The sequence below is a fragment of the Streptomyces microflavus genome (assembly GCF_014650075.1).
Taxonomy (GTDB): Bacteria; Actinomycetota; Actinomycetes; order Streptomycetales; family Streptomycetaceae; genus Streptomyces; species Streptomyces microflavus.
Genome location: NZ_BMUG01000004.1, coordinates 57,672 through 169,985, shown reverse-complemented (window position 1 = coordinate 169,985; position 112,314 = coordinate 57,672). Strand labels below are relative to the sequence as shown.

108 protein-coding genes, 2 pseudogenes and 1 riboswitch (2 of these 111 running past the window's edge) are annotated in these 112,314 nt (G+C 71.1%); of the genes and pseudogenes, 58 read left to right on the top strand and 52 right to left on the bottom strand.

Annotation, left to right across the window (positions count from 1 at the left end):
• The 5 genes from IE264_RS13110 to IE264_RS13090 form a co-directional block, all read left to right on the top strand.
• Window positions 1-116 carry the 3' end of an SH3 domain-containing protein gene (locus IE264_RS13110; protein ID WP_015611338.1) on the top strand. The gene continues 379 nt to the left of window position 1, outside the view, so 116 of the gene's 495 nt are visible here — the last part of the coding sequence; its start codon lies beyond the left edge, outside the window; it ends in the stop codon at window positions 114-116.
• 107 nt (window positions 117-223) lie between these two features.
• Complete coding sequence (locus IE264_RS13105) at window positions 224-1,612, top strand: FtsW/RodA/SpoVE family cell cycle protein (RefSeq protein ID WP_015611337.1); 1,389 nt, start codon at window positions 224-226, stop codon at window positions 1,610-1,612.
• A complete protein-coding gene (locus IE264_RS13100; protein WP_032757949.1) occupies window positions 1,609-3,066 on the top strand; it encodes a penicillin-binding transpeptidase domain-containing protein in 1,458 nt (485 codons plus the stop codon). Before IE264_RS13105 ends, IE264_RS13100 begins: the two co-directional genes overlap by 4 nt.
• A gap of 101 nt (window positions 3,067-3,167) precedes the next feature.
• The gene (locus IE264_RS13095) at window positions 3,168-4,244 is read left to right on the top strand and encodes an amidase family protein (RefSeq protein ID WP_032757947.1); all 1,077 of its coding nucleotides are present in this window, start codon (window positions 3,168-3,170) and stop codon (window positions 4,242-4,244) included.
• A complete protein-coding gene (locus tag IE264_RS13090; RefSeq protein ID WP_015611334.1) occupies window positions 4,241-4,726 on the top strand; it encodes a DUF3291 domain-containing protein in 486 nt (161 codons plus the stop codon). Before IE264_RS13095 ends, IE264_RS13090 begins: the two co-directional genes overlap by 4 nt.
• Window positions 4,727-4,794: 68 nt before the next feature.
• Here the strand turns inward: IE264_RS13090 and IE264_RS13085 are convergent, their stop codons facing one another.
• The 3 genes from IE264_RS13085 to IE264_RS13075 all read right to left on the bottom strand — a co-directional run bounded on the left by IE264_RS13085 (window position 4,795) and on the right by IE264_RS13075 (window position 8,000).
• A complete protein-coding gene (locus IE264_RS13085) occupies window positions 4,795-5,664 on the bottom strand; it encodes a hypothetical protein (RefSeq protein WP_015611333.1) in 870 nt (289 codons plus the stop codon).
• A gap of 162 nt (window positions 5,665-5,826) precedes the next feature.
• Window positions 5,827-6,726, bottom strand: coding sequence for an ADP-ribosylglycohydrolase family protein (locus tag IE264_RS13080; RefSeq protein WP_032758007.1), 900 nt, complete (start codon window positions 6,724-6,726; stop codon window positions 5,827-5,829).
• A gap of 164 nt (window positions 6,727-6,890) precedes the next feature.
• The gene (locus tag IE264_RS13075) at window positions 6,891-8,000 is read right to left on the bottom strand and encodes a ferritin-like domain-containing protein (RefSeq protein ID WP_015611331.1); all 1,110 of its coding nucleotides are present in this window, start codon (window positions 7,998-8,000) and stop codon (window positions 6,891-6,893) included.
• A gap of 270 nt (window positions 8,001-8,270) precedes the next feature.
• On the opposite strand from IE264_RS13075, the gene IE264_RS13070 reads away from it, so the two are divergent.
• The 5 genes from IE264_RS13070 to IE264_RS13050 all read left to right on the top strand — a co-directional run bounded on the left by IE264_RS13070 (window position 8,271) and on the right by IE264_RS13050 (window position 14,833).
• A complete protein-coding gene (locus tag IE264_RS13070; RefSeq protein ID WP_015611330.1) occupies window positions 8,271-9,206 on the top strand; it encodes an AurF N-oxygenase family protein in 936 nt (311 codons plus the stop codon).
• 35 nt (window positions 9,207-9,241) lie between these two features.
• Complete coding sequence (locus IE264_RS13065; protein ID WP_032757945.1) at window positions 9,242-10,033, top strand: TetR/AcrR family transcriptional regulator; 792 nt, start codon at window positions 9,242-9,244, stop codon at window positions 10,031-10,033.
• A 4-nt stretch (window positions 10,034-10,037) separates the two neighbouring features.
• A complete protein-coding gene (locus tag IE264_RS13060; protein ID WP_032757944.1) occupies window positions 10,038-10,313 on the top strand; it encodes a DUF8847 domain-containing protein in 276 nt (91 codons plus the stop codon).
• Between the two features lie 93 nt (window positions 10,314-10,406).
• Complete coding sequence (locus tag IE264_RS13055) at window positions 10,407-13,403, top strand: outer membrane protein assembly factor BamB family protein (protein WP_032757943.1); 2,997 nt, start codon at window positions 10,407-10,409, stop codon at window positions 13,401-13,403.
• A gap of 164 nt (window positions 13,404-13,567) precedes the next feature.
• The gene (locus IE264_RS13050; protein WP_032757941.1) at window positions 13,568-14,833 is read left to right on the top strand and encodes a C40 family peptidase; all 1,266 of its coding nucleotides are present in this window, start codon (window positions 13,568-13,570) and stop codon (window positions 14,831-14,833) included.
• Window positions 14,834-14,885: 52 nt separating this feature from the next.
• On the opposite strand, the gene IE264_RS13045 is transcribed toward IE264_RS13050, so the two are convergent.
• The 5 genes from IE264_RS13045 to IE264_RS13025 are packed head-to-tail and all read right to left on the bottom strand — an operon-like array spanning window position 14,886 to window position 20,956.
• On the bottom strand, window positions 14,886-16,121 hold the full coding sequence (locus IE264_RS13045; RefSeq protein ID WP_032757939.1) for a styrene monooxygenase/indole monooxygenase family protein: 1,236 nt from the start codon (window positions 16,119-16,121) through the stop codon (window positions 14,886-14,888).
• Between the two features lie 33 nt (window positions 16,122-16,154).
• Complete coding sequence (locus IE264_RS13040; RefSeq protein WP_032757937.1) at window positions 16,155-16,826, bottom strand: GTP-binding protein; 672 nt, start codon at window positions 16,824-16,826, stop codon at window positions 16,155-16,157.
• Window positions 16,807-17,223 (bottom strand): DUF742 domain-containing protein, encoded by a 417-nt coding sequence (locus tag IE264_RS13035; protein WP_015611323.1) that lies wholly within the window; start codon window positions 17,221-17,223, stop codon window positions 16,807-16,809. Before IE264_RS13035 ends, IE264_RS13040 begins: the two co-directional genes overlap by 20 nt.
• Window positions 17,220-17,699, bottom strand: a complete 480-nt coding sequence (locus tag IE264_RS13030) for a roadblock/LC7 domain-containing protein (protein ID WP_015611322.1) — start codon at window positions 17,697-17,699, stop codon at window positions 17,220-17,222. The genes IE264_RS13035 and IE264_RS13030 overlap by 4 nt, the downstream gene beginning before the upstream one ends.
• On the bottom strand, window positions 17,696-20,956 hold the full coding sequence (locus tag IE264_RS13025; protein WP_032757935.1) for a nitrate- and nitrite sensing domain-containing protein: 3,261 nt from the start codon (window positions 20,954-20,956) through the stop codon (window positions 17,696-17,698). Before IE264_RS13025 ends, IE264_RS13030 begins: the two co-directional genes overlap by 4 nt.
• 363 nt (window positions 20,957-21,319) lie before the next feature.
• Here IE264_RS13025 and IE264_RS13020 point away from each other — a divergent pair, with 363 nt between their 5' ends.
• Window positions 21,320-22,111 carry a protein phosphatase 2C domain-containing protein gene (locus tag IE264_RS13020; RefSeq protein WP_032757933.1) on the top strand — a complete coding sequence of 264 codons (792 nt, stop codon included), beginning with the start codon at window positions 21,320-21,322 and terminating at the stop codon, window positions 22,109-22,111.
• A gap of 22 nt (window positions 22,112-22,133) precedes the next feature.
• Here IE264_RS13020 and IE264_RS13015 read toward each other — a convergent pair whose 3' ends face one another.
• Window positions 22,134-22,616, bottom strand: a complete 483-nt coding sequence (locus tag IE264_RS13015; protein WP_015611319.1) for a MarR family winged helix-turn-helix transcriptional regulator — start codon at window positions 22,614-22,616, stop codon at window positions 22,134-22,136.
• Window positions 22,617-22,814: 198 nt separating this feature from the next.
• On the opposite strand from IE264_RS13015, the gene IE264_RS13010 reads away from it, so the two are divergent.
• Window positions 22,815-23,579 carry a polysaccharide deacetylase family protein gene (locus IE264_RS13010; RefSeq protein ID WP_015611318.1) on the top strand — a complete coding sequence of 255 codons (765 nt, stop codon included), beginning with the start codon at window positions 22,815-22,817 and terminating at the stop codon, window positions 23,577-23,579.
• A gap of 101 nt (window positions 23,580-23,680) precedes the next feature.
• Here the strand turns inward: IE264_RS13010 and lon are convergent, their stop codons facing one another.
• Together lon and IE264_RS13000 are read right to left on the bottom strand one after the other, a co-directional pair.
• On the bottom strand, window positions 23,681-26,101 hold the full coding sequence (lon, locus tag IE264_RS13005; protein ID WP_031122978.1) for an endopeptidase La: 2,421 nt from the start codon (window positions 26,099-26,101) through the stop codon (window positions 23,681-23,683).
• 162 nt (window positions 26,102-26,263) lie between these two features.
• On the bottom strand, window positions 26,264-26,491 hold the full coding sequence (locus IE264_RS13000; RefSeq protein WP_032757932.1) for a hypothetical protein: 228 nt from the start codon (window positions 26,489-26,491) through the stop codon (window positions 26,264-26,266).
• Between the two features lie 290 nt (window positions 26,492-26,781).
• On the opposite strand from IE264_RS13000, the gene IE264_RS12995 reads away from it, so the two are divergent.
• The 5 genes from IE264_RS12995 to IE264_RS12975 all read left to right on the top strand — a co-directional run bounded on the left by IE264_RS12995 (window position 26,782) and on the right by IE264_RS12975 (window position 33,943).
• Entirely contained in the window at window positions 26,782-27,489 is a 708-nt protein-coding gene (locus IE264_RS12995; RefSeq protein ID WP_032757931.1) for a spermidine synthase family protein, read from the top strand.
• Between the two features lie 236 nt (window positions 27,490-27,725).
• On the top strand, window positions 27,726-28,463 hold the full coding sequence (locus IE264_RS12990) for a response regulator transcription factor (protein ID WP_015611314.1): 738 nt from the start codon (window positions 27,726-27,728) through the stop codon (window positions 28,461-28,463).
• Window positions 28,460-29,536: a HAMP domain-containing sensor histidine kinase gene (locus IE264_RS12985; protein WP_015611313.1), complete on the top strand. Its 1,077-nt coding sequence runs from the start codon at window positions 28,460-28,462 to the stop codon at window positions 29,534-29,536. The genes IE264_RS12990 and IE264_RS12985 overlap by 4 nt, the downstream gene beginning before the upstream one ends.
• 281 nt (window positions 29,537-29,817) lie before the next feature.
• Entirely contained in the window at window positions 29,818-33,657 is a 3,840-nt protein-coding gene (locus IE264_RS12980; RefSeq protein ID WP_032757930.1) for a multifunctional oxoglutarate decarboxylase/oxoglutarate dehydrogenase thiamine pyrophosphate-binding subunit/dihydrolipoyllysine-residue succinyltransferase subunit, read from the top strand.
• Between the two features lie 100 nt (window positions 33,658-33,757).
• Window positions 33,758-33,943 (top strand): DUF6104 family protein, encoded by a 186-nt coding sequence (locus IE264_RS12975; protein ID WP_003966321.1) that lies wholly within the window; start codon window positions 33,758-33,760, stop codon window positions 33,941-33,943.
• 12 nt (window positions 33,944-33,955) lie between these two features.
• Here IE264_RS12975 and IE264_RS12970 read toward each other — a convergent pair whose 3' ends face one another.
• Window positions 33,956-34,789: a hypothetical protein gene (locus IE264_RS12970; protein ID WP_032758006.1), complete on the bottom strand. Its 834-nt coding sequence runs from the start codon at window positions 34,787-34,789 to the stop codon at window positions 33,956-33,958.
• 153 nt (window positions 34,790-34,942) lie between these two features.
• On the opposite strand from IE264_RS12970, the gene IE264_RS12965 reads away from it, so the two are divergent.
• Window positions 34,943-35,800 carry a DUF4097 family beta strand repeat-containing protein gene (locus tag IE264_RS12965; protein WP_158706538.1) on the top strand — a complete coding sequence of 286 codons (858 nt, stop codon included), beginning with the start codon at window positions 34,943-34,945 and terminating at the stop codon, window positions 35,798-35,800.
• A gap of 1 nt (window position 35,801) precedes the next feature.
• Window positions 35,802-36,914 (top strand): PadR family transcriptional regulator, encoded by a 1,113-nt coding sequence (locus IE264_RS12960; RefSeq protein ID WP_032757928.1) that lies wholly within the window; start codon window positions 35,802-35,804, stop codon window positions 36,912-36,914.
• A gap of 164 nt (window positions 36,915-37,078) precedes the next feature.
• Here IE264_RS12960 and IE264_RS12955 read toward each other — a convergent pair whose 3' ends face one another.
• From IE264_RS12955 to IE264_RS12930, 6 genes are all read right to left on the bottom strand, one after another.
• Complete coding sequence (locus IE264_RS12955; protein ID WP_032757927.1) at window positions 37,079-37,657, bottom strand: Clp protease N-terminal domain-containing protein; 579 nt, start codon at window positions 37,655-37,657, stop codon at window positions 37,079-37,081.
• A complete protein-coding gene (locus IE264_RS12950) occupies window positions 37,657-37,866 on the bottom strand; it encodes a sigma factor-like helix-turn-helix DNA-binding protein (protein ID WP_006127526.1) in 210 nt (69 codons plus the stop codon). Before IE264_RS12950 ends, IE264_RS12955 begins: the two co-directional genes overlap by 1 nt.
• A gap of 31 nt (window positions 37,867-37,897) precedes the next feature.
• Window positions 37,898-38,437: a GNAT family N-acetyltransferase gene (locus tag IE264_RS12945; RefSeq protein ID WP_032757926.1), complete on the bottom strand. Its 540-nt coding sequence runs from the start codon at window positions 38,435-38,437 to the stop codon at window positions 37,898-37,900.
• A complete protein-coding gene (locus tag IE264_RS12940) occupies window positions 38,430-39,860 on the bottom strand; it encodes a cellulase family glycosylhydrolase (RefSeq protein ID WP_051821860.1) in 1,431 nt (476 codons plus the stop codon). Before IE264_RS12940 ends, IE264_RS12945 begins: the two co-directional genes overlap by 8 nt.
• A 65-nt stretch (window positions 39,861-39,925) precedes the next feature.
• On the bottom strand, window positions 39,926-40,894 hold the full coding sequence (locus IE264_RS12935; protein WP_190167639.1) for a zinc-binding dehydrogenase: 969 nt from the start codon (window positions 40,892-40,894) through the stop codon (window positions 39,926-39,928).
• 207 nt (window positions 40,895-41,101) lie between these two features.
• Window positions 41,102-42,343, bottom strand: a complete 1,242-nt coding sequence (locus IE264_RS12930; RefSeq protein WP_015611304.1) for an NAD(P)-dependent malic enzyme — start codon at window positions 42,341-42,343, stop codon at window positions 41,102-41,104.
• A 525-nt stretch (window positions 42,344-42,868) separates the two neighbouring features.
• On the opposite strand from IE264_RS12930, the gene IE264_RS12925 reads away from it, so the two are divergent.
• From IE264_RS12925 to IE264_RS12915, 3 genes are read left to right on the top strand one after another with little or no spacing between them, the layout of a single operon-like run.
• Window positions 42,869-43,831 carry an ABC transporter substrate-binding protein gene (locus tag IE264_RS12925; protein WP_032757925.1) on the top strand — a complete coding sequence of 321 codons (963 nt, stop codon included), beginning with the start codon at window positions 42,869-42,871 and terminating at the stop codon, window positions 43,829-43,831.
• Window positions 43,832-43,859: 28 nt separating this feature from the next.
• Complete coding sequence (locus IE264_RS12920) at window positions 43,860-44,828, top strand: amino acid ABC transporter permease (RefSeq protein ID WP_015611302.1); 969 nt, start codon at window positions 43,860-43,862, stop codon at window positions 44,826-44,828.
• The gene (locus tag IE264_RS12915) at window positions 44,825-45,589 is read left to right on the top strand and encodes an amino acid ABC transporter ATP-binding protein (RefSeq protein ID WP_015611301.1); all 765 of its coding nucleotides are present in this window, start codon (window positions 44,825-44,827) and stop codon (window positions 45,587-45,589) included. Before IE264_RS12920 ends, IE264_RS12915 begins: the two co-directional genes overlap by 4 nt.
• Window positions 45,590-45,805: 216 nt before the next feature.
• Here IE264_RS12915 and IE264_RS12910 read toward each other — a convergent pair whose 3' ends face one another.
• From IE264_RS12910 to IE264_RS12900, 3 genes are all read right to left on the bottom strand, one after another.
• Window positions 45,806-46,609, bottom strand: a complete 804-nt coding sequence (locus tag IE264_RS12910) for a hypothetical protein (RefSeq protein ID WP_032757923.1) — start codon at window positions 46,607-46,609, stop codon at window positions 45,806-45,808.
• A complete protein-coding gene (locus IE264_RS12905; protein ID WP_032757922.1) occupies window positions 46,606-47,094 on the bottom strand; it encodes a SigE family RNA polymerase sigma factor in 489 nt (162 codons plus the stop codon). Before IE264_RS12905 ends, IE264_RS12910 begins: the two co-directional genes overlap by 4 nt.
• Before the next feature lie 118 nt (window positions 47,095-47,212).
• Window positions 47,213-47,974 carry a class I SAM-dependent methyltransferase gene (locus IE264_RS12900; RefSeq protein WP_032757921.1) on the bottom strand — a complete coding sequence of 254 codons (762 nt, stop codon included), beginning with the start codon at window positions 47,972-47,974 and terminating at the stop codon, window positions 47,213-47,215.
• 88 nt (window positions 47,975-48,062) lie between these two features.
• Between IE264_RS12900 and IE264_RS12895 the strand changes: the two genes are divergently transcribed.
• On the top strand, window positions 48,063-48,683 hold the full coding sequence (locus IE264_RS12895; RefSeq protein ID WP_015611297.1) for a CGNR zinc finger domain-containing protein: 621 nt from the start codon (window positions 48,063-48,065) through the stop codon (window positions 48,681-48,683).
• Here the strand turns inward: IE264_RS12895 and sodX are convergent.
• Window positions 48,596-49,093, bottom strand: coding sequence for a nickel-type superoxide dismutase maturation protease (sodX, locus tag IE264_RS12890; protein WP_015611296.1), 498 nt, complete (start codon window positions 49,091-49,093; stop codon window positions 48,596-48,598). The genes IE264_RS12895 and sodX overlap by 88 nt on opposite strands.
• Window positions 49,094-49,214: 121 nt before the next feature.
• Between sodX and sodN the strand changes: the two genes are divergently transcribed.
• Window positions 49,215-49,610, top strand: coding sequence for a superoxide dismutase, Ni (sodN, locus tag IE264_RS12885; protein ID WP_015611295.1), 396 nt, complete (start codon window positions 49,215-49,217; stop codon window positions 49,608-49,610).
• 182 nt (window positions 49,611-49,792) lie between these two features.
• Here sodN and IE264_RS12880 read toward each other — a convergent pair whose 3' ends face one another.
• From IE264_RS12880 to IE264_RS12865, 4 genes are all read right to left on the bottom strand, one after another.
• A complete protein-coding gene (locus IE264_RS12880) occupies window positions 49,793-50,338 on the bottom strand; it encodes an HAD domain-containing protein (protein ID WP_032757920.1) in 546 nt (181 codons plus the stop codon).
• Window positions 50,339-50,353: 15 nt separating this feature from the next.
• Entirely contained in the window at window positions 50,354-51,046 is a 693-nt protein-coding gene (locus IE264_RS12875) for a class I SAM-dependent methyltransferase (protein WP_032757919.1), read from the bottom strand.
• Window positions 51,047-51,958, bottom strand: a complete 912-nt coding sequence (locus IE264_RS12870) for a phosphotransferase family protein (protein ID WP_032757918.1) — start codon at window positions 51,956-51,958, stop codon at window positions 51,047-51,049. It abuts the gene before it with no gap.
• Between the two features lie 77 nt (window positions 51,959-52,035).
• Window positions 52,036-52,785 carry a hypothetical protein gene (locus IE264_RS12865; protein WP_032757917.1) on the bottom strand — a complete coding sequence of 250 codons (750 nt, stop codon included), beginning with the start codon at window positions 52,783-52,785 and terminating at the stop codon, window positions 52,036-52,038.
• A gap of 203 nt (window positions 52,786-52,988) precedes the next feature.
• Here IE264_RS12865 and IE264_RS12860 point away from each other — a divergent pair.
• The 10 genes and pseudogenes from IE264_RS12860 (at window position 52,989) to IE264_RS12815 (ending at window position 64,408) form a co-directional block, all read left to right on the top strand.
• Window positions 52,989-54,344, top strand: a pseudogene (locus IE264_RS12860) (NsdA family TPR-like regulatory protein).
• A 1-nt stretch (window position 54,345) separates the two neighbouring features.
• The gene (locus tag IE264_RS12855) at window positions 54,346-54,876 is read left to right on the top strand and encodes an NUDIX domain-containing protein (RefSeq protein ID WP_032757916.1); all 531 of its coding nucleotides are present in this window, start codon (window positions 54,346-54,348) and stop codon (window positions 54,874-54,876) included.
• A 96-nt stretch (window positions 54,877-54,972) separates the two neighbouring features.
• Window positions 54,973-56,076 (top strand): hypothetical protein, encoded by a 1,104-nt coding sequence (locus IE264_RS12850; protein WP_158706537.1) that lies wholly within the window; start codon window positions 54,973-54,975, stop codon window positions 56,074-56,076.
• Window positions 56,077-56,607: 531 nt separating this feature from the next.
• Entirely contained in the window at window positions 56,608-57,480 is an 873-nt protein-coding gene (locus tag IE264_RS12845) for an alpha/beta fold hydrolase (RefSeq protein WP_032757915.1), read from the top strand.
• Between the two features lie 163 nt (window positions 57,481-57,643).
• Window positions 57,644-58,612: an alpha/beta hydrolase gene (locus tag IE264_RS12840; protein WP_032757914.1), complete on the top strand. Its 969-nt coding sequence runs from the start codon at window positions 57,644-57,646 to the stop codon at window positions 58,610-58,612.
• Window positions 58,605-59,810 (top strand): acyltransferase family protein, encoded by a 1,206-nt coding sequence (locus IE264_RS12835; RefSeq protein ID WP_032757912.1) that lies wholly within the window; start codon window positions 58,605-58,607, stop codon window positions 59,808-59,810. Before IE264_RS12840 ends, IE264_RS12835 begins: the two co-directional genes overlap by 8 nt.
• A gap of 43 nt (window positions 59,811-59,853) precedes the next feature.
• Window positions 59,854-61,260, top strand: coding sequence for a sensor histidine kinase (locus IE264_RS12830; protein WP_051821864.1), 1,407 nt, complete (start codon window positions 59,854-59,856; stop codon window positions 61,258-61,260).
• Window positions 61,257-61,931, top strand: coding sequence for a response regulator (locus IE264_RS12825; RefSeq protein WP_032757909.1), 675 nt, complete (start codon window positions 61,257-61,259; stop codon window positions 61,929-61,931). Before IE264_RS12830 ends, IE264_RS12825 begins: the two co-directional genes overlap by 4 nt.
• Before the next feature lie 69 nt (window positions 61,932-62,000).
• A complete protein-coding gene (locus IE264_RS12820) occupies window positions 62,001-63,179 on the top strand; it encodes a DUF1266 domain-containing protein (protein WP_032757907.1) in 1,179 nt (392 codons plus the stop codon).
• Window positions 63,176-64,408 carry a DUF1266 domain-containing protein gene (locus IE264_RS12815; protein WP_032758002.1) on the top strand — a complete coding sequence of 411 codons (1,233 nt, stop codon included), beginning with the start codon at window positions 63,176-63,178 and terminating at the stop codon, window positions 64,406-64,408. Before IE264_RS12820 ends, IE264_RS12815 begins: the two co-directional genes overlap by 4 nt.
• 7 nt (window positions 64,409-64,415) lie before the next feature.
• Here IE264_RS12815 and IE264_RS12810 read toward each other — a convergent pair whose 3' ends face one another.
• The 5 genes from IE264_RS12810 to IE264_RS12790 all read right to left on the bottom strand — a co-directional run bounded on the left by IE264_RS12810 (window position 64,416) and on the right by IE264_RS12790 (window position 69,379).
• Window positions 64,416-65,297: an SDR family oxidoreductase gene (locus IE264_RS12810; protein ID WP_032757906.1), complete on the bottom strand. Its 882-nt coding sequence runs from the start codon at window positions 65,295-65,297 to the stop codon at window positions 64,416-64,418.
• Window positions 65,294-65,698, bottom strand: a complete 405-nt coding sequence (locus IE264_RS12805; protein WP_032757905.1) for a DUF952 domain-containing protein — start codon at window positions 65,696-65,698, stop codon at window positions 65,294-65,296. The genes IE264_RS12810 and IE264_RS12805 overlap by 4 nt, the downstream gene beginning before the upstream one ends.
• A 22-nt stretch (window positions 65,699-65,720) precedes the next feature.
• Window positions 65,721-67,190 (bottom strand): choice-of-anchor A family protein, encoded by a 1,470-nt coding sequence (locus IE264_RS12800; RefSeq protein WP_319647263.1) that lies wholly within the window; start codon window positions 67,188-67,190, stop codon window positions 65,721-65,723.
• 99 nt (window positions 67,191-67,289) lie between these two features.
• On the bottom strand, window positions 67,290-68,297 hold the full coding sequence (locus IE264_RS12795; RefSeq protein ID WP_190167638.1) for an NAD-dependent epimerase/dehydratase family protein: 1,008 nt from the start codon (window positions 68,295-68,297) through the stop codon (window positions 67,290-67,292).
• 128 nt (window positions 68,298-68,425) lie between these two features.
• Entirely contained in the window at window positions 68,426-69,379 is a 954-nt protein-coding gene (locus IE264_RS12790) for a LysR family transcriptional regulator (RefSeq protein ID WP_032757902.1), read from the bottom strand.
• Window positions 69,380-69,652: 273 nt separating this feature from the next.
• On the opposite strand from IE264_RS12790, the gene snpA reads away from it, so the two are divergent.
• Window positions 69,653-70,309 (top strand): snapalysin, encoded by a 657-nt coding sequence (gene snpA / locus IE264_RS12785; protein ID WP_015611282.1) that lies wholly within the window; start codon window positions 69,653-69,655, stop codon window positions 70,307-70,309.
• A gap of 88 nt (window positions 70,310-70,397) precedes the next feature.
• On the opposite strand, the gene IE264_RS12780 is transcribed toward snpA, so the two are convergent.
• The 6 genes from IE264_RS12780 to IE264_RS12755 all read right to left on the bottom strand — a co-directional run bounded on the left by IE264_RS12780 (window position 70,398) and on the right by IE264_RS12755 (window position 75,847).
• Window positions 70,398-70,754 (bottom strand): GntR family transcriptional regulator, encoded by a 357-nt coding sequence (locus IE264_RS12780; protein WP_015611281.1) that lies wholly within the window; start codon window positions 70,752-70,754, stop codon window positions 70,398-70,400.
• 2 nt (window positions 70,755-70,756) lie between these two features.
• Window positions 70,757-71,728 (bottom strand): DUF1648 domain-containing protein, encoded by a 972-nt coding sequence (locus IE264_RS12775; protein ID WP_032757901.1) that lies wholly within the window; start codon window positions 71,726-71,728, stop codon window positions 70,757-70,759.
• Between the two features lie 159 nt (window positions 71,729-71,887).
• Entirely contained in the window at window positions 71,888-72,556 is a 669-nt protein-coding gene (locus tag IE264_RS12770; RefSeq protein WP_015611279.1) for a DUF6304 family protein, read from the bottom strand.
• A 57-nt stretch (window positions 72,557-72,613) separates the two neighbouring features.
• Window positions 72,614-73,210 carry a GNAT family N-acetyltransferase gene (locus tag IE264_RS12765; RefSeq protein ID WP_015611278.1) on the bottom strand — a complete coding sequence of 199 codons (597 nt, stop codon included), beginning with the start codon at window positions 73,208-73,210 and terminating at the stop codon, window positions 72,614-72,616.
• Between the two features lie 95 nt (window positions 73,211-73,305).
• Window positions 73,306-74,349 carry a family 2 encapsulin nanocompartment cargo protein polyprenyl transferase gene (locus tag IE264_RS12760; RefSeq protein ID WP_031123011.1) on the bottom strand — a complete coding sequence of 348 codons (1,044 nt, stop codon included), beginning with the start codon at window positions 74,347-74,349 and terminating at the stop codon, window positions 73,306-73,308.
• A 91-nt stretch (window positions 74,350-74,440) separates the two neighbouring features.
• Window positions 74,441-75,847 carry a family 2B encapsulin nanocompartment shell protein gene (locus tag IE264_RS12755; RefSeq protein WP_015611276.1) on the bottom strand — a complete coding sequence of 469 codons (1,407 nt, stop codon included), beginning with the start codon at window positions 75,845-75,847 and terminating at the stop codon, window positions 74,441-74,443.
• A gap of 175 nt (window positions 75,848-76,022) precedes the next feature.
• Between IE264_RS12755 and IE264_RS12750 the strand changes: the two genes are divergently transcribed.
• From IE264_RS12750 to IE264_RS12740, 3 genes are all read left to right on the top strand, one after another.
• A complete protein-coding gene (locus IE264_RS12750) occupies window positions 76,023-76,469 on the top strand; it encodes an RrF2 family transcriptional regulator (RefSeq protein WP_015611275.1) in 447 nt (148 codons plus the stop codon).
• Between the two features lie 129 nt (window positions 76,470-76,598).
• On the top strand, window positions 76,599-77,795 hold the full coding sequence (locus IE264_RS12745; RefSeq protein WP_015611274.1) for a globin domain-containing protein: 1,197 nt from the start codon (window positions 76,599-76,601) through the stop codon (window positions 77,793-77,795).
• A 57-nt stretch (window positions 77,796-77,852) separates the two neighbouring features.
• Window positions 77,853-78,797, top strand: a complete 945-nt coding sequence (locus IE264_RS12740; RefSeq protein WP_015611273.1) for a 1-aminocyclopropane-1-carboxylate deaminase/D-cysteine desulfhydrase — start codon at window positions 77,853-77,855, stop codon at window positions 78,795-78,797.
• On the opposite strand, the gene IE264_RS12735 is transcribed toward IE264_RS12740, so the two are convergent.
• Window positions 78,773-80,374 (bottom strand): Na+/H+ antiporter, encoded by a 1,602-nt coding sequence (locus IE264_RS12735; protein WP_015611272.1) that lies wholly within the window; start codon window positions 80,372-80,374, stop codon window positions 78,773-78,775. The genes IE264_RS12740 and IE264_RS12735 overlap by 25 nt on opposite strands.
• A gap of 35 nt (window positions 80,375-80,409) precedes the next feature.
• Here IE264_RS12735 and IE264_RS12730 point away from each other — a divergent pair, with 35 nt between their 5' ends.
• The 3 genes from IE264_RS12730 (at window position 80,410) to IE264_RS12720 (ending at window position 82,262) form a co-directional block, all read left to right on the top strand.
• On the top strand, window positions 80,410-80,670 hold the full coding sequence (locus IE264_RS12730) for a UBP-type zinc finger domain-containing protein (protein ID WP_015611271.1): 261 nt from the start codon (window positions 80,410-80,412) through the stop codon (window positions 80,668-80,670).
• 231 nt (window positions 80,671-80,901) lie between these two features.
• Entirely contained in the window at window positions 80,902-81,315 is a 414-nt protein-coding gene (locus IE264_RS12725; protein WP_003966375.1) for an ATP-binding protein, read from the top strand.
• 23 nt (window positions 81,316-81,338) lie between these two features.
• Window positions 81,339-82,262 carry an RNA polymerase sigma factor SigF gene (locus tag IE264_RS12720; protein ID WP_031123019.1) on the top strand — a complete coding sequence of 308 codons (924 nt, stop codon included), beginning with the start codon at window positions 81,339-81,341 and terminating at the stop codon, window positions 82,260-82,262.
• 51 nt (window positions 82,263-82,313) lie between these two features.
• On the opposite strand, the gene IE264_RS12715 is transcribed toward IE264_RS12720, so the two are convergent.
• Window positions 82,314-82,763: a hypothetical protein gene (locus IE264_RS12715; RefSeq protein WP_015611269.1), complete on the bottom strand. Its 450-nt coding sequence runs from the start codon at window positions 82,761-82,763 to the stop codon at window positions 82,314-82,316.
• Between the two features lie 157 nt (window positions 82,764-82,920).
• On the opposite strand from IE264_RS12715, the gene IE264_RS12710 reads away from it, so the two are divergent.
• Both IE264_RS12710 and IE264_RS12705 read left to right on the top strand, forming a co-directional pair.
• Window positions 82,921-83,889: a diacylglycerol/lipid kinase family protein gene (locus tag IE264_RS12710; protein WP_015611268.1), complete on the top strand. Its 969-nt coding sequence runs from the start codon at window positions 82,921-82,923 to the stop codon at window positions 83,887-83,889.
• Window positions 83,890-84,209: 320 nt separating this feature from the next.
• Complete coding sequence (locus IE264_RS12705) at window positions 84,210-84,467, top strand: WhiB family transcriptional regulator (RefSeq protein ID WP_003953983.1); 258 nt, start codon at window positions 84,210-84,212, stop codon at window positions 84,465-84,467.
• Between the two features lie 170 nt (window positions 84,468-84,637).
• Here the strand turns inward: IE264_RS12705 and IE264_RS12700 are convergent, their stop codons facing one another.
• Together IE264_RS12700 and IE264_RS12695 are read right to left on the bottom strand one after the other, a co-directional pair.
• Window positions 84,638-86,104 carry a sensor histidine kinase gene (locus tag IE264_RS12700; RefSeq protein WP_015611267.1) on the bottom strand — a complete coding sequence of 489 codons (1,467 nt, stop codon included), beginning with the start codon at window positions 86,102-86,104 and terminating at the stop codon, window positions 84,638-84,640.
• 403 nt (window positions 86,105-86,507) lie between these two features.
• The gene (locus IE264_RS12695) at window positions 86,508-87,590 is read right to left on the bottom strand and encodes an SIS domain-containing protein (protein WP_015611266.1); all 1,083 of its coding nucleotides are present in this window, start codon (window positions 87,588-87,590) and stop codon (window positions 86,508-86,510) included.
• Window positions 87,591-87,788: 198 nt separating this feature from the next.
• On the opposite strand from IE264_RS12695, the gene nagB reads away from it, so the two are divergent.
• Window positions 87,789-88,574 carry a glucosamine-6-phosphate deaminase gene (gene nagB / locus IE264_RS12690; RefSeq protein WP_015611265.1) on the top strand — a complete coding sequence of 262 codons (786 nt, stop codon included), beginning with the start codon at window positions 87,789-87,791 and terminating at the stop codon, window positions 88,572-88,574.
• Between the two features lie 196 nt (window positions 88,575-88,770).
• Here nagB and IE264_RS12685 read toward each other — a convergent pair whose 3' ends face one another.
• From IE264_RS12685 to IE264_RS12670, 4 genes are all read right to left on the bottom strand, one after another.
• Complete coding sequence (locus IE264_RS12685; RefSeq protein WP_032757900.1) at window positions 88,771-90,312, bottom strand: glycoside hydrolase family 3 protein; 1,542 nt, start codon at window positions 90,310-90,312, stop codon at window positions 88,771-88,773.
• Window positions 90,313-90,321: 9 nt separating this feature from the next.
• Complete coding sequence (locus IE264_RS12680) at window positions 90,322-91,182, bottom strand: carbohydrate ABC transporter permease (protein WP_015611263.1); 861 nt, start codon at window positions 91,180-91,182, stop codon at window positions 90,322-90,324.
• Window positions 91,179-92,189: a carbohydrate ABC transporter permease gene (locus IE264_RS12675; RefSeq protein WP_032757899.1), complete on the bottom strand. Its 1,011-nt coding sequence runs from the start codon at window positions 92,187-92,189 to the stop codon at window positions 91,179-91,181. Before IE264_RS12675 ends, IE264_RS12680 begins: the two co-directional genes overlap by 4 nt.
• 115 nt (window positions 92,190-92,304) lie before the next feature.
• The gene (locus tag IE264_RS12670) at window positions 92,305-93,606 is read right to left on the bottom strand and encodes a sugar ABC transporter substrate-binding protein (protein ID WP_015611261.1); all 1,302 of its coding nucleotides are present in this window, start codon (window positions 93,604-93,606) and stop codon (window positions 92,305-92,307) included.
• Window positions 93,607-93,885: 279 nt separating this feature from the next.
• Here IE264_RS12670 and IE264_RS12665 point away from each other — a divergent pair, with 279 nt between their 5' ends.
• From IE264_RS12665 to IE264_RS12630, 8 genes are all read left to right on the top strand, one after another.
• Window positions 93,886-94,650: a GntR family transcriptional regulator gene (locus tag IE264_RS12665; RefSeq protein WP_015611260.1), complete on the top strand. Its 765-nt coding sequence runs from the start codon at window positions 93,886-93,888 to the stop codon at window positions 94,648-94,650.
• Window positions 94,651-94,899: 249 nt separating this feature from the next.
• Complete coding sequence (locus IE264_RS12660) at window positions 94,900-97,125, top strand: carbon starvation CstA family protein (protein WP_078657494.1); 2,226 nt, start codon at window positions 94,900-94,902, stop codon at window positions 97,123-97,125.
• The gene (locus IE264_RS12655; RefSeq protein WP_032757897.1) at window positions 97,122-97,325 is read left to right on the top strand and encodes a YbdD/YjiX family protein; all 204 of its coding nucleotides are present in this window, start codon (window positions 97,122-97,124) and stop codon (window positions 97,323-97,325) included. Before IE264_RS12660 ends, IE264_RS12655 begins: the two co-directional genes overlap by 4 nt.
• A gap of 191 nt (window positions 97,326-97,516) precedes the next feature.
• A riboswitch (cobalamin riboswitch) is annotated at window positions 97,517-97,639 on the top strand.
• A gap of 135 nt (window positions 97,640-97,774) precedes the next feature.
• Entirely contained in the window at window positions 97,775-100,189 is a 2,415-nt protein-coding gene (locus IE264_RS12650; protein WP_032757895.1) for a ribonucleoside-diphosphate reductase subunit alpha, read from the top strand.
• On the top strand, window positions 100,189-101,205 hold the full coding sequence (locus IE264_RS12645) for a ribonucleotide-diphosphate reductase subunit beta (RefSeq protein ID WP_015611256.1): 1,017 nt from the start codon (window positions 100,189-100,191) through the stop codon (window positions 101,203-101,205). Before IE264_RS12650 ends, IE264_RS12645 begins: the two co-directional genes overlap by 1 nt.
• Before the next feature lie 188 nt (window positions 101,206-101,393).
• On the top strand, window positions 101,394-102,365 hold the full coding sequence (locus IE264_RS12640) for an ABC transporter ATP-binding protein (RefSeq protein ID WP_032757893.1): 972 nt from the start codon (window positions 101,394-101,396) through the stop codon (window positions 102,363-102,365).
• Window positions 102,362-103,225 carry an ABC transporter permease gene (locus IE264_RS12635; RefSeq protein ID WP_199814998.1) on the top strand — a complete coding sequence of 288 codons (864 nt, stop codon included), beginning with the start codon at window positions 102,362-102,364 and terminating at the stop codon, window positions 103,223-103,225. Before IE264_RS12640 ends, IE264_RS12635 begins: the two co-directional genes overlap by 4 nt.
• A 6-nt stretch (window positions 103,226-103,231) precedes the next feature.
• Window positions 103,232-104,032 carry an ABC transporter permease gene (locus IE264_RS12630; RefSeq protein ID WP_032757890.1) on the top strand — a complete coding sequence of 267 codons (801 nt, stop codon included), beginning with the start codon at window positions 103,232-103,234 and terminating at the stop codon, window positions 104,030-104,032.
• Window positions 104,033-104,105: 73 nt separating this feature from the next.
• Here IE264_RS12630 and IE264_RS12625 read toward each other — a convergent pair whose 3' ends face one another.
• The 3 genes and pseudogenes from IE264_RS12625 to IE264_RS12615 form a co-directional block, all read right to left on the bottom strand.
• Window positions 104,106-104,315, bottom strand: a complete 210-nt coding sequence (locus IE264_RS12625; RefSeq protein ID WP_032757888.1) for a DUF397 domain-containing protein — start codon at window positions 104,313-104,315, stop codon at window positions 104,106-104,108.
• 77 nt (window positions 104,316-104,392) lie between these two features.
• Window positions 104,393-104,929, bottom strand: a pseudogene (locus IE264_RS12620) (GntR family transcriptional regulator); the annotation flags it as partial.
• A 38-nt stretch (window positions 104,930-104,967) separates the two neighbouring features.
• The gene (locus IE264_RS12615; RefSeq protein ID WP_078657493.1) at window positions 104,968-106,314 is read right to left on the bottom strand and encodes an NsdA family TPR-like regulatory protein; all 1,347 of its coding nucleotides are present in this window, start codon (window positions 106,312-106,314) and stop codon (window positions 104,968-104,970) included.
• A 149-nt stretch (window positions 106,315-106,463) separates the two neighbouring features.
• On the opposite strand from IE264_RS12615, the gene IE264_RS12610 reads away from it, so the two are divergent.
• The 5 genes from IE264_RS12610 to IE264_RS12590 are packed head-to-tail and all read left to right on the top strand — an operon-like array spanning window position 106,464 to window position 108,211.
• On the top strand, window positions 106,464-106,691 hold the full coding sequence (locus tag IE264_RS12610; protein ID WP_032757886.1) for a hypothetical protein: 228 nt from the start codon (window positions 106,464-106,466) through the stop codon (window positions 106,689-106,691).
• Window positions 106,688-107,002 (top strand): hypothetical protein, encoded by a 315-nt coding sequence (locus tag IE264_RS12605; protein ID WP_229887514.1) that lies wholly within the window; start codon window positions 106,688-106,690, stop codon window positions 107,000-107,002. Before IE264_RS12610 ends, IE264_RS12605 begins: the two co-directional genes overlap by 4 nt.
• Complete coding sequence (locus IE264_RS12600; protein WP_032757885.1) at window positions 106,999-107,367, top strand: hypothetical protein; 369 nt, start codon at window positions 106,999-107,001, stop codon at window positions 107,365-107,367. The genes IE264_RS12605 and IE264_RS12600 overlap by 4 nt, the downstream gene beginning before the upstream one ends.
• Window positions 107,368-107,390: 23 nt before the next feature.
• Window positions 107,391-107,825 carry a hypothetical protein gene (locus IE264_RS12595; RefSeq protein WP_032757884.1) on the top strand — a complete coding sequence of 145 codons (435 nt, stop codon included), beginning with the start codon at window positions 107,391-107,393 and terminating at the stop codon, window positions 107,823-107,825.
• Window positions 107,822-108,211, top strand: coding sequence for a hypothetical protein (locus IE264_RS12590; RefSeq protein WP_032757881.1), 390 nt, complete (start codon window positions 107,822-107,824; stop codon window positions 108,209-108,211). The genes IE264_RS12595 and IE264_RS12590 overlap by 4 nt, the downstream gene beginning before the upstream one ends.
• Before the next feature lie 83 nt (window positions 108,212-108,294).
• Here IE264_RS12590 and IE264_RS12585 read toward each other — a convergent pair whose 3' ends face one another.
• Entirely contained in the window at window positions 108,295-108,504 is a 210-nt protein-coding gene (locus IE264_RS12585; RefSeq protein ID WP_032757879.1) for a hypothetical protein, read from the bottom strand.
• A gap of 81 nt (window positions 108,505-108,585) precedes the next feature.
• On the opposite strand from IE264_RS12585, the gene IE264_RS12580 reads away from it, so the two are divergent.
• Entirely contained in the window at window positions 108,586-109,563 is a 978-nt protein-coding gene (locus tag IE264_RS12580) for a GlxA family transcriptional regulator (RefSeq protein WP_032757878.1), read from the top strand.
• A gap of 7 nt (window positions 109,564-109,570) precedes the next feature.
• On the opposite strand, the gene def is transcribed toward IE264_RS12580, so the two are convergent.
• The 3 genes from def to IE264_RS12565 all read right to left on the bottom strand — a co-directional run.
• Window positions 109,571-110,209 carry a peptide deformylase gene (gene def / locus IE264_RS12575; RefSeq protein ID WP_032757877.1) on the bottom strand — a complete coding sequence of 213 codons (639 nt, stop codon included), beginning with the start codon at window positions 110,207-110,209 and terminating at the stop codon, window positions 109,571-109,573.
• 120 nt (window positions 110,210-110,329) lie between these two features.
• A complete protein-coding gene (locus IE264_RS12570; RefSeq protein ID WP_015611249.1) occupies window positions 110,330-111,325 on the bottom strand; it encodes a tetratricopeptide repeat protein in 996 nt (331 codons plus the stop codon).
• Between the two features lie 92 nt (window positions 111,326-111,417).
• Window positions 111,418-112,314 carry the 3' portion of an HD-GYP domain-containing protein gene (locus IE264_RS12565; protein WP_032757876.1) on the bottom strand. Its footprint extends 393 nt past the window's final position, so 897 of the gene's 1,290 nt are visible here — the last part of the coding sequence; the start codon falls outside the window, past its right edge; the stop codon is at window positions 111,418-111,420.

Genomic DNA, 112,314 nt, shown 5'->3' with positions numbered 1-112,314 from the left:
CCACGGGCGACAACGTCGACGGCAACAACCGCTGGTACCTGCTGACCGACGGCACCTGGGCCTGGGGCTCGGCCCGCTACATCGAGAACATCGGTGCGGCGCCGCGCTTCTGCTGACCGCCCCACCCCCGCATGCCCCGTCCGCCCGGGGAGCCACCGGCTCCCCGGGCGGACGCACTATGACATAAGGGAAATAGGGCACACCTCTTGCTACGTTGCGGTCCATGACCGCAACGACGGCGGACGCTCCCCCGCCCGAGCTCCGCCTGCCCAGACGGCGCGGGGTCGAGCTCTCGCTCCTCATCGGGGCCGTCCTGATCTCCGTCTACGGTTACGCGGCCGTCGGCCTCGCCCACGACGGGGCCGTGCCCCCCGATGTCGCCGGCTACGGTGCCGGGCTCGGCATGCTCGCCCTGCTGGCCCATGTCGCGGTCCGCTTCCGGGCCCCGTACGCCGATCCGCTGCTGCTGCCGATCGCCGTCCTGCTCAACGGGCTCGGCCTGGTGCTGATCTACCGGCTCGACCTGGAAACCCCGCGCGACCAGGCCGCCCCCACCCAGCTGATCTGGTCCACGCTCGGGGTCGCGCTCTTCGCCGTCGTCGTGGTGCTGCTCCGCGACCACCGGGTGCTCCAGCGCTACGCCTACCTGTCGGTCGCCACCGCGCTCGTCCTGATGATCGTGCCGATCTTCTTCCCGGCGGTGAACGGGGCGAAGATCTGGATCCGGGTCGGCGGGCTCTCGTTCCAGCCGGGCGAGTTCGCCAAGATCCTGCTCGCGGTCTTCTTCGCCGCCTACCTCGCCGCCAACCGCAACGCGCTCGCGTACACCGGCCGCACGTTCTGGAAGCTGCAACTGCCCACCGGCCGGGTGCTCGGCCCCATCGTGGCGATCTGGCTGATCAGCGTCGGCGTGCTGGTGCTGGAGCGGGACCTCGGCACCTCGCTGCTGTTCTTCGGACTCTTCGTCATCATGCTGTACGTGGCGACCGGCCGGACCGGCTGGATCGCGGTCGGGCTGCTGCTGGCGGCCGTCGGGGCGTTCGTCGTCGGCTCGTTCGAGCCGCATGTGCACGGCCGCGTGCAGGACTGGCTGGACCCGTTCGCCTCGATCGACGCGGGGCGGGGCCCCGGCCAGCTCGCCCAGTCGCTCTTCGCCTTCGCCGCCGGGGGCATGCTCGGCACCGGGCTCGGGGCGGGCCACTCCATCCTCATCGGCTTCGCCACCAAGTCCGACTTCATCCTGGCGACGGCGGGCGAGGAGCTGGGGCTCAGCGGCCTGACCGCGATCTTCCTGCTGTACGCGCTCCTCGTGGCACGCGGCTACCGGGCCGGGCTCGCCCTGCGCGACCCCTTCGGACGGCTGCTGGCCATCGGTCTCGCCTCGATCCTGGCGCTCCAGGTGTTCGTCATCGCGGGCGGGGTGATGGGGCTGATCCCGCTGACCGGGATGGCTATGCCGTTCCTGGCGCAGGGCGGCTCCTCCGTCGTCACCAACTGGATCATCGTGGCGCTGCTGATCCGGCTGAGCGACGTCTCGCGCAGACCGCACCCCGAACAGGTGGAGACCGGGGTCATCGCGAGCGCCACCAGCACACCGGAGGAGGACCGGTGATCCGCTACATCCGGCGGGCCGCCGCCTTCTGTCTGCTCCTGCTCGTGGCGCTGCTCGCCAACGCGGCCCGGATCCAGCTCTTCGAGGCCGATGAGCTGGACGACAACCCGGCCAACCGCCGTAACACCATCGTCCGTTACGACCAGCCGCGCGGAAACATCCTGGTCGGCGACCGGGCCGTGACCGGGAACAAGGAGACCGGCGAGCAGCTCAGCTTCGAACGCACCTATCTGCACGGCCCGCTGTACGCGCCGGTGACCGGGTACGCCTCGCAGACGTACGGCACCACGCTCATCGAGAACGCCGAGGACGGCGTCCTGTCGGGGACGGACTCGCTGCTGGCGCCGCTGCCCTTCTGGGACGAGTTCACGCGGGGCCGGCAGCCGGGCGGCAACGTCGTCACGACCGTCAAGGAGTCGATGCAGCGCGCCGCGTACGCCGGACTGAGCGGGCGGCGGGGCGCGGTCGCCGCCCTGGAGCCGTCGACGGGCCGGATCCTGGCGCTGGTCTCGACCCCGTCGTACGACCCCGAGCGGCTCTCCGGCACCGGCTCTGCGGTGACCGACGCCTGGACCCGGCTGAACGCGGCCAAGAGCCTGCCGATGCTCAACCGGGCCATCCGGCAGACCTATCCGCCGGGCTCCACGTTCAAGATCGTGACGGCCGCGGCGGCGCTGGACGCCCGGGTGGTGAAGGACGCGGAGGCACCCACGGACACCCCGTCGCCGTACGTCCTGCCGGGCACGAGGACCACCCTGCCCAACGAGGCCACCGGGTGCGAGCAGGCCTCGCTGGCCGACGCGATCCGGGTCTCCTGCAACACGGTGATGGCCCATCTGGGGGTGGAGGTCGGGCTGGAGGGGATGGTGGAGGCGGCGGGGAGGTTCGGCTTCAACGAGACGGGGCTGCGCATCCCGTCCGGGGTGGCGCGGAGCAACTTCGACACCGACATGAGCGACGACCAGCTCGCGCTCTCCTCGATCGGGCAGTTCAACACGACCGCGACCCCGCTCCAGATGGCGATGGTCGCGGCGGCGGTGGCGAACCACGGCGACCTGCGCGTGCCGTATCTGGTGGACCGGGTGACCACCGCGGACGGGGACACGGTCCAGCAGCAGGGACCGCGCTCCTACGAGCGGGCGATGAGCCCCTCCACGGCGGTGCAGCTGCAGCGGATGATGGTCGACGTGGTGGAGAACGGCACCGGGTCGAACGCGGCGATCGACGGGGTGAAGGTCGGCGGCAAGACCGGCACCGCCCAGCACGGCATCGACAACTCCGGTCTGCCGTACGCCTGGTTCATCTCCTGGGCCCAGGCCCCGGACTCCGGCCGCCCGGCGGTCGCGGTCGCCGTGGTGGTGGAGGACGCCTCCGCCGACCGGGCCGACATCAGCGGCGGCGGCAGCGCGGCCCCGATCGCCCGGGCGGTGATGGAGGCGGCGTTGGAGGGGTGAGGGTTGGCTTCCGGTGGGTCTGGGGGCCTGCGGGGAGGCGGGGGCCTGCTCCGTGCAGGGAGGCGGGGGCCGGGACCTGCGGCCTCCGGAAGACTGGGCCCATGACACGGACACCCTCCGCCGTGGCGCGGGCCCTGGAGCGGATCGCCATGCTGGACCCGGCGCTCAACGCGTTCACCGAGGTCTGGCCCGAGGAGGCCCTCGCCCGCGAACCGGCGGCGCTCCGGCTCCCCCTGCGCGGGCTGCCGTTCGCCGTGAAGGGCCCCGCCGGCATCCGCTCGTACGCGGCCCGTCGGCTGATCGCGGCGGGTGGCGTCCCGGTCGGCGCGACCTCGGTCCCCGGGCCCGGCACCCACTGGCAGACCTGGGGGCAGGGCGCCCACGGCCGTACGGTCAACCCGTGGCGGACGGACCGGACGCCCGGCGGTTCGTCGGCGGGCTCGGCGGTCGCGGTGGCGGCGGGGATGGTGGAGCTGGCGACGGGCAGCGACGGGGCCGGGTCGGTCCGCATCCCGGCCGCCTGGTGCGGGGTGTTCGGGCTGAAGACGACGAACGGGCTGCTCCCTTCCCCCGACAAGTCCGGGCTCGCGTCGGCCGGGGTGCTGGCCCGGTCGGCGGCCGGGGCGGAACGGTACCTCCGCCATGTCCTGGACGGGTACGAGGAGCCCGCCGCCCCTTCCCTCCCGCTGCCCGCCGTCTACAGCGAGGACCTCGGCTTCGCGGACGTGGACCCGGAGGTGGCGGGCGTCGTCCGGGCGGCGGTGGACCGGCTGGTCTCGGCGGGGACCGTACGCCTGCTGGACGCCGACTGCGCGCTGCTCGACCCGGTACGGGCCTGGACGGCGGTACGGGGAGGGTCGCCCGGGGCCCCGGAGGCGGCCCTGGTCCGGCGGGCGAACGATGAGCGGCTCGATGCCCTCTTCGCCACCGCGCCCCTGTTGCTGACCCCGGTCACGCCCAACCGGCCGCATGGGCACGAGGGCCCGGGTGCGCTCTACTCCACCGCCCTGACCTGGGCGTTCAACCTGAGCGGCCACCCGGCGGCCAGCCTGCCCGCCGGATTCACCGGGGACGGCTGCCCGGTGGGACTCCACCTGGTGGCGGAGCGCGGGGCGGACGTCTCGCTGCTCGGAATGGCCCGCGCGGTGGAGAACGCCCTGCCTACCGTGCGGCCATGACCTCTATCGAGACGCAAACAGTCGGCGGAAAACACGAGTTGGCGCAGGTGAACATCGCCCGGCTCAGATTTCCGCTGGATTCACCGCAGTTGAAGGACTTCGTCGACGGGCTGGACCCGGTGAACGCGGTCGCCGACCGGGCCGACGGGTTCGTGTGGCGGCTGCGCTCGGACTCCGGGAACGCCACGGACGTCCCGGTCTTCGGGGACGACTGGTTGATCGTGAACATGTCGGTATGGCGGGACGCCGAAGCGCTCACGGCCTTCATGTACGCCGGGCTCCACCGGGAGCTGATGAGCCGGCGACGCGAGTGGTTCGAGCAGGTCAGGGAGGCGATGACCGCCCTGTGGTGGGTGCCCGCAGGGGAGCGCCCGACGGTCGCGGACGCCGAGGAACGCCTGCTCCACCTGCGCGAACACGGCCCGACCGAGCGGGCGTTCACCCTGCGCACCCGGTTCCCGGCACCGGCCGGGGTGCACTGACCGGCGACGGGCGGACGGCCGGGGTGCGCTGATCCACGACGGGCGGACGGCCGGGGCCGGTCAGTCGGTCAGCCGATCGGGCGGCGGATCTCCTCACGGATCTTGGCGGTCTCGACCGCGGCCGCCTCCAGGTCGATCGAGCTGGGGTCCTTGAGGGCGGTCTCGGGTCGGATGATCCCCACGGACACCCCCGTGTTGTCGTCGCCCCAGGCACACATCGGCACGTTGGCCTTGACCCCGGCCTGGTTCGACTGGAGCACCTGGCACTCCAGCGTGATGTCGTAACCGGCGGGGGTGAACTCCTTCGGCGGTACGACGACGGTCGCGCCGTTCCCGGCGGCCCCGCCGTCCATCATCTTGCCGGTCATGGCCTCGGGGCGGGTGAACCGCCCGTACATCCCGGAGATCACCAGGGCTCCGCCCTCGGCCGAGCTGTACTGCCCGACGACGGCCTTCGCGTCGCGGACGGTGGGGTCGTACATCTTCTCGATCTTCTTGCCCTCGGTCGAGGACAGGTCCTGGGCCAGGGTGAACTCGCCGTCCAGCAGCTTCTGCTCCAGGACGAGCTTGTACTCGGCCTCCGGGAACGCCGCCTCGGTGGTCTTCCCGACGAGCTGGGAGACGCCGAAGGCGATGCCGCCGGCCAGCACGACCGCGCCGACCACGATCCCGACGATCAGCGCCGTGCGCTTCTTCCGCGGCGGCTGCGGCCCCTGCGGCGGCCAGTCGGCCGCCCCCGGACCGCCCCCGCCGGGTATACCGGGCTGCCCCCAGCCGGGCTGTCCCCAGCCGCCCTGCTGGGGCGGGGCCGGAGGCTGCTGCGGGTAGCCGTAGGGCTGTTGCGGCACCCCTGGGGCGGCGGCCGGCGGACCGTAGGGGTTCTGCGGGGGCGGGGGCGGCCCGTACGGGCCCTGCGGCGGGTGCGGCGGGGTGGTCATGCGCTCACGGTACGACACGTTTGCGAACGGAATTTCGAAACGGCCGGCATCGGCACTTCGACGCGGTCGCCATCGGCACTTCGACACGGCCGGTATCGGCACTTCCATGCGGCCGGTATCGGTACGGGGGCCGGACCGGCCCCCTCCCCGCCGGCCGCCCCCTCACCCCAACGGCTCGCGCCTGCGCAGCCATTGCTCCGGGGCCCCGGCCGTCCCGGTCGCCGCCCCGACCACACCGCCGGTGATGGCACACGTCGTGTCCACATCGCCGAACCCCTCCGCAGTCGCCCAGAGCGCCGCCTCCAGGTCGCCCCCGTGACGGGCCGCGGTCCACAGGGCGAAGGGCACGGTGTCGTCGGCCCGGATGCGCTGCCCGTTGCCGAGGAGGTCCGCGGCCCGCCACGGTTCCGTGGTGAACGGGGTCTCGGCGGCGCGCCGCACTCCGTCCCGTACCGGCCCCTCGGGCGTCCGGTCCGCGACGGCCTCCAGGGTGAGCTCGCCCCGCACCGACAGCGCCGCGGCCACGGCGACCGCCACCGCACCCGCGATGCCGTCCGGGTGGGTGTGGGTGACGGCCGCGGAGAGCACGGCCTGCTCCGCCACCCGGTCCAGGTCCTCGTGGAAGCGGGCGCCGAGCGGGGCGACCCGCATCGCCGCGCCGTTGCCGAGGCTGCCGCCGTCGAAGAGCCCGGGGGCCAGGACGCGCCAGTCGGCGGGGGCGACGAGGAGCTGGGGCAGCAGGAGGTGCATGCCGTGCCCGTAGCCGCGGGCCCGGTCGGCGTCGAAGGCGAGGGCGTAGCAGAGCGCCAGGTGGTCCTGGTCGACCTGGCCGTGCTCGTCGAGCGAGCGTTGCAGGGCGAGCGCGAGGGCCGTGTCGTCGGTCCAGTGCCAGAGGGGCTCCTGCGGGGTGCGTCGGGCCCGGATCTCGTTCACGGCCCGGCGGCGGTCGCGGAAGAGGGGGAACCAGCGCTCGCCGAACGCGTCCCCGAGCGCGAGGGCTTCGAGGCTGCGGCGGGCGGCCGCGAGCCCGGCGGCGGTGGCTGGGGGCGGGTTCGTGGTCATACCGGCATGGTGCCGCCGGAACCCGTCGGCGTACATCGGATATCCGGCGGTGAACGCCCCCGGGGACAGCCCCGGTGAACGCCCCCCGGGGGACAGCCCCGGTGGATGCCCCCTGGACAGCCCCGGTGGATGCCCCCCTGGACGGCCTCGGTGGACGGCCCCGTTCAGGCCGCCTCCCTCCCCTCCCCGATCGCCTCGGCGACCTCCGCGACCCTGGCCTCCTCCTCGGCGGCGAAGCGTTCGCGGTCCAGTTCCTCGGCTATCTCCTCGTCCTGGGACATGAGCAGGTCCAGGTTGGAGTCGCCGAGTTCGAGGACGCCCATGTCGACGTACGCCTTCTGGAGCCGTGGGCCCCACAGGCCGATGTCCTTGACGCACGGGACGATCCGGCTGAAGAGGAGCTTGCGGAAGAGCTGGAGGAACTCGGAGTGCTCGGAGAGCTCCTTCGCCTCCTGCTTGCCGATGCCGAAGTTCTCCAGGACCTCGACACCGCTGAGCCGGTCGCGCATCAGGTAGCAGCCCTCGATGACGAACTCCTCGCGTTCGCGGAGTTCGGCGTCGCTCAGCTGCTTGTAGTAGTCGCGCAGCGCCATCCGCCCGAAGGCCACGTGCCGGGCCTCGTCCTGCATGACGTACGCGAGGATCTGCTTGGGGAGCGGCTTGGTGGTGGTGTCGCGGATCATCCCGAAGGCGGCGAGCGCCAGGCCTTCGATCAGGACCTGCATCCCGAGGTACGGCATGTCCCAGCGGGAGTCGCGCAGGGTGTCGCCGAGCAGGCCCTGGAGGTTGTCGTTGACCGGGTAGAGCATGCCGATCTTCTCGTGGAGGAAGCGGCCGTAGATCTCCGCGTGCCGGGCCTCGTCCATGGTCTGGGTGGCGGAGTAGAACTTGGCGTCCAGGTCGGGGACGGACTCCACGATCCTGGCCGCGCAGACCATGGCGCCCTGCTCGCCGTGGAGGAACTGGCTGAACTGCCAGGAGGTGTAGTGCTTGCGCAGCTCGCCCCGGTCCTTCTCCGTCATCTTCGCCCAGTGCGGGGTGCCGTACAGCGTGAGCGCCTCGTCGGGGGTGCCCAGCGGGTCGGTGGGGTCGACCTCCAGGGACCAGTCGATGCGCTTGTTGCCGTCCCACTGCTTGTCCTTGCCCTTCTGGTAGAGGGCGAGGAGGCGTTCGCGGCCGTCGTCGTAGTCCCAGCTGAACCGGGCGGCCCCGGTGGCGGGGACCTGCCAGGTCGGTTCGGGCGGCGGGGTGGTGTAGAGGTCATGAGTGGACACGGACGGCTCCTTCGCCTCGACTGGCTCGAACGGCTTGACAAGTTCCGTGACACTGGCGGCAGTTGGGTGCGTCGCCCGCCGCCTCCCCTCGCAGGTTCACACGTTGGTAGACGGCGGGTCAACAAGTCGGGCGCCGTCGCGCGTAAGTCGTGCAGCAGCCTCGCGGTAGTCGTGCGCAGGGGATTGACGTCCTTGCTGACGAGCAGTCTCATAAGAGGTGACCGCCGGTAACTCCTGTTCCCGGCAACCCCCGTGTGAGGTGCTCCCGCCATGACGACCGTGACGAACCGCGATGTCACCGCGCTCCGCGACGCACTCGGGCCGCTCCGCGACCGTGAGCAGATCGCCGCCCGCCTGCTCGAATCCTCGGCCAAGCACTCCTTCGACCCGGACACCGAACTCGACTGGGACTCGGCCGTCGAGGAGGGCAAGTGGTTCTGGCCCCCGGAGCTGCTCTCGCTGTACGACACCCCGATGTGGCACCGGATGTCCGAGGAGCAGCGCCTGGACCTCTCCCGGCACGAGGGCGCCGCGCTCGCCTCGCTCGGCATCTGGTTCGAGATCATCCTGATGCAGCTGCTGGTCCGGCACGTCTACGACAAGCCCGTCACCAGCAACCACGTCCGCTACGCCCTCACGGAGATAGCCGACGAGTGCCGGCACTCGATGATGTTCGGCCGCATGATCGACTGGGGCGGCGCCCCGACGTACGAGGTGCCGCGCGTCTACCACAACCTCGCGCGGGTCCTGAAGACCGTCTCCACCACGCCCGGTTCGTTCGCCGCGACCCTGCTCGGCGAGGAGATCCTCGACTGGATGCAGCGGCTGACGTTCCCGGACGAGCGGGTGCAGACCCTGGTCCGCGGCGTGACCCGTATCCATGTCATCGAGGAGGCCCGGCACGTCCGGTACGCCCGTGAGGAGCTGCGCCGCCAGATGGTGACCGCGCCCCGCTGGGAGCGCGAGCTCACCAAGGTCAGCTGCGGCGAGGCGGCCCGAGTCTTCTCCGTCTGCTTCGTCAACCCGCGGGTGTACGAGAACGTCGGCCTGGACCGCCGCGAGGCCGTCGCCCAGGTGAAGGCGAGCGGCCACCGCGCGGAGGTCATGCAGACCGGCTCCAAGCGGCTCACGGACTTCTTCGACGACATCGGGCTGCTGAACGGCGTCGGCCGCAGGCTCTGGCGCAGCTCCGGACTGCTGGCCTGAGGGTGTACCGGCGGACACCCTCTACTCTCGGGGGCATGACGTCCACCGCCGCAGCCCCGCCGCCGCCCCGCGCGTACCGCAGGCTCAGTGTCGAGGAGCGCCGCGCCCAGCTCCTGGTCGCGGCGCTCGGCCTCTTCGCCCACCGGGCCCCGGACGAGGTCTCGCTGGACGAGGTGGCGGTGGCGGCCGGGGTCTCCCGGCCGCTGGTCTACCGCTACTTCCCGGGCGGCCGGCAGCAGTTGTACGAGGCCGCGCTCGGCTCCGCCGCCGACGAGCTGACGCTCTGCTTCAGCGAGCCGCCGGTGGGGCCGCCCACCGAGCGGGTCGCCCGCGTCCTGGACCGCTACCTGCGCTTCGTGGACGAGCACGACACCGGGTTCAGCGCCCTGCTGCGCGGCGGCAGCGTCGTGGAGACCTCCCGTACGACGACCATCGTGGACGGCGTCCGGCGGGCGGCGGCCGAGGCGATCCTCAGCCACCTCGGCCGGATCGGCGGCAGCGGGCCACAGAGCACAGGACCGCGGAGCGCCGGGCCGAGGCTGCGGATGATGGTCCGCAGCTGGATCGCGGCCGTCGAGGCGGCCTCCCTGATCTGGCTGGACGAGGGCAAGCGGCCCCCGGCGGCCGAGCTGCGCGGCTGGCTGGTCGACCACCTCATCGCCCTCCTCGCGGCGACGGCGGCGACCGACGAGGAGACCGCGTCGGTGGTCCGCGACCTGCTGGCCCTGGAGACCTCGGACGGACCGGCCGGACGGCTGGCGGAACTGGTGATCCCGGTCGTCGCCGAGGCGGCGCACCTGCTGCCGCACGCCACTGCGGCAGACTGACCGGGTGAAGAGCGAGAACACCCCTTTCAGAGGCGGCCCCCTGGACGGCCGGGTACTGCCCGTCCTGGTCGGCCCGACCGGCCACCCGCCGAAGTGGTACGAGGTCCCCGTGCCCTCCCCCGACGGCTCCCCGCCCACCGTGTACGCGTACGAGCGCGTCCCGGCCGGCTACACCAAGCGTCTCGGGCTGCAGCGCGGCTGGGTGTACGAGTACGCCCCCGGCGGCCGCGCCCGCCGCACCCTCAAGTGGCCCTGGTCGAGGCCCGCGAGCGGCGGCTAGGGCGTTGCGCACGCACAGGCCCTAAGATCGACGGTCAGGCGCCGAGGGACAGTTCACTCGGGCGCCGGATGACGGTCACAAGGGGGGTGCGCCATGGAGGCGCTGCGTAGGGAAGATCCACGCCGTTTCGGCCGCTTCACCGTGCTGGCCCGCTTCCATGAAGCCGCGAGCGCCGTGCAGTACGTGGCACGGGACACCGCCACCGGCGAGGTCGCCGTGATCACCGCCGCGCGCCCCGCCCTCGCCGCCGTACCGGCCTTCCGGCGCCGCTTCCAGGCCGAGGCCCGCACCGCCGAACGCCTCGCGGGCGGCTGGGTGACCCCACTCGTCGACTCCGCCGCCGCCTCTGCTTCCGCCTCTGCTTCCGCTTCCGCTTCCGACGACGCGGCCGACAAGGCCGGTGCGGGAAGTGCGGCCGATGGCCCGGAACTCCTGTGGACGGCCACGGAGTACGTCCCCGCCCTGCCGCTGGCCGAGGCGATCGGCATCGCCGGTCCGCTGCCGGAGCGTGCCCTGCGGATACTGGGCGCGGGCATCGCCGAGATCCTCTCCCGGGTGCACGCGGGCGGCGCCGTGCTCCAGGGACTCGCCCCGGGCACGGTCCTGCTGGCCGAGGACGGGCCCCGGCTCACCGCGTTCGGCCCGCTGGGCGCGGCCGCCGCGGCGGAGGCGAAGCCGGGCGGGCAGCTCTCGGTCCGGCTGGGCTACCTCACGCCGGAGCAGGTCGAGGGCAAGGAGGTCGGCGCCCCGTCCGACCTGTTCGTGCTCGGGCTGCTGCTGGCGTACGCGGCGACCGGGACGACCCCGTTCACGGAAGGGCCCGCCGAGGAGGCCGCCCGCCGGATCGCCGAGGCCGACCCCGAACTGGACGCCGTACCGGAGGAGTTGCGCGAGCTGATCGCCGGCTGCCTGGCGAAGGACCCGGCCGAGCGGCCCACCGCCGGTACGGTCGCCGCCGAACTGGCCCTGGAGGGCGCGGCGGGCCTCGCCCGGGGCGGCTGGCTCCCCGAGCGGCTCGCGGCGGCGGTCGCGGACCAGGAGGCGCGGGTGCGGGCGCTGGAGGTGCCGGAGGAGGCCGACGCCGCCACCCCGGAGGACGCGCGGCCTGCGGAGGAACCGAAGGACGCACGGCCCGTGGACGCGGTGGCCGAGGACGCAGGGCCCGAAGACGCGCGCCCCGTGGACGCTATGGACGCCGTGGCGGTCGCACCACCGGGCGCACCCGCCGAGGCGCCGGTCACACAGACACCGGCCGACCCACGAGTCCCCGCGGCCACGACCGGCCCCCCGGTCACCACCGAGGCCTACGGCACCCCCGCCACCACCGAATCCCACGGCACCACCCCCGCCACCACGACCGAGACCTACGGCACCACCGCCCCCACCACGACCGACGGCTACGGCACCGGCACCGGCACCGGCACCGGTGACATCGGCAAGGACAGAGGCACCACCCGCTTCCTCAACACCGGCCCCAAGCCGCCGCAGTCCGACCGCGCGACCACCCAGCTCGCCCTCCCCCACGAGCCTCCCCCGTTCCCCGCCGCCTCCGGGGCCCCGGCGCCGGGCCACCACCACACCTACGGCAGCCCGGCGCCCTACCCGGCCGCACTCCTCCCGGGCTCCGCAGGCCAGGGCGCCGGCCAGAGCGGAAACCCGGGCGCAGCCCCGGGCAGCGGCCCCATCGGCGGGCCCCCGGGAACCAACGGCCCCCAGGGCGGCGGCCCCATGGTGGCGCTGCCACTCCCGCCCGCGCCCACCCCTCCGGACGGCTCCGCCACCAGCCGCCGGGCCCTGATCGCCATCGCGGCCGCGGCGGTCGGCGGGCTCGTCGTCGGCGGCGGGGCGGTCGCCGCGATCGGTGGCGGGGAGAGCGTGGCCGCCACGGACGACAAGCCCGCGCCGAAGCCGCGCCGCACGCTCCCCGGCCGGCCCCCCGAGCCCCGCTGGACCTACTCCCACCCGGCCTCCGAGTCCTCCCCGCTGACCACCGCGCTCTGGCGGGACCGGCTGCTGGTGGTGACCAGCGAGAGCCAGGCGAGCGCCGTCGACCTCCGTACCGGCAAGCGCGTCTGGCAGCGCGCGGACGCCGCCAAGGGCCAGGCGGCACTGGCGGCAGGCGACCTGTGCTTCGTGGCGAGCCCCACGGAGTTCCTCTGGCTGGCGCCCAAGGACGGCACGGTCGTGCACCGCGTGCGGTACGCGGACGGCTTCACCGGCCTGCCGAACCTCCAGGTGGGACGGCTGGCGGGCCAGTCCGGGCCCCTCATCTGGTTCGCCGGCTCGCACACGGTCACCGTGAAGGCCCCCAAGCCGAAGAAGGGCAAGAAGCAGGCGCCGGACAGGCAGGTCGTCCAGGCGTACTTCTTCGCGTACGACATCGTCCGGCGCGCCGAGGTGTGGCGTACGCCGGTACCGGCGGGCCGCGCCCCCGGTACGCCGGTCGCCCGCGTCGTCGCGGAGCGCTCGGCCGATCTCCTCGTACGGCAGGACGCCGTCACCCTGACACCCGCCGAGGTCAAGGCGGCCAAGGGGAAGGGCATCATCCGCTCCTTCGACCGGACGACCGGCAAGCTCCAGTGGGCCAAGCAGTACGGCACGGCTGCCCCTGATGCGGCGGTCACGGGCGACGAGGGCGGGGTCCTGTACGCGGCGGTCGGCACCGATCTCCAGTCGTTCGAGGCGGACACCGCCAAGCCGCTGTGGCGGGTCGCGGGCACGGCGGGATCGGTCTTCGGCACCCCGGTCGTGGCCGGGCCCTTCGTCCACACCTCCGAACGCAGCCAGCAGGTCGGCGCGGTGGAACGGGAGACCGGGCGCCTCGTCTGGCGCCGCTCGACGGAGGTACCGGGCATCGGGAACGCCCCCTCCCTCGCCCTGAGCAGCAGCGGCAAGACGCTGTTCGCCTCCGACGCCACCCAGGTCACGGCGTTCGCCGCGGCCGACGGGGAGCGCCTGTGGAAGTTCCAGGACATCGGGGTGGCCGACCCGAAGGGGGCCACGGTGAGCGCCTCGTACCGGACCTTCACGGTCGGCGGGAGCGCCATCGTCCAGCGGGACAGGTCCTTCTACGCCTTCCCGGTGGCCTGAGCCGGGGCCGTCCTCGGTACCGCCGTCCGGGGCATCCCCCGGGCGGCACGCCGTGCGGTGCTTGCATCACCCGACACCGAGTGACCGGATTAATCGGATTAGCTCGCTCACTTGTGGACGAGCCCGAACCATCCGGGCCCGGTCTCCGTCACGGAGGTGATGTCGTGTCAGGCAGGCTCCTGCGCGCGGTCTGCACGACCGCGCTCGCCGCGGCCCTCGCACTCTCCCCCGCCACCGCCGCACCGGCCGAGCCGGTCCCCGTACCGTCCGAAGAACCCGTGCCGTCCGAAGAACCCGTACCGTCCGAGGAACTTGTACGTCCCGACGAGGACGAGACACCGGAGGACGCAGCAGAGGTCGACGCGGAGACGGCCCTGGCAGCCCCCGAAGCCGGCGCCCCCGCCAACGTCGTAACCCTCCTGCGCGAGCTGCAGACGCGCTATCAGGAGGCCGAGGAGGCGACCGAGACCTACAACGCCACCGCCGAGAAGCTGAAGCAGCGGACCGCGCAGGCGAAGAAGGTGAGCGCGGAGCTGGCGAAGGCCCGTGCCGCGCTGGAGCTCAGCCGGGGGGACGCCGGGCGGCTGGCCCGCGAGCAGTACCAGGGGCACACCGAGTTCTCCGCCTACCTCCAGCTGCTGCTGGCCCGGGACCCCCTGCGCGCCCTGGACCAGAGCCATGTCGTCGAGCGGGTGGCGGCGAACCGCTCGGCGACGGTGGAGCGGCTGACCGGCGACGCCCGCCGGGCCGACGCCCTGGCCGCCGCCTCCCGCAAGGCGGTCGACCAGCAGAAGAGGCTGGCCGCCCGGCAGAAGAAGCAGCGCGACACCGTGCGCGGCAAGCTGAAAGAGGTGGAGACGCTGCTGGCCACGCTCTCGGACGAGCAGCTGGCCCAGCTGGCCGGGCTCGAAGAACAGGGCGTGGACGCGGCCCAGCGCGAACTGGTCGCCTCCGGGGCGCTCAGCTCGGCCCGGCCGGCGACGCGGCAGGGCCGTGACGCCATCGCGTACGCGATCGAGCAGATCGGCAAGCCGTACGAGTGGGGCGCCGAGGGCCCCGGTTCCTTCGACTGCTCCGGGCTCACCTCCCAGGCCTGGGCGGCGGCGGGCCGGACGATCCCCCGGACGTCCCAGGAGCAGTGGAAGCAGCTCCCGAAGGTGCCGGTCTCCTCACTCCGCCCCGGCGACCTGGTGATCTACTTCCCGAAGGCGACACACGTGGCGTTGTACATCGGCGACGGCCTGGTGGTGCAGGCGCCCCGCCCCGGCACGAAGGTGAAGGCCTCCCCGGTGGCATCCAACCCGCTGCTGGGGGCCGTCCGCCCCGACCCCGGCGGCGTACCGCTGTCCACGTACACCCGCCCGGAGCTGCCCGAGGGCGCCCGGAACGGCTCGGACACCGGGTACGGCACGGACGCGGCACCCCAATAGGCACGGTGGCCGGACCGGCGGTGCGGGTCCGGCCACCGGGACGGTGGGGCGTTCAGGCTCCGGAGACCGACGCCAGGTACGCGTTCGTCTTCTCCGGCTCGAAGAAGAAGTTGTCGAAGTCCGCCGGGTCGTTGAAGCCGTTGGCGAAGCGGTCGGCCACCGGCTGGAGCTGGCCGGCGGCGCCGATCAGGTTCAGCACGTGCTCCGGCGGGACGCCGAGCATCGCGTTGGTCCACTTCACGACGTGCTGGGCGGTGTCCCAGTAGCGGTCGAAGGTGGACTGCATCCACTCCGCGTCGAACTCCTTGTCACCATGCTCGATGATCGAGTCCAGGTACGCGTCGGCGCACTTGGAGGCCGAGTTGGAGCCCTGGCCGGTGATCGGGTCGTTGGCGACGACGACGTCCGCGACACCGAGGACCAGGCCGCCGCCGGGGAGCCGGCCGATCGGCTTGCGGACCGTGGGGGCGTAGCGGCCGGCGAGGGTGCCGTTGGCGTCGGTCAGCTCGACCTTGGTGGCGCGGGCGTACTCCCACGGCGTGAACCTCTCCATGAGCTCCAGCGTCTTCGCCAGGTGCTCGGAGGGGTCCTTGATGCCCTGGAAGGCGTCGAGCGGACCGCCGGGGATGCCCTCCCAGAAGAGGATGTCGGCCCGGCCGGAGGTGGTCAGGGTCGGCATCACGAACAGCTCGCCGACGCCCGGCACCAGGTTGCAGCGGACCGCGTCGAACTCCGGGTGCTCGGGGCGCGGGCCCATCCCGTGGACGTACGCGACGGCCAGGGCGCGCTGCGGGGCGTCGAACGGCGAACGGGCCGCGTCCCGGCCGAACATGGAGACCAGCTCGCCCTTGCCGGCCGAGACCATCACCAGGTCGTAGGTGCGGGAGAAGTAGTCCAGGTCGGAGACGGCCGCCCCGTGGATGACGAGCTGCCCGCCGCGCTGGGCGAAGGTCTCCATCCAGCCGGCCATCTTCACCCGCTGGTCGACGGACTGGGCGTATCCGTCGAGCTTGCCGACCCAGTCGATGGCGCGGGAGGAATCGGGGGCGGCGACGGAGACACCGAGGCCCTCGATCTTCGGGGCCTGGGACTCCCAGAAGTTCAGCTGGTAGTCCCGCTCGTGCTGGAGCGCGGTGTGGAACATGCACTGCGTCGACATGACCCGCCCGGTGCGGATCTCGTCGGCGGTGCGGTTGGACATCAGGGTGACTTCGTACCCTCTGGACTGCAGCCCCAGGGCCAGCTGGAGTCCGGACTGGCCGGCTCCGACTATGAGTATCTTCCGCATCGCGGCTCTCCGTTGTCTCTGATTCGAGGAGGTCTAGGCAGGCGTGACGTCGAGAGCGTGGCCCACCAGGGCCAGCAGCGACTCGACGACCGTGATCCTGTTACGCGCGTCCATGATCACTATCGGCACGTGCGGCGGTACGGTCAGGGCCTCCCTGACGTCCTGCGCCTCGTAACCGGGCGTCCCCTCGAAGTGGTTGACCGCCACGATGTACGGCAGTCCGCAGCTCTCGAAGTAGTCGAGCGCGGGGAAGCAGTCCGCGAGCCGCCGGGTGTCGGCGAGGACGACCGCGCCGATCGCGCCGCGCACCAGGTCGTCCCACATGAACCAGAAGCGCTGCTGGCCGGGCGTGCCGAAGACGTACAGGACGAGGTCGTCGTCCAGGGTGAGCCGGCCGAAGTCCATGGCCACCGTGGTGGTGGTCTTCTCGGGCGTCGCGGAGAGGTCGTCGGTCTCCTCGCTGGCCTGGGTCATCAGCGCTTCGGTCTTCAGCGGCGTGATCTCGGAGACCGAGCCGACGAACGTCGTCTTGCCCACGCCGAATCCGCCCGCCACCACGATCTTGGTCGCGGTGGGGGCACGGGTGTGGTCGAGCTGCCAGGCCTGGAGGGATTCCTCGGTCTGGTCCACGGGTCGTGACGCCTGGTCCCGGGGCCCCGGCTGACGCGGGGCGAAGAGCGGCGCCTCAGAGACGGCGGAGTCCATTGAGCACCCTTTCGAGCAGTGCGCGGTCGGGCTGGCCGGTACCGTGACCGGTTCCGTACACGCGGATCTTTCCCTGGTCGGCCAAGTCGCTGAGCAGCACCCGGACGACTCCGAGCGGCATCTTCAACAGGGCCGAGATCTCCGCGACCGTACGCATCCGGCGGCAGATTTCGACGATGGCCTGGAGCTCCGGCATGACGCGCGAGGCCAGGTTGCCGTTGGTCAGTTCGCGGCGCTCCTCGGGGGCTTCGAGGGCGGCGACGAACGTCTCGACGAGCAGGACGTGCCCGAACCGGGTGCGGCCTCCGGTGAGGGAGTACGGCCGGACCCGGGCCGGGCGCTTGTCGGCCCCGCGGACGGGGAGGCGGGGGGAGGGTTCGGCGGCGGCGGTCGTCACTGGTCGCTCTCCATCGATTTGCGCAGCTCACTGCGGAGTTCGGGGGTGAGTACGTGTCCGGCCCGGCCGACGAAGAGGGCCATGTGGTAAGCGACGACGCTCATGTCGCAGTCCGGGGTGGCGTGGACGCCGAGGAGGGAACCGTCGCTGATCGACATGACGAAGACGCTGCCCTCGTCCATGGCGACCATCGTCTGTTTGACGCCGCCGCCGTCCATCAGCTTGGCGGCTCCGACGGTCAGCGAGCCGATGCCGGAGACGATGGTGGCCAGATCGGCGCTGGACCCCTTGGGTCCGTCCGACGGTCCGGCCGCCTTCGCTTCGTGATGTCCGGGGTCGGAGGAGAGCAGCATCAGCCCGTCGGACGAGACGACGGTGACCGAGTGGACCCCTGGCACCTCCTCCACGAGATTGCTCAGCAACCAGTGAAGGTTCCGGGCTTCGGTACTCAGCCCGAACGTGCTGGGCGCAGTCAACTGCGTGCCTCCTCGACTGTGTCCCCCGTCTCTCCGTTCCGGCGGTCCGTGCGGCCGCCGGCCTGTCCGGTCCCTGTGTCGTGTGCGGTGCCTGTTGCGGGTGCGGTGCTGGTGGTCTCGTGCCCGGCGGTGCCGGTGGTCACGCCCTCGTGGTCGGCGAGGGCGAGGGAGCCGGTGGACCCGGCGATCTCCGCCTCGACATCGCGCCGGCCCTCCTTGGCCGCCTGGTGGAAGCTGCCCAGCCTGCGGCGCAGGTCGTCCTTGTCCAGGCTGCCGGTGCGCGCGGTGGCGGGTGCGCCCTCGGGCTGGACCACCTTGGGGGTCCGCTTGGGCAGGCCCTTGTCGGTGACCCGCTCGGCCTGCGGCTTCCGGGGGCCGGGCACGGTGTCTGCGGCGGCCTCGGCACGGGGGGCGGGCCGGAAGGCGGGCCCGTCCGGGTCCTGGCCGCCCGGACCGCTCTCGGCCGGACGCTCGTGGCGGTCGGGGCCGATGGCGTACGGGTCGGGGTGCGCGGCCCCGGTGGGGGCGGGGGCCGCCGGGGTGGCCGGGGTGGCCGGGGTGGCCGGATCCGCCGGGGGCTTCGGCAGGCGGACCTGCATGGTGATCTCGGAGTCCGAACCGGCGTCCGAACCGGCGTCCGTGACTGCCGCTGCGTCCGTGTCTGCCGTTGTAGCTGCCTCTGCCTCTGCGGCCGCCTGTGCGTCCGCTTCGGGCTTCTGCTGCGGTACGGCGGTGGCTTCGGAGTCCTCGGCGGGCGCGGGCTCCTTCGCCGCTGCCTCGCGGATCGCGCGCTCGGCGGCGGCGATCATCGGGTCGACGGCGGGGGCGGGGCCGGCGGCCGGCTCGGGCCGGGGCTCCGGGGCGGGCTCCGGCGTCGGCTCGGCGGCCTGCTCGGGCTCCGCGGAGGGCTCGGGCAGCGGCTCGACGGCCGACTCGGCGGCCTGCTCGGCAACCGGTTCGGAACCCGGCCCGGCTACCGGTTCGGCAGTCGGCTCGGAACCCGGCCCGTCGGCGGTCCCGGACGCGGCAGGCGGGATCGGCAGGACCGGCGTACGGCTCGGCAGGGCGTTGGAGTTGGCCTCGGCCACCGAGCCCGGCAGGTTGAGCGTCGGCGCCTCGCCTGGCAGCTGCACCGCGGGCGGCGAGGAGGCGGGCAGGGAGTTGGGCAGCAGGGCCTGCGGCAGGACGACGACAGCCGTCACTCCACTCCCCTTCTGCTCGCGCAGCTGGACCCGCACACCGTGCCGGGCGGCCAGCAACGAGGTGACCTGGAGGCCGAGTCCGGCCCCGTCGGCGCTCTGCTCCCCCGCCTCGAACGAGGCCGGGTCGGCCAGCCTCGCATTGAGCTCGCCCATCCGGACCGTCGACATGCCGATGCCCTCGTCCTGCACGGAGAGCATCACCTCGCCGGTCTCCAGCAGCCAGCCGGAGAGCTCGACATGGGAGTCCGGCGGGGAGAAGGAGGTCGCGTTCTCCAGGAGTTCGGCGAGGAGGTGGCTGAGGTCGTCGGCCGCGAACCCGGCGATCTGGGCGTGCGGCGGCAGGGACTGGATAGTGACCCGCTCGTACCGCTCGATCTCGCTGACGGCCGCGCGGGCCACGTCGACCAGCGGGATCGGACCGGCGTGGCCGTGGCCGTGCTCGGCGCCCGCGAGGACCAGCATGTTCTCGCTGTGCCGGCGCATGACCGTGGCCATGTGGTCCAGCTTGAAGAGGGTGGCGAGGCGCTCCGGGTCCTGCTCGCGCTCCTCCAGGCTCTCGATGACGCCGAGCTGCCGCTCGACGAGGCCGAGGTTGCGGAGCGAGAGGTTGACGAAGGTGTGGTGGACCGTGTTCTTCAGCCGCTCCAGCTGGGCGGCCAGCTCGGCTGCCTGGACCTGGAGTTCGGCGCGCTGGAGGGTGAGGGCCTCCCGGCCCGCGATCAGTTCGGCGCGCTCGCCGCTGAGGGTCTCGAAGCGGCCGGTGAACTCCTGCTGCAGCCCGGTCAGCCTGGCGTGCAGGGTGTTCATCGAGCGGACGACCTGGGCGAACTCGTCGTTGCGGCCGGTGTAGCGGACCGGTTCGGCGCTCGAAGGCTCGTCCGCGAGGCGGGCGGCGCCGATGCGCAGGACGGCGAGCGGCTGGGTCAGGGTGCGGGCGACGGCGGTGGAGACGCCCACGGCGAGCAGGAAGCAGCCGCCGAGCAGGGCGATGCTCAGTTCGAGGGCGGTGACGTCGTCGTCGCGGATCCCCTCCAGGCGCTGGACCTGGGTGGTGCCGAGGGCGGACTCGACGCTGCGCATCCGGTCGACCCGGGCGGAGAGCGCGGCTTCCAGCTTCTTGGCGCTGGTGTTGCGCTCGCTGCCGGAGAGTTCGGGACGGTCGGTGAGGCGGGTGAGGTACTTCTCCGCGCTGTTGACCTCGGGGCCCGTGACGGTGGCGGAGAGCTTGTCGCGGGCGACCGGGTTCGCGGCCTGGTCGAACTCGGCGAGCGAGGCCAGCTCACGGACCCGGGACTGCTGGGCGGCGGCGCTCAGCTCGTCCCGGTCGCGGTCCGCCCGTTTGCTCTCGTCGTCCTCGGTCTCCACCGGAAGGCCGGTGAACGGGTCGGTCTGCGGGGTGGCGGGCTCGGGGCTCGGCACGGCGAGCGCGGCGAGGAGGAGCCCGCGGGTGGCGGAGGCCTGCTCGACGGCTCCGCCGAGCGCGAGGGGGGCGCGGGTGGCGTCGGCGACGCGCGGCGGGGTCTTCGCGGCCAGCTCGGCGGAGATGCCGTGCAGCTTGGCGATGACCTCGGAGTACGCGTGGTGGGCGTCCAGCGCCGAGCCCTTGCCGGTGAGGGCGTCACGGCGCAGGGAGGGCACGGTGGAGAGGTCGCGTCGCAGGGCGGCGGGGGCCGGCCCGTGGATCTCGTCGATCTGCTGGTCGACCCGGGTGGTGCGGGTGCGGCGGTTCTCCTCGCCGGCCTTGCCGTCATCGGCGCGGCCCCCGGCGATGTACGCGGTGACGGCGTCCCGTTCGTCGGCGAGGGAGTGCGCCAGCGTGACGGCCTGCCGGTTCAGCTCGGCGAGGGTCACCAGCCGCTGGGACTCGGCCAGATCGGTGGAGGCGCTCAGCGCCGCGGGAGCGCCCGCCGCGAGGACGATGACCCCGACGACGGCGACACCGGCGACCAGCCGGCTCCGTACCCGTACGGTCCGCTTCTCGACGCCCGGAGCCGGAGGCGTCGCCCCGGAACCGTCGCGCGTGCTGCCCTGGCTCCGCGGCCGCTTCTTCTGCACCGGTGCTCGCAATCTTGACTCGTCCACCCTTGAAGCGGAGGTGACGCTCGGTCACATAGAAGGACCCCCCGCTCCTGGTACGGCTTCTGACCATTCCAGTGCTTTTGAGAGGGGGGCGCGCATCAACCGCTCCGCCACTCGAACGAGTGAACATCACTCTTGAGTTGACGAACAAGTCTCCCCAGGGCCGCCCCTGACCATGCATAGGGCGCGGGGTGGAACTTCGGCGCAGCCTTTGGCAGGATGCCCGCCCGCACTCCTCCGGAGCCCTCCCCTCCGCGTATCGGGCCCACGTTGACCTGCTGGTACGGCCGGAATCCGCTCCCGTGCGGACTCCGTGAAGGCCTCGTGCAGACTGACCCCATGCGCCTCGAACTCGTCACCGTCCCCGGCGTCCCCGAACGCCCCAACGAGGACTGGGCGTCGGCCGCCCTCCCCGCGTCCGGCCAGGGGGGAGTGCTGGTGGTGCTCGACGGCGTCACACCGCCGGAGGGGGATGACGGTTGTGTGCACTCCGTCCCCTGGTTCACCGCCCGGCTGGGCGGCGCGCTGGTGGAACTGTCGGGTTCACGGCGAGATATGGAGCTGGCCGAGATCCTGTCGGCGTCCATCCGGCGCACCGCCGACGCCCACCGGGCCACCTGTGACCTTTCTCACGCGCGTACGCCTCAGGCGACCGTGGTCGTGGCGCGTTGGAGCGAACGCGTGATCGAGTACCTGGTGCTCTCCGACTCGGCGCTCCTGCTGGAGGGGGCGGACGGCACGGTCCGGGCGGTCCTCGACGACCGGCTCGACCGGCTGCCACCTGGCTCGTTGACCTCGGCGGCGGCCGTCGACACCGGGCTGCGGAACAAGGAGGGCGGCTTCTTCACGGCCGCCGCCGACCCGGCGGTGTCCTCACGCGCGGTGACCGGCAGCGTCCCGGCCGCCGGGGTCCGGTCCCTGGCGGCGCTGACCGACGGGGCGAGCCGCTGGACGGAGATGTTCCGCGAGGGCGACTGGGCGGCCGCGCTGGAGCTGCTGCGCAAGGCGGGTCCCCGGGGGCTGATCGACCGGGTACGGGAGCTGGAGGAGGCCGACGCGGCCGCCGGGCGCGTACGGCTGCGGCGGAGCAAGACGCACGACGACGCCACGGCGGTCCACGTGGAGCTGTGACGCCGGCGCCCGGGCCCGGAGGTCACTCCTCGGCGCGGGCGTTCAGCTGGTGGAGCAGCCGGGCCAGCTCCGCCACCTCGCCCCGGTCCCAGTCCGCCAGCTTGCGGACGTACTGCCCGCGCCGGGCGCCCCGGACGCTGCGGAAGCGGGCGAGGCCCTCGTCGGTCAGCCGGACGAGCCAGGCGCGGCCGTCCGCCGGGTCGGGTTCGCGGTCGACGAGCCCGAGGTTCTCCAGGGCCCGCAGCTGGCGGCTCATGGTGGCCTTGCCGACGCCGAAGTAGGCGGCCAGTTCGGTGGCCCGCTGCCGGCCCGCCGACTCCAGGCGGACGAGCAGGCCGTAGGCGGCGGGCTCCAGTTCGGGGTGGACCTCGCGGGCCATCTCGCCCGAGCTGGCCCGGGCCCGGCGCAGGAAGACCGCCAGCTCACGCTCCAGCGCCAGGAATTCCTGGTCCCCGCCGGTTCCGGCGGTCGCGCCCGGCTCCCCCGCGCTTTCGCTCCCGTGCACGTCAGTACCCCTCGTACGGTTTCCTGCCGATGAAAGTGCCGTCCACGGCCGGTCGGCGCCGCAGCCACGCCAGTATTTCGCAGGCGTGGATCAGCGGCGTCCCGCATCCCACTATGCACTCGCTGTATACACGCTATGTATAGTCCTGGGCGTACCGCACACCTGTGCGGAGATTTCCGCGCAGAGGAGTGGTGTGCCGTGCCCAAGAAGACAGGCCTGGTCGGTGGCGGGTTGGCCGCCGCCCTGGTGACGACGCTCACACTGGCGCTCGGCGGCTGCTCGATGGAGACGACGGCTCCGGGCTCGGCACGGCAGGACGCGGCGTCCGACGCCAAGGGCTCCTTCGGGCCGGCGGACTGCCGCAAGGCGAAGTGCATCGCCCTCACGTTCGACGCCGGGCCGGGCAAGGACACCCCGGAGCTGCTGGACATCCTGAAGGAGAAGAAGGTGCACGCCACCTTCTTCCTGTTGGGCAAGAACCACGTCGTCAAGCACCCGGACACCGTGCGGCGCATCCAGGACGAGGGCCACGAGGTGGCCAACCACACCTGGACGCACGAGATCCTGACCGACCGGGAGCCGGACGAGATACGCGCCGAGCTGGAGAAGACCCAGGTGGCGATAGAGAAGATCACCGGGAAGAAGCCCCGGCTGATGCGCCCGCCGCAGGGCCGCACCGACGACACGGTCTCGGAGATCAGCAAGGAGCTGGGGCTCTCCCAGGTGCTGTGGAGCGCCACCGCCAAGGACTACTCGACCAACGACTCGGCGCTGATCACCAAGCGGATCCTGGACCAGGCGGGCAAGGACGGCGTCATCCTGCTGCACGACATCTACAAGGGGACCGTGCCCGCCGTGCCCGGGATCATCGACGCGCTCCAGAAGGACGGCTACACCTTCGTGACCGTCCCCGAGCTGATGGCCCCCGCCGAGCCGGTGCCGGGGACGGTCTACCGCCCCTGACCGGTCCGCGGACATGCGGAACGGCCCGCCCCCGTCGACTCGGGAAGCGGGCCGTCCGTACCGGTCGCGCACCTGATACCGCGCCCGTCACTGCGTGGTGGTCAGGCCGCGGCCGGGATCCTCTCCTCCGCCCTGGCCGAGGCCGGGGCGAGGGCGATCTCCAGCACCTGGCGGACGTCGGTGACCGGGCGGACGTCCAGCTTCTCCAGCACCTCGGCCGGGACGTCGTCCAGGTCGGCCTCGTTGCGCTGGGGGATCACCACGGTGGTGATGCCAGCGCGGTGGGCCGCCAGCAGCTTCTGCTTCAGGCCGCCGATCGGCAGCACCCGGCCGGTCAGCGACACCTCACCGGTCATCGCCACGTCCGTACGGACCAGCCGTCCGGAGAGCAGCGAGGCCAGCGCGGTCGTCAGGGTGATGCCCGCGCTCGGGCCGTCCTTGGGGATGCCGCCCGCCGGGAAGTGGATGTGCACACCCCGGTCCTTGAGGTCGGCGACCGGCAGCTCCAGCTCCGCGCCGTGCGACCGCAGGAAGCTCAGCGCGATCTGCGCCGACTCCTTCATGACGTCCCCGAGCTGACCGGTCAGGGTCAGTCCGGACGCCCCGGTCTCCGGATCGGCGAGCGACGCCTCGACGAAGAGGACGTCACCGCCCGCCCCGGTCACCGCGAGCCCGGTGGCCACGCCCGGCACCGCCGTGCGGCGCTCGGCCGGGTCCTGGGCGGACTCGGGGACGTGGTGCGGGCGCCCGATGAGGCCGCGCAGGTCTGTGTCGGTCACCGTGAACGGCAGCTCGCGGTCGCCCAGTTCGTGCTGGGCCGCGACCTTGCGGAGCAGCCGGGCGACGGCCCGCTCCAGATTCCGTACGCCCGCCTCGCGGGTGTACTCGCCGGCCAGCTTGCGCAGCGCCGACTCCTCCAGGGCGACCTCGTCCTTCTCCAGACCGGCCCGCTCCAGCTGGCGCGGCAGGAGGTGGTCCCGGGCGATGACGACCTTCTCGTCCTCGGTGTAGCCGTCGAGGCGGACCAGCTCCATGCGGTCGAGCAGGGCCTCCGGGATGGCTTCGAGCACGTTGGCGGTGGCCAGGAAGACGACGTCGCTGAGGTCGAGCTCGACCTCCAGGTAGTGGTCGCGGAAGGTGTGGTTCTGCGCCGGGTCGAGCACTTCGAGGAGGGCGGCGGCCGGGTCGCCCCGGAAGTCGGAGCCGACCTTGTCGATCTCGTCGAGCAGGACGACCGGGTTCATCGAACCGGCCTCCTTGATGGCCCGCACGATCCGGCCGGGGAGCGCGCCCACGTACGTACGCCGGTGGCCCCGGATCTCCGCCTCGTCCCGGACACCGCCGAGCGCGACGCGGACGAACTTGCGGCCCATGGCGTGCGCGACGGACTCGCCGAGCGAGGTCTTGCCGACGCCGGGCGGGCCGACGAGGGCGAGGACCGCGCCGCCTCGGCGGCCGCCCACGACACCCAGGCCCCGGTCGGAGCGGCGCTTGCGCACCGCGAGGTACTCGGTGATGCGTTCCTTCACGTCGGCGAGGCCGGCGTGCTCGGCGTCCAGGATCTCCTGGGCGCCGCGGATGTCGTAGGCGTCCTCGGTCCGCTCGGTCCAGGGCAGTTCGAGGACGGTGTCCAGCCAGGTGCGGATCCAGGAGCCCTCGGGCGACTGGTCACTGGACCGCTCCAGCTTGTCGACCTCCTTGAGCGCGGCCGTGCGGACGTGCTCGGGCAGGTCGGCGGCCTCGACGCGGGCCCGGTAGTCGTCGGACTCGTCCTCCGGGTCGCCGTTGAGCTCGGAGAGCTCCTTGCGTACGGCGTCGAGCTGGCGGCGGAGCAGGAATTCACGCTGCTGCTTGTCGACGCCCTCCTGGACGTCCTTCGCGATGGACTCGGCCACATCCTGCTCGGCGAGGTGCTCGCCCAGCCACTGGATGGCGAGCTTCAGCCGCGCGACCGGGTCCACGGTCTCCAGGAGCTGGACCTTCTGGGCGGTGGTGAGGAACGGTGAGTATCCGGAGTTGTCGGCGAGCGCGGAGATGTCGTCGATCTGCTGGACCCGGTCCACGACCTGCCAGGCGCCGCGCTTCTTCAGCCAGCTGGTGGCGAGCGCCTTGTACTCCTTGACGAGCTCGGCGGCCGAACCGGGCAGCGGGTCGGGCACGACGGTGTCGAGCACGGTCCCCTCGACCCAGAGCGCCCGGCCGGGACCACTGGTCCCAGCCCCGATGCGGACCCGGTCGCGGGCCCTGATGAGCGCGCCCGGGTCGCCGTCGCTCAGGCGTCCGACCTGCTCGACGGTCCCGAGGACACCCGTCCCCGTGTACGTCCCGTCGATCCGCGGCACCAGCAGCACCTCGGGCTTGCCGCCGCCGGGACGGGCGGCGGCCTGCGCGGCCTCGACGGCGGCGCGCACCTCGGTGTCGGACAGGTCCAGCGGCACCACCATGCCGGGCAGGACGACCTCGTCGTCCAGCGGCAGCACGGGCAGGTCGATCGGTGTGAACGCCTTGGACTCGGTAGTCATGATCTCCCCTTCGGCAGGCAAGTTGAGCTATGTGGACTCAATGCTTGTGAGCCGCCGAATGTTCCCCCTGCGGTGTTCGCTGTGAGCGATCAGCCGGTTCCAGCCATCGCTCTTCGCCGCCGAGCGGGGTACCTGTTCACGGGAGCGTCCGGCGGGGAACGGCTATTCCCGGCCACCCCGGGCCCGGTCGACGTTCCAGTCCGGGCCGTCGGCCTTCGCCCAGGCGGAGACGGTGAAGCGGCGGCGGGTGTCCACCACGGGTCCGGGGGCGGTCACCGCGCCGGAGACCCCGTCGAGCTCCAGTGCCCCGCCGTGTCCGGTGCTCCACGACGCGCCTGGCGACGGGGTGCCGGTCAGCCCCAGCGAGCCGCCGGACGCCGTGCCGTTCATCCGCCGGCGAGCCGCCGGACGCCGTGCCGTTCATCCGCCAGTCGAGACCCGGACCGCCCTGTGTGGAGCCGTACATCGGGGCGTGGTCCGAGGTGCCGGTCGGGGTGCGGACCGGGGGCGTGGCGATGGTGTTGCAGGAGGGCTGGGCCGCGAGGGTGCAGTCGGCCTTCTCCGTCCGGCGGCCGCGCCCGTCAGTAGCCCCGGGCACAGCTCCACCCGGGAAGATGAAATGAAGTTGTGAAGATCAAAGCACCTGAGGACGAGGGTGTCACTCTCCTAGAATCCGGGCCATGGAGCCCGACACCCAGACCTACACCTGCGCCATGATTCCGCCCGCCCCCGTCACCCTGGACCGGCGTGAAGGCCCCTTCGGCGAGGTCGTCCTGCGCGAGCGCGGGAGGCACTTCGAGATCATCGCCAACGGCTGCTTCCTGATGGACACTTCGGACGGACGCTCCGAGCGGCTGCTGATCGACGCCGCCCTGGGCGCGCTGCCCGCCGGGCGGAGCGGCCCCTCCGTACTGATCGGCGGGCTCGGCGTGGGCTTCTCCCTGGTGCGGGCCGCCGAGGAGGAGCGCTGGGGGCGGATCGTGGTCGTGGAGCGGGAGCAGGCGATCGTCGACTGGCACCGGCAGGGCCCGCTGGACCGGATCTCCGGGGCGGCGCTGGCCGATCCGCGTACCCAAGTTCTCCACACGGACCTGGTCGCCCACCTCCGTACCGCCACGGAGCGTTACGACGCGCTCTGCCTGGACATCGACAACGGGCCGGACTGGACCGTCACGGACGACAACGGGAGCCTCTACTCCCCCACCGGTCTGGCCCACTGCCACGACCGGCTGACCCCGGGCGGAGTGCTCGCCGTCTGGTCCGCGCAGCCGTCACCGGCCTTCGAACAGGCGTTGCGGAATGCCGGATTCACCGGGGTAAGAACCGAAGAAGTGGCTGTTGCCCGAGGTGTGCCGGACGTGGTCCATCTCGCATCGAGGGGTGCCTGAACCCCCCTCCCGGTATGCGCGGTCCCGCGGGGAGACGGGTCAACCGGTACAAGGCCGACGATCCACCGCCCCGCCCGGCCCGAGCTCGCACTCTCGGGACAACACCCTGCGTAGCCGGGAGCCCTCCGCTGCCTTTACGCTGCTGACCGGCACATAGGGATCACCCACGAAATCCACGAGCGAAGACCGTGCCTTGCGGGGGTTCGCCTCCCGCGAGAACGGGCAGGGGCGGGGCGATGGAACAGACACACACCACCCACAACGGCGTGGCGGCCACCCCAGGGGCTCAGCGCCGGGTGCTGGTGGTCGAGGACGACGCCACGATCGTCGACGCCATTGCCGCCCGGCTGCGGGCGGAGGGCTTCCTGGTGCAGACCGCACTGGACGGGCCCGCGGCCGTGGACGCGGCCGAGGCATGGCAGCCCGATCTGATGGTGCTGGACATCATGCTTCCCGGCTTCGACGGCCTGGAGGTCTGCCGCCGGGTGCAGGCGCAGCGCCCGGTGCCGGTGCTGATGCTCACCGCGCGCGACGACGAGACCGACATGCTGGTCGGGCTCGGGGTCGGCGCCGACGACTACATGACCAAGCCGTTCTCCATGCGGGAGCTGGCCGCCCGGGTGCACGTCCTGCTGCGCCGGGTGGAGCGGGCCGCGCTGGCCGCCGTCACGCCGCGGAGCGGGATACTGCGCCTCGGCGAGCTGGAGATCGACCACGCGCAGCGCCGGGTCCGGGTGCGCGCCGAGGACGTCCACCTCACGCCGACCGAGTTCGACCTGCTGGTCTGCCTCGCCAACACCCCGCGCGCGGTGCTCTCCCGGGAGCAGCTGCTGGCCGAGGTCTGGGACTGGGCGGACGCCTCGGGCACCCGTACGGTCGACAGCCACATCAAGGCGCTGCGCCGGAAGATCGGCGCCGAGCGGATCCGTACGGTGCACGGCGTGGGCTATGCCCTGGAGACCCCGGCCCCATGACCCGGCCAGGGTCGGGGATGCGGCCCTTCTCCATCAAGGCCAAGCTCGGGACGCTCGTCGTGGTCTCGGTGTTCATCACCACCGGGCTGCTCATCGTCGCCCTGCGGACCCGGACCGAGTTCCAGTTCATCACCGTGTTCTCGGTGATCGCGACACTGCTGATCACCCAGTTCGTGGCGCACGGCCTGACCGCGCCGCTGGACGAGATGAGAGCGGTGGCCCGGTCGATCTCGCACGGCGACTACACGCGCCGGGTGAGCGGCGCCGGGCGGCGGGACGAGCTGGGCGACCTGGCCCAGACGATCAACCGCATGGCGGACGACCTGGAGGCGGAGGACCGGCACCGCAAGGAGCTGGTCGCCAACGTCTCCCACGAGCTGCGGACTCCCATCGCGGCGCTGCGGGCCGTGCTGGAGAACGTGGTGGACGGGGTCTCGGCCGCCGATCCCGAGACGATGCGTACGGCGCTGAAACAGACGGAGCGGCTCGGCCGGCTGGTGGAGACGCTGCTGGACCTGTCGCGTCTGGACAACGGGGTGGTGACGCTCAAAGCGCGCCGCTTCGAGGTGTGGCCGTATCTCTCGGGCGTACTGAAAGAAGCCAATCTCGCCGCCTCGCAGCGCCATCTGTCGTCGGGGTCGGGCAATCACTCCCGTACGGATGTCCATCTGCATCTGGACGTCTCGCCGCCGGAGCTCACCGCGCACGCGGACGCCGAGCGACTGCACCAGGTGGTCGCCAACCTCATCGACAACGCGGTCAAGCACAGCCCGCCGCACGGCCGGGTGACGGTCCTGGCCCGGCGCGGGGCCTTCCCCGAGTCGCTGGAGCTGGAGATCATCGACGAGGGCCCCGGCATCCCTGAGGCGGAGCGGTACCGGGTCTTCGAGCGGTTCAACCGGGGCCAGGCCCCCTCGCCGCACGGTCCGGGCAGCGACGGCGGCACGGGGCTGGGGCTGGCGATCGCCCGCTGGGCGGTGGATCTGCACGGCGGCCGGATCGGCGTGGCCGAATCCGCTCGGGGCTGCCGCATCCAGGTCACGCTTCCGGGGACGGCCGAGCGACGAGGTTGACGGCGCCGTTGACATAGGGTCGAACCGGAAGGGCGCGTTCTCCGTGTCCTCCCTGAAGGGGATCTCAAGGGGATACGGTCGGATGACCGTATCCACGGTCCTGCGTACCCGAAGTGCAGTGGAACCTCGCTTGTTTCCCGCCATTTCCTGCGCCGAAACCCGCGTTGCGATGTGATGTGCACGACGAAGCACCGGCCCGGTCTGCAAGGAACGGTTTGGGGGGCGTAGCCTTGATTTCCGCTGTCCATCACCTTGTGAAGCGGAAGAGGGCGGTTGCCGCCGTGTCGTCTCAGTCCCCCAGTAACTCGAGCATCTCGACCGACCAAGCCAGCCCGGGCACCAACCCGGCCGCTGCTTTCGGCGCCAATGAGTGGCTCGTCGACGAGATCTACCAGCAGTACCTCCAGGATCCCAGTTCGGTCGATCGCGCCTGGTGGGACTTCTTCGCCGACTACAAGCCGGGTACCTCCGGCACGGCGGACAAGCCCGTTCCCGGCGCCGCAGCCTCGGGGGCTGCGGCAACCGAGGCCCCGGCCGCCACCCCTCCGGCGCAAGCCGCGGCCCCGGCCGCTGCCGCACCGGCCCCGGCGAAGCCCGCCGCCGCTGCTCCGGCAGCTCCGGCGCAGGCGAAGCCGGCCGAGGCGAAGCCCGCCGAGGCCAAGGCCGCTCCGGCCCCGGCTCCGGCGAAGCCCGCGGCGGCGAAGCCCGCTGCCGCGCCCGCCAGGGCGGACGGGGCCACCGAGGCCCCGGCCGGCCCCGAGTACGTGACGCTGCGCGGCCCCTCGGCCGCCGTCGCGAAGAACATGAACGCCTCGCTGGAGCTGCCGACGGCCACGTCCGTCCGCGCGGTCCCGGTGAAGCTGCTCTTCGACAACCGCATCGTCATCAACAACCACCTCAAGCGCGCCCGCGGCGGGAAGATCTCCTTCACGCACCTCATCGGGTACGCGATGGTGCAGGCCCTCAAGGCCATGCCGTCGATGAACTACTCCTTCGCGGTGAAGGACGGCAAGCCGACCCTGGTGAAGCCGGAGCACGTCAACCTCGGCCTCGCCATCGACCTGGTGAAGCCGAACGGCGACCGCCAGCTGGTCGTCGCGGCCATCAAGAAGGCCGAGACGCTCAACTTCTTCGAGTTCTGGCAGGCGTACGAGGACATCGTCCGGCGCGCCCGCATCGGCAAGCTCGGCATGGACGACTTCTCCGGCGTCACCGCCTCGCTGACCAACCCCGGCGGGATCGGCACCGTCCACTCGGTGCCCCGCCTGATGCCCGGGCAGGGCCTCATCATGGGCGTCGGCGCGATGGACTACCCGGCCGAGTTCCAGGGCACCTCGCAGGACACCCTCAACAAGCTCGGTATCTCGAAGGTCATGACGCTCACGTCGACCTACGACCACCGGGTCATCCAGGGCGCGGCCTCCGGCGAGTTCCTGCGGGTCCTCAGCCAGCTGCTGCTCGGCCAGAACGATTTCTACGACGAGATCTTCAAGGCCCTGCGCATCCCGTACGAGCCGGTCCGCTGGCTCACGGACATCGACGCGTCGCACGACAACGACGTGACGAAGGCCGCGCGGGTCTTCGAGCTGATCCACTCCTACCGGGTCCGCGGCCACGTCATGGCCGACACCGACCCGCTGGAGTACCGCCAGCGCAAGCACCCCGACCTTGACATCACCGAGCACGGCCTCACCCTGTGGGACCTTGAGCGGGACTTCGCGGTCGGCGGGTTCGCCGGCAAGTCGATGATGAAGCTCCGCGACATCCTCGGTGTGCTCCGTGAGTCGTACTGCCGCACCACCGGCATCGAGTTCATGCACATCCAGGACCCGAAGCAGCGCAAGTGGCTCCAGGACCGGGTGGAGCGGCCCCGCGCCCAGCAGCCCGAGCGCGAGGAGCAGCTGCGCATCCTGCGCCGGCTGAACGCCGCGGAGGCGTTCGAGACCTTCCTGCAGACGAAGTACGTCGGTCAGAAGCGGTTCTCGCTGGAGGGCGGCGAGTCCGTCATCCCGCTGCTCGACGCGGTCATCGACTCCGCCGCCGAGGCCCGCCTCGACGAGGTCGTCATCGGGATGGCCCACCGCGGCCGCCTGAACGTGCTGGCGAACATCGTCGGCAAGTCGTACGCGCAGATCTTCCGGGAGTTCGAGGGCAACCTCGACCCGCGCTCGATGCACGGCTCCGGCGACGTCAAGTACCACCTGGGCGCCGAGGGCACCTTCACCGGTCTGGACGGCGAGCAGATCAAGGTCTCGCTGGCCGCCAACCCCTCGCACCTGGAGGCGGTCGACCCGGTCCTGGAGGGCATCGCCCGCGCCAAGCAGGACATCATCAACAAGGGCGGCACGGACTTCACGGTCCTGCCCGTCGCGCTCCACGGCGACGCGGCCTTCGCGGGCCAGGGCGTCGTCGCCGAGACGCTCAACATGTCGCAGCTGCGCGGCTACCGCACCGGCGGCACCGTGCACGTGGTGATCAACAACCAGGTCGGCTTCACCGCCGCCCCGGAGTCCTCGCGCTCCTCGATGTACGCCACCGACGTGGCGCGCATGATCGAGGCGCCGATCATCCACGTCAACGGTGACGACCCGGAGGCCGTGGTCCGGGTCGCGCGGCTCGCCTTCGAGTTCCGGCAGGCGTTCAACAAGGACGTCGTGATCGACCTCATCTGCTACCGCCGCCGCGGTCACAACGAGGGCGACAACCCGGAGTTCACCAACCCGCAGATGTACACCCTGATCGACAAGAAGCGCTCGGTGCGCAAGCTCTACACCGAGTCCCTCATCGGTCGCGGCGACATCACCCTGGAAGAGGCGGAGCAGGCGCTCCAGGACTTCCAGGGTCAGCTGGAGAAGGTCTTCGCCGAGGTCCGCGAGGCCACCTCGCAGCCGGCCGCCCCGCACATCCCGGAGCCGCAGGCCGCGTTCCCGGTCGCCGTGGAGACCGCGGTCTCCGCCGAGGTCGTGAAGCGGATCGCCGAGTCCCAGGTCAACATCCCCGAGTCGATCACCGTCCACCCCCGTCTGATGCCGCAGATGCAGCGTCGTGCGGCCTCGGTGGAGAACGGCACGATCGACTGGGGCATGGGCGAGACCCTGGCCATCGGTTCGCTGCTGATGGAGGGCACCCCGGTCCGGCTCGCCGGCCAGGACACCCGCCGCGGCACGTTCGGCCAGCGCCACGCGGTGCTGGTGGACCAGGTCACCGGCGAGGACTACACCCCGCTGCTGTACCTCACCGAGGAGCAGGCCCGCTACAACGTCTACGACTCGCTGCTCAGCGAGTACGCGGCGATGGGCTTCGAGTACGGCTACTCGCTGGCCCGTCCGGAGTCGCTGGTCATCTGGGAGGCCCAGTTCGGTGACTTCGTCAACGGCGCCCAGACCGTCGTGGACGAGTTCATCTCCTCGGCCGAGCAGAAGTGGGGCCAGACCTCCGGCGTCACGCTGCTCCTGCCGCACGGCTACGAGGGCCAGGGCCCGGACCACTCGTCCGCGCGTCCCGAGCGCTTCCTCCAGATGTGCGCGCAGGACAACATGACGGTCGCGATGCCGACCCTGCCCTCGAACTACTTCCACCTGCTGCGCTGGCAGGTGCACAACCCGCACCACAAGCCGCTCATCGTCTTCACCCCGAAGTCGATGCTGCGTCTGAAGGCCGCGGCGTCGAAGATCGAGGAGTTCACCACCGGCGGTTTCCGTCCGGTGATCGGCGACGCGTCGGTCAAGGCGGAGGAGGTCCGCAAGGTCGTCTTCTGCGCGGGCAAGCTCTACTACGACCTGGACGCCGAGCGGGAGAAGCGCGGCGACACGGAGACCGCGATCATTCGGCTGGAGCGCCTGTACCCGCTGCCGGGTGCGGAGATCCAGGCCGAGATCGCCAAGTACCCGAACGCCGAGAAGTACCTCTGGGCCCAGGAGGAGCCGGCCAACCAGGGTGCGTGGCCGTTCATCGCGCTCAACCTGATCGACCACCTGGACCTGGCCGTCGGCGCGGACGTGCCGCACGGCGAGCGCCTGCGCCGCATCTCGCGGCCGCACGGCTCGTCCCCGGCGGTCGGCTCGGCCAAGCGTCACCAGGCGGAGCAGGCACAGCTGGTCGAAGAGGTCTTCGAGGCCTGAGGACCGCACGGCTGTACATCCCGGGGACCCGGTTCCGCGCTCGTCGCGGGGCCGGGTCTCCGGCGTTCGGGCCACCTCGGGGCATCGCTATTCTTTTCGCATGTACTTCACGGACCGTGGCATCGAGGAACTGGAGAAGCGGCGCGGCGAGGAGGAGGTCACCTTCGAGTGGCTCGCCGAGCAGCTGCGTACGTTCGTCGATCTCAACCCCGACTTCGAGGTGCCGGTCGAGCGCCTCGCGACCTGGCTGGCCCGGCTGGACGACGAGGACGACGAGGACGCGTAAGCCCCTGGCCGACTAAGACCTCTCGGCAGCTTCCCGGGCCCGGTGGTAGGCGAGCCCCAGCGCGCCCTGGGCGAGGAGTACCGCTCCGGCGGCCGCCCACCCCCCGCTGCGGCGGTGGACGCCCCAGAGCAGGAGCGGGAGCCCGGCCGCGAGCTGGGCGGTGGCGATGGCCCGGGCCCGGGGGCCGCGCACCCAGGGGCCGAGGCTGCCGGCCTCGACGGCGTCGAGTTCGACCCGTACGGCATCACGCCACCCCGCCCACTCGATGCGCTCCGCCCCGCGCTGCGCCCCGGCGACGCTGCGCAGCCGGTCCGCGCTCTCACCCGGGCCGAGCCCCGGCGGCAGCGTGAGTCCCGTACGGGTCAGGACCGCGAGCAGTCCGCGCAGCCGGGCCTCGGCGTCCGACTCCGGGTCGGGCCGGGTCAGCTCCTCCAGGGCCTGGAGATCCAGTACGGGATCGAGGCCGAGGCGGGCCGCGAAGGTGCGCATCGCCTCGTCCTCGCCCACCGGGGTGCCGTCCGCCAGCCAGATGTAGCCGACGGTGCGGCGGAATCCGGCGGCGAGGGTGTAGCCGGCCCGGTCCCCGTCCCACCACAGGGCGAGCACCGGCCAGGTGGAGCCGACGGCCAGGGCGGTGGCCCAGCCGCCGAGGACCCGGTCGACCGGCTCGGGGTCGCCGCCACCCGGCCCGGTACCCCGCCAGGGCTTCCCCTCCGGCACGAGGACGCTCCACTCCCCGCCCGCCCGCGTCAACAGCATCTGCTCCCGCAGCAGGTGGGCGAGCGGCCGTACGGTCTCGGGGTCGGCGCGGCACAGCAGGAGCGCCCCCGTGGATGTCGCGTTCATGTGCCACACGCTAGGGCAATTTGCCCAACTCTGATGCTCTTTGCCTGCCTCAGCCGCTCACGGATGACGCTTGACTTCCCCCATCCGCGATATATCGTGTTCTCTACGAGACGCGATATGTTGCGTCGGAACCCTTTCCGGGAGGTCCTGTCCATGGCTGTGTCGAAGCGGACCGTCGCCGAACCGCAGAAGCTCACCTTCGACGACGCGGTGACCGCGCTCCACGTACGCATCGTGGGCGGCACGGTCAACGTCGTCGGGACCGACGAGCCGGGCGCCCGGCTGGAGGTCTCCTCCATCGAGGGGCCGCCGCTCCAGGTCACCCACGAGGACGGCCGCCTGACCGTGGCGTACGAGGACCTCCCCTGGCAGGACTTCCTGCGCTGGCTCGACCCCAAGGGGCGCCGCCGCAGCGCGGTGGTCTCGCTCGTGGTGCCCGCCGCCGCCTCGGTGGAGGTCGGCGTGGTCGGCGCCGGGGCCGTGGTCTCCGGGATCGGCGGCCGCACCGACGTACGCGGCGTCACCGGGGACATCACCCTCGTCGGGCTGACCGGCGCGGTCCGCGGGGAGTCCGTCTCGGGCAGCCTGGAGGCCCAGCACGTCACCGGGGACCTGCGCTACCACTCCGTGGCCGGGGACCTGACGGTGGTCGACGGGGCGGGGGCCTCGGTCCGGGCCGAGTCGGTCAGCGGGGACATGGTGCTGGACCTCGACCCGTCCGGGAAGCCCACCGACATCCGGCTGACCACGGTCTCCGGCGAGATCGCGATCCGGCTGCCGCACCCGGCGGACGCCAGGGTCGAGGCGAACACCGCGAGCGGGAGCGTCTCCAACGCCTTCGAGGACCTGCGGGTCGGCGGGCAGTGGGGCGCGAAGAAGATCACCGGCACACTCGGCGCCGGAACGGGGACCCTGAAGGCGACGACCGTCTCCGGTTCGATCGCCCTCCTGCGCAGGCCCCCCGCCGAGGACGACGCGTACGGTGCCGAGCCGACCGGAAAGGTTCTCTGACATGCCCCCCGTATTCGCCCACGGCCGTCTGCGCCTGTATCTGCTCAAGCTCCTGGACGAGGCACCCCGCCATGGCTACGAGGTGATCCGGCTGCTGGAGGAGCGCTTCCAGGGCCTGTACGCCCCGTCCGCGGGCACCGTCTACCCCCGGCTGGCCAAGCTGGAGGCCGAGGGCCTGGTCACCCACGCCACCGAGGGCGGCCGCAAGGTCTACTCGATCACCGACGCCGGGCGCGCCGAGCTGGCGGGCCGCAGCGGTGAACTGGCCGATCTGGAGCTGGAGATCCGCGACTCCCTCTCCGAGCTGGCCGCCGAGATACGCGATGACGTGCGCGGCGCGGCGGGCCGGCTCCGCAACGACATGCGGACCGCCGCCTCCGAGTCCCGGCAGGGCACCGGCGCCGGTAGCACCAAGGACACCGGCAAGGACAGGACGTCCTCCCCCTTCGGGGACTTCTCCGACTTCGGGAACCTGGGCGACTTCGGCGACAGCGAGGCGTGGCGCACGGCCAAGGAGGAGCTGCGCCGGGCCAAGCAGGAGTGGAAGGAGCAGGCACGCCGGGCGAAGGACGAGTCCCGCCGCGCCCGCGAGGAGGCCCAGCAGGCCCGCCGCCAGGCCAAGGAGGCCCAGGACAAGGCGCGCGAGCAGATGCGGGACGCGGCCCGCCAGGTCCAGGAGCACTTCGCGCGGGGCGACTGGCCCTCCGGCGTACGGGAGGGTCTGGCCGAGATCACCGGCCAGCTCGGGGGCTTCGCCCGCGCGGGCGGCTGGTCCTCGTTCGGCAGGCCGGACGGGTTCGACCCGGAGGCCGCAGAGGCCGTCCCCGCGCCCGGGAGCGCCTCCGACTGGGGCCAGGACGTCCCGGTCACGGACGACCCGGCGCGCGACCTGGACCGCCTCCTGGACCGGTTCCGCGACACCGTCCGGGACGCGGCCCGCGACCACGGGGTGACGGGCGACCAGCTGGCCGAGGCCCGCCGCCACCTGGGCGCGGCGGCGGCGCGGATCGAGGCGCTGCTGACGGTGGAGGCCGACGGCGAGAGCGCGGGCGCGGGCGAAGGCAAAGACGCGGGCGAGGGTAGGGACAAGGGCAAGGGCTACAAGAAGGGCTGAGCCCGGGTGGGCTGAGCCCGGGTGGGCTGCGGCCGGGTGGGCTGCGGCCGGGGGCCATAAGAAGGGCCGAGCCCGAGTTGGGCTGCAGCGGGGGCGGGTGCCTGGTGGAACAACCGGCACCCGCCCCTCACCTCTGCTCCCGCTCCTGCCGGCCCTCCCCGCCCTCACCCTGCCTTGGCGTGCCCCTGGCCGTCGGCCTCGGGCCCGTACAGCGCGCGGTGCACGGTCGCGTACGTGGCCCCGTGCTCGGCGAGGACGTCGGCGACGACGCCGGGGGCCGCGGTGAGGGCCAGGAGCAGGTGCTCCTCGCCGATGAAGCGGTCGCCGCGCCCGAGGGCGACCCGCAGCGACCTCTCCAGGATGCTCTTCGCCCCCGGGGTGAAGGGGCGGTGCCCCGACCACCACCGGCGGCCGCTCCGGCCGGCTGCGAGGGCGCCCTCGCCGTGGGCCCCTTCGACCCGGTCCACGATGGCGCCGACGTCGATCCCGATCCCCGCGAGGGCGTCGGTATCGGCCTTCGTGAGCCCGCCCCGGCGGCGGGCCTCGGCGAAGGACGCCTCCAGGGAGGCCCGGCGGCCGTGCAGCCCGAGGGCGGCGACGGCGAAGGAGGCCCGGCTGCCCTCCTGTTCCAGCAGCGCGAGCAGCAGGTGTTCCTCGGTGACCGACCCGGCCCCGACGCGCTCCGCGTGCCCCACGGCACCCTTTACGGTCGCGCGGGCCCCTTGGGTGAACCGTTCGAACATCAGCGCCTCCCGTACTTCTTGTGCACGGCCTGCCGGCTGACACCCAGCTCGGCGGCGATCTCCTGCCACGACCAGCCCTGGACGCGGGCACTGCGTACCTGTACGGCTTCGAGCTGCTCCAGCAGCCGCCGCAGCGCTGCCACCGCCCGCAGCCCGACGCGCGGGTCGCGGTCACCGGCGCGTGCGGCCAGATCCGTTGCTTCGGTCATGACGTCAACCTACATTGACACCACCCCCATGTCAATCAAAGTTGACATCGTCGTCGGCCAGACGGGCGTGTCGTTCGAGGTCGTACCGGACACCGCCGTAGCGCAGCCTCCCCCGCTCGACCCCTTCGAGCGCGAACCCGGACCGTTCGGCGACCCGGCAGGAGGCGGGATTGTCGGTGCGGTGCCCCAGCTCCAGCCGGTAGAGGCCGAGTTCACCGAAGGCCCACCGCGCCAGCGCCCGCACTCCGGCGGTGGCGACACCCCGGCCGCGCGCCGTCCCGGTGGTCCAGTAGGAGATCCAGCCCGTGTCATGGATCCGGTTGACGGCGTCGACCGCCACGCAGCCGAGCGGTTCGCCCTCCTCCCCCACGACGGCCCAGGAGTAGCCCGTACGGGCCCCCCTCTCCCGCGTGCGGTCCCCCATCCAGGCCAGCGCTCCGGCCATGTCGTCGACGGGCCGGTCCGTCTGGCGGTCCATCTCGGGCGGGGCGAAGGCGCGGAGTACGGCCGAGGCGTCCGAGGGGAGCCAACCGCGCAGCAGGAACCCTTCGGGGGTGGTCAGTTCATCCATGGGAACCAGCCTCCCGCACCGTCACCACCACCTCCGCCCCGGGCCACGCCAGAACGGTCACACGGCCCCCGTGCGGCGCCCTGCCGAGGACGCGGGCGGGCCCGGTGACACGGACGCGCCAGCCCCGGGCCGAGGGCGGGAGGGACAGCTCCGTGACGGCGGGGCGGGGAGCCGCACGGTAGGCGAGGCGGTAGGAGCGCCCCTCCGCGTCGTACGTGTCGGAGCGGACCGTGCCCGCGACGGCGGGGGCGTACGGGGTCGCCGTCCGCTCCTTGTTCGTACGGAAGCGGCCGTGCTCGTCGACCGCGCAGTAGCCGCCGCCGTAGCACCAGACGTACCCGGCCCAGCCGGAGCTGTAGCGGTTCAGGGAGGCGACGGCCTCGCGGTAGAAGCGGCCCATGTTGGGGAGGGAGTTGTTCAGGGGTCCCCACTCACCGACGACCACGGGCATCCGGTGCCGGGCCGGGTAGGCGGTGACAGCGGCCTCGTACGCCTCGATCCAGCCGGCCGAGGGGTCGTAGTCCGCGCCCGCCTCCATGGCGGTGTTGTAGAAGTGCGGCGCGTACACCGTGCGGCTGTCCTCGATCCGGCCGAGGCCGGTGGGCACGCCCTCGCCGACGATGGGGGTCGGTTCGACGAAGAGCCAGGTGTCACGGTCCTTCGCCCGGATCGCGCGGGCCAGGCGGTTGTACATCGGGGTGAGGTGCTGGGCCTCGATCCGGCGGGCGGCGGCCGGCAGGTCCTCGCCCTCGCGCAGCTCCCCCATGGGCTCGTTGATCAGGTCGTAGCCGATGACAGCCGGGTGGCCGCGGAAGCGTTCCGCCAGGACCTGCCACATGGCGGCCTGGGCGCGCCGCAGGTCGGGGTCCTCGTAGAGGTGGGTGAAGGCGCGCTGGACGGCCGGCTGGAAATACTCGGAGAACCAGTCGTCGGGGTTGGGGGTGAAGGGCAGCCCGTCGGTCCTGGTGGCCCAGGCGGGGATGCCCCGGTGGCCGAACGCGGGCCCGAAGACGTCCTGGTGGGCGTCGATGAGGACATGGATGCGGTGCTTGTGCGCCCAGCCCAGGATGCGTTCGATCTTCCGGAGGTAGCGCTCGCTGTACTGGCCGCGCCGGGGCTCCAGGTCGTCCCAGAAGACCAGCAGCCGGGCGAAGTTGAAGCCGTTCGCGCGCAGGTCGCGGAAGTGGCGTTCGGTGATGGCGCTCAGCGCGGCCTCGCCCCGGTTCGCCTTGTCCTCGACGTTCCAGCCGCGCAGGGTGAGGGTGCGGCCCCGGTCGTCGGTGAGGGGCGGGATGGAACGTTCGTACGTCGTCGGGGCGGGGGTCTGGGTGGATGCCGGGCGCGCGGAGGCGGCGGGAGCGAGGGCCCCCGCCGCCAGCACGGACGCGATGACAACTGCTATGAGTTCTCTGCCCATTCGCATGGGCGGCATCCCATCAGCAAAGCTGACACTTGTTCAAGTATGGGGCGGCGACGAGTTCCGCGGGACTATTCCGTCGGCCGGAGCACGATCTTCCCGAACTGCTCCCCGTCGGCCAGCCGCTGGAACCCCTCACGGGCCCGGTCCAGCGGCAGCACCTCGTCGATGACCGGGCGCACGCCGGTCGTGGCGCAGAAGGCGAGCAGGTCCTCCAGCTCGTCCTTGGTCCCCATGGTCGAGCCGACGACCTTCAGCTCCAGGAAGAAGATCCGGGTCAGCTCCGCGTGCGAGGGCCGGTCGCCGCTGGTGGCACCCGAGATGACCAGGGTGCCGCCGGGGCGCAGCGATTTCACGGAGTGGGACCAGGTGGCGGCCCCGACCGTCTCGATGACGGCGTCCACCCGCTGCGGGAGCCGTGCCCCGGGCTCGTACGCCTCCAGCGCGCCGAGCCCCACGGCCCGCTTGCGCCGGGTCTCGTCGCGGCTGGTGGCGAAGACCCGGAGCCCGGCGGCCTTCCCGAGCACGATCGCGGCGGTGGCGACCCCGCCGCCCGCGCCCTGGACGAGCACCGAATCGCCCGGCCGCACCCCGGCGTTGGTGAAGAGCATGCGGTACGCGGTGAGCCAGGCGGTCGGCAGGCAGGCGGCCTCCTCGAAGGAGAGCTCCTTCGGCTTGGGCAGCACGTTCCAGGTGGGGACGGCGACCTGCTCGGCGAAGGTGCCCTGGTAGCGCTCGGTGAGGATGGAGCGCGGCTCCTTCGGCCCGACCCCGTGCCCGGACTGCCCGATCACGGAGTGCAGGACGACCTCGTTGCCGTCCTCGTCGAGGCCGGCCGCGTCGCAGCCGAGGATCATCGGAAGCCGGTCCTCCGCGAGGCCCACGCCCCGCAGCGACCAGAGATCGTGGTGGTTGAGGGAGGCGGCCCGGACGGTGATGGTGCTCCATCCGGAACGCGCCTCGGGCACCGGGCGTTCGCCCAGCTCAAGGCCGTTGAGGGGCTCGTCGGGATCGATGCGGGCTGCGTAGGCGGCGAACATGGCTAGACGATAGGCCGGGCGGGCCGACGACGTAACCGCCTACGCGTGTGACGCACACCAACTCACAGCCCCTGCCAGCGGGGCAAAATCAAGCCCCTCCGGCGATTGAGGAGCGGGGGGCTGGGGGCGGAGCCCCCGGGGCGCTGCCCCGGACCCCGCTCCTCAAACGCCGGAGGGGCTGATCAGTCACAACCGCTCAGCGCAATGTCAGCGCCGAGCCACACCCTCGGCCCGCGCGGCCGCGGCCACCGCCGCGGTGACGGCGGGGGCGACCCGCTCGTCGAACGGCGACGGGATCACGTAGTCCGCCGCCAGCTCATCGCCGACCACGTCGGCCAGCGCGTTCGCCGCGGCGATCTTCATGCCCTCCGTGATCCGGGAGGCCCGCACCTGAAGCGCACCCGCGAAGATCCCGGGGAACGCCAGCACGTTGTTGATCTGGTTCGGGAAGTCGGACCGCCCGGTCGCCACCACGGCCGCGTACTTGTGCGCGACCTCGGGGTGGACCTCCGGATTCGGGTTGGCCATGGCGAAGACGTACGCACCGGGCGCCATCGACGCCACCGCCGCCTCCGGCACCGTACCGCCGGAGACCCCGATGAAGACGTCCGCACCGGCGAGCGCCTTCTCCAGCGAACCGGAGATCCCGGCCCGGTTGGTGAGCTCGGCCAGTTCGCGCTTGACGTCGGTCAGGTCCTCCCGGTCCCGGCTGACGATGCCCTTGCGGTCGGCCACCGCGACATCGCCGATGCCGGCCTCCAGCAGGAACTTGGCGATCGCCACGCCCGCCGCGCCCGCGCCGGAGATGACACCGCGCAGGTCACCGAGCGTCCGCCCGGAGAGCTTGGCGGCGTTGCGCAGGGCGGCGAGGGTGACGACGGCGGTGCCGTGCTGGTCGTCGTGGAAGACCGGGATGTCGAGGCGCTCCTGGAGCTTGCGCTCGATCTCGAAGCACCGGGGCGCCGAGATGTCCTCCAGGTTCACGCCGCCGAAGGAGGGGGCGAGCCGGACGACGGTCTCGACGATCTCGTCGGCGTCGGTGGTCGCGAGCGCGATCGGCACCGCGTCGACGCCGCCGAACTGCTTGAAGAGGATGGCCTTGCCCTCCATCACGGGGAGGGATGCCTCGGGTCCGATGTCACCGAGGCCGAGCACGGCGGTGCCGTCCGTCACGACGGCCACGACCTGGGACTTCCAGGTGTAGTCGTGGACGAGCTCGGGGTTGGCGGCGATGGCGCTGCACACTTTGGCCACGCCGGGCGTGTAGGCCAGGGAAAGGTCGTCCTTGTCCCGGATCGGGACGGTGGACTGCACGGCCATCTTCCCTCCCCGGTGGAGGGCGAAGGCCGGATCGAAGGGCTCGTCGGCCCCGGTGTCCGCTGCGCTCGTGCGCTGGATGCCACTGTCGGTAGTGCTGTCGCTGCGAGGATTGACGATCTCCGCTGCCATGGTGTTGACCCCTTAAGTCTTCATCGTTTGAGGGTGGCCACTCCTGGTTGAGGAGGGGTGGGCGGGCACCGCGTATGTGCCCTGCACCAGGCGGTTGGCCCGCCCCGGCAGGGAGAGGTACATACGCGCGGGCGCGCCGCACACGCGCCCTGAGCCCCGGATGAGGGGTGTAAACGTCTTTCTTACCGGACCAACCCTGTCCCGCACGAGTCCATTCCGATGCGGTGACGTGACTCATAGTCGAATATCTGGACAAGTCGGCAAACCAGCACAAATGCCGCCCAGCAGGAGAGACGCACCGGAGATTCTCCGGTGGTGAGAAGCGTTCGCGGGAGATGGTCCGGTCCCCAGGTACCGGCCACGCGAGTTCGGGGGTCGCCCGTTATCCGATTTTGACATGACTGGGCCCCTGAATGGGCCAGTCCAAATGGCAGGATGCCGTCATCACACAAGGTGGCGACACTCGAAGGTGCGTGCCAAGCCGCCCGAAAGCACCCTCACCCTCACCTGCCGGAGGATCCCGACATGACCGCAAGCATCATGCGTCGTAAGACCGCGAAGTCCCGGATTGCGGCGGTCGGCGCCATCGCGGTCGCCGGCACCCTGCTGCTCACCGCCTGCGGCGACCAGACCGAGAGCGCCTCCTCGGAGGGCGGCGACGCCACGGCCACCAAGGCCGGGGCCCCCCTCTTCTCCAAGCTGCCGGAGAAGTACCAGAAGTCGGGTGTCATCAAGGTCGGCACGAACGCCGAGTACGCCCCGATGGAGTCCGTGGAGAACGGCAAGATCGTGGGCGTCGACCCCGACATCGCCGAGGCCCTCGGCAAGCAGCTGGGTGTGAAGTTCGAGTTCACCTCCGGCTCCTTCGACGGACTGATCACCGCCCTGAACTCCGGCCGCCACGACATCGCCATGTCGTCCATCACGGACAACAAGCAGCGCCAGGAGGGCCTGGACGACTCCGGCAAGAAGCTGGGTGAGGGCGTCGACTTCGTCGACTACTTCCTCGCCGGCACCGCCGTGTACACCAAGAAGGGCAACCCGCAGAACATCAAGTCCATCGAGGACCTCTGCGGGAAGACCGCCGCCGTCCAGCGCGGCACCACCTACGAGGAAGCCCTCAAGAAGCAGTCCAAGGCATGTACGGACGGCGGCAAGAAGGCTGTCAAGATCGAGTCGTTCGAGAACGACACCGAGGCCCAGACCCGGGTCAAGTCCGGCGGTGCGGTCGCCGGTGTCAACGACTACCCGGTCGCGGTCGACCTGGCCCGCAAGGCCGACGGCGGCAACGCCTTCGAGGTCGTCGGTGAGCAGATCGACGCCGGCCCGTTCGGTATCGCCGTCAAGAAGGACAACACCGCGCTGCGGGACGCCCTGAAGGAGGCCGTCGACGCGATCATCGCCGACGGTTCCTACAAGAAGGTGCTCGACAAGTGGGGCGCCGGCACAGGAGCGATCGACAAGGCCGCCATCAACAGCGGCAAGTGACCGGACGCTCCACTGAAGGGCAGTCACGATGACTGACAAGTTCGACAAGACACCCCCCGGCTCACCGGCCGGCCAGGTGTCCGTCTCCAAGGCCGCCACCACGGCCCCGGAGAACATCAAGGCCATCCCGGTCCGCCACGTCGGCCGCTGGATCAGCGGCATCGTGGTCATCGGCCTCCTCGCCGCCCTCGTGTACGCCTTCTCGCAGGGCAACATCCAGTGGCAGGCCGTGGGCGACAAGCTGTTCGACAGCAACGTCGTCGCCGGAGCGGGCCGCACCCTGCTGATCAGCGTCCTCGCCATGGTGCTCGGCGTGATCCTCGGTGTCGTCCTGGCCGTGATGCGGCTCTCGAAGAACCCGGTCACCAGCTGGGTGGCCTGGCTGTACATCTGGTTCTTCCGGGGCACGCCGGTCTACGTCCAGCTGCTGCTCTGGTTCAACCTGGCGCTGATCTTCCCGGTCCTGAACATCCCGTTCATCTACAAGGACGAGATGACGGACGTCATGACCCCGTTCATGTGCGCCCTGCTGGGGCTCGCCCTGAACGAGGCCGCCTACATGGCGGAGATCTGCCGCGCCGGCATCCAGTCGGTCGACGAGGGCCAGACCGAGGCGTCGCACGCGCTGGGCATGACCCAGGGCAAGACCATGCGCCGCGTGGTCCTGCCGCAGGCGCTGCGGGTGATCATCCCGCCGACCGGCAACGAGTTCATCAACATGCTGAAGACCTCCTCGCTGGTCTACGCGGTCACCTACAACGAGCTGCTCCGCTCCACCTCGCAGATCGGCTCCACGTCGTACGCGGTGATGGAGATGCTCTTCGTCGCGTCCATCTGGTACATCGTGATGACCAGCGTGTTCAGCGTCGGCCAGTACTACCTGGAGCGCCGTTACGCCCGCGGCTCGCTGCGCTCGCTGCCGCTCACGCCGCTGCAGCGCATCAAGGTGAACCTCGCCTCGTTCAGCAACCGGCCCTCCGGAGGTGTCTCCGCATGACCACCCCCATGGTGAAGGCCGAGGGCGTCCACAAGTCCTTCGGCGCCGCCCACATCCTCAAGGGCATCGACCTGGAGGTCGCCCCGCGTGAGGTGTTCTGCCTGATCGGCCCGTCCGGTTCCGGCAAGTCGACGTTCCTGCGGTGCATCAACCACCTGGAGCAGATCAACGCCGGCCGGCTCTCGGTCGACGGCCAGCTGGTCGGCTACCGGCAGAAGGGCGACAAGCTCTACGAGCTCAAGGACAGCGAGGTCGCCCTCCAGCGCCGGGACATCGGCATGGTCTTCCAGCGCTTCAACCTGTTCCCGCACATGACGGCGCTCGAGAACGTCATGGAGGCGCCGATCCAGGTCAAGGGCGAGGCCAAGGCCGTGGCCCGGGCCCGCGCCGAGAAGCTGCTGGACCGGGTGGGCCTCGCCGACAAGGCGAAGAACTACCCCACCCAGCTCTCCGGCGGCCAGCAGCAGCGCGTCGCCATCGCCCGTGCGCTGGCGATGGAGCCGAAGCTGATGCTCTTCGACGAGCCGACCTCCGCGCTCGACCCCGAGCTGGTGGGCGATGTCCTGGACGTCATGCGCGGCCTGGCCGAGGACGGCATGACGATGATCGTCGTCACCCACGAGATGGGCTTCGCCCGCGAGGTCGGTGACGCGCTGGTCTTCATGGACGACGGCGTGGTGGTCGAGTCCGGCCACCCGCGCGACGTGCTGACCAATCCGCAGCACGACCGGACGAAGTCGTTCCTGTCGAAGGTGCTGTAGCCCGCTGCACAGGCTGTGAGGGAGAGGGCGGTACGGACCCAGGGTCCGTGCCGCCCTCTTCCGCGTCCCGGGCCGGGTCCGGGCCTGGGTGCGGGCCTGGGTGCGGGCCTGGGTGCGGGCTGGGATCGGCCCGGGTCCAGCCCGGGGCCGGGTCCGGGCCGGGTCCAGCCCGGGTGCGGGCCTGGGCCGCCCGTCCACGCGTCCGGCGGGGCCCTGTCAGCCCTGGGGCAGCACCTCCGGACCGGTGAGCAACTCCCTCAGCTGCTCCCGGGAGACCGGGGGCGCGTCCAGCAGCGGCCCCTGGGTTCCGGTGCTCTCGAACCCGGTGCTGGAGCGCACGAGGAGCCGGGAGCCGTCCCTCTGGACGAGTCGGCCGACGAGCTCGGGTCCCCAGCGGACATCGTCGCCGCCCCGGAACTGCATGGGGTCGTTCCACACGGTCAGCACCCGGCCGTCGGGGAGCACCTCACGGGTGCAGTGATTCCGGAAGGTGCTCGGGGGCACTTCGGTGCAGAGGTCCTCGTCCGGATCGGCCGGGCGGCCGATCTTCTCCGTCACGGCCTTCCGGTCCTCGTAGGAGAGGACGAGATAGCCCACGCCGCCGTTCTTGCGGAACGCGTACTCACCGTCCAGCGGCCCCAGGTAGTCGGGGGTCGCCTGCTCGGGCGGCAACTGCTTGGTGAGGGCGAGGATCAGGACCTGTTCGATGTCCCCCACGTCCGGGGGCAGCAGCGCGTCCAGCCGCTCCGCCTTGGTGCCCGCTGGACCGGGTGCCGCGCTCGTCGGGGACCCGGCCGGCAGGGGCGTCGTCGCCACCGAGGAGCGGGCGGTGTCCGCCGGCGAGCCGGCCCGGGCCACCGTGAACGCCCCGGCCGCAGCCACCGTGAGCACCGCAGCCGAGACGACGGCCCGGCGGCGCCGCCGTATCCGGGCGGCCCTGGCGTACACCGCATCGGTGGAGAACCCCGGGGCCCCCGCCTCGTCGGCAGCGCGGTCGAGCAGCTCGTGGACGTCGTTCATACCAATTCCTCCGCCATCCCGGCGCGCAGCGCCGCCAGGCCACGAGCCGCGTGGCTCTTGACCGTGTTCGTCCGCATCCCGAGCGCCTCGGCCGTGGCCTCCACGCTCAGGTCCTCCCAATACCGGAGGACCAGCACCGCGCGCTGCTTGGGTGTGAGCCGGGCGAGCGCCTCCCGGACGACCAGGCCGGTGTCCGTGTCGGACGTGGCCATCTGGCGGTCGGGCAGTTCGGCGTACGCCTGCTCACGCCGCCAGAACCTCCGGCGGCTCGCGATGAAGGTGTTGACCAGCGTCTTGCGGGCGTACGCCTCGATGTTGTCGAGCCGTCCGTGCCGCCGACCGCCGAGGACGACCTTGACCAGCGCGCTCTGGACCAGGTCCTCGGCCTCGTGCCGGTCGCCGCACAGCAGATAGGCGCTGCGGAACAGCGCGGTGCGTCTGCCCTCCACGAAGTCGTGCAGCGCGGCGTCCTCACCGGTCCGCATTCCGGCCCCATTCCGGGATCCGCATGGACCGCCCCCCTCTTCCCCCGGGCCCGCGGCTGCGGACCGTCTCACCCTTTCAGTGCGTCGGGGGGTGCGGGAGGTTGCGGGATTCGGGCCGCTACTTCACGGCGAGGACCAGGCTGTCCGAAGGTGAGGCCCAGACCGCGCGGGCCTCGCCGAAGCCGGAGGCGAGCAGGGTGCGGGCGTGCCAGTCGGCGGAGGGCATGTCGCCGTCCGCGTGCTCGCCGTAGATCGCGAACCGTTCGGCGGTGGGTCCGGCGAGTACGGGGTCCTTGGCGGCGACGGCCCACCACTCGGCCCAGTCCAGGGCACCGGCGGCCTTGGCGCGGTCCATGGCGGCGTGCCGGTGGGCGCGTTCGGCGTCGTTGATCCGGGGAGTGCCGGGGTCGATGGTGCGGTCGGCGTTCATGAAGACCCCGCCGTCCCGGACGAGACCGCCGAGCTGCCCGTACAGCACGGCCAGCGGCTCGCTGTGGAACCAGTGCAGGGCGGTGGCGGTGAGGACGGCGTCGTACGAGGTGTGAGGCAGCCGGGTGGTCCAGTCGGGGTCCTTGAGGTCGGCGGCGTGGAAGGTGACCCGGTCGTCGCCCTCGAAGGTGCCGCGGGCTATCGCCAGGAGAGCGGGGTCGAGGTCGACACCGGTGCTCGTGGCGTCCGGGAACCGCTTCAGGAGCCGGTCGGTAATACTTCCCGTACCGCACGCGAGGTCGAGGACCCGGGGCGCGGGGCCGACGACCGCCTCGACCATGTCCAGCATCACCCGGAACCGCTCCTCACGGTCGGGCATGTACCACTCCTGCTGCCGGTCCCAGCTCTCCTGCCAGGACTGCCAGTCGGTGCTCGTCCCCGTCTCCGTCATGCCAACCTCCAAGTAAGACCCATTGATGTCAGCCACCTATTACACTGGCCGACACCCAGACCCTAGACCGACCCGGTAAGGACTACAAGTGGAACTGGCCTATTACTCGGACTACGCCGTGCGCCTGGTCAACACCGAGGAGCCGGCCCGCAACAAGGACGCCCTCACCTCGGTCGAGGCGGTCCGGGAACTGTTCGGCGCCAACCAGCAGGCGGCGCGGCGGACGACGGACGCGGACGTGACCCGCTTCCGTTCCGTACGGGCCCGGCTCCGCGCGGTCTTCGAGGCGGCCGACGGCGGCGACGAGACGCTCGCGGTCGACCTGCTCAACTCACTGCTGCTGGAGTTCCCGGTGAGCCCGCAGATCTCCGGGCACGACGTCCGGGACGAGGACGGCAGGCCGGACTGGCACATGCACCTGGCCGACCACCCCTCGAACGCGACCGCCGGATACGCGGCCATCGCAGCGATGGGCCTCGCCTTCCACCTGACCTCGCACGGCGTGGACCGGCTCGGCCTGTGCGAGGCGGCCCCGTGCCGCAACGCCTACCTGGACACCTCCACCAACCGGTCCCGGCGCTACTGCTCGGACCGCTGCGCCACCCGGGCCAACGTGGCCGCCTACCGGGCCCGCAAGCGGGTGGAGGCGGACCGGACCGGCCTGAGCGCCGAGGCCGCCCAGCCGAGCACCTCGGTCACCGACCGCTGACCCTTGGAGCCCTTGGCCGGGGGCCGGTAGCGGGCCCGCACCCGGGCCAGTACGAGTTCCTCGGGGACCACCCCGTAATCCGTGCTGTCCCCGCCCGCGAACGTGTTGTCGCCCCGCACCCACCAGCCGCCCGGCCGCTGTTCGACCGCCCGCTTCACCACCAGCAGGTCCTGCTGGAAGGGGTGACGCAGGATCACCACGTCACCGGGGCGCACCGGCACCCCGTACTGCACCAGCAGCAGGTCCCCGTGGTAGAGCGTGGGCACCATCGAAGGCCCCGTCACCTCCACCACCCTCAACGGCCGCCGCCCGCCCCGCCCTCCGGACACCCGTCCCCGCTCCGGCATCTCGGCCACCTCCCGGTCCTCCTCCGGCACACCGTCCCGCGTACCGCGTTCCGCTCCGTACATTCGGCCGACGACCCGATTCCCACCCCGGACTTTTGACCTAAGCCCCTGGGGCAGCCACGGAAAGCGGCGCTCCACGGAGTAATGTCCCACCTGAGAAGACGATCACGAGGAGGACAGCTCCATGCTTTCCCGCCTGTTTGCCCCCAAGGTGAAGGTCAGCGCCCACTGCGACCTGCCCTGCGGCGTCTACGACCCGGCCCAGGCCCGCATCGAGGCCGAGTCGGTCAAGGCCGTCCAGGAGAAGTACCAGGCCAATGAGGACGCGGACTTCCGCACCCGCGCGATCCTGATCAAGGAACAGCGCGCCGAGCTCGCGAAGCACCACGTCTCGGTGCTCTGGAGCGACTACTTCAAGCCCCCGCACTTCGAGAAGTACCCGGAGCTGCACCAGCTGATCAACGACACCCTGAAGGCGCTCTCCGCGGCCAAGGGCTCGAACGACCCGAAGACGGGTCAGAAGGCCCTGGACCTGATCGCCGAGGTCGACAGGATCTTCTGGGAGACCAAGAAGGCTTGATCTTCCCCAGGCCGCTCGGCCCGCGCTCACGCGCGTCCGGACCGGCCTGAACGACCGCACCCGGTCCGCAGGCCGCCAACAAGGCGTCCATGGCGGGCCGGGTGCGGTCGTTCGCGCCGGGTCACCCGGGCCTTCTCCGGGGCACCCGGGCTTTGGGGACCGGGTCATCCAGGTGCGGTCGCTCAGGCGGCGTCGGCCGCTGACACCCGGTTCACCCACGACACAGCCTCTGTCAGATGCTCCAGCTGCAGTCCCACGTACGGATCGGGCTGAATGAGGAAAGTCGCCGTTCCCCGGGCGGTGCGCTCCGTCGCCCAGGCGTGGTCAAGGCTGGTGAAGTCGTCGTCGATCCAGACGGCGGGGGCGTCTGCCAGCCAGACGTCGACGTGGTCGCGTTTCCAGAGGTAGCCGTTGGGGTGGCTGGTGGTGATCTGAGGACGTGGCAGGTCGAGGTAGGAGAAGTCTGGCAGGCCCAGGAGGGGGCCGATGATCGTGGTGGCGTCCTTGCGCCAGCTCGTGCACCAGACGGGGGTAACGAGTCCGCTGGTCACGAGGTCAGTGAGAATGACGCCCTGTCTCGGGTCGAGCCAGATGGGCACGGGGTCGTCGGGGTGCCGACCGGCGGGCAGGACGGTGTGACGGACGTGGGTGGGCGGGGTGCTGCCGTCGGCGGCCGGGAACGGGATGAGGACGCCGTCGATGTCCAGGAGCAGGTAGGGCAGGGGCATCGGTGCCTCCGTCGGTCAGCGTTTGCGGGCGGTGATCAGGAGGGTGGTGGGCCAAGGGTCGCGGCGCGGGTGCCGCAGCTCCACCGTCGAGGTGACGCGCAGGCCCGCCCGGGAGAGGTGGGCGTTCCAGCGGCGGGCATCGAATTCCCATCGGGCGAGGGGAAGTCGGGTGCGGTCGGGCATGGTGACGTAGTCCTCGCGCGGACGGTCGGCCGTGGATGGATGTCTTCCGGCCCGTGCCGGGTGAGGGACGGAGAAGGCCAGGACACCGCCCGGTTTCAGGCGTCGGGAAATAGCGGCGAGGAGGAGCTCGGGGGCGACGAGGCCGACGGCGCCGAAGACGGAGTAGATCGTGTCGAAGGTCTGGCCGGTGGCCTGAAGGTGGTGCAGTGCGTGGCCGGCGGCGAACGTGGCGCCGTCGATGTGGCCGTAGTGGGAGCGGGCGCGGCGTACCTGGAGGCCGACCAGGTCTACGCCGGTGACGCGGGCCTGGTGGTGCTTTGCGAGGTGGGCAACGTTGTGGCCGGGACCGCAGCCCAGCTCCAGGAGGCGCTTGCCGCACAGGTCCCGTCCCAGGATCTCGGCGCCGGGACCGAAGCCCGCGTGGGTGCTCCATTCCATCCGGGCCGGCGCGGTGAGGGCGTGCGCGGGGGCGGCGGCTGTGCGCTGGGCTGCGTGGGCGTACCAGGGGGAGACCTGGGCGAGCACCTAGACCTCCAGGAGTTGGACCACGTCGTTCAGGTGGCGGCGGACGACGGGGATGTACGCGGGGTCCTTGGCCGGGTCGTCGATCCAGCGGATGGCCTGCTCCATGAACCACTCCACGGCCCACATGCGGTGCCAGCCCAGTGCCCATGCCTCTGCGGCCAGGCCGCCCCGAGCGGCGAGGGCGTCCTCATGACCACCTGCGGTGACGTACTGCTCCAGGAAGACCCGCAGTCGGAAGGGGCTCGGTACGTCGGTGGTGCCGTGGTACGAGGCGAGGTCGATCAAGCCGGGCCCGGTGAAGGCGCGTGCGAAGTCGAGGAGGTGCCAGCCGTTCTCCCCGATGTGGACGCTCGTGGGGTGGAACTCGGAGTGGACCCAGCCGAACGGATCGAGCGTCGCACCTTCGACGCGGGCCTCGGATGCGGCAGAGATCTTCCCCAGCGCGGTCTCGATGTCGTCGCAGCCCGTCCATCGGTCGGCCTTCCGCAGCCGCTGGAGGTGATCGAGGGCTCGGCCGGGCAGGGCCGCGAGGCCCGCCCCATCGAGGAGGGGCAGACCGCCCGCCGGGCGAGCGGCATGGAGCATCACGGCGGCGGCGACACCGTCGAGGTCGTCTGCCTCCCGTACGGGGGTGCCGAGGTCGTCCATGAGCATCCCGAGCCACTTGTCCTGCGTGGCAGTGGCGTGGAGGGCGGGGACTGGGAGGCCGCGCTGGTATGCCGCCCGCAGGGCCTGGGCCTCGCGGTCGAAGGGTTCCTTGGCGTACTTGAAAACGGCTGTGGTGCTGTCGGGGAAGGTGACGCGTTCGACGCCGGACATGCCCCAGACGCGAATCTCGGCACGTTCGGGGAGGGGCTTGCCGATGAGAGCGCACAGGTCGTTCAGCAGGGTGGCGGACAGGCTCTGGGCCATGGGGGTCTCCAGGGGACTGGTGGGCTCCGGGGCGGGCGCGCGAGCTGGCCCGCCCCGGAGCCGTACTGGGGGCAGGGTTACTCGGCTGCGGTCACGCGGTGGGCGTAGATCTGCTCGATCCAGCTAGCCTTGAACTCGGCCAGGTCGTCACGGAAGTTGGCCATCGAGGCACCGTAGGGCGCGACGACGCCGCCGGACTGGTCCGGCACGGACTGGCAGCCGTGCACGAGCCGGCCGCCGAGCGCGGCGTGGGCCTTGATGGACTCGATCCGGCGGTGTTCGTTGAACCAGCCGCCGTGGTAGACCTCGTCGAGCATTCCGCCGGTCGCGTCGTCCAGGTCGAAGACGACGGAGGTGGCGGCGGGGAAGAACCAGCACGGGCCGACGTTGGAGATGTGCCCGTCCAGCTCGACCTTGTTGAGCACCATCAGCGTGGCCGCCTCGCGCAGCATGCGCAGGTGGTCGGCGGTGATCTGCGGGAGGCCGAGGCCGGCCAGGTGTTCCTCGCGGAAGAGGTACGAGTACACCCCGTACGCCGTCGCCAGCACGCGGGCCGCGTCGGAGGTGGACTCGCCGTGGTTCTTGATGAAGTCGAGCGCGAGCTGCTCGACCGCGCTCCCGGCAGTCTCGTCCACGTCGAGGAGCTGGGCCTTCACCAACTCCCAGTCGGCGACGAGCCAGGTGCTGGACTCGAAGCGGAAGAAGTACTCGGCCGGGTTGATGATGATGCGCCGGCCGTCGACCTGGATGCCGGGCAGGCGGTTCCAGCGCGGGTCGAAGGAGTCGGGCAGCTCGACCGTGATGGTCGCGGTGTCGATGGTGGTCACCGTGTCTCCGTCTCTGATCGTCCGGGCCCGGGGCACAGGAATGCCCGAGCCCGTTAGGGCGTACGGAACTTGGGGGCCGCCCGGCCCGCGTTGCCGTGAGTGGGGCGGCTGTCGATAAGTGAACCGTCCGCTACGCAGAGTGGGTACGGTGTGACCGGGGTCCAGCGGTATACACGGTTTACGGATCCGGAGCGGAGGCGATCGTGCCGACACCAACCAGCACCAACTCCCGCCTGCGCGACACGATCAACGCCGCCGGGTGCACGTACGAGGCACTCGCCAAGGACGTACGCCGCATCGCCGCCGAGAACGGCGAACTGCTCCAGACCAACAAGTCGGCCATCTCCCACTGGGCGGGCGGTGCCCGCACGCCATCCGGCTAGGCAGGCCAGTACCTCGCCGAAGCCCTCTCCCGGCGACTGGGACGCGTCGTCACCCGAACCGAGCTCGGCCTCCACTCACCCGACACGGAGTCGCCACCGGACACCGACCCCGTCACCACGGTCACCGACCTCGGCCGCGCGGACGTCGAACGCCGCCGTTTCCTCGCCATCGCCGCCTTCACCACGGCCGGCGTCGCCATGCCGCTCCTGCACGACCACGAAGCCACCTCGCGGATGCTCCGCGCCCGCACCGCCCGCTCCCTCGTCGGCAGCGACGACATCGACGTCGTACGACAGATCACGGCAGCCTTCAGCGCCGCCGACGAACGGCTCGGCGGCGGGCACGGCCTGACCACAGTCACCGCGTACCTTGCCGACACCGCCGCCCCCATACTGCGCGGCCGCTTCCCCACAGAAGCCTTACGCCAGGCCGCCTTCGGCGCCGTTGCCGAACTCGCCTACCTCGCAGGGTGGAAGCACCACGACCTCGGCCACGAAGGCGCCGCCCAGCGCTACTACCAGGTTGGCTACCAGCTCGCCTGCGAAGCCGACCCCCACGGCCACGCCGCCTGGATGATGCGCGCCCTCGCCCACCAGTCCCTCAGCCTCAAGCAACCCCACCACTGCGTGGACCTCGTCAAAGGCGCCCTCACCCGCGGCCTCGGCCACGTAGACGGCCAGACGGAAGCGCTCCTCCACATCACGCACGCCCGCGCCTACGCAGCGGTCGGCGAGAACCCATTGGCCGCCCGTGCTCTCCTCGCCGCCGAAGACGCACTCCTGCGCGAAGACGGGCCCCAGCCCAGCTTCTCCCGCGTCAGCGGCCCAGCAGCCGGCACCGTGTCCAGCCACACCGCCCGCACGCTGACCGACCTCGCCGACCACATCGGCACGGAACAACAGCACCGCGACGCGCTCACCCGCTGGGACCCGGAGAAGTACAAGCGAGTCCACGCCCTCACCCACGCCGACCTCGGCGACAGCCTCGCCGCCCAAGCCCGCGCCGACGAAGCAGTCGCCGCCTGGACCCAGGCGCTGATCCTCATGGAGGGCATGACCTCCGACCGCACCCGCAAGGCCATCACCTCGATCCGCTCCACCCTGGCGGTATACCAGCGCCGCCGCGTCCCCGGGGCCGCAGATCTCGCCCGCCGCGCCCGCGAGGCCCTCGCCTAACATGCCCAACAACCCGCCCGACGAAGGGAACCCCGTGGCCCAGCAGACCGACAACCGCCCCCCGGCCCTCAAGCCGGCACTCGACTCCATGACCCTGCTGGTCGCGGCCGTCATCGTCCACGACAAGGCCACCAACCGCGTCGTCCTCCTGCAACGCAGCGAGAACGCCAAGTTCGCTCAAGGCATGTGGGACCTCCCCGTCGGCAAGAGTGAACCGGGCGAACCGATTACCGAGACGGCCGTCCGCGAGCTCTACGAGGAGACCGGCCTCACGGTGAAGCCCGAGGCCCTCAAGGTCGCCCACATCATCCACGGCGCCTGGGGCGTTGAGTCCCCCAACGGCTTCCTCACGGTCGTCTTCGCCGCCTATGAATGGACCGGCGAACCCGAAAACCGCGAACCCCGCAAGCACTCTCTGGTCAACTGGGTTGACGCGGACGCGATCCCCGCAAACTTCGTGCGCACCACCTGCAGTGCACTCCACCGGTATCTCACGGGAGGCCCACAGGTCTCCTTCGACGGCTGGCAATAGAGGCTACCGACGGCGATCGACTTCAGGTACACGCATGCAAGCAGCCGCCCAACAACTGAAACAGAAACCCAACACGAACAGGAGGCCGGATTGTCCGTGAATGATGACGTCATCAAGGCCGGCGTGGCGAAAGATGTCGATTACATGGGCCGACTATTTCGCGACTTTCAAGCAGTTGACTCTGCGGGAATATCTTGGATCATACCTCTATGCATGAGTCCGTATTTCTCACTAGTGCTTCACGAGGCAAAGAGAAAGCCCCAGGCAATCGACCCCTCGGCTTTTAATGGATTCTCTGAAGAAGCCGAGGAGGTGTGCGCTCGCGCTAGGCATAGCCTGAAGCTCTTCGAAGATACGCAGCGACACATTGCAGGACAGCTCAGGTATTTCGAGGATGAAATCTCGACCAAGCACTCCAAATATTTTCTCGGGAATACCTGGCTCTGGCTCGCCCGGAAGTGGGAGAAAGATCTGGGACTGTTCACGTATGAGGGAAACCTAGTTACCACCTCACACGCTGCTGCGTTTCACCTTGGAGTTGAAGCGGAGAAACTTTTCCAGGACGACAACGGCAAGTACATGCTTGGCATTATGCAGCAGATGGGGCAATGCTTCGGAGCACTTGGCGCCCGCATGGACACCCAAGGAAGTGAGACGTTTGCGTGCCACCTATCCGAGCCGGAAGTGAAGGCTAAAGACGTACGCGCTTCAACGTACTACGCGCAAGCTTTTAACGGAGTAGCGACGCCAGCCATCAACGGCGCCTTGACCGACTTCCAAGTCAGGATGAATTTTCTCGATAAGATCATCACTGCAGGCGCGGATACCCACAACCTTGAGTACACGGTATTCAAGATTCGCTACATCACCCTGTACCAAGTATTGTCGAGCCTCAAAATTCTCAAAGATGACGCCCGCTATCCACTGTCACGCCCATCCTACACAGCACTGGACGGGATTCTGAACATGGACGCCGCAAGCGTCATAACGAATGGTGCGGTGCGAGAGTTCCGAAACACTTTGATTCACTACAACTTGTTGCGAGGGGCCGATGTCACAAAGGTTGATCTCAGACAACCGATCTTTGGACTGGTACCTCAGTATTTCCCTTCATACGACTTCGAAGAACTGAGTGAGCTGATCGATACCTGCATTCGCGAAACGGCCGAATCCTTGAACGAATGGGCGAAAGGCGTGTAACCGACCCCGTTGCGAGCGGGAAAAAGGGAAGCCGAGCCAGGCTCTGATAGCTGGTCACCGCCGGAACCTCTACGTCGCCGACGGCGTCGATCTCCCCGGTGAAGGTGGGTCGTTGTGCATCTGCCCAACACCCAGAATTCCTTCACCCATGCCGACGGAAGGCGCCCCAGTCCGCACACAGTCCGCAGGACACCCGATCAGGACCGTCGCACCCCAACGCCAGCCATCACCAAAAGGCCAGGTCAGCGCCCCACAGGGAAGATCCCCGCAGGTCACCGACCCTGCCCGCTACTTGGAGACCAAGAAGGCTTGATCCCCGGTGGGAGCGGCCGGCCTGCCCTTCGCGGCCGGTCGTGTCACCCATCCGACCGCACCCGGTTCACGGGTCGCCGAAATCGGCGGCTCCGGTGGACCGGGTGCGGTCTTTCTGCGTTCGGGCGGCCATCCTGCGTTCGGGCGGTCTCAGGCGGACGGGGTACCATGAGCCGCAACGAAACGATACGTCTCGTCTCAGACCCTGCGAGGTTCGCCATGGAACGCTTCGTCGACGTCGCGCCCGGTGCCCGGCTCTGGGTGGAGGAGCGCGGCGCCCCCGACGCCCCCGCCTTGCTGCTGGTCATGGGTGCGCAGGCATCCGGGCTCGGGTGGCCGGACGAGCTGGTGGAGCTGTTCGCCGCCCGCTTTCGGGTGATCCGTTACGACCACCGCGACACCGGGCGCTCCACCTGGACCTTCGACGAACAGCCCTATCCGCTCACCGCACTTGCCGAGGACGCCGTGCGGGTGCTGGACGCCCTGGGGGTCGAGCGGGCCCATCTGGTGGGCATGTCGCTCGGCGGGATGCTGGTCCAGCTGATCGTCGCGGACCGGCCCGAGCGGGTGCTCGGCGCCACCCTGATCGGGACGGGTGCGCTCAGCTCCGTACCGTACGAGCATCCGGACGGGGCCCGGACGCCGGCCGAGGAGCTTCCCGGTGTTTCGCCAGGCCTGCTGGAAATGTGGGCCCGGCCCGTCGAGGACCGGGGGCCGGAAGCGGAGTTGGAGCGGCGGGTGGAGCACTGGCGGGTGCTCGGTGGTGACCGGATTCCGTTCGACGCCGCCTACGCCCGCGAGCAGGAGCGCCGGATCATCGCGCACACCGGGCACCACCACGCCGGTACCGCGCACGCCCGGGCCGACGCCTCCGGCATGGACCGGACCGAAGCCCTGGCGCGTAACCGGGTCCCCACCCTGGTCGTCTCCGCGCCGGCCGAACCCGTCTACCCGCCGCCCCACGCCCACCACATCGCCCAGGCGGTCCATGGCGCCCGGCTCGTCGCGATTCCCGGGATGGGGCATGCGCTGCCCCGTGAGGTGCACGCCCCGCTCGCCGCCGCGATCCTGGACCACGCCGGGCGGAGCTGACGCCGGCCCCCGCATCTCCGTGCCGCAGTACCCCCGTACCCGCGTGATACCTGGGAGCTACGCCGAAGATCCACTCCACAGCGGGACGTCAACTACCCCTCCCCCTCCGTAACTTCTGTACCGGAAACGGACAAAGCTCCCCGGCACGGAAGGACCCCACCCCATGGCGGACCGCCCGCGCAGACGCCGTCTGCGCCGCACCCTGCTCGCCGCTCTCGTCACCTTCGCGGTGGCCGTTCCGGTCTCCGGGGCGGCCCGGCCCGCCGCCGTGCCCGCCCCCGCACCGACCGTGCTCGGGCCGCTGCGGGACGCGGGTCCGGCTGCGCTGGAGGAGCGGTACGCGGTCAGCCGGCGGGACATCCGGGCGGCCGGACGGGTCGCGGACGGGCACGGGGACCTCAAGCGTGCGGCCTCCCTGCGGGCGATGGCCGTGCCGGGGCGGCAGTTCCTCGCCTTCGACGGGCGCGACGGCGGCCGAAGCGTGGAGGTCGTCGGGGAGCTGTCCACGGCCCGGCGCGTCGCGGTGCTGGTTCCCGGGGCGGGCATCGGCCTCGACGCGTACGGACGGCTGAGGCGCGGGGCGGTCGCGCTCCAGCGGGAGTTGGGGGACGGCGGGGCGGTCGTCGCCTGGCTCGGGTATCGCTCGCCCGCCACCGTCAGCCCGGCCTCGCTGACCGAGGGGCGGGCCACCGAGGCCGCGCCGGGGCTGCGGGCGCTGGTGGACGGGCTGAGCGCAACCCTGCCGGGCGCCCGGGTCACGCTGCTCTGCCACTCCTACGGTTCGGTGATCTGCGCCCGGTCCGCTTCCGGGACTTCGGCCGACGCCATCGTGCTGTACGGAAGCCCAGGGACCGGCGCCCGGGACGTGGCCTCTCTGCGTACCGGGGCGCGGGTGTGGGCCGGTCGTAGCGGCGGGGACTGGATCGGCCGGGTGCCCCATGTCCGGGTGCGGGTGCCGTTCGTCGCGACGGTGGGGTTCGGGACCGATCCGGTGGCGGACCGGTTCGGGGCCGAGGTGTTCGACGCGGGCGACGGTGGCCACAGCGACTATCTGCTGCCCGGTTCGCGGTCCCTGACGAACCTGGGCCGGATAGTCTCCGGCCGCGCCCCGCTGGAGGCCTCCCATGCCTGACGTACGTGAGTCCTCCCGCCGCGTCGTCGCGCGGATCGAGGCCGCCACCCCGCCCGGCCGCGACCGGGCCGTCGATGCCCTGCGGGCCCTGGCCATCCTGGGCGTGGTGGGCGGCCACTGGCTGGTGACCGCACTGGTCGCCGACAGCGGCACCGTACGCGGGGCGAGCCCGCTGGTGTATCTGCCGCACCTCACTCCGGTCTCCTGGGTGTTCCAGACCCTCGCGGTGTTCTTCCTGGTGGGCGGGATGGTGGCGGCCGGGAGCTGGGCCTCCGCCCGCAAGAGGGGCGTGTCGTACGGGCAGTGGGTCGGCGGCCGCCTGGCGCGGCTGTTCCGGCCGGTGGCGGCGGTGCTCGTGGTGTGGACGCTCGCGGCGGGCGCGATGCTCGTCTCGGGGGTCGGCGAACCCACCGTGTTCGCCCTGGCCAAGCTGGTCTGGTCGCCGCTCTGGTTCCTGCTGGTCTTCGCCGCGCTGACCGCGCTGACCCCCCTGGTGGCGCGGCTCCACCCGCTGTGGCCGCTCGCCGTGGTGCTCCATGTCGACCTCGTACGCTTCGGCCTCGGCGGGCCCAGCGAGCTCGGGTGGATCAACGTGGTCGCGGGCTGGCTGGTGCCGTACTGCTTGGGGGCGCTGGTCGCGCGGGGCGGGCTGCGCGGCCGGAGGAACAGCTGGGCCCTCCTGCTCGGGGGAGTTGCGGCGGCCGTCTCACTCGTGCTGTGGGCGGGCTATCCGGCCTCCATGGTCGGCGTTCCGGGCGGCCGGATCTCCAACCTGGACCCGCCGAGCCTCGCCGCCGTCTCCTTCGGGCTGGCGCAGTGCGGGGCGGCCCTGCTGCTGCTCGGGCCCCTGCGCCGGGCGCTGCGCAGGCCCGCCGCGTGGGCGGCGGTGGCGCTGGTGAACCTGGCGGCGATGACCGTCTTCCTCTGGCACCAGACAGCGATGATCGTCGTCACGGCGAGCGCGCTGCTGGTCGCCGGTGAGCCGCTGCCGGGTCTGCACACCGTGCCCGACGGCGTCGGCTGGGTGGTCGCCCGGCTGCTCTGGCTCCCGGTGTTCGTCCTGGCCCTGCTGGTGTGCTGGGCCGCGTTCCGGAACCACGAACAGGGCGGCCGGAAGGGGAGCAGCCGCTCCCTCCTCGTACGGGAGTCGTCTCCCGGGCCGTCCCCCGAGCGGAAGCAGGTGGTGCGTCGTGCCTAGTCTGAATCCGGGTGAGGCCGAGGGGGCGGTGGGGGACGTGAAGGTGTCGGAGGCCGGGAAGGCGCCGAGGGGCGCACGGCTGCGGGCCGCGGTGCGTGGGGCGCCGCGCGCCCTGTACGAGGAGCTGTGGTCGGAGCCCGCCGACCGGGTGCCGCGCATGGGAGAGGTCGATGCCCCGGTGTGGCGGCCGGTGTTCCTGGTGCTGCTGGTGATCGCCGCGGTCGGGATCATGGTGATCCGTACCGTCGAACTCTCCCCGCACGGAGCGGCGGTCGGCGGGCTGGCCGTGCTGGTGGCCGTCGCGCAGTCCGCGGTGCTGGTGGCCGGAATGATCCGTCCGATAGGAGCGTGGTGGGCGGCGACCGCGCTGGCCGTCGTGGCGGTGCTGGTCACCGTGGCCGGCGCTCCCTCGCATCTCCCGTACCCACTGGTCAGCACCGTCCCGCTGACCCCGGAGGTCCTGTACCCCTCCCCCTTCGCGGGGGCGGCGCTGCAGGGCGGTGCCCTGTTCCTGCTGGCGCTGCGGGTCCGGCCCCGCCGGGCGGTGGCCGCGCTGGTGCTCTCGATGGCACTGGCTCTGCTCCTGGCCCTGCGCACACCGCCCCTGCCTCAGGTCACCCTCGCCGCGTCCGCGCTCGTGTTCTCCACCGCGCTGGTGCTCGGTACCGCGCTGCGGAGCCTGCGGCTCGCCCGTAAGGACCTCGACGTCCAGGTCGAGCTGACCGCCGACGAGCGGGCCCGGCGCACCCTGCTGGAGGAGCGCCACCGGATCGCCCGCGAGCTGCACGACGTGGTGGCCCACCACATGTCGGTGATCTCCATCCAGGCGCAGGTCGCCCCGCACCTGGTGAAGGACCCCACGGACGAGCTCAAGGAGAACCTCACGGGCATCCGCGAGAACGCCCTGGAGGCCCTCGCCGAACTCCGCAGGGTGCTGGGCGTCCTGCGCTCCGAGGAGGCACCCGCGCAAAGCGCCCGGCACACCCCGCAGCCCAGCCTCGACCGGCTCGGCGGACTCATCGGCTCCGTGCGCTCCGCCGGTCTTGACGTCACCCTCTCCACCACCGGCGAGCCGCGTCCCCTGCCGCCGGGCGTCGAGCTCTCGGCGTACCGCATAGTGCAGGAGGCCCTGAGCAACGTGGTGCGGCACGCTCCCGGGGCGAGCGCCCGGGTGGAGATCGGCCACCGGGCCGGCGGGCTGTCGGTCCGCGTCACCAACACCGCGCCGGTCCACGCGTCCCCCCTCTCCTCCGGGGGCCGGCACGGCCTGCTCGGGATGCGCGAGCGCACCATGATGCTCGGCGGCGACCTGGCCACCGGGCCCCTGCCGGACGGGGGTTGGGAAGTCACCGCGATCCTGCCCGTCACATTCCCCGCTGCCACCACCGCTGCCGCTACCGCTACCAAGGCCACCGCCACCCCCACCGCCACGACCGAGGACGCCCCATGACGCCACCCATCCGCGCAGTGATCGCCGATGACCAGATGATGGTCCGCCAGGGCTTCACCGTCCTGTTGAACGCCGAGCCGGACATCGAGGTCGTCGGGCAGGCCGTCAACGGCCTCGACGCCGTCGCCAAGGTCGACGAACTCACCCCGGACGTCGTCCTGATGGACATCCGGATGCCGGAGCTGGGCGGCATCGAGGCGACCCGCCGGATCACCGCCCGCGAGGGCTCCGAGGTGAAGGTGCTCGTGCTGACGACCTTCGATCTCGACGAGTACGTGTACGAGGCGCTGCGCGCGGGCGCCTCCGGCTTCCTGCTGAAGGACGCGTCGGCCGACGAACTCGCCCACGCGGTGAGGGTGGTGGCGGCGGGCGACGCCCTGCTCTCCCCCAACATCACCAAGCGGCTGATCGTGGAGTTCTCCCGGACCGCCGGGGCCCCGCGCGCCCCTCTCAAGGAGCGGATCGGGGATCTGACGGAGCGGGAGACGGAGGTGCTGTCCCTGATCGCGGCCGGCCTGTCGAACGCGGAGATCGCCGGGCAGCTGACCCTCGCGGAGCAGACGGTGAAGACCCATGTGGGCCGGATCCTGGTCAAGTTGGGCGTCCGCGACCGGACCCAGGCGGCGGTGTTCGCGTACGAGTCGGGGCTGGTGCGCCCGGCCAACCTCTGACCCGCCGACGGGACGGCCTCCGACCCGCCCCCGGAGAGTTGCCGGATCCCGTTTCGTAGGATCGCCTCCGTGACAACGGGGAACGGGGCAGGAACAGAGAGCGGCGGAGCGGCGGCGCCCACGGAGATCGAGCGCGCGCTGGCCGGAGCGGTCGCGGGCGGGGGCGGTGACGCGGTGGTGGAGTTGCTCGCGCGGACCCGGCTGTACGTGCTCGTCGCCCGGCTGCACGCGGACATCCCCGGCTGGACGGCCCCGCTGCCCACGATCCGCGACGAGGCCACCCGGCGGACCTGCGTCCCGGTGCTGACCCCGGGGATGCTGCCGCCCTGGCACTCGGAGTGGGTGTTCCGCGAGGTAAGCCTGGGTGAGCTGGCCCGGACCTGGCCGTACGACGTGCGCCGGCTCGCGGTGAACCACGGCACGCCCTACGCGGCGCTGGTCGACGCCCGGCCCAAACACCTCAAGGCCTGGCTGAAGGCCGTCGAGCGCTCCGGCGGCCCCGAGCGCGGTGTCCTGCTCACCGACAGCGGCGGACCACTGCACGGCCCGCTCGCCCACGGGCTGGCGCTCGGTGCTCATCTGGCCGTCACCAACGGCCTGATCTGGAACCGGCTCGGCGCCGCCTACGAGGACTACGCGACGGACCGGGCCCGGCTGCGGAGTCCATGGGGCATCCCGCACCGCGCCGAGTACCGCGACCGGCTCGCCGCACTGATGAGGAACCAGCTGGTCGGGCGCGTCCAGGAGGCCGTCCTGCGCACCCGGCACACCCTGGCCGCCCGGCTGGGGCGCACGCCGACGCGCGAGGAGTGGTCCGAGGCGGTGGCCCGTGCCTTCACCGGGCGCGACAGCGACGACCGGGCGCTGGCGGACCGGTCGCTGCACCACATCGCCCGGTACGAGGACAGGCTCCGGGCCGACGGCGTGCTCGCCCCGGACTGCCGCGTCGACACCCTGGCCGCCTTCGACCTCGGCCGGGCGGTCAACGTCGTACGGCTCGCGCTCGGCGCCCGGTACGGCGATCCGCACGAGGCCGAACAGGACGTGCTGCGGCTCGGCGAACTCGCCCGGGGGGCCTACTCCTCGTGGGCGGACTTCTCCCTCGGCTACCTCATGGCCCGCATCGTCCACCGGGCCGAGGACGACGGCCCGGAGGCGGCGGAGCCCACGTACCGGCAGTCGCTCGCCGAGCACCGCGTGCTCACGCAGGACCCCACCAGCCCCTACCGGAACATCTCGTGGTCATGAAACCGATCTCCCCGAACCACCCCCCAGCTCACCCGGCTCACCCGGCTCCTGCGGCTCACCCGGCTCACCCCGCTCCTGCGGCTCACCCGGCTCCCTGGGTCCCGCCGTCGGAGACCGAGCAGCTCCTCCACGAGGCGACGCTCCGCGGCGACGCACGGGCCCAACTGGCGGCACTGGCCGGGGCCGAGCTGTACATCCCGGCCCCGCGCGCCGAGGTGGACGCGAAGCCGGACACCATCACCTGGCGGGCGCACCACGACCCGTCGGGGTTCGTCTGCCGGCCCGTGCTCACCCGGGGCATGCTGCCCGCGTGGCATCCGGACTGGGTCTTCCACGGGGTCTCGCTGCGCTGGGTGGCCGAGTTCGGCTGGCCCGACGCGGGCATGTTCCTGGGGGTGAACGTGGGAACGCCCGGCCAACTGCTGCTGCCGGCGACGCCGACCGAGCGGGCGCTGTGGCAGCGGGCGTACGCGGAGAACGACCGTCTCCCGGAGAACCGGCTGCTCGCGCTGCGCCACGGTGCGCTGCACGGGCCGCTGGCGTACGGGCTGGCCTGCGGGGCGCACCTGGCGATCGGGAACGCGGTGCCGTGGAACGAGGTCGGCACGGTCTACCGGGAGTACACCACCGAGCGCGATCTGCTCCGCGATTCGTGGGGCATCACCGGCCACGCGGAGTGGCGCAAGCAGCTGGACGCCCTGTTGGACGCCCGCAACAGCCCCCCGGAGCCGGACTTCGTGCTGCGCACCCGCGAGCAGTTGGCGGCGGGGATCGGGGAGCTGCCCCCGGCCGACCTGTGGCGGGAGACCGCCGCCGGCCACGCCCAGGACCTCGGGGCCGACGCCGACTCGGTCAAGGCCATCGAGGACCTCGTACGCCGGATCATGCGCTACGAGGCGCGGTTCCGCGCGGACGGGCTGCTGCCGCCGGACGGCCGGGTGCGCACGACGGTCGCCTACGACTACGGGCGGGCGGTGAACCTGGCGCGCTGGGGGCTGTCGGCCCGCTACTGCGCCCCGGCCGACGCGGAGCAGGCGATCGTCTACGCCGGGGCGCTGAGCAAGTCGGCCCACCGCTCCTGGGAGGAGTTCTCGGCCGGGTACTCGCTGGGGCGGGTGCTGCGGTTCGACGAGGAGGAGTACGGGCCGTTCTACGAGAAGAACGTCCTCGCCCACCGTCTGCTGGCGGAGAGCGAGGGCAGCCCGTGGCGCCACATCCCGTGGCGGTGAAGCGAGGTCAGCCGCCGGGCAGCAGGTGGCGGTAGCTGTCCGGGTTCTCCAGGAGGAATTCGGTGAAGCTCTTGGCCGGGTGGCCGGTGAGCGTGGGCACCGCGTCCGAGACGGCGGCCAGTTCGCCGTTGGCGATCGCCTCGTACGAGGTGACCCAGCCGGCCACCTCCCACTCCTGCGCCCCGTACCCGGCCCGCGACGCGTAGGCCTCCTCGCGTGTCTCGGGGACGTAGACGACGGGGCGCCCGGTGACCCGGCTCAGCTCCTCGGCCGCCTCGGCGAGGGTGAACGCCTCGGGTCCTGTGAGGTCGTAGGCCCGGCCGTCGTGGGTTTCCGACTCGTCCAGCAGTACGGCGGCCGCGGCGTCCGCGATGTCCTCGTGGGCGACGGCCGCCACCCGCCCGTCGCCGCCCGGACCGCGCAGTACGCCGTCGGTCCCGGTCATCGCGGGCAGCCCCGCCAGGTACCAGTTGTCCCGCAGGAACGTGTGGCGCACGTCGGCCGTGCGGATGTGCGCCTCGGTGTGCCAGTGGTCGCGGGCGAAGGTGAACGTGGCGTCGGGTGCCGCGCCCTGGAAGGACACGTACACGATCCGTTCCACGCCCACCGCCACGGCCGCGTCCACCGCCGTGATGTGCTCGCGCACCCGGTCGGGGCTCTCGTGGGCGGAGACCAGGAACAGGGTGTGCGCCCCGTCCAGGGCCCGGCGCATGGCCTCGCCGTCGCCGTAGGGGGCGGCGGGCGCGCGGTCGGCGCCCGGCAGGTCGGGGAGGCGGGCCGGGTCGCGGCCGAGGAGGCGTACGGGGACTCCGGTACGGGCGAGCCGCTCGGCGACCCGGCCGCCGACCGCTCCGCTCGCTCCGGTCACCGCGGTGAGGGGGCCGATCACTGGGGTTCGTCTTCCTCTCGTCGTGCTGCGGACTCTCCGTGTGCTGCGGACTCTTCCTGTGCTGCGGACTCTCCCTGTGCTCCGTACCAGGGCCGCACCTCCACGACCGCTTCCACCGGGAGCGGTCCGTACAGGTGCGGGAACTCCTCGCCGCCGGGCTTCATCGCCTCGTACCGGACGGGGTCGGTGAGGCGGGCGGGGTCGACGACCAGGACCACCAGGTCAGGGCCGCCGTCCCCGTACAGCATCCGTGCCACGCCCGGGAGTTGGCTGGGCACGGAGAGGTGGATGAAGCCCTCCTCCTGGAGGGTGCGGCCGCGGGTGGACATCTCGTATGCCCCTTTCCCGCGGGCCGCCTCCCACAGGGGTGCTTCGGCGAGGTGCAGCAGCAGTTCGGTCATCGAACCACGCTAGCGGGCGTGGCTAGTACGTGCGGCGTCGCGCCCGGCGCGTGGCCACGAGAACCGTTCCACCGGCGGCCACCAGCGCTGCCGCGATGGAGCCGATGATCCATTCACCGCCCCTTGACCCGGTGTCGGGCAGTTGACCCCCGTCGGACGGGGAGGGGGTCGGCTTCCACGTCGGCGTGTCGGTGGGAGTCGGTGTGGGCTCGGTGGGGGTGGGCGTCGGGTCGGTGGGAGTGGGAGTGGGCTCGGTGGGGGTGGGGGTCGGGTCCGTCGGTGTCGGGGTCGGGTCCGTCGGCGTCGGCGTGGGATCCGTCGGCGTGGGAGTGGGATCCGTGGGGGTCGGCGTCGGATCCGTGGGCGTCGGGGTCGGGTCCGTCGGCGTCGGAGTCGGCGTGGGGTCCGTAGGCGTCGGCGTCGGGTCCGGGGCGCAGGTCGGCAGGTCGCCGTCGAACGGGTACGCGTGGATCTCCTGGCCGCCCGAGCGGCCCGACGAGGTGTGGGTGAGCGAACCCGCCGTGTAGAAGCGGCCGTTGGTGCCGCTCATGGAGAGCGTGGTGGTGCTGGCAGGCTGCCCGACCAGCACGCTGCCCTGGAACTGCGCCGGACCGGTCAGCGTCAGGTCCGTCGCGTCCGGGAAGTTCCACAGGAGGCGCTCGCGGAGGCCCGCGTTGGGGAGGGAGCCCATGAACGTGGCGACCGTGCGGGCGCTCCCGTACACGTTGACCAGGACGGTGGCCCCGGCGGGGATGCCATTGAAGGTGAACCCGGCGTTGCCGCCCGTCGCGGATTCGAGGTCCGTGTCCACGTCGAAGACCTGGATCGCCGAGGTGCCGTCGCCGGTGAAGGTGAAGGTGTCCCCGACCCTCGTCCAGCTGCCGGTCGTCGCACGGTGCGCGTCGCCCTCGTACGCGTAGCACCGGCTGGCCTCGGTGAGCTCCGGGCGCAGGCCGGTGAACGGGGCGACGGCCTCCGGGTCCTCCCGCGGGGCCGTCAGCGGGTTGACCGTGCCGCTCAGGGACCCCGCGTAGGCCACTCGGCCGGAGTTCGCACCCTCCTCGGCGAGCAGGCGCTCACCTGCGGCGATGGTGATGTCGCCGCCCACCGACAGATAGTCGGAGCCGTCCGGCGGCGGGACCCGCGAACCGACGCCCGCGACACCGACGTTGTAGATGACCGAGGCCCCGTCCCGCTTGTCCATGTCGAACCGACCGAGGGTGACGATCTTCCCTTCGGCCTCGGCGGCGGCCTCCCGGACCAGGAAGTCCCCACCGACGTAGATGTTGATGTTCTCGTCGTAACCGACGACCGGTCCGTTGTTGGGGTCGTTCCAGCTGGGCGGGCAGCTGCTGCCGAGACAGGGGCCGAGTCCGCCCGGCAACGGATCAGCGGCGGCGGCCGGGGCCAGCATGCCCACCATCGCCGCGGCCGTCGCCACTGTCACTGCTGCCCGGATTGCGTTGCCGCGCCTGCGCGCCTGTTGTTCCATGTCGCGCAATATGCATCTTTAATACTTGTCATTTGTTATGACACGCCGGATTTACACCTATGCGTCTACCTATAGGAGGGTGTCGACCCGCAGGAGGGTTCAGAGAGCCAGCAGCTTCTCCTCCAGCCGGGGATCGAGGCCGACGGCCGGCCGGTCCGGCCGCTGGGGCGCGGTGCCGCCCCGCTCGCACAGCCATGCCCAGGTGTCGGCGACGGTCTCGGCGGCCGGCCGGCAGTGCAGCCCCGCGGCCTCGGCCTTGGTGTGGCCGCCCCGGAACAGGGTGTCGTACAGCTCCCTCTCCGGCAGCCAGATCGGCAGGCCGGTCCAGGGCTCGACCCCGGCGGCAAGCAGCGTGTCCGGGTCCGTCCAGCGCAGCTCGGCGTCGGAGCCGGTGACCCGGACACAGGCGTCGAGCAGTTCGCCGATGGTGGTGTGACCGGGGCGGCTGACGGTGTTGTACGCGCCGTGCAGCCCTGCCACCGCGGCGTCCAGGAGCCAGCTCGCCAGATCGCGCGCGTCGACGTACTGGAGCTCCGTGGTACGCGGGCCGGGGGCGATCACCGGGCCGCCGCGGGCGATCCGGGAGAGCCACCAGGGCAGCCGTCCGATGTTCTCCCCGGGGCCGATGATCAGCCCCGCCCGTGCCAGCAGGGCCCGGTCGCCGAAGGCGTCGAGGGCTGCCAGCTCCCCGCCGCGCTTGGCCCGGTCGTACGGCACGTCACCGTCCCGGCCGTCCTCGTCGGGAGAGGCTCCGGCGACCAGCGGCCCGTCCTCGTCCAGCCCGGCGGGCGCCGGGCAGGCGTACACCGAACGGCTGGAGACGTACGTGTAGTGGCCCGCGCGGCCCGCCAGGAGCCGGGCCGAGTCCCGTACGGCGGTGGGCACCCCGCTCCAGGTGTCGACCACGAGGTCCCAGTCGCCCGCGTGGCCCGCGAGCGCCGCGAGGCCCCGCTCCCCTCCCGTACGGTCGCCCGTCAGCACGCGCACGCCCGGCGGCGGCGCATGGTGGCCGCGGTGGAAGACGGTGACCTGCCAGTCCCGCCCCAGCGCGGCCTCGGTGACGGCCCGTCCGACGAACTCCGTACCGCCCAGCATCAGTAGCCTCATGCACCGAGCCTGCCCGCTCGGTCCGCCGCCGGGAACACCAGCACGCTGTCAGCAGAACGGGGAACTTCCCGGGCGCCGGAGCACCGGAGCGCCAGGGGATCGGAGCGTCAGGACACCGGGTCAGGGGTTCAAGGCGTGCGGGCGAGCGGGCTGCGGTGGCGCAGCAGCCATTCGTAGTAGCCGCTGGAGCGCCGGGCCGCCTCCCGATAGGCCTCCTCCAGCTCCGCGTACGCCACCGAGGTGTCCGTCTCCGGCCGGGAGACCAGGAGCAGCCGGACGGCGAGCGGGTCGTCGCGCAGCGGGCGGATCGCCATGTCGTCGCGCGGTCCGGAGGTGGGCTGGCAGGGCGCGACGGCCTCGCCGAGCACGACGAGGGAGGCCGCGGTGAGGTAATCCCCGTGCAGGACCGGCGGGTCGAGCCCGGCGGCGCCGAGCACCCGGCGTACCCCGTCCCACTCGCCGTCCACCGTCGGATCGACCATCCACCGGTCCCCGGCCAGGTCCCCGAGCTCCACGACGCGGCGGCGGGCGGCCGGGTGGTCCCGGGAGAGGGAGATGAACTGCGGTTCGCGGTCCAGGAGTACGCGTTGGTCCAGGCCGGCCGGGAGGGCCAGCGGGCAGCCCTCCACCTCGTGCACGAAGGCGACGTCCAGGCGGCCCGCCTCGACCGAGCGCAGGAGGGCGTGGGCCGATACGTCGACCCGCAGCGAGATCTCCGTACCGGGCAGGGCGACCCGCAGTCGGCGGAGCCAGCTTCCGATGACCCGGCTCGCGGTGGAGCCGATGCGCAGCCGGGGGCCCCGGGAGCGGGTGGCGTCCGCCTCGGCCAGGGCGTGGGTGACCAGGGCGCTCATCCCGTCGACGAGCGGCCGGGCCCGGCTGAGGACGGCCCGCCCCAGGGGAGTCGGGCGGCAGCCGGTGCGTTCGCGGCTGAACAGCTCGGCGCCGAGCGAGTTCTCGATCCGGCGCAGCTGGGTGGTCAGGGAGGGCTGGCTGACGCCGAGCCTGCGCGCCGCCTGGTGCAGACTGCCCGCGTCGGCGATGGCGCACAGCGCCCTGAGGTGCCTTACCTCAAGCTCCATGGTGCGGAGACTACGACCGGCCACGCCTGTGGCACCAGCGGCCACAACCGCATCAAAGGGCGTTAATTCAGGGAGTGTTGGGTGGTACGACATCGAGCGATGTCATGGTGGCGCGGCTCGGCGGAGGCGGGGATAGGGCGGTGCTATCGCAGGTTGGCATCATCCCCGGCGGGTGTCCGCTCCCCCACACTCTCCCCGTACCGCCCCGCGCCCCGTCCGTTCAGCGGACAACCCCCACGGCGTGGGTTCACCGGACAGTAGGAGAAATCCCCCATGAGACACCTCCGGACCGCCATCGCCTCCGCCATCGCCGGGCTCGGCCTCGTCGCCGCGCTGGGTACGGCTCCCGCGGTCTCCGCCGCTCCTGCCCCTGCCGCCTCCACCCCCGCCACCATCGCCGCGTACAACGGGTCGGGCGAGAACGCCGCCGCGAACCGGGCCTTCTTCGACGCGGTCATGAAGTCCGTCGCCGAGAAGCGGGCCGCCAACCCGGGCGTCCTGGCCGTCACCGTCACCTACAGCACGGCCTCCGCCCCGAGCTTCCGCACCCAGATAGCCAACAGCACGCGGATCTGGAACAGCTCGGTCTCCAACGTCCGGCTCCAGGAAGGCTCCAACGCCGACTTCACCTACCGCGAGGGCAACGACCCGCGCGGTTCGTACGCCTCGACCAACGGGCACGGCCGGGGCTTCATCTTCCTGGACTACCGGCAGAACCAGCAGTACAACTCGACCCGCGTCACCACGCACGAGACCGGGCACGTGCTCGGCCTGCCGGACACCTACTCCGGTCCGTGCAGCCAGCTGATGTCCGGTGGCGGCCCCGGCCCGTCGTGCACCAACGCCCAGCCGGACGCCAACGAGCGGTCGCGGGTGAACTACCTCTGGCAGAACGGCTTCGCCGCCGCTCTGGCCGGTACCGCCTCCTGACCCCGGGCATCGCATGAGGAGAGGGCCGTTCCGGACGCGGAACGGCCCTCTCCCGTCGGTGAACCGCCGGCGTACGCCTACGGTGGCGTCAGGTGGACAGTTCCGCGCGGACCAGCGTCAGCAGCTCCTCCTCCGTCATGCCCAGCTCCCGGGCGTCCGCGACCACTTCGCGGACCCGCTCCAGCAGCTGGGCCCGGCGGGGCGAGGCTCCCGCTGTGACCACCGCACCGCGGCCGCGGCGCAGTTCGATCAGCCCCTCCTCGCGCAGCCGCTGGTAGCCACGCAGCACCGTGTGGACGTTCACCCCGAGGGATTCGGCGAGCACCCGGGCGGCGGGGAGCCGCTCGCCCGGGGTCACCGTGGAGTCGGCGACCGCGCGGCGCACCGAGGCCGCGATCTGGTCGCCGAGCGGCACGGTGGAGGTGGGGTCGAGCCGGAACAGCATGGTCAGCGCCCCGCCCGGTTCCGGTCGACGAGGGTGTTGAGCAGGGCGGCGCCGGTCGCGGAGTCCTCGACGGTGACAGCGAATTCACGACCGCCGGTCTGCCGGGCGACGATGGCCTCGCCCGAGCGGACGATGAAGCCGGTGCGGCCGGGACGGATGCGGTAGCCCCAGCCGCCGAACTCCGCGACGGCGTTGACCTGCCGGCTGTCCGCCGACTCGATGCGCTCCAGCGGGACCTGGACGCGGGGCCAGGGCAGCAGGCCGGAGACGGTGAGGCCGCGCCGGTCCACGGTGACATGGGCGCGGCTGAAGGCGAGCACCAGCAGGGTGAGGGCCAACAGGGCGGTGCCGACGTACCAGTTGCCCCCGTAGCCGAAACCTGTGGCGGTGGCCGCGAGCACCAGGGCGCCCACCGGCGTCCACCAGGCGCCGGTGGTGCGCGCCCAGCCGGCCACCTCACCGTCGGCGAGCACGATCCGCTCGCGGTCGGCGGGGCCCTTCCCCGCGTCGGGGTCCTCCGGCGCCGGGACCAGCCTGGTCAGCAGCAGCCCGACCGCTCCGGCCAGGGCGGCCACTCCGAAGGCGACGGCGAGGTGCCACATGGGGAAGCTGCCCGCCGGCCCCCCTTCGGGTGTGTCCAGGTTGACGATCAGGGCGGCGCCGAGCACGTACTGGAGGAAGGCGGCAAGGGCCCAGCCGCCGCCGATGAGCAGGCTGTGGGCGCGCCCGTACATCCTTCCGCGGACCACCATGAGGACCCACACGGCGCCGAGCACGGGCAGTACCGGGGCGGTGGCGAGGACGTAGGCGGTGCGGTCGACATAGCCGTTCGCGTCTCCGGAGACGTCGAAGTGGCCGGCCAGCCGGGTGGGCAGACGGTCCTTGAGGACGATGAAGAGGATCAGGTGGATGAGGAAGGCGAGGACAAAGGGCAGGGCCGCGAGTGTGGCGCGGCCAAGGTTCTTGCGTGTCATGGAAACCTCCGTTGTTCGCATGTTAGTAGAACAAGTAGAGGTGAGGCAATGGCGTTGCGGCGGCGGGCACCACGCCCTGGTGCGGGTGCGGGAACAGGCCTGCCCCGTACCGGAGTTGCGGTACGGGGCAGGGGTGGGCAGGTGGGAAGGTGCCGGGTCTCAGGCCGGTTCGAGCGGGAAGGCTCCCCGGTGGCCGGTTCCGGCGCCCCGGAGCGGGCGCACCTCGAACTCCTTGCAGCTCCAGATCTCCTGGACGAATCCGGTCCGCCGGTCCCACAGGTCCAGCACGGCGTCCTCGCCCTCCGTGTCCCGGTAGGCGTCCTTGGCCCCGCGGAAGCAGGCGAGGCCGCCGGAGAGGCCGCGGCCGGGGGCCGGGAAGTAGTCGGAGAAGGCGCAGGCGATGCAGGTCTGGAGCTGGATGCCGTCCGGGAGGACGCGCTGGATCGCCGTCAGCGCGGCGGCGAAGTCGCTCTCGGCGCGGGCGGATTCGTACACCGCACCGTCCAGGTGGAGGGTGAGGTAGAGGTCCGGGTCGACCCGGCGCAGGGAGAGCAGGCAGCCGAGGGTGGCCTGGCGCAGGGCGCCCGCGACGAGGACGGGCAGCGGGAGGTCCCACTCCAGTACGCAGTCGGTGAGCGCGCCGTCCGCCAGGGCGAACATCCCGCTCTCCGGAGGTGTGCCCGACACCGGTGCCAGGTCGTCGAGGCTCTCGCCCTCGAAGTCGACCCCTCTGATCCGGATCCGGAGCTGCTGTCCGTCCGTGGTGAGAACGACGGCATCGGAACCGTTGCGGTCCCGGTACCAGCCGGCCCACGACTCATCTGTCATGAGCAGGGACTGTAGTCCCTGTCCGGTACGGCCCCGGTGCCACCCTCCGCCGACGGGTCAACCCGCCTGCGGCTCACGCCACATGGGCCACATCGACGGGCCGTCGGGCAGTTCGACGGCGCTTCCCAGGAAGCGGAAGCCGAGCCGTTCGTAGAGCGAACGGCTGCGGGCGCTGCTCGCCTCCAGGTAGGCGGGCACGCCGTCACGGTCGCAGCGGTCCAGCTCCGCCCGGATGAGCTCGGCCCCGACCCCCTCCCCCTGGCGCTGCGGGGAGACACCGATCATGAGCAGGTAGGAGTGGGCGCGGTCGTGCGGGTGCACCTTCCCGGTCAGCCTTCCGACCAGTTCGCACCGCTCGTTGTCGGGGTCGGCGGTCTGCCGCATCAGGGCGGGTGTGGGGTCCTCCTCCTCGGGCGCACCGGCGGGCACCGGCAGCCACAGGGCCACCGCGGCGCCGTCCTCCGCCACATCGATACGGCCTTCGGCGAGGGTGATGTCGGCGAAGACGCCGAGGAACTTGCCGTGCACCGCCCGCCGGTGCGCCTCCTCGGGGAAGACCCAGCTGCTCACCGGGTCGTGGTGGAATGCCTCCTCCAGGACCGATACGACCAGCTCCCTGTCGTCCTGGCCCGCCTGCCGTATGCGTATGCCCATGACCGGCTCCCGCCCCTTCGCCCACTGCTTCCGGCTCCCGATGAGCCTCCGGAATCATAGGAGTTGAGGGGCGGGAGCCGGTCGGGGCGGGCCGGTCAGCTGGTCCGGCGGGTGACGAATTCGGCCAGGGCCAGCAGGTCACCGGCCCCGCCGGGTTCGGGGACCGCCCGGGAGAGGTGGTGGACCGCCCGGGCCATCCGGTCGGCGGCACAGACCTGGGCCCAGTCCCGGCCGCCGGCCCGGTCCACGGCGTCGGCCGCCCGGTCCACCTCCGCGGAGGTGGTCATGGGCCCCCGGTAGAGCGCGGCGAGCTCGGCGGCGGCCGGGGTGCCGGAGGTCAGGGCCGCCACCACGGGCAGCGACTTCTTGTGGGCGGCAAGGTCCGCGCCGACGGGTTTGCCGGTGCGGGCCGGGTCGCCCCAGATGCCGATCAGGTCGTCGATGAGCTGGAACGACAGGCCGGCCTCCCGCCCGAAGCCGTCCATGGCCCGGACCGCCCGGTCCTCCGCCCCGGCGTAGAGGGCGCCGAGCGCACAGGCACAGCCGAGCAGGGCACCGGTCTTGGCGGTCGCCATGGTCAGGCACTCGTCCAGGGTGACCTCGTCGGGGCCGCGCTCCTCGAAGGCGCAGTCGGCCTGCTGGCCCGCGCAGAGCTCGATGACACAGGTGGAGAGGCGGGCGGATGCCCGCTGTGCGGCCGGGTGGGTGTCCTCGGCCAGCAGCCGCTGGGCGAGGGCCAGCATGGCGTCGCCGGTGATGATCGCGTCCGGGACGCCGAAGACGGCCCACGCGGTGGGCCGGTGTCTGCGGGTGGTGTCCTCGTCGATGACGTCGTCGTGGAGCAGGGTGAAGTTGTGCGCCAGCTCGACGGCGACGGCGGCGCGCACGGCGCGTTCCGGATCGCCGCCCAGTGCCCGGGCGGCGGCCAGCACGAGCGCCGGCCGGATGGCCTTGCCCGCCTGTCCGGCGGCGGGGGTTCCGTCGGCGTTCTCCCAGCCGAAGTGGTACATCGCGATCCGGCGTATGCCACCGGGCAGCGATTCCACGGCCGATCGCAGATGCGGGTCGACGAGTCGGCGGGTGCGCTCCAGCAGCGCCGCAGCCTCGTGCCCTTCCGTCGCTGCGTCCGTACTGGTCATGGTCACGGTCACTCCCTGGGGCGGTGCGATGGGGCGGGGCCCCGGGGCCCGGCCGGTGTCGGCCGACCGGGCCCGCGGGGGTGACACGGGGTCAGCGCCAGCGGCTCACCTCCACGTTCTCCAGTACGCCGAGGGCGTCCGGTACCAGGATGGCGGCGGAGTAGTACGCGGTCACGAGGTAGGAGATGATCGCCTGCTCGTCGATGCCCATGAAGCGGACCGAGAGGCTCGGCTCGATCTCGTCCGGGATTCCGGTCTGCTGGAGGCCGATGACGCCCTGTTCGGCCTCACCGGTCCTCATGCAGATGATGGAGGTGGTGCGGGCATCGGTGACCGGGATCTTGTTGGACGGGAAGATCGGCACCCCGCGCCAGGCCGGCACGTGGTGACCGCCGATGTCCACGCTCTCCGGGACCAGTCCGCGCCGGTTGCACTCGCGGCCGAAGGCGGCGATGGCGCGCGGGTGGGCGAGGAAGAGCTTCGATCCGCGCCGGCGCGAGAGCAGCTCGTCCATGTCGTCGGGGCTGGGTGCCCCGTCGTGCGGCTGGAGCCGCTGGCCGTAGTCGCAGTTGTTGAGGAGGCCGAACTCCCGGTTGTTGATGAGCTCGTGCTCCTGGCGCTCGCGCAGCGCCTCGACCGTGAGCCTCAACTGCTGCTCGGTCTGGTTCATCGGCTGGTTGTAGAGGTCGGCGACCCTGCTGTGCACCTTGAGCACGGTCTGGGCGACGCTCAGCTCGTACTCGCGGGGCGCCGCGTCGTAGTCGACGAAGGTGTGCGGGACGACGGCTTCGCCCACGTGGCCGGCGGAGAGGTCGATCGCCGCCTCGCCGTACTTGTTGGTCCGCTGATGCGGGATGGAGAGCAGACCGGCGAGGTGGGCGCGCAGCGGCTCGGCCCGCTCCGCCAGGTTGAACACATCCGCGCGGCTGAGCGTCAGCAGCGTGCACGCGGTGACGGCCCGGGCGGTGTACTCCCAGACGGCGTCGGCGTCGACCAGGCTCTGGTCGCCGAAGTACGCGCCGTCGGCGAGCACTTCGAGCTCCGTCTCGTCCCCGTAGAGACCGGAGCCGATCTTCTCCACCTTGCCGTGCGCCAGCAGGAAGACCCGGTCCGCCGCGTCCCCCGATGCGGCGAGCACCTCCCCTGCGGCCACGTCCCGCTGCTCGCACCTGCGGGCGAGCTCGGCGAGGACCTCCTCGTCCCCGAAATTGCGCAGAGCGGGCAGTTCCCCCAGCTCGGCGGGGATCACGGAGACCCGGTCCCCGGTCTGGACGAAGGTCACCCGGCCGTCACCGACCGAATAGCTGAGCCGACGGTTCACCCGGTACGTACCGCCCTGTACCTGCACCCACGGCAGCATCTTCAGCAGCCACCGCGAGGTGATCTCCTGCATCTGCGGCGCGGACTTGGTGGTCGTCGCGAGGTTCCGCGCAGCTGCCGTCCCCAGACTCTGCTGCGGCGGCGCCTGCGTGTCGCGAACCTCTTCACCAACGGACATCTGACGTCCTTTCGATCTTGGGCTGACCTGCTGGAGAAGCCTTTCAGCAGAGGACGTCGCCCGCCATTACACAAAAGAGTGTGACTAATCAGCCCTCGGGTGGGGCACGTTGCTCCCCGTCGCCCCGCGGACCGTGAAAGTTGCATCACAGATGCCACTTATCTAGGGTGGAGTCATGCGGCTGACCAGGTTCACCGATGTGGCGCTCCGCGTCCTCATGCGGCTGGCGGTCGCCGAGGGCGCCGAGCCGCCCACCACGCGCGAGGTGGCGGACACCATGCGGGTGCCCTACACACACACGGCCAAGGTCGTCGCCCGCCTCCAGCACCTCGGCCTGCTCGACGCCCGCCGCGGCCGGGGCGGCGGACTCACGCTGACCACGGCCGGGCACTCAGCCTCGATCGGCGCCCTCGTCCGGGAGCTGGAGGGCACGGACGACGTCGTGGAGTGCGAGGGCACCACACCCTGCCCGCTGCGATCCGGCTGCCGGCTGCGCGGCGCCCTGCGGAAGGCCCAGGACGCCTTCTACGCCTCGCTCGACCCGATCACCGTCACGGATCTCGTCGCCTCCCCCACCGGGCCCCTGCTGCTCGGCATCGGCAGCGGACCGCCACCGGACTGAGCCGGGACTCCCCCGACTCCCCACCCCCCTTCACCCCACCCACGGACCACCTCGTCGCCCGCCACCGTCACCCGCCGCCGCCCAAAAATACGCATCCTGAATACCAATTAATAGAGGAGCTCCTCAGCCATGCTCTCCGACCGGTCCACCGCCACCGTCCGTGCCACCCTCCCCGCCGTCGGCGCGGCCATCGGGGACATAGCCGGCCTCTTCTACGAGAAGCTCTTCGAGGCCCACCCCGAACTGCTCCGCGATCTGTTCAACCGGGGCAACCAGGCATCGGGCGACCAGCGCACCGCACTGGCCGGATCCATCGCCGCCTTCGCGACCGCACTGGTCGAGCACCCCGGCACCCGGCCCGACGTGATGCTGGACCGGATCGCCCACAAGCACGCCTCACTGGGGGTGACCCCCGAGCAGTACGAGGTGGTGCACACCCATCTCTTCGCCGCGATCATCGACGTACTGGGCGACGCGGTCACCCCTGAGGTCGCCGCAGCCTGGGACGAGGTCTACTGGCTGATGGCCAACGCCCTGATCGCCATGGAGGCGCGGCTCTACGCCCAGCAGGGCGTCGCGGCGGGCGATGTGTGGCGGGAGTGGGAGGTCGCCGCCCGGATCGAGGAGACCGAAGACGTGGCCACCTTCCACCTGCGCCCGGCGGACAGCGGTGACGCCCCCGCCTTCCGGCCCGGCCAGTACGTCTCCGTACAGGTCGTACTGGCGGACGGGGCCCGGCAGATACGCCAGTACAGCCTCTCCTCCTCCCCGGGCTCCCGGCTGCGCTCCATCACGGTGAAGCGGGTCCGCGGGGAGGCGGCCCCCGACGGCGAGGTCTCCCGCCACCTGCACGAGCACACCCGCGCGGGCGACCGGCTGCGCGTCTCCGTCCCCTACGGGGACCTGGTCCTCGACCACCTGGACGCACCACTGCTGCTCGCCTCGGCGGGAATCGGCTGCACCCCCATGCTGTCGATGCTGGAGCACCTGGCCGAGCAGGGCCACGACCGCCCGGTCACCGTGGTGCACGGCGACCGCTCGCCCGCCGACCACGCCCTGCGCACCCACCACCTCCGGCTGACGGAGAAGCTCCCGGAGGCGGAGCCGCACTTCTGGTACGAGGCCCCGGAGGCCGGGCACCCGGTCCACCGCACAGGGCTCGTCGACCTGAACGGCATCACCGTGCTGCCGGGCACCCACGCCTATCTGTGCGGCCCGCTCCCCTTCATGCGCACGGTCCGCGCCCTGCTGCTGGAGGCGGGGGTGCGTCCGGCCGACATCCACTACGAGGTGTTCGGCCCGGACCTCTGGCTGGCGAGCGCATAAGAAGGCGCCCGGGACGGCGCCCAGGACGGCATCATCGAGGCGCGCCACAATGGACGCGTGAACCACCCGCCCCGCCCCGAGACCCTCCTGCGCCCCCGGGTGCCGTCCCCGTTGCAGGAGGTCCGGGACGACCGCTTCTCCCGGCGCAGGATCACGCTGCTGCTCAAGCGGGACGACCTGATCCACCCCGATCTGCCGGGCAACAAGTGGCGCAAACTCGCCCTCAACCTGGAGGCGGCCGCCGGGCGGACCCTGCTGACCTTCGGCGGCGCCTACTCCAACCATCTGCGGGCCACCGCCGCGGCCGGCCGGCTGCTGGGTTTCCCCACCATCGGTGTGGTGCGCGGCGACGAGCTGGCGCACCGGCCGCTCAACCCCTCGCTCGCCCGGTGCGCCGCCGACGGCATGCGGCTGCACTTCGTGGACCGTACGACCTACCGGGCGAAGGCCTCACCCGAGGTCCTGGAGGGGCTGCTGAGCCTGTTCGGGGACGTGGAGGTGATCCCGGAGGGCGGCAGCAACGCCCTGGCCGCACAGGGCTGCGCAGCGCTGGGGCGGGAGTTGCGCGGGCACACCGATGTGGCGGCCGTGGCCTGCGGGACCGGCGGCACCCTGGCCGGGCTGGCGGCCGGGCTGGACGGCGGGCAGCGCGCCCTGGGCATACCGGTGCTGCGCGGCGGCTTCCTCGGGGCGGCCGTCACCGAACTCCAGCGCGAGGCGTTCGGCGGACCGGCCGGTCACTGGTCGCTGGACGAGCGCTTCACCTTCGGCGGTTACGCCCGTACGACCCCGGAACTGGACGCCTTCGCCGCGGACTTCGAGGACCGGCACGGGCTGCCGGTCGAGCGGGTCTACGTCGCCAAACTGCTGTTCGCGCTGACGGTCCTGGCCGAGGAGGGGGCGTTCGCACCGGGCACCCGGGTGAGCGCCGTGATCACGGCCACCTCCGAAACGCCGGCCCCGCAGGAACAGCCCCCTCAGGAGTCGTCCGTCTCCCGGTAGGCGGCCGCCTCCTCCAGGTCCAGCCGGCGCAGCAGCGTACGCATCATCTCGTCGTCGATCCGCCGCTCGTCCCGGAGCCGGACGAAGACCTCGCGCTCGGCCTCGATCATCTCGCGGGAGAGTCGGCGGTAGGTGTCGTCCGCCGACTCACCCGTGACCGGGTCGGCCGTCCCCAGGCGCTCCCAGACGGCGTTGCGGCGGCGGTCCAGCACGCTCCGCAGCCGGTCGGCCAGCGGCGGCGGCAGGCTGTTGTGCGGGTCGGCGAGCAGCTCGTCCAGCCGGGCCTCGGCGGCCACCGAGGCCTCGCTCTGGGCCTGCGCCTCGATGAGCGTCTCCTTCTGCGGGTCACGTCCCGGCAGTTTCAGTACGCGGACGAGGACGGGCAGGGTCAGGCCCTGGATCACCAGCGTGGCGATGACGGTGGTGAAGGTCAGGAACAGCACCAGGTTGCGGCCCGGGAACGGCTCGCCGTCGTGGGTGACCAGCGGGATGGAGAAGGCGACGGCGAGCGAGACGACACCGCGCATGCCCGCCCAGCCGACGATCAGGGGTGCCGTCCAGTCGGTGCCGGGCTCCCGTTCCCGTACCCGCTTGGAGAGCCAGCGGGGCAGATAGGTGGCGGGGTAGACCCAGACGAAGCGGACCACGACGACCGCGACGAACACGATGACCGCGTACCCGACAGCCTCCGTCACCCCGCCCGCTTCCAGCCCCTTCAGGACGAAGGGCAGTTGCAGCCCGATCAGGGCGAAGACGGTGGACTCCAGGATGAAGGCGACCATCTTCCAGACAGCCGCCTCCTGGAGGCGGGTGGCGAAGTCGACCTGCCAGGAGCGGTGTCCCAGATAGAGGGCGACGACGACCACGGCGAGGACGCCGGAGGCATGCACCCGTTCGGCCGCCGCGTACGCCACGAACGGGATCAGAAGAGAGAGCGTGTTCTGGAGGAGGGCCTCTTTCAGGTGGGTGCGCAGCCAGTGCAGCGGCACCATCAGCAGCAGACCGACCCCGACCCCGCCGACCGCGGCCAGCAGGAACTCGGCGATCCCCTCGCCCCAGCTCATCCCCTCCCCGACCGCGGCGGCGAGCGCCACCCGGAAGGCGGTGATCGCCGTCGCGTCGTTCACCAGCGACTCACCCTGAAGGATGGTCGTGACGCGGGCGGGCAGCCCGACCCGGCGCGCGATCGCGGCGGCCGTCACGGCGTCCGGCGGCGCGATGACCGCCCCCAGGACGAGCGCGGCGGTGAGCGGCAGCTCCGGGATCACGAGGTACGCCAGCCAGCCCACCGCCATGGTCGCGAAGAGGGTGTACCCCACGGAGAGCAGCGCGACCGGCCGGATGTTGGCCCGCAGGTCGAGGTAGGAGCTGTCCACCGCCGCCGTGTAGAGCAGCGGTGGCAGCAGCAGCGGGAGCACCACGTGCGCGTCGAGGTGGTACGTCGGGACGCCCGGCAGCAGGCCCACGACGAGGGCGACGGCGACCAGGACGAGCGGGGCCGGAATGGGGGTGCGGCGCGCCGCACCGGCGACCGCGGCACTGGCCGCGACCAGTGCCACCAGCGGCAGCGCGTCCATCTCACCGTCCTCGGATCCGTCGTAACCTGCCCATCATGAGCGAGTGTGCGCACGTAGCGGATCTGCCACGCCCCGAACCCGTACCGCTCGGGGAGACCTGCCCCGAGTGCGTGACCGCGGGGACCCACCCCGTGCAGCTGCGGCTCTGCCTGACCTGTGGGCACGTCGGCTGCTGCGATTCCTCGCCCCTGCGGCACGCCACCGGGCACTTCCGGGAGACCGGTCACCCGGTGATGCGGAGCTTCGAGCCGGGCGAGAGCTGGCGCTGGTGCTTCGAGGACGGTTCGATCGTCTGACGTCTGGGTACGTCAATCCGGCGCCGGTTCTTCGTAATTGGACGCCGCAGACCCCTAGCCACTGTGTGTACTCATGGGTTTACCATGAGTGACGGCCGGGGGATGGGGTGCGGGCGACACTGCATCATGGATCCGATAGCGTCGCCGAGCTGAGAACCGTCGACCGACCGCATGGCTCCGGGCCACCCTTCCCGGAACCTCGAAAGAGTTTGTGCCACCTTGGAGGTGAGGGTGTCCCAGATCGCAGGCGAGCCCGGGAATCAGGACTTCGTAGAAGTCCGGCTGCCCGCTGCGGGTGCCTACCTGTCGGTGCTGCGAACGGCCACGGCCGGTCTCGCAGCGCGTTTGGACTTCACTCTCGACGAGATCGAGGATCTTCGCATCGCGGTCGACGAGGCCTGCGCGATCCTGCTTCAGCAGGCCGTGCCCGGCTCCGTCCTCAGCTGCGTCTTCCGACTCGTCGACGACTCCCTTGAGGTGACGGTGTCGGCCCCCACGACGGACGGCCGCGCACCCGAGCGTGACACCTTCGCCTGGACGGTGCTCTCCGCACTGGCCGGCAAGGTCGACTCGACGGTCGCCGACGACCGTACGGTCAGCATCAGCCTCTACAAACAGCGCGGCGCGGGCCCCGGGCCGGCGTGAGCGACGGGAACGGGGACGGTCCTGTGCGGGACGAGACGATCCGAACCGGGGTGGTGCGGCCGGCAGGCATCCCGGAGCAACAGGCCCGGCCGCATCCGGTGGACGGAGCGGACGGGTCCCAGAGCCTCAACGTCGCGGTGGAGCAGTCCCAGGAGCGGGCGGGCCAGATGAGCGAGCACGGGCACCACGATCCCCACGACCGCAGCAGGGCCCGGGCCCTGTTCATCGAGTTGCGGGAGCTTCCCGACGGCTCCGCGGAGAAGGCGGAGTTGCGCAACCGGCTGGTGCGGATGCATCTGCCGCTGGTCGAGCACCTGGCCCGGCGCTTCCGCAACCGCGGGGAGCCGCTGGACGACCTGACGCAGGTCGCCACGATCGGGCTGATCAAGTCGGTGGACCGGTTCGACCCGGACCGGGGCGTGGAGTTCTCGACGTACGCGACCCCCACGGTCGTCGGCGAGATCAAGCGCCACTTCCGGGACAAGGGCTGGGCGGTGCGGGTGCCCCGCCGGCTGCAGGAGCTGCGTCTTTCGCTGACCACGGCCACCGCCGAGCTCTCCCAGCAGCACGGCCGCTCACCGACGGTGCACGAGTTGGCCGAGCGGCTCGGCATCTCCGAGGAGGAGGTGCTGGAGGGCCTGGAGTCGGCCAACGCGTACAGCACGCTCTCGCTGGACGTGCCGGACACGGACGACGAGTCCCCCGCGGTCGCGGACACGCTGGGCTCGGAGGACGAGGCGCTGGAGGGCGTGGAGTACCGGGAGTCGCTCAAGCCGCTCCTGGAGGACCTGCCGCCGCGTGAGAAGCGGATCCTGCTGCTGCGGTTCTTCGGGAACATGACCCAGTCGCAGATCGCCCAGGAGGTCGGCATCTCGCAGATGCACGTCTCCCGGCTGCTGGCCCGCACCCTGGCCCAGCTGCGCGAGCGCCTGCTCGTCGAGGAGTAGCAGGACGGCCGTTCCCGGGGGCCGCGGCCCCCGGGGCCCAGGCCCCGGGGCTCAGGCCTCGGGGTCGGCTCCGGCGCCCCTGCGCAGGCCGAGGATCTGGGTGGTCGCCGGGTTCAGCACGAGCGTCAGACCGGTCACGGCGACCGCCGCCAGCACGATCCCGGCGGGGATCAGCGCGCCCTGGGAGCGCAGCAGCGTCCAGGCCACGGGCAGCGCCATGATCTGGGTGATCAGCGCCGGGCCCCGGCTCCAGCCGCGCAGCAGCAGCAGGCCGCGGGCGGCGGCGAGCGGGATGGCGCCCAGTGCGATCAGCGTGATGCCGACCGTCTCCGCCTGCTGCGGGCTCTCGGGGCGCCCGAGCACCCCCATCACCAGCAGGTAGAGCCCGCTGACCGCGAGCGCGGCGCCTTCGAGGGCGTTGATCCCGGCGAGGGCGGTGATCCTTCTCGGGCGCTCCGCCGCGGCGGGCGAGGGGGAGGACGAGGTCGCTTGAGTGCTCACGCCTTTCAGGTTGGCATCCCCGGGGCCCGGAAGTGAAGCCGGGGTGCGTGGGCGCGGCGCATGTCACGTACGGGTGAGGATCACGGAGCGTGACGGGTCGGGAGCGCAGCGAACCGCGACTTCAGGGCCGAACCGCCCGGTAGGTACTCTGACGGGCATGCGCGCACTTCTCGTGGTCAACCCGGCAGCTACCACCACCAGTGCGCGCACCCGTGACGTACTCATCCATGCTCTGGCCAGCGAGATGAAGCTGGAGGCGGTGACCACGGAGTACCGGGGTCACGCCCGGGATCTGGGGCGGCGGGCGGCCGACAGCGACGACATCGATCTGGTGGTCGCGCTCGGCGGTGACGGCACGGTGAACGAGGTCGTGAACGGGCTGCTGCACCGGGGCCCGGACGTGGACGGCGTCCCGAAGCTCGCCGTGGTCCCCGGCGGCTCCACCAATGTCTTCGCGCGCGCCCTGGGGCTGCCCAACGACGCGGTGGAGGCGACCGGCGCGATCCTGGACGCCCTGGAGCACCAAAGCGAGCGCACGGTCGGCCTGGGCCTCGCGGCCGGCACCCCGGGCACCGAGGACGAGTCCGTTCCCGAACGCTGGTTCACTTTCTGTGCCGGTCTCGGCTTCGACGCCGGAGTGGTCGGCCGGGTCGAACAGAAACGCGAGCACGGCAAGCGTTCGACCCATGCGCTGTACGTACGCCAGGTGGTGCGGCAGTTCCTCGACGAGGCCCACCGCAGACACGGGACGATCACGCTCGACGTGCCCGGCCAGGACCCCGTCACCGACCTCGCGCTCTCCATAATCTGCAACACCGCCCCCTGGACCTACCTGGGGAATCGTCCGGTGTACGCCTCTCCGAAGGCCTCGTTCGACACCGCTCTGGACGTCCTCGGACTGAAGCGTCTGTCCACTGCGGCGGTGGCCCGCTACGGCACCCAGCTGCTCACTTCGAGCCCTGACAGAGGGCCCCGCGGGAAGCACGCCGTTTCACTGCATGACCTCACGGACTTCACCTTGCATTCAAAGGTCCCACTGCCCTTCCAGATGGACGGCGACCACCTGGGACTGCGTACGAGCGTGACGTTCACAGGCGTACGCCGTGCACTGCGTGTGATTGTGTGAGTGGAAGGGCCGAAAGTCCTTTAACTCGAACGTTTGGCCTGGCCCCCACCCCTTAGAAGTGCGGCTGTGACCTAGTCGACACCGAGGAATCAAAAAAAACTTTCCAGAAGGGGTTGTATCCGCCGCCGAGGTTTGCGAATCTCTACATGGCGATCGGGACGGCCCGCAACACCGGCCTCCACTGAGAGCCAGAACCCCTCCTCACCATCACAGACCACGACCAGTTCTTCTGGGAGTCGGCCCGTCATCTGTGGGGGGATTCGTGAAAGCGTTCACATTCACAAGCAACAAGCGTGTAATACCAAGGAGAGGTAGCAGCCATGGACTGGCGTCACAACGCCGTTTGTCGTGAGGAAGACCCCGAGCTGTTCTTCCCCATCGGCAACACCGGTCCTGCGCTGCTGCAGATCGAGGAAGCCAAGGCCGTCTGCCGTCGCTGCCCCGTCATGGAGCAGTGCCTGCAGTGGGCGCTCGAGTCCGGCCAGGACTCCGGCGTCTGGGGTGGCCTCAGCGAGGACGAGCGCCGCGCGATGAAGCGCCGTGCCGCTCGCAACCGGGCGCGTAACGCCAGCGCCTGACCGACGCCCCCACGAAACACGCCTCAGCCCGGCGGCGCGCACAGAGCGTGCGCACAGCCCCGCCTTCGAGTCGCAGCGCGCAGTACCCCGAAGCGCATCGCAACGTGAGCATCACGGAGCGGGCCCGGACCGTCACCACGGTCCGGGCCCGCTCTGCTGTGCCCTGTCAGTCATTTGTCGCCGCGCACCGGGAGGTCCAGCACCACCTGGGTGCCGCGCTCCGGCGCCGGGACCATGCCGAACGTGCCGCCCAACTCCCCCTCCACCAGTGTCCGTACGATCTGGAGCCCCAGATTGCCGGCCCGCTGCGGGTCGAACCCCTCGGGCAGACCGCGCCCGTCGTCGGTGACGGTGATGAGGAGCCGGCCCTCGGTCGGTGAGCCGCCGCGCACGGCGGAGACCTCCACCGTGCCCTGATCGCCCACCACGAACGCGTGTTCCAGGGCGTTCTGCAGGACTTCGGTCAGCACCATGGAGAGCGGGGTGGCGACCTCGGCGTCGAGGATGCCGAAGCGGCCGGTGCGCCGGCAGGTCACCTTGCCGGGCGAGATCTCCGAGACCATCGCGATGACCCGGTCGGCGATCTCGTCGAACTCGACCCGCTCGTCCAGGTTCTGGGACAGCGTCTCGTGGACGATGGCGATCGAACCGACGCGCCGCACCGCCTCGTTGAGCGCCTCGCGCCCCTGTTCGGAGTCCATCCGGCGGGCCTGGAGGCGCAACAGGGCGGCCACCGTCTGGAGGTTGTTCTTCACCCGGTGGTGGATCTCCCGGATGGTCGCGTCCTTGGTGATCAACTCGCGTTCGCGGCGGCGCAGTTCGGTGACGTCCCGGAGCAGGACCAGCGAGCCGATGCGGACGCCCTTGGGCTTGAGCGGGATGGCCCGCAGCTGGATCACCCCGCCCGCGCACTCCACCTCGAACTCGCGCGGCGCGTACCCGCTGGCCACCTTGACCAGGGCCTCGTCCACCGGCCCGCGGGAGGGCGCCAGTTCGGCGGTGGTGGTGCCGAGGTGGTGGCCGACCAGGTCGGAGGCGAGGCCGAGGCGGTGGTAGGCGGAGAGGCCGTTGGGGCTGGCGTACTGCACGACCCCGTCCGCGTCCAGCCGGATCAGTCCGTCGCCGACGCGCGGGGAGGCGTCCATGTCGACCTGCTGGCCGGGGAAGGGGAAGGACCCGGCGGCGATCATCTGGGCCAGGTCGGAGGCGGACTGGAGGTAGGTGAGCTCCAGCCGGGAGGGGGTGCGCACGGTGAGCAGGTTGGTGTTGCGGGCGATCACCCCGAGGACCCGGCCCTCGCGGCGTACGGGGATGGACTCGACCCGTACGGGAACCTCCTCGCGCCACTCCGGGTCGCCCTCGCGCACGATCCGGCCCTCGTCCAGGGCCGCGTCGAGCAGCGGGCGGCGGCCGCGCGGCACCAGGTGGCCGACCATGTCGTCCTGGTAGGAGGTGGGGCCGGTGTTGGGCCGCATCTGGGCGACGGAGACGTACCGCGTGCCGTCGCGGGTGGGGACCCACAGCACGAGGTCGGCGAAGGACAGGTCGGAGAGCAGCTGCCACTCCGAGACCAGCAGATGGAGCCACTCGAGGTCGGTATCGCTCAGAGCGGTGTGCTGGCGGACGAGGTCGTTCATGGAGGGCACCTGTGGAGCGTACCCGGGGTGAACGGGAGTGTTCGAACCGATCGGTCCGGCGGGCCGTGCCACAGGGCGGGGCGCGCGTGTACCGGGCTCCGGCGGGCAGGAAGGTGATGGACAGGGTGCGGTGCGCGGCCGGAGAATGTCGTGCACACGGATGGACACGGGCAATTGGTCTAGTCCACAATGAGTTCACCAAGACCTCCGCTCTCCCCGCACAGGAGAGCGGACCGAGGCACCCGGCGCTCTCTGCCCTGACTGCGCCGGTGCCTCCAGTGGCCGGAGGCACCGCACACCGCCGGCCAGGTAGCTCCGGGCTGCGGTGCCGGGCGGGCTGAGGGTCCCGTCCTGGCGCCGCGGCCCGCGGGTGTTTCCGGGGGCCTGTGACCTCTGCCTGTTCTCAGCGGGTCTCCGTGACCTTGGCCAGGGCGCGTGGTGAGTCCGGGTCCTGGCCCCGCGCGATGGTGACCTCGTACGCCAGCATCTGCAGCGGCAGGATCTCCAGGATCGGCTGCAACTCCTCGGGCACCCCCGACGTCGGCAGCGCGAAGCCCGCCGAGGCCGCCTCCACCTGCACCTTCGGGCCGACCACGAACAGGTCGGCGCCGCGGCCCCGCAGCCGGTCCAGCACCGGCTGGAGCGCCTCACCGCCCCGGCCGTCGGTGACCACGGCGATCACCGGGGAGATGTTGTCGACCATCGCCAGCGGGCCGTGCAGCAGGTCGGCACCCGAGTAGGAGAGAGCGGGGATGTAGCTGGTCTCCATGAGCTTCAGGGCCGCTTCCTTGGCCGTGGGGTAGCCGTAGCCGCGCGAGGTGATCACCATGCGCTCGGCGAACCGGTAGCGGGAGGCCAGCGCCTTGACCTCGGCCCGGCGGCCCAGGATCGCGCCCGCCAGGTCGGGCAGGACCGAGGCGGCCTGCGTGCCGTCACCGCCTCCCAGGCCCTCCACGAAGAGGTAGAGGGAGAGCAGGGACGCCGTGTACGTCTTGGTGGCCGGGAGCGCCTTCTCCGGGCCCGCCAGGATGTCGATGTGGAACTCGGACACGGCGGCGAGCGCGGAGTCCGGGTTGTTGGTGACCGCGAGCGTGACCGCACCGGCCTCCCGGGCGGCCCTCGTGGAGGCCACCAGGTCCGGTGAGCCGCCCGACTGGCTGACGGTGATCACCAGGACGTCCCGCAGATCGGGCTTGGCCCCGTACGCCGTCGTGGTGGACATGGAGGCGAGCCCGCAGGGCAGGCCGAGCCGGATCTCCAGCAGGTACTTCGCATAGAGCGCCGCGTTGTCGGAGGTGCCACGCGCGGTGAGCAGGACGAAGCGGGGCTTCCTGGCGGCGATCTCGGCGGCCACCTCGTGGATGCGGGGCGCGCCCTGTTCGAGGATGCGCCGCAGCATCGCGGGCTGCTCGGCCATCTCGCCGGACATGATGCGGCCGGGCACATCGCGCTGGTCGTCGCGGCCGGACGGAGGGGTGGCTGACATGTGGGGTGCCTCCCGATGCGGTGTCGTACCGGACAAGTCGACCAGGCAATCGCGGGGTCCGCCAGCGGGCGGGAAGGGCGGACCGGGCGGGGGGTCCGATGCGCGGGCCGTTCACCGCACAGCTGCCCGATTCTGCTAGATTGGACCCTTGATTGGTCTATACCACAGGGTTCCACTCATCAGATCGGCAGGCACAGCGTGGAAGTTGTCATCGTCCCGGACGCCACGGCAGGCGGCGAACTGATCGCGGAGGCCATCGCCTCCCTGCTCAGCCGCAAGCCCGACGCCCTGCTCGGCGTTGCCACCGGCTCTACCCCGCTGCCCATCTACCGCGCGCTGGCGGCCAAGGTCGCCTCCGGGGCCGTCGACGCCTCGCGGGCCCGCATCTGCCAGCTGGACGAGTACGTCGGGCTGCCCGCGGGCCACCCGGAGTCGTACCGCTCCGTGGTCCTGCGTGAGGTCGTCGAGCCGCTCGGGCTCTCCGAGGCCTCCTTCATGGGCCCCGACGGCTCCGCCGAGGACGTCCAGGCGGCCTGTGAGGCGTACGACAGGGCGCTGGCGGAGGCCGGCGGGGTCGACCTCCAGCTGCTCGGCATCGGCACCGACGGGCACATCGGCTTCAACGAGCCGTGCTCCTCGCTCGCCTCGCGCACCCGGATCAAGACGCTGACCGAGCAGACCCGGGTGGACAACGCGCGCTTCTTCGACGACGACATCGACCAGGTGCCGCACCACGTGATCACCCAGGGCATCGGGACCATCCTGGACTCCCGGCACCCGATCCTGCTGGCCACCGGGGAGGGCAAGGCGGAGGCCGTCGCCCAGACGGTGGAGGGGCCGGTCGCCTCGATCGTGCCGGCCTCGGCGCTCCAGCTGCACCCGCACGCGACGGTGGTGGTGGACGAGGCCGCCGCGTCGAAGCTGAAGCTGGCGGACTACTTCCGCGCCACGTATGCGGCGAAGCCGGGGTGGCAGGGGCTGTAGCCGTACGTTGCACGCGGCTGAGGGCCGGGACGCCTGATGGTGTCCCGGCCCTCGGCCGTTGTGCCGCCCGTCCGGCGAGAGGCTTTGTCCTCAATCGCCGGACGGGCTTGATTTTGTCCGCCCCGCACGCTTGGTCATCGCCGGACGGGATTTGCCGGCCTTACGGCCTTGTCCTCAATCGCCGGACGGGCTCGAATTACCCGCCCGACGGGCCGGATATGTCCGTCACCGCTTCCGCTGCTGCCTGGCCGCAGACGCGGGAGGCGCCGTGGGTGGCGATGTGGAGGGCTCCCCTGGGGGTGGACTCCGGGACGCCCATCTCGACCACGATCGTGTCCGGGCGCGCCGTCAGCAGGGCGTCCAGCGCCTCGCCCATCCAGGCATGGCGGTGTTCGTCGCGGACCACGGCGACGATGCGCCGCTCCCCCGCCGCCGCGACCGCCTCGGCCGCCGGGTCGGCGCTCTCGCCGGTGTACGTGGCCACCTCGGTGCCCGGCAGGAGCCGGGTGAGTCCGGCGGCGATGCCCCAGGGGGTCTCGTCGCCGACCGCGATGTTCGCCACCGCGGAGAACTCCGCGACGTAACCCGGCTCGGTCAGCCGGTCGCCGGTGCCGGTGACCTTCACCGCGCGGCGGGCGGCCACCAGGCCGATGTCGGAGCTGACTCCGGTGCCGGGCGCGGTCCCCTCCTGCACTTCCGCGCCCGGCTCCGGGACGTCCCCCCTGGCCCCCTGCGTCCAGGACGCGAGGGCCCGTACACGAGCGGCCGCGTCCGCGAGCCGCTCCTCGGCCAGGTCTCCGCTGTGCACCGCGGCGACGAGGGCGTCGCGCAGGCGCAGCACCGTCTCCTCGTCGGCCAGACCGCCGCCGACGCAGATCGCGTCGGCGCCCGCGGCGATCGCAAGGACCGATCCGCGCTCGATGCCGTAGGTCCTGGAGATGGCTTCCATCTCCACACCGTCGGTGACGATCAGACCGTCGTAGCCCAGTTCCTGACGGAGCAGACCGGTGAGGATCCGCGGGCTCAGGGTGGCGGGACGGTCGGGGTCGAGTGCGGGAAGCAGGATATGCGCGCTCATCACCGATTTGGAACCCGCCGCGATGGCCGCCCGGAAAGGCAGCAGCTCACGGGCGTGCAGGGTGTCGAGATCCACATCGATGCGGGGCGTCGCCAGGTGCGAGTCGACCGCGGTGTCGCCGTGGCCGGGGAAGTGCTTGGTGCAGGCGGCGACGCCGGCGGCCTGGAGTCCCTCGATGTACGCGGCGGTGTGCCGGGCCACCAGAGCGGTGTCGGCGCCGAAGGAGCGTACGCCGATGACCGGGTTGCCCGGGTTGGAGTTGACGTCCGCGGACGGCGCCCAGTTCAGGTTGACGCCGCACGCGGCGAGCCGGCGGCCGAGCTCGTGGGCGACGGCCCGGGTGAGCTCGACGTCGTCGACGGAGCCGAGGGCGAAGTTGCCGGGGAACGAGGAGCCGTCCCTGACCTCCAGGCGGGTCACGTCCCCGCCCTCCTCGTCGATGGCGACGAGGACATCGTCCCGCTCGGAGCGCAGCCGCGCGGTGAGGGCGGCGAGCTGCTCGGGCGATTCGATGTTGCGGCCGAACAGCCCGACGGCGGTGAGCCCTTCACCGACGCGGCGCAGCAGCCAGTCCGGTGCGGTGGTTCCGGTGAATCCGGGCTGGAGCACCGCGAGCGCGTCGCGCGTCAGGGTGTCCGTGGTGGAAACGAGGGTGGTCATGGGCCCGCACTATCCCTTCACAGCGCCGGAAGTGAGGCCTGCGGCCATCTTCTTCTGGATGATCATGAAGAACACGACGACGGGCAGGGCGATCATGGTCGAGGCCGCCATGAGTGCGCCGTAGTCCGTTCCGCGCTCGGTGGTGAACGTCATCAGCCACACGTTCAGCGTGTACTTGGAGTTGTCGTTGATCAGGATGTACGCGAACAGGTACTCGTTCCAGGCGTTGACCAGCGCGAAGATCGACGCGGCGGCGAGCCCGGGGGCGAGCAGCGGGAAGATCACGCGGCGGAAGGCCTGGAAGCGGGTGCAGCCGTCCACCATCGCGGACTCCTCCAGCTCCACCGGGATGTTCACGACGAAGCCGCGGATCATGATGGTGGCGAAGGGCAGCGTGGAGACCAGGTAGACGACGATCAGGCCCCAGTACTCGTCGATCCCGCCCATGGCGTTGAGCTGGGCGTAGATCGGGATGAGCATCGCCGTCGGCGGGAGCATCTGGACCAGGATCATGACCAGGATCAGGGCCTTGCGGCCGAAGAACCGGAACCGGCCGATCGCCAGGGCCGCCAGCGTCGCGATGACCATGCCGCCGACCACCGCGGTGACGGCGACGATCAGGCTGGACTGGATGGCGGTGCCGAAGTTCGGCATCTCGGTGGCCCGTACGAAGTTGTCGAAGGTGATCGACGTGGGCCACAGGGTCTGGTTGTAGCTGCGGATCTCCCGGTTGGGCCGCAGGGCGCTGATGACCAGCCAGTACACCGGGAAGATCATGACCGCGGCGATACCGAGGCCGATGATGTCGAAGTGGAGCCGGCTCTTCTTGCGGTCGGGGCGCAGCACCTGTGTTTCGGTCGTACTGCTCATTCGACCTCTCCCGTCTTCATGAGCTGGCGCAGGTAGTACACGGCCACGCCGGACAGCAGCAGCACCGTGATAAGGGCGATCGCGGAGCCCTGGCTGAAGGAGGTGGACTCGAACGCCTTGGAGTAGGAGTAGAGGCCGAGGGTCTCGTACTCCGGCTCGGGCTTGTTGCCGCGCAGCAGCCAGATCTGGCCGAAGACGTTGAAGTCCCAGATCACCGAGAGGGTGGCGACCATGGTGAAGACCGGCTTGATGACCGGCCAGGTGACGAACTTGTAGATGCCGTAGGCGCTGGCGCCGTCGAGCGCGGCGGCCTCCTCCAGTTCCTGGGGGACCTGGGTGAGGGCGGCGTACAGGGTGACGACGACGAACGGGATGGCGCCCCAGACGACCAGCAGGGTGATGATGCCGAAGCCCTGGATCGGGTTGAGGTACCAGTTGTGGCCGAGCCAGTCCTCGCCGACGACCTTGGCGATCAACGTGTTGATCAAGCCGTAGTCCGAGTCGGCCATGAACCGGAAGATCGAGGCGGCGACCATCAGCGGCATCGACCAGGCGGCGATGAGGGCGACCGTCAGGACGAGCCGGACCCAGGTGGAGAGCTTGCGCATGAGCAGGGCGACCAGCAGCCCGATGCCCATCGTCAGCGTCACACAGATGGCCATGAAGACGATCGTGCGGAAGGTGACCCACCAGAACTCGGGGTCGCCGAGGATGTTGGTGAACTGTTGGAAGCCCACCCAGGGGGCGGGCTCTCCGGACCACAGTTCGCGCCGGCCCATGTCCTGGAAGGACATGATGACCGTCTTGCCGAGCGGGTAGAGGTAGACGGCGGCGATCGCCACGATCGCCGGGAGGATCAGGAAGTAGGGGAGGAGCTCACCCTTCTTCCGCTTCCTCTTCTGTACCCGGGGCGCATCGCCGTCGGCGGACGACGGCTTCCCGGTCGGCTGCGGGTCGGGTGGTACGGGGACCGGCGGCCCGACGGCCTTGGTATCAGCGGCAGACACGTGGCTGACCTTCCATCGCGGGTCCGAGGCGGGCCCCGGAATTCACGGCGTTCACTTGCTGAAAAGGGGGCGGGGGCCCGGCATCTCTGCCGGGCCCCGCCTGGCGACCGGAAGGTCAGGCCTTCTTGTTGATCAGGGCGTTGATCTTGTCGTCGGCCTTCTTGGAGGCGTCGGCGACGGAGGAGCCCTTGAGGATCTCCAGGAGCAGGTTCTCCAGGATCTCCTCCTTCTCGATGGAGGCCCAGCCCGGCGCGATCGGCGTGAACCAGGCGTCCGGCACCGCGTTGGCGATGGCTGCCGTCTCCGGCTTCGTCTTCAGCGGCTCGAGCTGCTTCTCGTTGTTCGGAAGCACGTTCTTCGACGCGAGGACGTCGCCGCCCTTGGCGTTGGTGAAGAGGGCGATCCACTCCTGGCCGAGGTCCTGGACCTTGGACTTGGAGATCGTCGCGAGGTCCGAGCCGCCGATGAAGGACGGGAGGGCCTTGCCCTCGGGGCCGGGGATACCGGCCGTGGCGATCTTGCCCTCGAGCTTCGGGTTGCCGTTCTCGCCCGTGGTGACGCTGCCGGCCTCCCAGGCCTGGCCGTAGATCACGGCGGCCTTCTCGTTGGCCATGACGTTGGCGTGGTCCTGCTCGTCCTTCGTCTGGTCGGCCTTGTTGTACTTCTTGACCAGGTTGACGTAGTGCTCAAGGCCCTTCTGCGACTCCGGGGAGGACAGCGAGCCCTTCCACTCCTTGGCGCCCTCGTCGTACGTGGCTATCTTGCCGCCGTAGGCAGCGACGTAGGACATCGCGGCGTACCAGTAGCGGCCCGGGAAGTAGAGCGAGGAGGCGCGCTTGTCCTTCTTGCCCAGCTCGGCGTCGACCTTGTCCATCGCGGCGAGGAACTCGGCCTCGGTCTGCGGGAGGACGTCGCTGCCGGTGCCGGCCTTCAGCATGTCCTTGTTGTAGACGGCCAGACGGGCACTGGCGTAGTAAGGAACGCAGTACGTCTTGCCCTCGAAGGTGCAGGTGTCCTTCAGACCCTTGATCCAGGTGTCCGAGTTCTCGTACTTCTTGGGGTCGATTTCCCCGAGCGCACCATTGAGGATGTACTGCATGGTCTCGGTGTTACCGAGTTCGACGACATCCGGGAATTTGTCGCCACCGAGGGAGGTGTCGAGCTTCTTGACCTTGTCAGCCCACTGCTGGTACTGAACGCTGACCTTGACGCCCGGGTACTTCTTGTTGAACTCGGCGTTGACGTCCTTGACCAGCTCGGGCCAGGTGGACTGGGCCTCGCCCATGAGCCAGACGGTCAGGTTCTCCTTGCGGTCGGCCGGCTTCTGCGACGAAGAGTCTCCGTCACCGGAACCACATGCCGCGACCGAAACCAACATGCCCGCGACACCAATAGCCGCGATGAGCTTGCGCTTCACGTCAAACCCTCCTCAGGGATGCTGCAACCCCACCCACCGCGAAGACATTCGACGAGTTCTGCTGGGGCTGGACCTGGTCTTTAATGGTTTAGACCAGTACCGGGAGCTTGGCCTAGACCTTTAGGGGTGTCAAGGGTGTATAAGAAGTGCACTCGCGTCCGTTATAGGACCGACACCTAAGGGAGGGCGACGACCCGTGACCGGACCGTGCCACCATGTGAGCCGCGACAGACGGAGGAGCCGGTGACGGCAGCAACACAAGCGTCGGGAAGGCGGGCCATGGGTGCCGACGGGGGCAGTTCGGGGAGCGAGGCCGGCAACGGTACGCGCACCGCGCGCGTACCGAAGTACTACCGGCTCAAGCGGCATCTCCTCGACATGACCGATACCTTGCCGCCCGGTACCCCGGTGCCGCCCGAACGCACCCTGGCGGCCGAGTTCGACACCTCGCGCACCACCGTGCGCCAGGCCCTGCAGGAGCTGGTCGTCGAGGGCCGGCTCGAACGCATCCAGGGCAAGGGGACCTTTGTCGCCAAGCCCAAGGTCTCCCAGGCGCTCCAGCTGACCTCGTACACCGAGGACATGCGCGCCCAGGGCCTGGAGCCGACGTCCCAGCTGCTCGACATCGGCTATGTCACGGCGGACGACACGCTCGCCGGTCTGCTGGACATCTCGACGGGCGGCCGCGTGCTGCGCATCGAGCGGCTGCGGCTCGCCAGCGGGGAGCCGATGGCGATCGAGACCACCCACCTTTCGGCCAAACGCTTCCCCGCGCTGCGCCGTTCGCTGGTGAAGTACACCTCGCTCTACACCGCGCTCGCCGAGGTGTACGACGTCCGCCTGGCCGAGGCGGAGGAGACCATCGAGACCTCGCTCGCCACCCCGCGCGAGGCGGGTCTGCTGGGGACGGACGTGGGGCTGCCGATGCTGATGCTCTCCCGTCATTCGATCGACGGCCAGGGCGAACCCGTGGAGTGGGTGCGATCGGTGTACCGGGGCGACCGGTACAAGTTCGTGGCCCGCCTGAAGCGGCCGACCGACTGAGAGACAGCACCATGCGAACAGGCGGTGGCCCGGGGATTCCCTCCCCGGGCCACCGCCTGTTTTCGGTCATCCCCGGTGGAGCCGGATCGCGTGAACCGATCCCGTCCGCCGTCCGTGTCCTTACTGCGGAACTTCGGTGGAGACATCGGCGATACGCGACCGGTATGCGGACAGGGGTTCCGGAGAGCGGCCGTACCACCTAGATTTCGCGCACGTTACGACAGTGATCACGCGAGGGGACGGATCGATATGCCGGAAACGCCCACACCAGCACCACCGGTTCCACGAGCACCGGGACGGCGGACCCTGTCCCCCAAGTCCATAGCCGTCTGGAGCCTGGTCGCCCTGGCCGGCGCCATCGGCTGGGCCACCCTCGCGCTCTCGCGCGGTGAAGAGGTCTCCGCCGCCTGGATGCTGGCCGCGGCGCTGGGCTCGTACGCCATCGCGTACCGCTTCTACTCCCGGTTCATCGCCAACCGGGTGCTGAAGGTCGACAAGAACCGTGCGACCCCCGCCGAGCTGCTGGACAACGGTGTCGACTTCCACCCCACCGACCGCCGGGTCCTGTTCGGCCACCACTTCGCCGCCATCGCCGGGGCGGGCCCGCTGGTCGGCCCCGTGCTCGCGGCGCAGATGGGCTATCTGCCCGGCACGATATGGCTCGTCGTCGGCGTCATCTTCGCCGGTGCCGTCCAGGACATGGTGACGCTGTTCTTCTCCACCCGCCGCAACGGCCGTTCGCTCGGGCAGATGGCGCGCGACGAGATAGGCCCGGTCGGCGGGATCGCCGCCCTGATCGCGGTCTTCGTCATCATGATCATCCTGCTCGCGGTCCTCGCGCTCGTCATCGTGAACGCGCTCGCCCACTCGCCGTGGGGCGTCTTCTCCATCGGCATGACGATCCCGATCGCCCTCTTCATGGGCGTCTATCTGCGCACCCTGCGGCCCGGCAAGGTCAGCGAGGTCTCCTTCATCGGCGTCGCGCTGCTGCTGCTCGCGATCGTCTCCGGCGGCTGGGTCGCCGAGTCCTCCTGGGCGGGCTTCTTCACCCTGGAGCCGGGCACGCTGGTCATCTGGATGATCGTGTACGGGTTCCTCGCCTCCGTACTGCCCGTGTGGCTGCTGCTGGCCCCGCGCGACTACCTCTCCACCTTCATGAAGGTCGGCACCATCGGGCTGCTGGCCCTCGGCGTGGTCGTCGCGCTGCCGACCCTGAAGATGCCCGCGGTCACCGACTTCGCCACCAGCGGCTCGGGCCCGGTCTTCGCCGGTTCGATGTTCCCGTTCGTCTTCATCACCATCGCCTGCGGCGCGCTCTCCGGCTTCCACTCCCTGGTCTCCTCCGGCACCACGCCGAAGATGGTCCAGAAGGAGACGCAGATCCGGATGATCGGCTACGGCGCCATGCTGGTCGAGTCGTTCGTGGCGATCATGGCGATGATCGCCGCCTGCATCATCGACCCGGGCCTGTACTTCGCCATCAACGCGCCCGTCGGCGTGATCGGCGACAGCGTCCAGTCCGCCTCCCAGGCCGTCGCCAACTTCGGCTTCACCATCACCCCGGACGCCCTCGCCCAGGCCGCCAAGGACGTGGAGGAGGCGAGCCTGCTCTCCCGGACCGGCGGCGCGCCCACGTTCGCGCTCGGCATGTCGGAGATCTTCTCCGCGGTGATCGGCGGGACCGCGATGAAGGCGTTCTGGTACCACTTCGCCATCATGTTCGAGGCGCTCTTCATCCTCACCACCGTGGACGCCGGCACCCGGGTCGGGCGCTTCATGCTCCAGGACATGCTGGGCAACGCCTACAAGCCGTTCCGCGAGGTCAGCTGGAAGCCGGGGGTCTGGTTCGCCAGCGCCGTCGTGGTGGGCGGCTGGGGCTACTTCCTCTGGGTCGGTGTGCACGACCCGCTGGGCGGCATCAACCAGCTCTTCCCGCTCTTCGGCATCGCCAACCAGCTGCTGGCCGCCGTCGCGCTGGCGGTCTGCACCACCCTGCTCGTCAAGTCCGGCCGCCTGAAGTGGGCGTGGGTCACCGCGGTCCCGCTCGCCTGGGACGTGGCGGTCACCCTCACCGCGAGCTGGCAGAAGATCTTCTCGCCGGACGTGAAGGTCGGCTTCTTCGCCCAGCGCGACAAGTACCAGGCGGGCATCGACGCGGGCGAGGTGCTGCCCCCGGCCAAGTCCATGGACGACATGCAGACCGTCGTCACCAACTCCACCGTCGACGGCGTGCTGTGCGCGCTCTTCGCCGTCCTCATCATCGTGGTGCTCGTGGACGCCGGCCGGGTCTGCTTCAACGCGATCCGCGACCCGGAGAGCGTCAAGCTCCACGAGACGCCGTACGTCGAGTCCAAGCTCGTCGCCCCGGCCTCGCTCGTCGCGACCAAGGAGGAGAAGGCCGAACTGGCCGCCGCCGGCGTCGGTCCCGAGGGCGGCATCCGCAAGGAGGCGGCGGGGACGGGGAGCCGGACATGACCGGCGCGGACGTACGGCGGGTGGCCGGAAGGATCCGCTGGTACGTCCGGGAACTGACCGGTGAGTCGGCGTACGACCGTTATGTGGCGCACGCCAGGTCCCACGATCCGGACACGCCGGTCATGACCCGCCGCGCCTTCGAGCGCAGTCGCACGGACGCCCGCGAGGCGGATCCCCGCGAGGGCTTCCGCTGCTGCTGACCACCACCGGCCGAACGGGGCCGTCGCACCCCTCCCAGGGGCGCGGCGGCCCCTTTTCACGCCCTCGCACGAGGGCCCGTATCCGCCGCCGATACGGAAAAGGCCGGGCGAAGAAGCCAGACCGCCATACCGACATCTGTTCACGCCGACACAACATGTGGGGGCTTCCTCAACGAGCGCCCCCCACATGTATGCTCGACCTCGCTGTCGCCGCAGGGGAATCCGGTGCGAATCCGGAACTGTCCCGCAACGGTGTGATCAGTGTGCTTTTGCACACCCGAAGTCCGACGACCTGTCGACAGCGCGTCCGGCTCGACCGAACCGGACGCCAGACGTCCGGGCCTCGCGGATGGGCCGGTGGACGCCGTGAGCAGTGCTGCCCTGCGGGGCATCGTGCTGCCCGGCTCCCCCGCTCGCCGCCGGCCCCCAGCCGAGCGAGGGAAAGCCCAGTGACCATCGCGCCCGCCGATCCGGTTTCAGCCACCGAATCCGCTGCCTCCACCGCGTCCGGAGCAGGCACGAACGACGGACCCGGGACCGCCCTGCTGCGGACCCTGACCGACCTCACCGTCGATCTGCCCGACACCGACCCCGGACGGGTCGCCGCCTCCGCGCTGCGCGGGCGCAACGCCCGCTCCGACGAGGCCGAGCTGCGCTCGCTGGCCACGGAGGCGGCGGCGGGGCTGATCTCCGAGGACCCTGCGTACTCCAAACTCGCCGCCCGGCTGCTGACCCGCACGATCGCCGACGAGGCCGCAGGCCAGGGCGCGACGTCCTTCTCAGCCTCGGTCGCCGTCGGCCACCGCGAGGGCCTGATCGCCGACCGCACCGCCGACTTCGTCGCGCTCCACGCGGCCGCGCTGGACAAGCTCGTCGGCCAGGCCCTGGCGGACGGCGCGGACGACCGCTTCGGCTACTTCGGTCTCCGTACGCTGCACAGCCGTTACCTGCTGCGCCACCCGATCACCCGCCAGGTCATCGAGACCCCGCAGCACTTCATGCTGCGCGTGGCCGCGGGCCTGGCCGAGGACGAGTCGGTGCGCGCGCTGGACGAGGTCGCCGCGCTCTACGGGCTGATGAGCAAGCTGGACTACCTCCCCTCCTCCCCCACGCTCTTCAACTCCGGCACCCGGCACCCGCAGATGTCCTCCTGCTACCTGCTGGACTCGCCCAAGGACGAGCTGGACTCGATCTACGACCGCTACCACCAGGTGGCGCGCCTCTCGAAGCACGCGGGCGGCATCGGCCTCTCCTACTCCCGCATCCGCGCCCGTGGTTCGCTGATCCGGGGCACCAACGGGCACTCCAACGGCATCGTGCCGTTCCTCAAGACGCTGGACGCCTCCGTGGCGGCGGTGAACCAGGGTGGCCGCCGCAAGGGCGCCGCGGCGGTCTACCTGGAGACCTGGCACGCGGACATCGAGGAGTTCCTGGAGCTCCGCGACAACACCGGTGAGGACCAGCGCCGTACGCACAACCTGAACCTGGCGCACTGGATCCCGGACGAGTTCATGCGCCGGGTCGACACGGACACCGACTGGTCGCTGTTCTCCCCCGCCGAGGTCCCCGAGCTGGTCGACCTGTGGGGCGACGAGTTCGACGCGGCCTACCGCGCGGCCGAGGCCAAGGGCCTGGCCCGCAAGACGATGCCGGCGCGTGAGCTGTACGGCCGGATGATGCGGACCCTCGCGCAGACCGGCCAGGGCTGGATGACGTTCAAGGACGCCTCCAACCGGACCGCGAACCAGACCGCCGAGCCGGGCCGGGTCGTGCACTCCTCGAACCTGTGCACGGAGATCCTTGAGGTCACCAACGACGGCGAGACCGCCGTCTGCAACCTGGGCTCGGTCAACCTGGGCGCCTTCGTGGCGAACGGCTCGATCGACTGGGACCGCCTGGACTCCACGGTCCGCACCGCGGTCACCTTCCTCGACCGGGTCGTCGACATCAACTTCTACCCGACCGAGCAGGCCGGGCGCTCCAACTCCCGCTGGCGGCCGGTCGGCCTGGGCGCGATGGGCCTCCAGGACGTCTTCTTCCAGCTGCGCCTGCCCTTCGACTCGCCGCAGGCCCGCGCGCTCTCCACGAAGATCTCCGAGCGCATCATGCTGGCCGCGTACGAGGCGTCCTGCGACCTGGCCGAGCGTTCGGGCCCGCTGCCCGCCTGGTCGGAGACGCGTGCCGCGCGCGGTGTGCTGCACCCCGACCACTACGACACCGAGCTCAACTGGCCGGAGCGCTGGGACGCCCTGCGCGCCCGGGTCGCGAAGACCGGCATGCGCAACTCACTGCTGCTGGCCATCGCCCCGACCGCCACGATCGCCTCGATCGCCGGTGTGTACGAGTGCATCGAGCCGCAGGTCTCCAACCTGTTCAAGCGCGAGACGCTCAGCGGTGAGTTCCTCCAGGTCAACGCCTACCTGGTGAACGAGCTCAAGAAGCTCGGTGTGTGGGACGCCCGCACCCGTGAGGCGCTGCGCGAGGCGAGCGGCTCGGTGCAGGGCTTCGCCTGGATCCCCGAGGACGTGCGGGCGCTGTACCGCACCGCGTGGGAGATCCCGCAGCGCGGCCTGATCGACATGGCGGCGGCCCGTACGCCGTTCCTCGACCAGAGCCAGTCGCTCAACCTGTTCCTGGAGACGCCGACGATCGGCAAGCTCTCCTCGATGTACGCGTACGCCTGGAAGCAGGGGCTGAAGACGACGTACTACCTGCGTTCGCGCCCGGCGACCCGGATCGCCCGTGCCGCGTCCGGCCAGGCGTCGGCCGCCGCCCCCATTCCCGTACAGCAGGCTTCGGCTCCCGACGCGGACGCCATCGCCTGCTCCCTGGAAAACCCTGAGTCCTGCGAGGCCTGCCAGTAATGAGCACCAACGACACCAAGAACCTGCTCGACCCGGGCTTCGAGCTGACCCTGCGTCCCATGCGCTACCCGGACTTCTACGAGCGCTACCGGGACGCGATCAAGAACACCTGGACCGTCGAGGAGGTCGACCTCCACTCGGACGTCGCCGACCTCGCGAAGCTGTCGCCGGGTGAGCAGCACATGATCGGCCGCCTCGTTGCCTTCTTCGCGACGGGCGACTCGATCGTCTCCAACAACCTCGTGCTGACGCTGTACAAGCACATCAACTCCCCCGAGGCGCGGCTGTACCTGTCGCGGCAGCTCTTCGAGGAGGCCGTGCACGTCCAGTTCTATCTGACGCTGCTGGACACCTATCTGCCCGACCCGGACGACCGGGCGGCGGCGTTCGACGCGGTCGAGGAGATCCCCTCGATCCGCGAGAAGGCCCAGTTCTGCTTCAAGTGGATGGACTCGGTCGAGAAGATCGACCAGCTGGAGACGAAGGCCGACCGCCGCCGCTTCCTGCTGAACCTGATCTGCTTCGCGGCCTGCATCGAGGGGCTGTTCTTCTACGGCGCCTTCGCGTACGTGTACTGGTTCCGCTCGCGCGGTCTGCTGCACGGTCTCGCCACGGGCACCAACTGGGTGTTCCGTGACGAGACGATGCACATGAACTTCGCGTTCGAGGTCGTGGACACGGTCCGCAAGGAGGAGCCGGAGCTCTTCGACGACGCGCTCCAGCAGCAGGTCACCGACATGCTGAAGGAAGCGGTCGAGGCGGAGCTGCAGTTCGGCCGCGACCTGTGCGGCGAGGGCCTGCCGGGCATGAACACCGAGTCGATGCGCCAGTACCTGGAGTGCGTCGCCGACCAGCGGCTCGCCCGCCTGGGCTTCCCGACGGTGTACGGGTCGGAGAACCCGTTCTCCTTCATGGAGCTCCAGGGTGTCCAGGAGCTGACGAACTTCTTCGAGCGCCGCCCGTCCGCCTACCAGGTGGCGGTGGAGGGCTCGGTCGGGTTCGACGACGACTTCTAGGCCCTTTGCGGATTCCGTACGACAGAAGGCCCCACCGTGCTGCTGAGCACGGTGGGGCCTTCCGCGTCCCCTGACGGCATGACGAGGACCGGCCGAACGGAAAACACTTGGACTAGACCAAGCCTTGGCGTGCACACTCTCAAATCGATCACGCCCGACCGGGCCCGGCTCGCTCCAGAGAGGCGCACATGCCCGTCATAGAAGTGGCAGACCTCGTCAAGGAGTTCAGCCGACCCACACGACAGGAGGGCCGCTTCGCGGGCCTCCGTACGCTGCTGACGCGTGAGCAGACCGTCAAGCGTGCCGTCGACGGCGTGAACTTCACGGTCCAGCAGGGCGAGATGGTCGGCTATCTCGGCCCCAATGGTGCGGGAAAGTCCACCACCATCAAGATGCTCACCGGCATTCTCGTACCCACCTCCGGCACGGTCACGGTCGCCGGTGCCACGCCCTGGCGGGACCGCTCCCGCAACGCCCGCCGGATAGGCGTGGTCTTCGGCCAGCGCAGCCAGCTCTGGTGGGACCTGCCTCTGCGCGACTCGCTCTGGCTGATCGGCCGCCTCTACGACGTGCCGGAGGCCCGGTTCCGCGAGAGGCAGCGGCAGTTCAGCGAGGTGCTCGACCTCGGCCCGTTCCTCGACACCCCCGTTCGCCAGCTCTCCCTGGGCCAGCGGATGCGCGGCGATCTCGCCGCCGCGATGCTCTACGACCCGGACATCCTCTACCTGGACGAGCCGACCGTCGGGCTCGACGTCATCGCCAAGGAGCGAATACGCACCTTCGTCGGGGAGCTGAACCGGGAATCGGGCACCACGGTCGTCCTCACCACCCACGACCTCGACGACGTCGAGGAGCTCTGCGACCGGATCATCCTCATCGACCACGGCAGGGTCGCCTACGACGGCGCGGTGGACGAGCTGAAGGCCCGCTACGCGCCGCACCGCGAACTCGTCGTGCAGACCGACCGGCTGGAGAGCGTCGAAGGTGCGGAGGTCGTCCGCCGGGAGGACGGCAAGGTGTGGCTGCGCTTCGACCCCGTCCGCACCCCGCCCGCCGAACTGGTGGCCGCGGTGCTGGCGCAGCACCGGGTGACCGACCTCTCGATCGTGGAACCCGAGCTGGAGAGCGTCATCCACCGGATCTACGCGGACCGCGGATGACCGCCCCGGCGACGGCCCGCGCCTCGGCGAAGACGGTCCCCGTCTCCGCGAAGCGGCCACTCACGACGCTGCTCCAGGCCTATCTCGCCTGCGCCCGGATGGAGTTCCGCGCCGCCCTCACCTACCGCACGGCCTATCTGTCGTCCTTCGCGATGATGCTCCTCCAGATCTGGCTGCTGACAGTGGTCTGGAAAGCCCTCTACGACGGCCGTGCCGAGGTGGACGGACTCAGCCTCACCACCACGACGGCGTACGCGACGCTGACGACGCTCCAGTACCAGCTCGTCAGCCCGTGGCGGTCCTCCCCCATCGACCAGCGGGTACGGGAGGGCAAGGTTGCCGTGGACCTGCTGCGGCCCGTCGGCTTTCCCGGCCAGATGCTCTCCGGTCAGCTCGGGTGGGCATCGGCCGCGGTCCCGGTCCTGCTGGTGGCCCTGCCGTTCGCGCTACTGATCGGCGCGGGCCAGGCACCGGCTTCCACGGCGGCGGGGTTGGCCTACCCCGTGGCCCTGCTCGGCGCGCTGCTCGTGAACCAGTTGCTCGGGCTGCTGCTCGGCATGGTCTCCTTCTGGACCTTGGAGGTGAGCGGCGCCCTCATGGCCTACCGCTTCGTCGCCCAGTTCTTCTCCGGGGCCCTGGTCCCGTTGTGGTTCATGCCAGGACCGATCAGGGTGGCCGCGGAATGGCTGCCCTTCCAGGCCACCGCGTACACCCCGGCGGCCGTCTACCTGGGCCAGATCGAGGGCCCCGGCATCGCGGTCGCCCTCGGGGTCCAGCTCGCGTGGATCGCCGCGCTCGGCGCCCTGTCCGCGTTCGTCTGGTCGCGCGCCCGGCGCCGCGTCATGGCTCAGGGAGGCTGAGGAGCGATGCGAGGTCCGCGTGTCTATCTGCTGCTGGCCGGTGCAGCGTTCCGGGCCGAGTTCCAGTACCGGGGGAACCTGTTCATCAACATCATCGGCGGCCTGTTCTACCAGGGCGTCGGGCTGGCCTTCATCTGGGCGGTGCTGGACCGCTTCGGGCAGGTCGGCGGCTGGGGACTGGGCGAGATCGCCTTCCTCTACGGGATCAGGCTGACCGCCCACGGCCTGTGGCTGCTCCCCGGCCACCAGCTGATCCACGTCGACGAGGTCGTCATCGAGGGCGAGTACGACCGCTATCTCGTCCGTCCGGTAGCGCCGCTGGTCCAGCTCCTCACCCGCAGGGTGCGGCTGAGCTCGCTCGGCGACCTGGCGGGCGGAGTGGTCCTCCTCTCCATCGCCTCAGCCTCCGCACCGGTCGACTGGTCACCGGGGGCCGTCGGCTTCCTCCTGCTCGCCGTGGTGGGCGGCGCGCTGGTGGAAGGCTCCCTGCAACTGGCCGCCTCCGCGCTGGTCTTCAGGATGAAGAGGGTCTCGCCCATCAAGTTCGCCATTGACATGATCTTCAGCGACTTCGGCAACTACCCGCTGAAGATCTTCGGCCCGGTGGCCGGCTTCGGGCTGACCTTCGTCTTCCCGCTGGCCTTCGTCGCCTATCTGCCGGCGACCGTGCTGATGGGCCGGGAGGAGGAACTCGCCGTGCCGGATTGGCTGGCCTGGGGCGCTCCGGCCATCGGCGTCGTGCTCATGTACGCCGCGTACCGCTTCTGGGAGCGGCAGTCCCGCCATTACGAGAGCAGCGGACACTGAGCGGGACCGCCGGGACAGCAGGACGTCTCACCCTGTGTGCTGCAGGGTAGGACGCTGCGGAGAACTGGGGCGGTCAGACGACGCCGAACGTCCCGGTCCGTACGGCGGAGACGAACGCGGAGAACGCGGCGGCGGGGACGATGAGGACCGGTCCGTCCACACTCTTGGAGTCACTGACCGGAACGACGCCGCGCGAGGCGACGAGGTTGGCGGCAACCTTGACGCAGTCGCCGCCGTTGTTGCTGTACGAGGACGTGAACCAACGGGGGGAATCGGTCGTCACGGGGTGCCCTTTCCATAGCAGGAAGCCCCACCATGGACGACCCGGCGACACGTGCGCCAGAGGGCCTCCCGGGTCCGTCACGCGTCGAAGTCGTACTCCAGGACATAGGCCGCCGCGTCCAGGACCATCTCGTTGACCTCCACGGCCCGCCCCTCCTCCTCGAAGGCGGTTCGGCAGACGAGCATCACGGGCGTACCCTCCGGAAGGTTCAGCCTCGACGCCTCCTCCGGCGAGGGCATACGGGACCGGATCTCCTCCCGGAAGTGGACCGGCTTGTGGCCCAGTTCAGCCAGCCGCGCGTAGGTCCCTCCCGGCCCGGTGTCCCGCTGAGTGATGGCCGAGCCGGCGACCAGGGACGCGGGGAGGTACGACGTAGCCAGCATCACCGGCTTGCCGTCCAGCACGAACCTCCGGCTCCTGATGCACGCGCTCTCCCCCGCCTCCAGGCCGAGCGTCCTCGCCGCGTTTTCGGAGGCGGCGCCTTCGTACACCTCAACCTGATCCACCTCGAGGCCCCGGTCTCCGCGTTCGGTTTCCCAGACGGAGCGTCCTGCTCCCCACCGCTCGTAGGCCAGTCGCTGGATCCCGCGACGCCTCAGCGGCGGGAACTCCCGTGCCGGCCCTCGCGCGTTCTGCATGTTTCCCTTGTCCGTCACGCCGGAATCAGTTCAGGCCGGACGGTCGCCCGAGCCCGTTCGTAGAGCGCCTGAGCCTCATGGTTTCTGATGTGCGGTCGAATGAGATGGAACATGTCCGTCATGCGCTTGTCGATGCGGCCCGAATTCACCGCCGGATAGTCGTCCAGGGCCAGCCCCCACGTCTTGCAGGCGGCTTCAAGGTGTCCCGTTGCCAGTTGCCTCTCGGCGAGGATCGCTCGCTCCTTCACGCGCGTACGGCGATAGATGCCGTATCGCAGTCGGTCCGATTCCTGCATGGCGGCAACGGCGCCGTGCACATCGCCCATCTCGAACCGCACCTGGCTGGTGTGATAGCTCAGGGACGCAGGATCGTACGAGCCGAAAACCTTTCCCCGGGCCTCCGCCTTGTCCATGGCCGTTTCGGCTTCCTGCAAGTACATGAGAGCCGAGCGGCGATCACCGATCTGCGCGGCCGCATGAGCCTGTTGCCCAGCGAGAAAGGCGCGCATCCGGGGGCCGGCCTGCGGCGACGACGCAGCTGCGGCATCCGCGAGGCGCATGGCCACCGGCCCTTGGCCCAGGTCGACTGCCTGCACGCTCATCCCCCGGAGCGTGGTGCAGAACGTCAGGTGATCCTCCGAGGCTCCAGCCAGCTCCAAGGCTTGGAGGTAGTAGCGTTGAGCGAGCCCGTGCAGCCCTTCGTCGACCGCCATGTATCCCGTGAGGTAACAGAGGTCCGACGCAGCCGACATCATCGCTTTGCGTACGTCGTCGGGACCGCTGGACCGCAGGAACGGCACGACCGTGTTCACCAGAAAGGCTGCGGCAAGCGGGCGGGCGGTACGCCCCCCGAACTGGTCGTCCATCGACGAGAGCTGCTCGGTCATGGCGGCGACGGTGTGCACATCCGACATACCCATGCGGGTACGAACACCTTGCTGCACAGCTTCCATCCGCCCCACTACGTCCGGCCAGTCCGGCACAGTGAGGGCAACGGAGAACAGAGCAACGCCCAGCACGCTACGGCGAGACGGGTCCATGTCCAACCTCCCCAGGTCGATGATCCCGTCCACCGTAGTGAGCGGCGCTCCCTCCATCCCACCAATAGGGGCAGGGAAGCCTGCTTCCGACGGTGCCACGGGGCGCCCGAGCTTTCGGGCGAACGCTTCCAGGATCAGGGGCCGGGCGTCTTCGCGCGGTAGCCCGCCTCTCAGCCACTGATGCACGGACGGGGCACGGTACTGCGTCGGGGTGCCGCGTTCCGTACCGATGCGGTTGACCGCTTGCGCACACTGTCTGAGCGTCCACCCCGTCTCACGGAATAGCCGATCAAGGCTCGCGTTCGGCCCACTGGTGCTCACGATTCCGTCAACTCCCCCTGCACAGAGACGCCGAGTACTTAACGCTCTTTAATCCTGTGCGCTTCCCAACACTACCGCCGAGAGAACGCACACGGTTGCCTTGAGTGCACAGACGATCACTCAGCGGAAGGGAACACGTGCGAGTGGAAATGGAGTCGCTGCCACCCACAGTGGGTGCGCTCCTGGTCGACACCAGCCGCAACAACCGCGTCGGCGAGTTCCGAGGGGTCGCCGGCCTCTACTGGTCCCTCCGCGCCGTCGGCGGCGGGCGCAAGTGGGAGGTCGAGCCCCGGCACGTACGGCCCGCGCTGCCCATAGAGCAGCTGCGCGCCCGTACCGCCCGGGCCAACGCCCGCAGCCGGGGTGAGGTGCTGTGACGGCACGCCCCCTCGCCCGGCTACGGGTCCGGCTGACCCTCGCCCTGGGGGCCGCCGAGATCCGCCTACGGCTCCGCCTCCCCCGCCTCATGTGGGCACTCACCCGGCACCCGGCCGATCGCGAGAGCCCGTTCGCCGAACTCGTACGCATCGAATCCGACCCCGCCTACCGGGCCCTGTTCTTCGCGGAGCTGGATGCCGCCCTCCAAGACCGACTGGCCACCCGGACCGCCGTCGTGGCGGAGATCGAGGCGGTGGCCGAACAGCTCCGGAGCCTCGTCCAGCGCAGCGACCACGAGCGTGCCACATGATGCGCGCGAGTTACGCCGCCGAGGTCACCCTGACCGCCGGGCAGCGGTTCGCCTCGCTCGGCGGAGTCACCGTACGCAACCGGCGCCTGGCCCTCCTCTGGCTCCGCCGACAGGCCCTCCGCCTCGCCAACGGGCATGGCGGCGCCGTACGAGACGAGCCACCCGGCGACGTCCGGCCCGTCGTCTTCCATGGCTCCGACGCTCCCGAAGGGCTGCGGTTGTGGGCCACCGACCACCACCACCAGGACGACGCGATACGGACCCTGGAAGCGGGCTTACCTCTCCGGTTCACCGTCCTCGACCCCGCCGTCGGGCTCAGCCTCACCCTCGCCGGGTGGCACGCCTCCCCGGCCGACCACCCGTAGCCCCTCCACGGAAGAGACCTCACGTGCTGCAGTGCACCGCGGTGACCCGGATTCCCCTCGGCGAAGTGACCGTCGCCCTCGTCACCCTGGCCGGCGAGCCCGGCACCCCGCCCGACGGCTTCACCCTCGACCACTACGTCCTGTGCGAACTCGGTGAACACGACACCCTCACCGATCACGCCGCACTCCTCAGCGCCGCCGCCGAACCCAACCGGCCCGCCCTTTGGTTCTTCTGGACAGGCACCGACACCGACCGCACCCACCACATCCGGGCCGAGCCCTGGTGCCCCGCCACCCTCCGCAACCTCGACACCGACGCCCTCTTACAGTGCTCGTTCTTCAACGACCACACCATTGGGCACTCGTGGGACGTCACCGACCCGCTCGGGGACCTCATCGCCGGAGCGCTCAGCAGTGACAACGCCTCCGGCGATTCACGAGAGCGGCCCCAACCGTGAACCAGTGCACCACCTTCGCTCTTCTCCCGCCTCCGGACCATCTCATCGCCCTGTCGCCCGCCGGACACCGTCCCGAGGCCGGACATGTCCTCTGCGAACTCGGCGAGGACCACGACGACCAGCACGCCGCCATGCTCTGGGACGAGGGCGGACGGCCCGGAAGTGCCGTCTGGGTTCGATGGAAAGGCTCAGGGCGTGCCGGGCTCACCTCACTCTCCTGGTGTCCCGCGCACGGCACCCGTAACGAAGCCTGCGAACTCTTCGCCGCGCACTCTTCCGCACACAGCTGGGACATCACGGACCCCACCGTCGAAGCGATCACGCTGGTCCTCGCCCGTCAGCACCCCTACCTGTTCCCCAGGGACCGGGGCAAGGACGGAAGCTGACCCCGCCCAAGAGGAGCGGCACCGGGTAAGGGCCTCCGTTGGGGCTGCCGATCCGGGTCGTAGCCGGGCCGGCAAGGCCCCGCCTAGGCCTTCGCCCAACCCTTCGGGTAGGAGCGCCGCGTGACCTTATAGGGGCGCGCGGCGCTATACGGTTCCGTGCGCGCCGCCTCCCCCCGTTCCGCGTCGCGGAGCTGCCGGTCGATGCGGCGCTCGCGGACGAATCCGATGGCGGCCGGGAGGGCCACGAAGGCGAAGAGGGCGATCACGGTCAGGTAGTCCAGGAAGAGGTTCATGGCTCTACTGTCGTCCGCGCCGCCGAAAAGAGTCAGTGGCAGCACTGCCACACAGCATCAAATTACTGCCACACTGGCTCCATGCTGAAAAACGTCGCCGTCCTGCTGCTGGACGAAGTCCACCCCTTCGAACTCGGCGTGCTCTGCGAGGTGTTCGGTCTCGACCGCAGCGAGGAGGGGCTGCCGGTCCACGACTTCGCGGTCGTCTCCGCCCAGGGGCCGGTCCTCCAGACCCATGCCGGCTTCACCATCAGTACCCCCTACGGCCTCGACCGGCTGGAGGAGGCCGACCTCGTCGCCGTCCCGGCGAGCAGTCACGTCGCGGACCGGGCGTACCCGGAAGAAGCCCTGTCGGCGCTGCGGCGGGCCGTGGAGCGCGGGGCGCGGGTGTTGAGCGTCTGTTCCGGGGCGTACGTCCTCGGGGCGGCGGGCCTGCTGGACGGGCGCCGCTGCACCACGCACTGGCGGCACGCGGCGGAGCTGGCCCGCCGCTATCCGAAGGCGATCGTGGAGCCGGACGTGCTGTACGTGGACGAGGGGCCGGTGATCACCTCGGCCGGGACCGCCGCCGGGATCGACGCCTGCCTCCATCTGGTGCGCCAGGAGTACGGGCAGGACGCGGCCAACACCATCGCCCGGCGCATGGTGGTGCCGCCGCACCGGGACGGCGGGCAGGCGCAGTACATCAGCCGCCCGCTGCCCCGGAACGCGTGCGACACGGTCGGCTCCACGCTGGCGTGGATGGAGCACCACCTGGACCGGGAGATGTCGGTGGAGCAACTGGCGGCGCTGGCGCACATGTCGCCGCGCACCTTCGCCCGCCGCTTCCAGCAGGAGACCGGGACGACTCCGTACCGCTGGCTGCTGCGGCAGCGGGTGCTGCTGGCCCAGCATCTGCTGGAGACCTCCGACCGGACGATCGACACGATCGCCGGGCAGACGGGGTTCGGCACGGCGGCGACCCTGCGCCACCAGTTCGTCCGCACGCTCGGGACGACGCCGAACGCCTACCGCCGGACCTTCCGGGGCCCGGCGGGCACGGTGCCCGACGTCGCCTGAGAGGCCCTCAGCTGTTGGGGACGGTCTCGTAGCGCGGGGTGCCCTCTTCCATCTGCCGCAGCGCGTCCTTGCGGTCGCGCTTGGAGAGGCGGTCGATGTACAGGTAGCCGTACAGGTGGTCCGTCTCGTGCTGGAGGCAGCGCGCGAAGTAGCCGCTGCCGCGCACCTTGATCGGGTTCCCCTGGGCGTCCTGGCCGCGCACCACCGCGTAGTCGGGGCGGGCGAGGGAGGCGTACGCGGTAGGGACCGAGAGGCAGCCCTCGTTGGAGTCGTCCAGCACCCGCGCCTCGGGGGGCAGCTCCTCCAGGACGGGGTTGCAGACCACGCCGGTGTGCCGGTTGCCGTCGTCGTCGGGGCAGTCGTAGACGAAGACCTTGAGGTCGACGCCGATCTGGTTGGCCGCCAGGCCCACGCCCTCGGCGGTCTTCTGGCTGGCGAACATGTCGTCGATCAGCTGCGCCAGCTCGTCGCCGAACTCGGTGACGTCCTTGCACTCCTTGTGCAGCACCGGGTTGCCCACGACCGTGATCGGACGCGACGTGCCGCGCTCCCGGTACGCCGCCTCGCGCGCCTCGCAGTCCTCGGTGTCGACGATGAACCCCTCGTCGTCCACGCCGATCCGCCCGTCCGTCTCCTGCTGCGACATGTCCGCCGTACGCCTTCCTGCAAAACCTGAACTCGGTGACCCCGCCGGACCCGGTCGAAACCCGGGAACCACGGGAGGAACAGCACCGCGATCGGTGCGCGTACAGCCTACGGGCAGCGGTCAGCAGACTTCTTCGAGATCCCGCCACTCGCGGCTGTCCGGGCTGTCGGCGACCCAGCCGTCCAGCAGCCCGCGCACCAGACCCGCCGGGGCCGCGAGACCGCACTCGCGCTCGGGGACCCAGAGGTCACCGCCGCCCGCCGTGCGGTGGCCCAGCGGTCCCGGGTGGCCCGGCTCGCTGTGGTCGTGCGGGTCCAGGTGCTCCCCGTCGCCCTCGTCGCTCTCCATCCGGCTCTCCGAACAGGCCCGGCAGAGCAGCCGTACGGAGGAGGACCAGTCCTCGGCGGCGAACCCGGCGTCCGAGGCCAGCTTCTCCAGCGCGTCCCGGTCCTCCTCGGTGGCCGCCTCCAGCAGCACCACCCAGGTCGGCACCGGGGAGGGCGCCCACAGCTCGATCTCGTCGAAGACCGGGTACGAGGGGCCGGCGGCGGTGACCCGCTCGCCGTTGGGCACCCCGTCGTGGAGGACGACCTCGCCCCAGCGCCGCCCGGAGGACGGCAGCGGGATGGAGAGCACCTCCATCCGGGCCGGGTCGAGCCGGCGCCCCCAGACGACCTCGGCCTCGCCCTCGGGCGAGAGCCTCACCGCGGCGCTGCCCAGCTCCATACCGGTCGGCTCGGTGGTGGCCGCGCTGTTCAGCCCGGAGCCGGGCACCTTGAGGCCGTACGCCTGCCAGGCCCGCCGCGCCAGCGGCCAGTCCTGGAGCGCGGTGGCGGCGATGCCGACGTTCCACCAGTCCGGGGCGCCGGACTCGCGGTCCAGCAGCGCGACCGCCCGCAGGCCCGCCGCCCGCGCCTGCTCCCAGTCGTGCCGGAACTTGTGGAGCAGCGCCAGATTGAACCAGGACTCCGAGAGCCAGGGCTCCAGATCCGCCGCGCGCGTCAGCAGCGCCCCCGCGTCCTCGTACCGGCCGTCGCCGATCAGCGTGAACGCGCGGTCCGTGGCCTGCCGCCAAGAGGCGGACGGCCGATGCCGTACCTTCCCGAAGATCCTCACGATTCCCGCCTGTCCCGACTGGACACCCTCGTTTTCCGCTCTGCTTTCGCATCCAACCATGCCCGGCCGGACGCCCGCTCATTACCCATGGGTTACCCAGCTCCGGCCCGGGTCAGACCGCCCCGGCCGAGGACTCTCGCGAGCGCCTCGACCACCTGCGGCTGGTGGTCGTGGCCGGTGGAGAGCCTGAGCTCCTCCAGCGCCCCCAGCGGCCCGCCGACGCCTTCCCCGCACAGGTCGTCGTATGCGTTGACCGTCCTGACGATCCTGGCGGCAGGAAGCTGCTCCCGGTACGGATCGGCCTGCTGTTCCACCACCGCGGCGACCTCCGGGTCCACCCCGGTCCGGCGCACCACCGCCCCGCCGAGCAGCGCGATCCGGCGCTGGTCGGCGGCGGGCAGCCTGGCGGTGGCCCCGTCGGCGACCGGGTCGAGCAGGGAGAGCTGGCCGATGTCGTGCATCAGGGCCGCGTACTCCAGCACGGTCAGCTGCGCCCCGGTGAACCCCAGCTCCCGCCCCACGGCGGTGGCGAGCGCGGCGACCCGGCGGGCGTGGCCGGGCGGGGTGTACCCGGCGATCTCGGTGGCGCGGGCGAGCGAGGCGATGGTCTGCCGGTAGGTCGTGCGGACGGCCGCGTACCGGCGGAAGGAGACCTGGGTCAGCAGCAGCGGCACACAGAGCACGGGCAGCGCCCACAGCCCGGCGACGGCGACACCGAGCGCCAGCACCACCCCGCTCGCCCCGACCGCGGGCCCGATCCCGGCGAGCGCCCGCAGCTCCTCGCCGAGGAACGGTCCGTACGGGGGCGGGGTCCCGGTGCCGTACGGCAGGGCCCGGCAGCGCGCCACGAGGGCGGCGAGCAGGGCGTCGCAGACGGCGGTCAGCGCCAGCAGCCCGAGCAGGAACAGCGCGAAGTACAGGCCCTCGCCGAACCACCGCACCGCCTGCCCGGAGTTGTACAGCGGCTGGAAGCAGACGGCCGCGAACCC

Coding starts and splice junctions, on each gene's coding strand:
- IE264_RS13105 (WP_015611337.1), top strand. CDS start 224: ATGACCGCAACGACGGCGGACGCTCCCCCGCCCGAGCTCCGCCTGCCC.
- IE264_RS13095 (WP_032757947.1), top strand. CDS start 3,168: ATGACACGGACACCCTCCGCCGTGGCGCGGGCCCTGGAGCGGATCGCC.
- IE264_RS13090 (WP_015611334.1), top strand. CDS start 4,241: ATGACCTCTATCGAGACGCAAACAGTCGGCGGAAAACACGAGTTGGCG.
- IE264_RS13085 (WP_015611333.1), bottom strand. CDS start 5,664: ATGACCACCCCGCCGCACCCGCCGCAGGGCCCGTACGGGCCGCCCCCG.
- IE264_RS13080 (WP_032758007.1), bottom strand. CDS start 6,726: ATGACCACGAACCCGCCCCCAGCCACCGCCGCCGGGCTCGCGGCCGCC.
- IE264_RS13070 (WP_015611330.1), top strand. CDS start 8,271: ATGACGACCGTGACGAACCGCGATGTCACCGCGCTCCGCGACGCACTC.
- IE264_RS13065 (WP_032757945.1), top strand. CDS start 9,242: ATGACGTCCACCGCCGCAGCCCCGCCGCCGCCCCGCGCGTACCGCAGG.
- IE264_RS13055 (WP_032757943.1), top strand. CDS start 10,407: ATGGAGGCGCTGCGTAGGGAAGATCCACGCCGTTTCGGCCGCTTCACC.
- IE264_RS13045 (WP_032757939.1), bottom strand. CDS start 16,121: ATGCGGAAGATACTCATAGTCGGAGCCGGCCAGTCCGGACTCCAGCTG.
- IE264_RS13040 (WP_032757937.1), bottom strand. CDS start 16,826: ATGGACTCCGCCGTCTCTGAGGCGCCGCTCTTCGCCCCGCGTCAGCCG.
- IE264_RS13020 (WP_032757933.1), top strand. CDS start 21,320: ATGCGCCTCGAACTCGTCACCGTCCCCGGCGTCCCCGAACGCCCCAAC.
- lon (WP_031122978.1), bottom strand. CDS start 26,101: ATGACTACCGAGTCCAAGGCGTTCACACCGATCGACCTGCCCGTGCTG.
- IE264_RS13000 (WP_032757932.1), bottom strand. CDS start 26,491: ATGAACGGCACGGCGTCCGGCGGCTCGCTGGGGCTGACCGGCACCCCG.
- IE264_RS12995 (WP_032757931.1), top strand. CDS start 26,782: ATGGAGCCCGACACCCAGACCTACACCTGCGCCATGATTCCGCCCGCC.
- IE264_RS12990 (WP_015611314.1), top strand. CDS start 27,726: ATGGAACAGACACACACCACCCACAACGGCGTGGCGGCCACCCCAGGG.
- IE264_RS12985 (WP_015611313.1), top strand. CDS start 28,460: ATGACCCGGCCAGGGTCGGGGATGCGGCCCTTCTCCATCAAGGCCAAG.
- IE264_RS12975 (WP_003966321.1), top strand. CDS start 33,758: ATGTACTTCACGGACCGTGGCATCGAGGAACTGGAGAAGCGGCGCGGC.
- IE264_RS12970 (WP_032758006.1), bottom strand. CDS start 34,789: ATGAACGCGACATCCACGGGGGCGCTCCTGCTGTGCCGCGCCGACCCC.
- IE264_RS12965 (WP_158706538.1), top strand. CDS start 34,943: ATGGCTGTGTCGAAGCGGACCGTCGCCGAACCGCAGAAGCTCACCTTC.
- IE264_RS12960 (WP_032757928.1), top strand. CDS start 35,802: ATGCCCCCCGTATTCGCCCACGGCCGTCTGCGCCTGTATCTGCTCAAG.
- IE264_RS12955 (WP_032757927.1), bottom strand. CDS start 37,657: ATGTTCGAACGGTTCACCCAAGGGGCCCGCGCGACCGTAAAGGGTGCC.
- IE264_RS12950 (WP_006127526.1), bottom strand. CDS start 37,866: ATGACCGAAGCAACGGATCTGGCCGCACGCGCCGGTGACCGCGACCCG.
- IE264_RS12945 (WP_032757926.1), bottom strand. CDS start 38,437: ATGGATGAACTGACCACCCCCGAAGGGTTCCTGCTGCGCGGTTGGCTC.
- IE264_RS12940 (WP_051821860.1), bottom strand. CDS start 39,860: ATGCGAATGGGCAGAGAACTCATAGCAGTTGTCATCGCGTCCGTGCTG.
- IE264_RS12935 (WP_190167639.1), bottom strand. CDS start 40,894: ATGTTCGCCGCCTACGCAGCCCGCATCGATCCCGACGAGCCCCTCAAC.
- IE264_RS12930 (WP_015611304.1), bottom strand. CDS start 42,343: ATGGCAGCGGAGATCGTCAATCCTCGCAGCGACAGCACTACCGACAGT.
- IE264_RS12925 (WP_032757925.1), top strand. CDS start 42,869: ATGACCGCAAGCATCATGCGTCGTAAGACCGCGAAGTCCCGGATTGCG.
- IE264_RS12920 (WP_015611302.1), top strand. CDS start 43,860: ATGACTGACAAGTTCGACAAGACACCCCCCGGCTCACCGGCCGGCCAG.
- IE264_RS12915 (WP_015611301.1), top strand. CDS start 44,825: ATGACCACCCCCATGGTGAAGGCCGAGGGCGTCCACAAGTCCTTCGGC.
- IE264_RS12910 (WP_032757923.1), bottom strand. CDS start 46,609: ATGAACGACGTCCACGAGCTGCTCGACCGCGCTGCCGACGAGGCGGGG.
- IE264_RS12905 (WP_032757922.1), bottom strand. CDS start 47,094: ATGCGGACCGGTGAGGACGCCGCGCTGCACGACTTCGTGGAGGGCAGA.
- IE264_RS12900 (WP_032757921.1), bottom strand. CDS start 47,974: ATGACGGAGACGGGGACGAGCACCGACTGGCAGTCCTGGCAGGAGAGC.
- sodX (WP_015611296.1), bottom strand. CDS start 49,093: ATGTACGGAGCGGAACGCGGTACGCGGGACGGTGTGCCGGAGGAGGAC.
- sodN (WP_015611295.1), top strand. CDS start 49,215: ATGCTTTCCCGCCTGTTTGCCCCCAAGGTGAAGGTCAGCGCCCACTGC.
- IE264_RS12880 (WP_032757920.1), bottom strand. CDS start 50,338: ATGCCCCTGCCCTACCTGCTCCTGGACATCGACGGCGTCCTCATCCCG.
- IE264_RS12870 (WP_032757918.1), bottom strand. CDS start 51,958: ATGGCCCAGAGCCTGTCCGCCACCCTGCTGAACGACCTGTGCGCTCTC.
- IE264_RS12855 (WP_032757916.1), top strand. CDS start 54,346: ATGCCCAACAACCCGCCCGACGAAGGGAACCCCGTGGCCCAGCAGACC.
- IE264_RS12845 (WP_032757915.1), top strand. CDS start 56,608: ATGGAACGCTTCGTCGACGTCGCGCCCGGTGCCCGGCTCTGGGTGGAG.
- IE264_RS12840 (WP_032757914.1), top strand. CDS start 57,644: ATGGCGGACCGCCCGCGCAGACGCCGTCTGCGCCGCACCCTGCTCGCC.
- IE264_RS12835 (WP_032757912.1), top strand. CDS start 58,605: ATGCCTGACGTACGTGAGTCCTCCCGCCGCGTCGTCGCGCGGATCGAG.
- IE264_RS12825 (WP_032757909.1), top strand. CDS start 61,257: ATGACGCCACCCATCCGCGCAGTGATCGCCGATGACCAGATGATGGTC.
- IE264_RS12815 (WP_032758002.1), top strand. CDS start 63,176: ATGAAACCGATCTCCCCGAACCACCCCCCAGCTCACCCGGCTCACCCG.
- IE264_RS12805 (WP_032757905.1), bottom strand. CDS start 65,698: ATGACCGAACTGCTGCTGCACCTCGCCGAAGCACCCCTGTGGGAGGCG.
- IE264_RS12800 (WP_319647263.1), bottom strand. CDS start 67,190: ATGGAACAACAGGCGCGCAGGCGCGGCAACGCAATCCGGGCAGCAGTG.
- IE264_RS12795 (WP_190167638.1), bottom strand. CDS start 68,297: ATGAGGCTACTGATGCTGGGCGGTACGGAGTTCGTCGGACGGGCCGTC.
- IE264_RS12790 (WP_032757902.1), bottom strand. CDS start 69,379: ATGGAGCTTGAGGTAAGGCACCTCAGGGCGCTGTGCGCCATCGCCGAC.
- snpA (WP_015611282.1), top strand. CDS start 69,653: ATGAGACACCTCCGGACCGCCATCGCCTCCGCCATCGCCGGGCTCGGC.
- IE264_RS12780 (WP_015611281.1), bottom strand. CDS start 70,754: ATGCTGTTCCGGCTCGACCCCACCTCCACCGTGCCGCTCGGCGACCAG.
- IE264_RS12775 (WP_032757901.1), bottom strand. CDS start 71,728: ATGACACGCAAGAACCTTGGCCGCGCCACACTCGCGGCCCTGCCCTTT.
- IE264_RS12770 (WP_015611279.1), bottom strand. CDS start 72,556: ATGACAGATGAGTCGTGGGCCGGCTGGTACCGGGACCGCAACGGTTCC.
- IE264_RS12765 (WP_015611278.1), bottom strand. CDS start 73,210: ATGGGCATACGCATACGGCAGGCGGGCCAGGACGACAGGGAGCTGGTC.
- IE264_RS12760 (WP_031123011.1), bottom strand. CDS start 74,349: ATGACCAGTACGGACGCAGCGACGGAAGGGCACGAGGCTGCGGCGCTG.
- IE264_RS12755 (WP_015611276.1), bottom strand. CDS start 75,847: ATGTCCGTTGGTGAAGAGGTTCGCGACACGCAGGCGCCGCCGCAGCAG.
- IE264_RS12750 (WP_015611275.1), top strand. CDS start 76,023: ATGCGGCTGACCAGGTTCACCGATGTGGCGCTCCGCGTCCTCATGCGG.
- IE264_RS12745 (WP_015611274.1), top strand. CDS start 76,599: ATGCTCTCCGACCGGTCCACCGCCACCGTCCGTGCCACCCTCCCCGCC.
- IE264_RS12735 (WP_015611272.1), bottom strand. CDS start 80,374: ATGGACGCGCTGCCGCTGGTGGCACTGGTCGCGGCCAGTGCCGCGGTC.
- IE264_RS12730 (WP_015611271.1), top strand. CDS start 80,410: ATGAGCGAGTGTGCGCACGTAGCGGATCTGCCACGCCCCGAACCCGTA.
- IE264_RS12710 (WP_015611268.1), top strand. CDS start 82,921: ATGCGCGCACTTCTCGTGGTCAACCCGGCAGCTACCACCACCAGTGCG.
- IE264_RS12705 (WP_003953983.1), top strand. CDS start 84,210: ATGGACTGGCGTCACAACGCCGTTTGTCGTGAGGAAGACCCCGAGCTG.
- IE264_RS12700 (WP_015611267.1), bottom strand. CDS start 86,104: ATGAACGACCTCGTCCGCCAGCACACCGCTCTGAGCGATACCGACCTC.
- IE264_RS12695 (WP_015611266.1), bottom strand. CDS start 87,590: ATGTCAGCCACCCCTCCGTCCGGCCGCGACGACCAGCGCGATGTGCCC.
- IE264_RS12685 (WP_032757900.1), bottom strand. CDS start 90,312: ATGACCACCCTCGTTTCCACCACGGACACCCTGACGCGCGACGCGCTC.
- IE264_RS12680 (WP_015611263.1), bottom strand. CDS start 91,182: ATGAGCAGTACGACCGAAACACAGGTGCTGCGCCCCGACCGCAAGAAG.
- IE264_RS12665 (WP_015611260.1), top strand. CDS start 93,886: ATGGGTGCCGACGGGGGCAGTTCGGGGAGCGAGGCCGGCAACGGTACG.
- IE264_RS12660 (WP_078657494.1), top strand. CDS start 94,900: ATGCCGGAAACGCCCACACCAGCACCACCGGTTCCACGAGCACCGGGA.
- IE264_RS12655 (WP_032757897.1), top strand. CDS start 97,122: ATGACCGGCGCGGACGTACGGCGGGTGGCCGGAAGGATCCGCTGGTAC.
- IE264_RS12645 (WP_015611256.1), top strand. CDS start 100,189: ATGAGCACCAACGACACCAAGAACCTGCTCGACCCGGGCTTCGAGCTG.
- IE264_RS12640 (WP_032757893.1), top strand. CDS start 101,394: ATGCCCGTCATAGAAGTGGCAGACCTCGTCAAGGAGTTCAGCCGACCC.
- IE264_RS12635 (WP_199814998.1), top strand. CDS start 102,362: ATGACCGCCCCGGCGACGGCCCGCGCCTCGGCGAAGACGGTCCCCGTC.
- IE264_RS12630 (WP_032757890.1), top strand. CDS start 103,232: ATGCGAGGTCCGCGTGTCTATCTGCTGCTGGCCGGTGCAGCGTTCCGG.
- IE264_RS12610 (WP_032757886.1), top strand. CDS start 106,464: ATGGAGTCGCTGCCACCCACAGTGGGTGCGCTCCTGGTCGACACCAGC.
- IE264_RS12600 (WP_032757885.1), top strand. CDS start 106,999: ATGATGCGCGCGAGTTACGCCGCCGAGGTCACCCTGACCGCCGGGCAG.
- IE264_RS12585 (WP_032757879.1), bottom strand. CDS start 108,504: ATGAACCTCTTCCTGGACTACCTGACCGTGATCGCCCTCTTCGCCTTC.
- IE264_RS12580 (WP_032757878.1), top strand. CDS start 108,586: ATGCTGAAAAACGTCGCCGTCCTGCTGCTGGACGAAGTCCACCCCTTC.
- def (WP_032757877.1), bottom strand. CDS start 110,209: ATGTCGCAGCAGGAGACGGACGGGCGGATCGGCGTGGACGACGAGGGG.